The organism is Erythrobacter aurantius (assembly GCF_023823125.1).
Taxonomy (GTDB): domain Bacteria; phylum Pseudomonadota; class Alphaproteobacteria; order Sphingomonadales; family Sphingomonadaceae; genus Erythrobacter; species Erythrobacter aurantius.
In genome coordinates this window covers 901,585-1,016,927 of the sequence record NZ_CP090949.1, presented here as the reverse complement: position 1 = coordinate 1,016,927, position 115,343 = coordinate 901,585, and the positions used below count along the sequence as shown (strand labels likewise).

Sequence of the window (115,343 nt, the reverse complement as noted above, 5' to 3'; positions counted from 1 at the left end):
GATCAGCCTTGGCAGCGACGTGCTTGATCCGGTCTGCCATCTTGGAGTGATCGAAGTGCCCGTGGGTAGCATCGGCACGCTGGGCGGCGGACAGCGCCATGCGCAGATCACCGCGCTGACGCTGGCCGAGATGGAAGCAGCGATCCGCCATGCCCGCGATAACGGGCGCTGCACCTTCACGCTGGTCACGCACAGCTTCGAACTGATCAACCGGCGCAAGCTCGCTGTAAACCGGATCGTGCGTCGCCGGTTCGAAGGATTGTGCCGCACGCTTGCAGGGATAAAAGGCATCACCACCGGCAATTTCCGTGATGATCCTCCGCAGGTCGCTCCGCCCGAGGCAAACAGCTCTCCCCTCCCGGCGAGCCCGGTACGGACCGGCCTTCGCTATGCCGAACAGCTGATTTCAAACACGCTTTACGGCGCGCTGTAATGGCGAGTGGGTCGATCGACTTCACGATCGGATCGCGGCGGCTGTTGTCCGTCGGGCGTGATCTGGCGACCTGGAGTTTCTCGCTGGAACAACTGCTCGCGCCGGAGGCCCGGTTCGATCCGCCCGCTCCGGGCCGCGACGGGCTGCGGGTGCTGTCAGCTCCGCAAGGCGGCATTGAAGCAATCGCCGCGTGCTTTCCGCACCACCTCGCAGGTGGCAGGCAGGATTATCGCCGCCACTACATCGCGATGGCAGGACGCAGTTTCGACGATTACCTCAACCGCTTTTCGGCCAAGACCCGTTCGACCCTGCGGCGCAAATCGCGCAAGCTGGCCAAGGAAGCGGGCGATTATGCCGTTACCGAACACCGCACGGAGCAAGAGGTAGCGGCCTTCATTGATGCCGCGCTGCCATTGTCGACGCGCACCTATCAGGCGAGACTGCTCGATGCCGGACTGCCGGACACACCCGAAGCGCGCACGGCCTTGCTGGAACTGGCGAAAGCCGACCGGATCCGGTGTTTCCTGCTGAAGCTGGGCGACACACCGATCGCCTATCTGTCACTACCCGTCGAAGGCAAGACGCTCATCTACGCGCACCTTGGCTACGACCCTGACTATGCGCGGCTGTCGCCGGGAACGGTGCTCCAGCTCGAAGCGCTTGAGCGGCTGTTCGCCGAGGAACGGTTTGCCTGGTTCGACTTCACCGAAGGCGAAGGCGCGCACAAGGAAATGTTCGGTACCGACAGCGTGGACTGTGCCAGCTTCCTGCTGCTTGCGCCCACCGCGGCCAACCGCGCATTGCTGGGCGCACGCAGCACTTTCGACGGCGCGATCAGCACCGCAAAGGCGCTGGCCGAGCGTTCGGGCGCCTTATCCCGCGTCCGATCCGCCCTTCGCGGTTAGTTCCTTGGTCTGGGCGAGCCGGCGAGTTGCCGACAGTCGGCGAAATCTCTCTTCAAGCGCGCCCCGCTCGGAATCAGGCTCGCCGCTTTCAGGGGCGAGCCACAGGGAAAGCGCCACCCATGCAAGCAGGATGAGGGCGAGAAGGCCCGCTGCAATCAGGCCGAAAGTCAGATCGAAATTGGCCAGTAGCGCGACAGCCGCGACGGCTGCAGCGATGACATACCACTTGGGGTCGAGCATCGTTTCTCCTTCAGGGAAGATGCCACGCCCCGAATAGGGGAGAGGGCGCGAGCATCAGGACCAGCCCCGTCAAGATGCGCATTCGCACCACCAAAGACAAGGGGCCGACAGCGCAAGCTGCCGACCCCGATTGTCGTTTCGTCGAGAAGCCGGGTGAGCCGGTTTTTCGGCGCGCCCTCGTCGCGAATTACGCGCCTTCGACTTCTGCCACGTCGATCTTGAGACCCGGGCCCATGCTCGAGGTCAGCGAGACCTTGCGCACATACTTGCCCTTGGCGCCCGACGGCTTGGCCTTCACCACAGCTTCGGTCAGCGCCTTGAAGTTGGCCTTCAGGTCTTCGTCCTTAAACGACAGCTTGCCGATGCCCGAGTGGATGATGCCCATCTTCTCGACGCGGAATTCGACCTGGCCGCCCTTGGCGTCCTTGACGGCCTGCGCCACGTTCGGAGTGACGGTGCCCAGCTTCGGGTTCGGCATCAGGCCCTTGGGGCCGAGCGTCTTGCCGAGGCGGCCAACCACACCCATCATGTCGGGCGATGCGATCACACGGTCGTAATCGAGGTTGCCGGCCAGCATGTCTTCCATGAGGTCTTCAGCGCCAACCTTGTCGGCGCCGGCAGCCAGCGCCTTTTCGGCATTGTCGCCGCGCGCGAAGACCGCAACCTTGACTTCCTTGCCGGTACCCGAAGGCAGCGACACCATGCCGCGCACCATCTGGTCTGCGTGACGCGGATCGACGCCGAGGTTCATCGCGACTTCGACGGTTTCGTCGAACTTGCTCTTGTACTCGCGCAGGACGTTCAGCGCTTCGTCGACGGTGTACAGCTTTTCACGGTCAAGACCGGCGAGAGCCTTCTGCTTCTTGGTAAGCTTTGCCATGATCCTTAGCCCTCCACCACGTCGAGGCCCATCGAACGCGCGGAGCCTTCGATGATGCGGGTTGCCATTTCGATGTCGTTGGCGTTGAGATCGGCCATCTTGGTTTCGGCGATTTCAGCGAGCTGCGAACGCTTGATGGTTCCGGCGGAAACCTTGCCCGGTTCCTTCGAACCCGACTTCAGCTTGGCAGCCTTCTTGATCAGGAAGCTGGCCGGCGGAGTCTTGGTGACGAAGGTGAACGAACGGTCGGCATAGACGGTGATCGTCGTCGGGATCGGCATGCCCTTTTCAAGGCTGTCGGTCGCGGCGTTGAATGCCTTGCAGAATTCCATGATGTTCACGCCGCGCTGACCCAGAGCCGGGCCGATCGGGGGTGAAGGGTTTGCAGTGCCCGCAGGCACCTGCAGCTTGATATAGCCTTCAATCTTCTTGGCCATGACTGGCCTCCTTTCGCACTTTTGCCGCCCTCTTGCGATTGCGGCTCATGTTAAGCGGTCCAACGGCTTTCTTCCGAAAGCCTCCCGCACGGATTCCTGCCCTCAACGAGCAGAAGTGCGCCACATACCGATTTGCCCGCGAAGTGCAAGCACCGATTCGCCTTTGCGGGCCGGTTGAAAGATGACACTGCCCCCCGGTTTTAAAAATATTCCGCCCATTGCCCCCAACCCCAAATTCCGCAGTTTTGCGCGGCCTTGCGGGCGATGCGAAGGGGTGACGGGTATGACTTTCCATTCTGGCGCTTTCCAGACGTTACCGGCAATCAGCCGAAACACCGGAAGTAGCGTGCGCGGGCGGAGTAGGAAAATAGCCTGACCCTAGGCCGGAATGACGATATCGGCGGGCGGTAATCCGGCCATGAACCGGTCGTAAGCCATATCCATCCCGGCTTCGAAATGGCGGGTATAGGCCTGCGTATCGAACAATGGCGATGCGAGCCGGTTGGCGGCAAGCTTTGCCCGAACCGCGGCCAGCCGCGCCGGATCGGTTGCAAGCTCAAGCGCCAGCGCCTCATACTCGGCATCCGTCTGCGTGACGAGTTCAGGCAGGTTCATGGCATAAAGCAGGCTGGCCGCCACCCGCGCCGCAAGCTGCTCTCCCACCCGCGTGATCGCCGGCAAATGCGCCCAAAGCGCATCAACCGTGGTGGTGTGCGCATTCATGCAGAAGGTATCGAGAAACAGATCGGCGTGGCGGTGCCGCTCAAGATGCTGCTCTGCCGGAACGCGATCGGCAAACACCAGCCGATCAGGGTCTATTCCCAGACCTGCGGCATGGCTGCGCAGGTTTCGCGTCACCGCCGGGGTTGAACGGAACAGCCACAAGACGCTGCCTTCCACCTGGTCCAGCAAACGCATCCAGATTTCGAATTCGCGCCGGGTGATCTTGTAGGTCGCGTTGAAGCAGCAGAACACAAAGCCATGTTCTGGCAGGCCATGGTCTGCCCGTGCGGGGCCATCAGGAGCGATCGGCAGGCGATTGTCACACGGCATGTAGGTGTACGGCAGACTGATCAGGGATTCGGAATAATGCGCCCGCTGGGCCGCTGGCACCACGACGGGATCGGCAACCAGATACTCGACGAAGTCCACCCCCCGCGTCGAAGGATATCCGAGATAGCCGACGTGCACGGGCGCAAGCCGATGCCTGAACAAGCGGGTGCGCGAATCGACGGTGTATCCCTGACGATCAATCGCGATGTGAAGATCGAGCGACCTCGCCAGCTCGATGATCTGGGCATCGGAATGATCGAACACGTCATGAAACCCGTCAAAGATCGCCTCGGCGTCACGGCGATACGGATCGTTGCGGCGCGGGCCATAGCTGAAGGCGTGCGCTTCGAACCGGTCGCGATCATGGTGACGGATCATGCCGTTCAGCAGCCGGGCGCCGGGGTGATCATGGTAGTCGGCACTGAAATAGCCGATCCTCAGCCGCTCTGGCCTTGCCTTGGGACGGGCGGGCAATGGCGCTGGCTGCGGCTCACCGAATATCCGCCGGCCCCAACTGCGCGCGCGCTGCAATTGCCGCTCCGGCGAATCCTCCAGCGCGAGCAGCGGCCACGGCGGAACACCTTGAGTGGTCACTCCCAGATCGCAGACATTCCCGGACATCGCATCCAGCCCGTCCCAGTCGCAATCCTGTGCCAGCAGGTATGCGAGTTGAAGCCGGGCCAGCTCATTGCCGGGCTCCACGGTCAAAGACTTCCGAAATGCGGCGATGGCGTCGTCGGTTTCGCCGCGCTCCATCCACAGAACCCCGGCATTGTAGAGCGCCTTAGCAAAGCCGGGGGCGGTTTTCAGCGCGGCGAGATAGGCGGCCAGAGCTTCATCGAACCGACCCGCGCGCTTCAATGCATTGCCGAGACTGTTATGGATTTCGGGCAGGTCGGGACGCAAATCGCGCGCTGTTTCCAGATGGGCAATGGCGGCATCGAGTTCACCCAATCTCGTCAGCAGATTGCCCAGATTGTTGTGCGCCTGCGCCAGTTGCGGGTCCAGCGCCAGCGCACGGCGATAGGCGGCTACGGCTTCTTCATTGCGGCCAAGATCCTGCAAGGTCAGCCCGAGATTGTATGGCGCGCCCGCAAAGGACGGATCGAGCGTTTCAAGCTGGCAGAAGCTGGCCTCCGCCTCGTCAAGCGATCCGAGCGCGCGGGCAGCGGCCCCGCGAATGTTCCAAGCCGCAAGCGACGTCGGGAATTGCGATGCCAGAGTGCGCGCCAGTTCCAGCGCCTCTGCATGGCGTCCGGCGCGAAAACTGCCGGTGAGCCCGGCAATCTGCTGCTGAGATGGTTTTTCCGGCGGTGTCTGCGCGCTGCTCATCATGCCCCCCGGCGCTTTCATATCAGGCGCTTGGAGCAATTCCAGCGATCACTGCGGATTGGAGCGAGCCGCGATCCTTTCGCTCGCCGGAAGTTTCATCCCCTTGGTCCGGCTGGTGAGGTGAAAGCGTTTGCACAGCGCGCATTTGTAGGCGCGCACAGTGAACGGCGCGGCGGCTGCCACCCGTTCTGCCTCTTCGCGTGTGGCAAAACGTTTCTTGCGATTGCAGATGCCGGGGCGGGTGGTGATCCCGCCGCGACCCATCTTACTTGACCAGTTCGACCTGTTCGAAATCGAGTTCGACCGGAGTCGCACGGCCAAAGATCGACACCGAAACCTTGACCTTGGCCTTGTCGAAATCGAGTTCCTCGACCACGCCGTTGAAGCTGGCGAATGGGCCGTCGAGCACCTTGACGCTGTCGCCGATTTCGTAATCGACGCTGATGTCCTTCTTGGGCGCGGCCTTGGCTTCTTCGACGCCGCCGAAATAGCGCGCGGCTTCGCGTTCGCTGATCGGCTGCGGCTTGTTGTTGTTGCCGAGGAAGCCCGTCACCTTGGGGGTGTTCTTGACGAGGTGATAGATATCGTCGTTCATCCGCAGCTTGGCGAGGACGTAGCCGGGCATGAACTTGCGTTCGACCTGAACCTTCTTGCCGCGCTTCACTTCGGTCACGGTTTCGGTGGGGACTTCGATTTCCTCGACACCTTCGGACAGGCCCAGACGCTCGGCCTCGGCGAGGATCGCTTCCTTCACCTTGTTTTCGAACCCGGAATAGGCGTGGATGATGTACCAGCGTGACATGGTTGGTCCTTGGACTTGGGCGCGCTTATGCGAGCGAGAGAAGGAAGTTGACGACGAAGTTGAACAGGCTGTCCACCCCGAGGAAGAACAGCGCGAGGATCACCATGAAGATGAACACGAAAATCGCGGTGCGCACGGTTTCCTGGCGGGTCGGCCACACGACCTTCCCGGTTTCGGTGCGAACCTGGTTCACAAATTCGGGAACCGATGTCTTGCGCTGTTTGTCTTCGGCCATTTGGGTGCCTGTCGCCTTCGCGTGGTAATAATGTTTCGATCCGGCTTTCAGGTAGGGTCCGTCGCCGTCCGGGACAAGGTCACGGATGGGCTGTTGATTCTTACCGATGTCGGAATGGCCGCCGTAATATGGCTCGATAGGCAGGAAAGCAAGCGCCAAGACAGGTTTCGGGGCTAGTCAACGGCGATCCGCGCCTCTAGCGTGGCCGCTTCTTTCGCGGAGCCGGTACATCCGGCCCGCCTTCGGGGACAAGCACAAGGGGATAGCCACACATGGCTGCAGCAGAAGCTGGATCGACGACAATCGTCGACGAGGTCGTCAACGTATCGGATTTCATCTGGGGTGGTGAATGGCGCGGGGAGCAAATCCTCGAAGTGGCCGGAATACCGGTTCCGCCGATGACAGTGATCCTTCTGGGGATCGGCCTGTGGATGATGATCGGTCTGCGTTTCTATCCGATCGTCAAGTTCGGTGCAGCGATCAAGGGCCTGTTCGCGGGCCGCAAGGGCGAAGGCGCAGGCGAAATCTCGCCCTTTGCCGCGCTGTCGACCGCGCTTTCCGGACAGGTGGGCACCGGCAACCTCGCCGGCGTCGCATTCGCTATCGCCTGGGGCGGTCCGGGTGCGGTGTTCTGGATGTGGATCACGGCGCTGATCGGCATGGCGCTGGCCTTTGCCGAAGGCAGCCTGGCGATCCGTTACCGCGAAACAACCTCCGACGGGGTGAAGCGCGGCGGCCCGATGAGCTACATCATGATGGGCCTCGGTCCGAAATACACCTGGCTGGCGATCATCTTCTGTATCGGCACGCTGTTTTCCGCGCTGGTGACGGGCAACTCGATCCAGGCCAACGAAGTCGCCACCGGCCTCAACGAACTGTTCGGCATCGAACGCTGGATCGGCGGTCTGATCGTCGCCATCGCGGTGTTCGTGGTGATCATCGGCGGCATCAAGTCGATCGGCAATGTCGCGGAAAAGGTCGTGCCGTTCATGGCGGGCGCTTACATCGTGATGGCGATCATCGCACTGATCCTGAACGCGGGCGACCTGCCTGAAACCTTCTCGCGGATTTTCGCGGGCGCGTTCAACAATCAGGCGGCAGAAGGCGGCTTTGTCGGCGCAGCGATCATCATCGCGATCCGTGCCGGCGTCGCACGCGGCCTGTTCTCGAACGAGGCAGGCCAGGGTTCGACCCCGATCGCGCACGCGGTCGCACAGACCGATGATCCCGAACAGCAAGGCCGCATGGCGATGCTGGGGACCTTTATCGACACCATCGTGATCTGCACCATGACGGCGCTGGTGATCCTGACCGTGCAGGGCGATTTCACCGGCGGCGGCGAAGCTGTGAAGCACGTCTGGCAATCGGACCTCAGCACCGTCGAAACGGCGGGCGTGGCGACCACCATCGCCGCCTACAGCGCGGCCTTCCCGACGCTGATCGCGGGCATCCCGCTGGGCACGCTGGTGGTGAGCATCGCGCTGATCCTGTTCGTGTTCACCACGCTGCTGACGTGGAGCTACTACGGTGAGCGCGCGATCACCTTCATCTATGACCGGGTGCCGGGTTCGACCCGCGGCGGGGAGAAGATTCTGCACATCATCTGGCGGGTTATCTGGTGCGTGGCGATCTTTGTCGGCGCGACCCAGCCTTCGCAGCTCGTCTGGCGCCTGGGCGACATCTCCAATGCGGCGATGGCTCTGCCCAACCTGCTGGCGCTGGCGCTGCTTTCGGGCGTGGTGTTCAAGCTGGCGCGGGGCGAAAAGACCGCAGGCAAGGATTACCACACGGAAACGCCGGAAGAGCCGGAGGAGTATTGATACGGCGACATGCGGGCGGGCGATTGCCCGTCCGCAGCGCCTGCGGGCCGAATGCCGGATACCGAAAAAGGAAAATGGCAGGGGTGACAGGAGCCCCTGCCAGGAATGCTCCAACTATCTGAAATAACGTGTTTCTTGTAACAACATCCGGCCAAAGCACCACAACATGGTGCCACGGCAGGGTGCCACGGCAGGAGACCAAGGGCATGTGCCGCATTCAGAATGTCACTCGCAAAGACGGAACCTATTATTTCCGCAGACTCATACGTTTAGGCCCCGATAAGCCTTTTCGGCTACGCTTCTCGCTCAAGACCACCAGCCGGAAGCGGGCAGCCCTGCTCGCTCCGGCCATGACCCTGATCTGTGAGCGCCTCGCGATGAATATGGCCGCCAACATTGCAAGCGACGGATTGAACGCTGCCCAGCGTGCGGAAATCTTTCGCCGCCAGATGCTGGTCGAACGCGACCGGCTCGAAATCATGCATGCCCAGCTTCACATCCTCCCGCCCGAGGATCACGAGGACATCGATCAGGCACTCTCGCTCCGGCTCGGCGCGAGCGAGTTGGCGGCAATGGACGGGGTCACCAAAGGCAAGGTCGAGGACTTCCTTGTCGCCCGGATCGATCCCGAGGCCGATGATGAGCCGATCGTTGTTATGGCCTGGTCGGACCTTGCTGCCTCCCTCGCGCAGGACGGCGCGGAGGAAGCCGCCATCGCCCGGCTTGCCGAGATCGGCGTGGAACAATCGGCGCTGCGCGAGGCGATGGCCCGCAAGGTCGTCAATCAGGCGCGGATCGAGGCGATCCGGGAGTTTCGGACGACGCTCACCAATCCCGGTGCTGCCTACGCGCCGGTCCCTGTGGCCGGCTACGAGCAACTGGCGCAGCCCGCGTCATACGCTGCCACACCGAGTACACCGCAAGCGCCGGCTGCCCCTGTCGTTGCGGGGCCCTGGGCGAGCATGACGCCCACCGAAGCGGTGGAGAGGTTCTTCGAGCACAACCCGCGCACGGGCGGCAAGGACGGAACAGCGCGCCGGAAGAGCGGCGAGCCTTGGACAAACAAAACCCGTGAGCAGTTCAAGCTGCCAGCACTCCTGCTTGAGCAGGTGATGCACGGCCAGCCGTTGGCCACGGTCACCCATGACCATCTCGTCCAGCTCAACACCTGCTTCGAGGCGCTGCATGGCCCCTCTTTCCGTAAGTCGCCCAAGCACCGGGAGATGACGATCTGGGAAATCGTCGCCGAAACCGCGGAGCGCGTGCGGAAAGGTGAAGAGGCTATCGCGAAGGCCGCCAAGCGAAAGAACCAAGACACGCCACTCGAAATGCCTGCCGATGCTCTGACCAAGGATCAGCTCGGGTTGGGCCTCAGCACGACCAATCGCCATTGGGGCTTCTTGCGTCAGCTGACCGACTGGTTCGCAAAGCACCAGCCGATTGCCGCGCTGGACTATAGCGCCTTCATCGAAAAGCCTGCGACCGACCCTCGCGATCAACGCGATCGCTACACCGACGAAGAGGGCCGCCAGCTCTTCAGTCTCCCGCCTTGGACAGGGTTCAAATCCTATGGTCGGTGGATGGCGCCAGGCGATCTATTGGTCCACAGCGCGTTTTACTTTGTCCCGATGATCGGATGGTACACAGGTATGCGGCGCGAAGAGATCTGCGGCCTGGCTCTGGACGATATCGAGTTCGTGGACGGCAATTGGCAGTTCAACGTCCGACCGACGGAGATTCGCCGCCTCAAGACAGTGACATCGGCCCGCAAGCTGCCGTTCGCGAGCGAGCTCATTCGCCTGGGGCTGCCAGATTATGTACTGGCCCTGCGTGCTGAAGGCGAAACCCTGCTATTCCCCGAGTTGGTGCGCGAAAGCGGCAAGGGCACGATGGGAGACACCTATTCGAAAAGGATCTGGGATCACATCAAGAAGGAATTACCCTTCCTGAAAGCCGGACAAGCGACGCATTCGTTCCGCCACACCGTCGTCGACAGCATGAAAGGCGCAGGGATCTCGCCCGAGATCAGAGCAGATTTCGCTGGCCACAAGCTTTCTAACGAAACCCAAGGTCGCTACTCGAAGAAGCATATGAAGCTTTTGCGAGACGCGACAAACGCGATCCCGAAAGTGACCTCGCATCTGGAATCGTTCCCGGTTGCGTTGCTACCTAAGCGCCTCCGCGCCGCCCGCAAGGCTAGGATAAAGCCGCTGAACACATAGCGCGATCCTGCTGCAACAGGTTAAGCTCGGCCTGTGGCACCGAACCGTCGCCGTCCCACCCATTTAATGCAAACGCAATTTGGTCAGCCCGGCAAAATTTAAGAAGCAAACTCCGTTGAACCCGACATCGCCCGTTAAAGAGATAACCCTCTGAACGTTATGCAACATATGTCGGCATCCGTCCCGTGTGTGTGCTCATGTCGGAGTGATCCAGGTGCAACGAAGCATTTCATGGGCGCGCCCTGAACTCGGCAATTCGACAATTTGATAGATTTGACGAGTAGAGCGAAAAGGTATTGAGAAATGGCTCCCCAAAACAACCAGAAGCTGAACCTCGAAGTCGCCCAAGATTTCGTCATTGCCCTGGGCGGGCTGATCGCGAGCGGTGCTCCGCGGAGTTATGCGAACCCTAGGGAAGCGATGCTGATGGCCGTTCCAGAAGGGAAAGAACTAGGACTGCATGAGGAAGGTTTGACGCGCCAAAAAGACGTAGTCGCTGTCGCGTTCCGGGTAGGGAAAGAACACGAAGGGCCATGCAATATTGCCATCTACGAACGGCTTAACAACAAGATCAGAATCAATCCCCGCTGCTCTCTTTGGTACAGAGCGCACCCCAAAATGTTCATGATCGCCTCGCATGAGGATGAGACCGGATACCACTATGCTGATGCGCGCCTAGTCCGCTTCGGTCCAGTCCCTCGTGACGACTTCGACCTTCACGTGAGCCTTGCCGAGGCCGAACTTCATCGTGCAGCAAAGCTCGCCCGCAACCTTGCGTTGAACCCTTTCAAGCGGCCGTCGTAAGTGGCCCCTGCGGCCGGTGCCACAGATGGCGCGACGATAGGATCTACGCAGCCCCGGATTGACTGCACCACCCGATAATAAACATTATGTAGAATTTAGCGGGTAGCCCACTCATAGCAGCTATGACGTTGCAGGCTGAGCTTCCTGATCAGCATTTCTCCTAGCGAACATCTAAATCTTGCCCTTCATGACCATCAAAAACGCACCGACGAGACGGATACGTAAAGGAATCTTCTGGTTCGAGAGTTACCTCTGCACCATGCGGCGATGTCCACAGGCGTAATTTCAGGCCGGGGCCGGAAGCAGCGGCAGACCTATTCGCCAAAGCGTTCCAGCGCCGATTGTCCGCGTGCTCCTCATGATCAGGGTCAAGCCACGCCTCAAGAAGCCCCGTCACAGCCGATGACTCCGACAACATCCTATGGTGGAGATAGGTCGACGCTCCGGATAGGATGGGCTGCTGCAATTTGCGAGGTCATGTAAGGTCGATCACCCGCGCAGTAGGCCGAGAGCCGTCTATCGGATAGAAATCACGCGTGCGCCTGACATAGGACAGTCGGTTAAAGTCGAGATCAAGCGCACCGGGGGTCGCGACCTTCCAGGTGTGGCGCGCGATGGGGTTAAAGGCCGCCTCATGGTGGCTGCTCGACTTGACGATCACCAGTTGCCGCTCGGCAAGACGGATACCGAGGTCCTCGAAGATCGAGGTCGCGAAGATGCCGGCGCGTCTGGAGCAAACCACGATGTCGATGCCCGCATGGCGCAGCCAGACGCTGGGTCCCATCGAATAGGGCACATCGATCGCCATCTGCCCGAGATCGGGCGTGACCGCCATGACCTCGACATCCAGATCGAGCGGATCGCCCGAGGTCGGCCCGGCCTTGCCCCCCAACCTGATCGCGATGCGCGCGCCCACCCCCGCATCGGTGGCAATCCGGACCACCGCGGGATCGTGAAAGCTGGCGATGGCGACATTGCCGAGACCGCGCGCGATGACGGCGCGCAGAAAGAACGTGCTGTCGCCCGGCGCGCCGCCGCCCGGGTTGTCGGCATGATCGGCGAGCACCACCGGCCCCTCCAGCGTGGCTGCCCGGTCGAGCGAGGCGGCGATGTCGGGATAGTCCGGCCGGAGTGCCTCGCGCGCCGTGATGAGGCTTTGGGCGACCTCGCTCGCGGCGGCTTGGGCAGCAGCAGCATCGCCATCGGCATAGGCCAGCACCCGCGTGCCCGTATCGGCAGTGTCGCCCCAGGGGAAGCCGTGCGCGATGGTGACGGAGAGGACGCCGGGGCGGACCTCGATTGCGGCGAGCCCGTCGACGATTGCCCGCATCGGCCCGGCAAAGGTCGGATAGATCCCGATCATCCCGGTCTCGACCAGCGCCGGGATAGGGCGCAGCTCGCCCCGGTGGGTGCGCGCGCAGATCGCGTAAAGCTCTCGCGCGCGGTCGGCAAAGTCGATGTGGGGGTATTCCTTGACCGCGATCAGGCAGTCGGCGGCGGCGACCATGCGGGGCGTGAGATGGCAATGGCAATCCAGCACCGCACCGATCACCGCGCCCGGCACCAAGGCGCGGATGCGGGCGAGGATATCGCCTTCGCAATCATCCTCGCCTTCCGCCATCATCGCGCCGTGGAGCTGTAGCAGCACCATGTCTGCCCCGCTCGCCGCTGCAAGATCGGCAAGGATCATGTCGCGCAGGGCTGCATAGACCTGCCCCACCGTGCGCCCGCCGGGCTGGGCGAAGGTCGAGATGCTCTCGCTCACCGCAAAGCCATCCGCCTCGCCCAGCGCCCGGAAAATCGCCAGCGGGCTGTTGGGATCGCTGACCGATCCGGCGCGGTCGATGCCGTTTTCCTCGAAGGCGCTCCACCCCGTCGGGAAAGGGGCGAAACTGTTGGTTTCGGTGCACAGCGCCGCGATGAACAGGCGCGGCGGCGCGCTCATGCGACGATCCCGAAATGGGTCGAGACGCGGCCTGTCACACGGTAATTGTCATCGACGATCAGCAGGTGACGCCACTTGTCGAAAGTGGTGCAGGGGTGGGAAATGCCGAAGCCGATCAGGTCCCCGTAAGCCAGATCGCAGCCCGGAGGCACTGCAAGGCAGGCGTGTTGATCATAGAGCTTGGCGGTGGTGCAGCCCTCCAGCGGCATGGGCCGCGCGTCACGGCCCGGACGCACATGCCACAGCGGCACGGGAAGCCCCGCATCGCTCGAGATATTGCGTTTGCCCAGCGCGGCGATGGCCTGCCCCGGCTCGGGGCGGGACTGGACATGGGCCCAGACTTCGAGCGCGGGTTGCAAGCCGCCCGCGGGCAGCGCGACCAGGCCGCGCACGGCAATGCCGTGGTGGGCGTCAGCATACATGCCGTGATCATGGGTGAGATAGCAGCCGCTGCGCAGCACCGGGCGCAGCGGACGATCGGCACTGGCGGCCAGCATCGTGGCGGCCGCCTGATCATAGAACAGCGATCCCCCGGCCGAGACGATCACCTCCGCAGTCTCGATCAGCCCCTCCCCCACAATCGCGCGCACCGCTTCGGCAAAGCGTTCGAGCTGCGCGCCGCTGCCCGCGCCGTCGGCATGGACGCCCTCGAAGATTTCCACCCCGGCGAGCGCGATCCCCGCGGCGGCATGGGCCGCGCGGGCGACCGCCAGCGCCTCAGCGGTGCTGCGCACTCCGGCGCGCTGGCCAGCATCGCCGATCTCGATCAGCACGCGCATGGTCCGACCGAGCCGCGCGGCGGAGCCCGCCTCTGACAGCGCGGCCACCCCGGCGGCGCTGTCGACGAGGCAATAGACCTCAGCTGACGGATGATCGCGCATCAGGCCGGTCAGCGCATCCATGCTCCGCCGCCCGACGATCTGATTGGCGATGATGATCCGCTCGATCCCCCACTGCGCATAGAGCGCGGCGTGGAACGGGTTCGCCGCCGTCATACCCCACGCCCCATGCTCCATCTGCATCGCCATGAGTTCCGGGCTCATGGTGGTCTTGCCATGCGGCGCGAGGCTCAGCCCATGGTGGCGGGCAAAGGCGCTCATCCACGCAAGGTTGTTGTCGAGCGCGGACTGACGGATCACAGCAACCGGCAAGGCGACGTCATCGGCGAGAACTCGGGCCAGCCCGTCGGGGTGTCTAGTCGTCATTGGTCCACTCCATACAACGGCACCTTTCCCCCAGAGAGCCGCTGGCTCCTTGCCTGGCAAGTCTGCATCCCCAGCCGGTTCGAGCGAAACGCTTGACAGACCAATAACTGGGATTAGGCTCAGTTTCACTTTTGGGGGAAATTCTCCGGATTCGCAAGGGGAGGTGCAAGCTATGCTTTCAAGATCAGTCAGCCGGGCGATATTGCTGACAGGCACAGCGGGAGCCGCCTGGGCGTTCCTCCCGGAAGCTGCCCTCGCGCAGTCTGCGGACAATGCTGCAGCCGCCGACGAGCGCACGGAGATCATCGTCACCGCCAACAAGCGCGAAGAACGGCTGCTCGACGTGGCGGGCAGCATCGCGGTGGTCAGCGCCGACGATCTCGAACAGCGCCAGGCGCTCGATCTGCAGGACCTGTCGCGCTCGGTTGCGGGGCTCAATCTGCAGCAGGGGGCAACGCCCGGGGTCAACCGGATCATCCTGCGCGGCCTCAATGCGGGCGGCGACGGGGCGACAGTCGCCTCGGTGGTCGATGATGCGCCGCTCAGCTTTTCGGGTGCCAACACCAACGGCGCTTTCGTGGCGAGCGATTTCCAGACCTATGACCTCCAGCGGGTCGAGGTGCTGCGCGGGCCGCAAGGCACGCTCTACGGCGCGACCTCGGAAGGCGGTCTGATCCGCTACGTCACCAATCAGGCCGATCCTTCGGGTTTTGCCGCAGGTGCGCAGGTAGGCGGCGCGACAGTCGCGCAGGGCGATGCCGACGGTTTCGCCCGCGCCTACGTCAACCTCCCGCTCGGCGAGAATGCCGCAATCCGCTTCACCGGCTTCTACGACGGCATCCCCGGCTGGGGTCAGAACCCCCAGCTCGGCGAGGAGGACATCAACGGCGGGCGGCGCTATGGCGGCCGCGCCAACCTGTTCTTCGAACCGACCGAAGGGCTGACGATCACCGCGCTGGCGCTCTATCAGGACGGCAAGTTCTTCGGCAACGGCGCGGTCGAGGCCAATGGCCTGACCGATCCCACCGATCTGTTCGGTCTGGTCAACGGCTATACCTACCGCAGCGCGACCCGCAATTTCGCGACGAACAAGTACCAGCTCTACAGCCTCAACGTCAGCCTTGATGTCGGCTTCGGCACGCTTCAATCGATTACCAGCTACGGCGAAGTCGACGTTGTCAGCTTCAACGACGTGCAGGCTTTCGCCAATGCGCTGGTGCCCAACTCCTCGGTGCGCAGCAACAACACCGTTGGGCTCGGCAAGTTGACGCAGGAACTGCGGCTCGCCTCTGACACCACCGCACCTGCGGAAGGGATATGGCTCGATTGGCAGCTGGGCTTCTTCTACACCCGCGAAACCGTCGACTTCCTGCAAGACTTCGAGGTGCTGGCGCAGCCCTCGCTCACCCCGCTGGCCAACTTCGTGACCAACACCCTGCCCTCGCGGTTCGAGGACGTCGCGGGCTATGCCAACGCCACGCTGCATTTCAGCGACCGCTTCGATATCGAGTTCGGCCTGCGCGTGGCGCGCAACAACCAGCGCTCGCAGCTGACCCAGTCCGGCCTTGCCGTGGGTGGTCAGACCATCGTCAGCCCGGCCCGGACCTCGGCGGAGACCGCCACCACCTTCCAGGTCGCGCCGCGCTTCCGGATCAATGACGATGCGATGGTCTACGCCCGCGTCGCCCGCGGCTATCGTCCCGGCGGGCCGCAGATCCCGGTGCCCGGTGCGCCCCCGACCCTGCCCGACAGCTTCGGCAGCGACAGCACGCTGAACTACGAGCTCGGCTTCAAGGGCGCGTTCGCCGACAACATGCTGACGGTCGATGTCGCGGCATTCTACATCGACTGGTCCAACGTGCAGGTACTCACCGGCGTGATCGTCGACGGCAACCAGTTCACCATCACTGGCAATGTCGGCAAGGCGGTGAGCAAGGGCTTCGAATGGGGTTTCGAGCTGCGCCCGACTGCCGGCCTGACGCTGAGCGCGATCGGTGCCTATACCGACGCGACCTTTACCCGCGCCGCGCCTGTCATCGGGGCGCTGGACGGTGATCGCCTGCCATATGTGGCAGACGTGACCAGCACCATCGGCTTCGACTACGAAACCGCCCTGTCGGATAGTTGGGACGGCTTTGTTGCCGGCAGCTGGACCTATACGGGCGAGCGCGTCTCGGACTTCCCGTTCAAGATCGAACTGCCGAGCTTCTCCACCTTCGATGCCCAGATCGGCGTGCGCTCGGGCAAGTATTCGATCGAGCTGTTCGGCAAGAACCTGTCGGATGAACGCGGGATCACCAACTTCGTCCCACTCGGCGCGACCGGCGGGGTAGGCACGCTCGGGATCATCCGGCCGCGCACAATCGGCATCAGGCTGGCAGCGGACTTTTGAGCGCAGACGCCGGGGCCCTGCTGGACGCGCTTGTCGATCCGGCCGACAGCACCAGCGCACCGGGGGGCGTGATCGCCGTCCGGCAGCGCGGGACGGTGATCTATCGCCGGGGTTTCGGCATGGCGAGCATCGAGCACGCCGTCGCCAACACTCCGGCGACCCGGATGCGGATCGGGTCCTCAAGCAAACAGTTCACCTGCTTTGCCGCGCTGTTGCTGGCAGAAGAAGGCAAGCTCGATCTTGATGCGCCAGTGGATCGCTGGGTCCCGGACTTGCCGGGCTTTCCGACCGTGCCGACCGCCCGCCAGCTGATGAACCACACGGGCGGATACCGCGATCACCTCGACGGGGCCGGCCTCGCCAACGGGGGCGCGCTGATCCCCGATGGCTGGGCGATGAAGATGATCGCACGCCAGACGGGGGCGAACTTCGCGCCCGGCAATGGCCAGACCTATTGCAACGCCGGCTACCACCTTCTCTCGGCAGTGATCGAGCGCGCGGCAGGCGAGCGGTTCGAGGATTTCCTCGACCGGCGCATCTTCAAGCCGCTAGGCATGCTGGCCACAGCCTCGGCGCCGAGCGACTATGCCATCACCCCCGATCTGGCGACCCTGCACGTTCCCACGCCAACCGGTGGCTGGCGGCGCGGGCTGTTCCCGACCGAGGAGATCCGCGGCGAAGGGGCCATGATCTCGACCGTCGATGACATGCTGCGCTGGCTGGACGAATTGAAGGGCCCTCACCGGCTCGCAAGCCCGGAAGGCTGGCGGGCGATGACCGATGCACCGCTGCTGCCCGACGGTACGCGTTCGATCTATGCGCTGGGCCTGCACCGCCACCACCATCGCGGGATCGAGGTGATCCACCATGCCGGAGGCGTTATCGGCGGCGCGGCGCAGCTTATGCATGTGCCCGTGCATGATCTCGACATCGTGATGCTGAGCAACGGCGGCCGCCTGCCGCCCTTGCCGACAACGTGGCGCATTCTCGAAACGCTGCTGCCAGATGCGATCGGCGCGCCCCTGCCCCCGCTGGCGGCGGCAGGTGATTTCCCCGCGCTGGACGGCCAGTTCTATGGCGGCGCGAGCGGCACGCTGGTCGGGTTCGGCGCGGTTGGCGAGACGCTCGGTCTGTCCGTCGTCGGCTCCCCGCCTTTCCCGATCATGCGCGATCACGGCGCGGCGCTGGTCGTGGGCTTCGAGGAATCCGCGCTCGGCCCGATCATCATCGACAAGGCGGGTCTGTCGGGAAGCACGCCGCCAGAAACGCTCGCCTTCAGCGAATCCGGACGGCGCGAGACCCTGCGCCGCCTCGCCATCGACGATGCCGGGGCAAAACGTCTGCTTGAGGCGCTTGACGGCCGCTATGCCAGCGCCGATCTGGCGGCGCGCGCGACGCTGGTGCCGGGCGATCCTGCGACTATTGCGGTGCGCGGCGAATTCGGGCTGACTACGGGGGTGTTGCAGGCCCTGTCGGAGGAATTTCTGCTGGTGTGCGAGGAAGCGGGCGGCGCGCCAAGTGCCATGATCCGGGTTGAGCGCGCCGGTGGGGCCATCAACGGCTTTCGCGTCAGCTCGCCGCGCGGCCGGGGCTTTCTGTTCACGCGGGCAGATTAGGCATGGAGCGGCTGCAACAGGCTCTTGAACACGCTTCGCAAGACCCGGCAGTGCCGGGCGCGCTGGCGGCGGTGCTGGCGCCCGGATTGGGCCTCACGTGGGCGGGTGCCAGCACCCATCGCCTGATGGACGGACGGACAGCTACCCGCCCCGACACCCCCTTCCGTCTCGCCAGCACCACCAAGATGGTCGTCGCCTGCGCGGTGTTCCGGCTGATCGAGCAGGAAAGGCTTGGGCTCTACGATCCGATTGCGGGGATGATCGATCCGGGCATTGCCGCGCAGCTCGCCGTCGGGGGGATCGATCCGGGAGCAGTGACTCTGGCGCAGCTCCTCGGCCATACCAGCGGGCTGCGCGATCATGTCGCCGAGCCGAGCTATGCCGCCACCGTCATCAGCCAGCCGCAGCGGCGCTGGACGCGCGCCGAACAGGTGGCGCTGGCGCTCGATGCCGGACGCCCGCTCGCCCCGCCCGGCCAGTTGTTCCGCTATTCCGACACCGGCTACGTGATCCTCGGCGACATTATCGAGCGGGCGACCGGCATGACGCTTGGTCCCGCGGTGCGCGGGTTGATCGGTTACGACCGGATCGGCCTCGTTCACACCTGGTGGGAAGAGCAAGAGCCTGCCCCTGCCGAGGCCGGAACCCGCGCCGCTCAGTTCATGGGAGCAGAGGATGCCAGCGGGCACGATCCCTCCTTCGACCTGTTCGGCGGCGGCGGGCTTGTCAGCACGGTCGGCGATCTGGCGAAACTAACCCGCGCGCTGGTGCTGGGCGAGGTGTTCGAACGCCCCGCCACGCTGGCGGCCGCCTACCTCATCAGCCCGGCGATCCGCGCGCCCGAAGCATTTTTCGTCCACTCCAACGCCTTCATGCTGTTCCCGGTCGGCAGCCGCTTCGGATGGGGCCATGCGGGCTTCTGGGGCTGCGTCGGCGTGTGCCTGCCCGACCGCGACATCACCATTGCCGCCACCATCAATCAGGCCCGGCCAGAGACGCCCGACCGGCTGTTCCGGCTGGTTGCCGACCTGTTTGCGGCGCTGGACGCATGAGCGAGGCCGACACCCTGATCGAGCGGCAGGTCGAGACCTACAACGCCCACGACCTCGAAGGCTTTGTCGCCTGCTTTGCCGAGAATGCGGTGCTGACCGATCTTGCCAGCGGGCGCGTCTTCGCTTCGGGCCGCGACCAGATCCGCAAAGCCTATTCGGCGACCTTCGCCCGCCTGCCGCGCGCGGGCGTTACGATTACGCAGCGCACAGCCATCGGCGGGGTGGTGGTGGATGTGGAGCGGATCCATGCCGACGGCTCCCACGCGGTCGCGATCTACCGCGTTGCCGAGGGCGCGATCACACATCTGTGGCTGGTGCCGCCCGCGCTGGTAGGCGCGGTGGCGCCCTAGCCCCTCAGGCCGCCTCGCCCCGCGCCTTCGCGTCGGCCAGCGCCTCCCCGAAAGCCTTCTGCGCGGTCAGCAGCACCAGCCCCGCGACGATCAGGCTCGGCACCGTGACCATCAGCGCGCTCGTCAGGATCACGCGGGGATCGCTGCCGAAGCTGTCCGACAGGAACCCGACCAGCGGCGCGGCAATCGACGAGAGCAGCACGTTGACCACGAAATTGACCGAAATCGCCCGCGCCCTGAGCGCCGGGGGAGCGAGCGACTGGATCGCGGTCGGCAGGATCATGCCCATGGTGATGTTGATCGCATAGCCCACGAAGATGATCGCATAGAACACCTCTGCCGAGGGTGCGAGCCACAGCAGGCCGAGGATCGGGCCAGAAATGAGGTAGCCGATGGTCAGCAGCCGCACCGGAAAGCTCGGACCGACGCGCCGAGCGAACAGGCGCGTCAGCGCAAGGCTGGATACGAAACCCACAGGCGTCGCCGCCAGCGCGGCCAGCCCGATCGCCGCGCCGACCTCGGCCTCGGTCTGCGAGAAGGCGCGCAGGCCGATCACCACGACCCAAGCGAGCAGCGCCTGATAGCCGAAATTGGCGATCCCCAGCGCGCCATAGAGCCGCAGCATCGCCGCCCCGCGATCGAACAGGAAACTGACCAGCGAGCCGACCGGCTCCTCCTGCTGCGGTTCGGCGGCTTCCACCGCCCCGTGCGCCATCTTGCCGCGCCCGCCAAGCCGCGCGGTAAACAGCAGCGCAATCATGAACGGCGCGGGCAAGGCAACGGCGAAGAACGACAGGCGCCAGACTTCCAGGCCGGCGAGATCGGGCGGCAAGGAAGGCTGCAGCGCCCCCACCCCCGCGATCATCGCCCCGCCCAGCGCCAGCGCGATGGAACCGGTCGCGACCGAAACCAGCGCGAACACCGAATTGGCAAGCTGACGCTTTTCGGGCGGGAAGAGTTCGGGAATGATGGCGAAGGTCATCGGCGCAAGCCCCGCCTCGGCGGCGGCGACCATCGCGGTGGCGATCAGGATCTGGGTGTAGCTCTGGGCAAGGCCGCAGCCGACCACCGCAAGGCTCCACACCGCGATGCACACCGAGAGCACCAGCCGACGGTCGATCCGGTCCGCCGCCCATGCGAGCGGATAGGCCGCCACCGCCGAAAACAGCGCCACCGCCGTGCCTTGCAGAAACCCGAGCTGCAGGTCGGAGAGCTTGAAGGCCACCTTGATCTGCTCGGCCAGCAGGATGATCACCTGCCGGTCGATGAAGGCGAACAGCGTCACCACCACCAGCACCCCGAGCGAATACCAGGCATAGGCCAGCGAGGGCCGCGCGGGGGCTGCAGGCGCATCGGCACCGGCCAGGCCGGGGGTGCTCAGGTGAATCTCAGCCATCGTGTCCTCGCGGTGTTGAGCGTGAAGGCAGCGCCATCGGTATCGAGCAGGATGGCGGCGGTGTAAGGCAGGCCGGGTCTGGTCGCGGTCGCCAGCGCGATGCGGTGATCGTGCCAGTCGAGCGCCATGGTGTTGGTGCCGAAGGGGTCGCTGATGTGGAGCAGATCGCGCTCGGCGGTGCGCTCGAACCGGGCCTCGGCTTCGGCATCGGGGGCGGCGAGCAGGCGCGCAGGCAGGCTGTCGGGCCGCTCGCCGTCGCGGCGCGGGTGGTAGCGCGCCGCCGCGCCGCCGAAGCGGATCCTGATTGCGCCCTTGGCGAGCTCGGCAGGGTCCACCACAAGCGGCGAGAGCGTCGGCGGCTCGGCGATCCATGCGCCCCCGTCGCGAGGGGTCAGCGGCACCACCGGCGGCCCGCCCACCACTCCCAACCGCAACCCCGCTTCGTCGGCGGCAAGGTGATAGATCATGCCGGTTGCGTGCGAAGCCCAGCTTCCCGCCAAGCCCGCAGGCGCGGGCACCGGGGGGCTCGCCTGCGCATCCTCGCCCAGCACGATATCCGCCGCCGCCAGCGCGAGCGCCGCCGGATCGGCCTCGGGCGCGCCATTGGCGAGGATAACGATTTCCAGCGCCTCATCGGGGAAGATCAGCATCTGGCTCAGCCCCCCGATCACCCCGCCGGCATGATAGATCACCGCCCGGCCGCGATGCTCGCCATGGATCAGGCCGAGCGCATATTTGCCGTTCGCGTCATCGGGATAGGCCGGGCGTTCGAGCAACTGCCGCCAGCTTTCGGCATTCCCGAAGCGGTCGCGGGAAAGCAGGTGCGCCGTCCAGATCAGCATGTCGTCGATGGTCGAGACCACCGCGCCCTCGCCCCGCACGTCGGGGTTCGGGAACAGGCCCCGCCGCCAGCCGCCGCCGGCCGCGGGCACATGCAGCGTCGCCATGCCCGGCACGATCTCGCGGTCGTCCGGAATCGAGGCTGTGTCATGCATCCCGAGCGGCGAGAACAGCCGGTCGCGCAGCAGCGTCTCGAACGGCGCGCCGCCCGCGCGCTCGATCGCCAGCGCCATCAGGTGATAGCTGGAATTGCAGTAGATCATCGCGCTGCCCGGCGCGAAGTTGCGGCCCGCCTGACGGCACGCCAGATCGAGCGCGCGTCCGGCGGGCGGGACCGCGTCGAGATGGGCGATCACCGAGAGATCGAAGTAACACCGCCCTCCGGCGCGGTGCTGGGCATGCTGGCGCAGCGTGCCCTCACCCTCTGGGCCGATCAGTTCGGGCAGCCAGCGCCGCAGCGGCGCATCGAGATCGAGAAGGCCCTCCTCCGCCAGCAGCAGCGCCAGCAGCGCGGTCATGTGCTTGGACGTCGAGCCGATCCGGATGCGCGAGCGCGGGGTCAGGGCGCGGCGTGCCTCAAGGCTGGCCATGCCATAGGCTCGCCGAAAGACGATCTCGCCGCGGTGGCGGATACCGACGGCAAGGCCCGGCGCGCTGGCGCTGTCCCAGCGGGCGAACAGGCCTTCAAGTCGCGACAGGGCGTCAGGCTCCGCCATCTCCATTGCCGCCGCACCATCTGCCAATTATCCGCCCTCCCTCAGCGATGAAACTGCGGGCGGGTCGGCGGGCTGTCAACGAAAAACTGATTATAGGCCCAGTTTCTATTTTTTAGCGGAGCCGTCTTCGGGATCGGGAGCGAACAGGGCCCTCAGCCACAGCTTCGTTAGCAGGTCGGCGAGCGCCGCCGGATCGTCGGCGTAGCGCGTTCCGGCGATGGTCGGCTCGTTTTCGATGAAGGCGAGGCGCAGAAAAGCATCGACCATCGAACCCAGCGCCGTCACCGCAACATCAATCTCCACCCGGTCTTTCAGCGCAATGTCGCGCTGGCGCAGCAGCGCGCGGGTGGTGCGTTCACGCCAACGGGCGTTCCATGCATGCCACTTGGCGGCGAAGTCGGGAAACTCGTCGGCGAACTGGAAGACGCAGCGCATCAGCCCGGCATTGGCCTGGAACATTTGCGCATAGCGCAGGTTGCCGTGCGCGATCGAAGCGAATCGGGTTTCGAGCGGGCGCTCGCGTTCGGGGAAGCCTTCGAGGAAGGCGAGGAAGCCGTCGAGCACTTCCTGCGAGATCTCTTCCTTGTTCTTGAAATAGACGTAGAACAGCGCGTTCGAGACGTCGGCATCCTCGTGAATGTCCGACACCCTGAGATCGCGATAGCCGACCTCGCCCAGCAAGCGCGCTGCCGCCGCCTTGAGGCGCAGCCGGGTGCGCTCTCCCTTGCGCTTGGCCAGCCCGATCTGCGCCGACAGGTGTTCGGCATAGCTCAGCGGCGGATTCGCCAGACCAGCGCCTTGCTGTTCCATGACCATGTCTGCCTCGGCCGCTTTCATCCTACCACCGCTAGGCCGTGTCACCCGTTTGCGCAACCTGAACCCGGCATTTCCTAAAATTGGGACTAATCCCAATTTTATTTGACAGCCCCGGTCTCCTTCCTATGATTGGCGGGTACGGGAACGGGCGGAGGACAGGGAAAATGGCGAAACCAAAAGGCATTGCCGACACGATCTGGCATCGGGGTGGCCAGCAGGCGGTGTCGGACTGGATGACCATCGATCAGGATCGCATCACCACCTTCGGCCTCAACACCAATGATCCCGATCGCCTGCATATTGATCCCGAATATGCCGCTGCGCATGGACCGCATGGCAAGACGATTTCCTTCGGCTTTCTCACCATGTCGCTGCTCACCCACTTCTTTCACGATGCGGTCACCACCGATCGCACCGGCTATGCGCTCAACTACGGCTTCGACCGGATGCGCCTGCCCAACACGGTCGTGGTCGGATCGCGTCTGCGCGGCATCTTCACGCTGATCGCCAACGAGCCGCGCGGGGCCGGCCGGGAACTGCGGCGTTACGGCGTGACGGTCGAAATCGAAGGCGAGGAAAAGCCGGCGCTTGCCGGTGAATGGCTGGTGATGTGGGTCGATGACGGTGTCCATCACTTCGCCGCTCCGGAACCGGACGGGCAGCGCGAATGACGACGGCCGTCCTGACTGCACGACAATTCCTATCCACGCTCCCGCTTGAGAGGATCTTTGCAGCCCCCAGCCTCGATGGCCCCGTGGTGGGCCAATTGGCATGGTCGCCCGACAGCCGAAGAATCGCCTACCAGCGCGCCGATGCCGCGACGCCGGAGCGCTTCGACCTGTGGCTTTGCGAAGCGAAGTCGGGCGCGGTGCCGCGCCTGCTGCTGCGCGGCGATGATGCGCGTATCAGGGGCAGGCTTTCGGACGAGGAAGCCGCGCGCCGGGAACGCCAGCGGCAGTTCAACCATGGCATCGGCGCGCTGGCCTGGACGCCGTGCGGCGGCTTTGTGCTGGCCGCGACCGGCAGCGGCACGGTGCGGATCGACATTGCCACCGGACACTTCGCGCAGATCACCCCGCCCGATGTAACCGACGTGCAACCGGCACCGGTCGGCACCCACATCGCCTGCATTGCGGAGGGAGAGCTGTGGCTGGCCGATGCCTCCGACGCCCTCATCCGCCGTATCTCCCCGCCGGCTGAACCCGGCATCCGCTATGGCGTCGCCGAATTCGTGGCGCAGGAGGAATTCGCCCGCGACACCGGCTTCTGGTGGCACCCCGACGGCACGGCGATCGCCTATATGCGGGTCGACGAAACCGGCGTGACGGCCTGTGATCGCATCGAAATCGGGGTCGACGGCACACACTGCATCAGCCAGCCCTTCCCCAAGGCCGGGACGCCGAATGCAAAGGTCAACCTGTTCGTCGCTGCGCTGGACGGTCAGGAAGCGGTCAGGATCGATCTGGGCGATGATCCCGACATCTATGTTTTGCGCGTGGCGTGGTCGTGCGATGGTCGTCGGCTGTTCATCCAGCGCCAGTCGCGCGACCAGCAGCGCATCGATCTGCTCGCCGCCGATCCTCTGACCGGCAGCACCAGCGTAATCTTTCGCGAGGAGGGCGAGCCATGGGTTAATCCCAACCTCGATTTCTATCCGCTCCGGGACGGAGGCTTTCTGTGGGTGTCCGAGCGGACCGGCATCAACCAGCTCTATCACCATGAATGGCAGGGAACCGCCATTGCGCAGCTGACCGACCTGCCTTTCCCCGTTGCCGCCCGCGACCGCGAACGCGGGCTGGTCGGGGTCGACGAGGAGGCCGGCCACGCCTACATCATGAGCGGGCGCATGGGCGTCGTCGAACGGCACCTTTACCGGGTGCCGCTCGAAGGGAACGGCAAGTGCGAGCGCATGACCGACGCGGAAGGCTGGTGGTCGGTCACCATGGCCCCGGATGCGCGGCACTATGCAGCTATCCATTCCAGTCCCTCGCAGCCGCCCCGTGCCGCCCTATACGATCGCGACGGCCGGATGCTGTGCCCGCTCGAGCCCAACCGCCTCGACGAGCACCATGCCTACACGCCCTATATCAGCGGCCTGCCCTGCCCTGAATTCGGCCAGATCAGGGCCGAGGACGGGCAGGCGCTCGACTATGTGCTGCTGAGGCCCGCCGACTTCGATCCTGCCAAGACTTACCCGGCGATCCTGGAGGTCTATGGCGGCCCGGGACGGCAGTTGGTGCGCAAGGCGTGGCGCGCGCCGGAGGAACGGGCCTTTCTCGATGCGGGATACGTGTTGTTCCAGCTCGACAATCGCGGAGCGTGCGGGCGCGGTCTGGCCTTCGAGGCGCCCATTGCGCGCCGGCTCGGCGAGCCGGAAGTGGCCGATCAGCTCGCAGGGCTCGCCTTCCTGCGATCCCTGCCCTTTGTCGATGGCGCGCGGATCGGGGCGATGGGCTGGTCCTATGGCGGGTTCATGACCCTGCGGCTGATGACCGATCCGCGTTCGGGGATCCGGGCAGGAGTTGCCGGCGGCTCGATTGCCTATTGGGGCGATTACGACACCCACTACACCGAACGCTTTCTGGGCCAGCCCGCCGAAGAGGCCGAGGCCTATGCAGCGGCCAGCGTGATTCCGCGCCTCGGCCGGCTGTCGGGCCGGTTGATGCTGGTGCACGGCATGTCCGACGACAATGTGATGTTCGATCACGCGCTGAAGCTGATCGACGAGCTTGAGCGGCTGGGCACGACCTTCGATCTGGTGCTTTACCCCGGCCAGCGCCATGTGATCGTGGGAAGACAAGCGCGCACGCACAAGCTGCGCAGCACCCTCGAATTCTTTGACCGCGAGCTTGGCCGCGATGGCTGATCCTGTGCCGCCCGACACCCTGCCGACGCTGGAGGCGCATGTACGCTGGTGGGCCGCCCATGACGGCGCGCGGGAGGCCGCGGTGCTGGGCGGGACCCGCTGGAGCTACGCCACGCTCGAGCGTGAGGTGACGAGCCTTGCATGCGCAATGCTCGCAGCCGGCGTGGCGAGGGGTGACAGGGTCGCAACCCTTGCCCCGCCGGGGCTCGATTTCCTCAAATCCTATCTCGCCGCCACCCGGATTGGCGCGATCTGGGTCGGGCTCAATCCGCGCTATCGCTTCGATGAACTCGCGCATGTCCTGCGCGATGCCGCGCCGCGCCTGCTGCTCGCCCGCGCGCACCCTGAACTCGCCGAAGTGCGCGCCCTTTGCCCGCTGACCGTCATGCTGGACGACCCCGCGGACCTCGACGCCTTCATTGCGAAGGGGGCCGCGCTGCCTGCTGGCGCGCTCGATAGCGCCATGGCCTGCGTCACCGCAGAGGATCCGGCGGTGCTCGTCTATACCTCGGGATCGACCGGTGCGCCCAAGGGAGCAATCCTCTCGCACGGCGCGATCGTGCGTTTCGCGCGTGGCCAGAACGACATCTGGCCGCTCTCGCCGCTCAGGGTGCTGAACTACTTCCCGATCAATCATGTCGGCTGCCTCAACGACATTCTCGCCCCCGCCCTTGTCGCAGGCGGGTGCTGCGTGTTCATGGAGCAATACGACACCCGCGAAAGCCTGCGCCTGATGCAGGATGAAGCCATCACCTTCTGGGGATCGGTGCCGAGCGTATTCCAGATGCAGCTCGCCCTTCCCGACTTCGCCGATTTCGACCTGTCGGCGGTGCAGCTGATCGTGTGGGAGGGCGCGGCGATGGCGCCCGATCTGATCGCGCAGCTGGGCCGGATCTGCCGCTGGCGGACGACCAATTACGGCATGACCGAGACCACCTCGGCGATCACAGTGCTGGAACCGACGGATGACGAGACGCTGCTGTCCGAAACCGTGGGCAGCGCCTTTCCGGGCGTCGAGGTAAGGCTGATGGGAGCCGATGGCGCGCCTACACGCCCGGGCGAAGCAGGCGAAGTGCAGACCCGCTCCGCGCTCAACTGCCTCGGTTACTGGAACAACCCGGAAGCCACCGCCGCTGCCTTCACGCCCGACGGTTGGTTCCGCACCGGCGACCTCGCCATGCAGCGCCCCGATGGCCGCTACCGCATCGTCGGGCGGCTGAAGGAGATGTTCAAGTCCGGCGGCTACAACGTCTATCCGCGCGAGATCGAAAGCGTGATCGAGGCGCACCCCGATGTCAGCGCCGCGGCGGTGGTCGGCATACCCGATCCTGTCTGGGACGAGGTCGGCGTCGCTTATGTCGAAGGCGCGGTGACCGCCGAGGCCATCGCCGAGTGGTGCCGCGCGCGGCTCGCCAACTACAAGATCCCCAAGCACATCCACTGCGAGGCGGCCCTGCCGCTGCTGCCGATCGGCAAGATCGACAAGCCTCTGCTGCGCCGCCGCGCGCTGGCCGAACACGCCCTTCATCCCGCGCAAGGAGACGCCTGACATGATCCCCACGCCGCTGGCCGACATCACCGACGCCGCCGAACTGCGCGCCCGCGCGCGGCAGGTCTTCGCCGATATCGGAAGGATCGTCGCCCCCAACGGAATCGACGAGACGCGGTGCATCGAGCTGGGCGGTGTCACCCAGCACATTCACCTGCGCGGACAGGACCGCGATGCGCCGATCCTGCTGTTCCTGCATGGCGGGCCGAACACCCAGATTTCCGATGTCGCCTGGTCCTATCAGCGCGGCTGGGAGGATTTCTTCGTGGTCGTCAACTGGGACCAGCGCGGCTGCGGACAGTCTTTCGGCACCCCCGATGATAGGGCCCGGATCACAGGCACGCTCAACCGCGCGCAATACCGAGCCGATGCGATCGCGCTGATCGAGACGCTCGCCGCCGATTTCGGACGCGCGCGCATCGTGCTGGTGGGCCAGAGCTGGGGCACGGTGCTGGCGCTCGAAGTGGCCAAGGCTCGCCCTGACCTGCTCGACATCGTGGTGCTGCAAGGGCTTGCCGGCAACTGGCTCGCCAGCGCCGACCGGGTCTATCACTGGTATCTCGCCGAAGCTGAGCGCCGCGGCGACACCGCAGAGGTCGCTAGGCTTCGGGACGTCGGCCCGATCCCGGCTGCCGACGATCCGGCCCTAACCGAATGGCCGCTGAAGTTCGGCCTGCCGATTCCCGATCCCAACACCTGGCACAATTTTCGCGGAGACGACGATGGCTGGGGCCCGCGCATGGAGCTGCTGCGCTTCCTCTCGCCCGACCTGCCGCCCGAAACCTATGCCGAGGAAGCCCGACGCATGGCCGAAGACGGCGAGGAACTATTCGCGCGGCACAAGGAAGCCATGACCTCGGTCGCGCCGTGGGATGCCGAAACCGATGTCGGCACCCGCTTCGAGGTGCCGGTGGTGGTGATGCAGGGCCGCCATGACTGGCAGACGTCCTACGACCTCGCGCTGGCCTATTTCGGCAAGATCGATGCGCCCTGGAAGAAGTGGATCGCCTTTCCCCACGCCGCCCATGTGCTCAATCTTGAACAGCCGGGCCTTTCGGTGGTGTCGCTGGTAAATGACGTGCTGCCCGCCACACGCGGCGAAGTGCCGCCGGGCGCGGAGCTGCGCGCGCCGTGACCATCCACATCGAACCCAACCTGCGAATCCCGCTGCCCGACGGAATCGCGCTCGGCGGCATCCTTTTCCGCCCGCGCGCCGATGCCCTGCCCGGGCCGGTGATATTCACGCTTTCGCCCTACACCGCCGACACCTATTTCGCGCGCGGCGTGAACTTCGCGGAACACGGTCTCACCTTCATCGCTCTCGACACCCGCGGGCGCGGCAATTCGGGCGGGGGCTTCGATCCGTTCCGGCAGGAGCTTGCCGACGGGCCCGAGATCGTCAGATGGATCGCCGCCCAGCCCTTCTGCAACGGCAAGGTGGCGATGGCAGGGGGGTCTTATTGCGGCACCACCCAGTGGGCGACCGCCAGCGGCCACCCGCCTGCCCTTGCCACCATCGTCCCCACCGCTTCGGCCCATGCCGGGGTCGATTTCCCGGCGCGGGGCGGGATCGGCTACCAATACCTGCTGCAATGGCTCGCCTTCGTGAACGGCAAGGCGCTGCAATCGACGTGGTTCGCCGAAAGCACCTTCTGGCGCGAATTGTGGCGCAAGCGGTTCGAGGCGGGCGTATCCTTCCGCAGTCTCGCGCAGGAACTCGGCGGCAACTGGCCGCAAATCGATGAGTGGATCGACCGGATCGAGACCCATCGCTTTGACGATTACATGCCGACGGATGCGCAACTGGCCGCCATCGACATGCCGATCCTGACCATCACCGGCAGCTATGACGACGATCAGCCTGGCGCGCTGGCCTATTACCGCCGCCACATGGCGCTCGCTCCGGCAGAAGCGACCGCCAAGCACCATTTGCTGATCGGGCCGTGGGATCATGCCGGCACCCGCACGCCCCAAGCCAAGGTCGGCGGCGTCACCTTCGGCGAGGCAAGCGTGATCGACATGGATGCGCTCCACCGCGAATGGTTTGCCTTTGTGATGGAAGGCGGCCCTCGCCCGGCGCTGCTTCAGGGCCGCGTCACCTACTACGTCATGGGCGCGGACTGCTGGCGGCATTGCGCGCGGCTGGAGGATGCGACCGACCGCCATGCCGACTATTGGCTTGCCTCGGCAGGCCGCGCGCATGATCTGTTCACCGCCGGATGGATGGCGCCCGACTGCGCGCCGAAAGGCCCGCCCGACAGCTACCGTCACGATCCCGGCGATACCACCATTGCGGCGATCGAGATGGAGGTCGATCAGGAAGACCCGGCAGAGGCGCGGATGGTCTTCGCCCGCAACGGCACCCAGCTGGTCTATCACACGGCGCCCTTTGCCGAGCCGGTCGAGGTCACCGGGCAGTTCATCCTTGAGGCATGGCTCGCCATCGACACCCCCGACACCGATTTCGTCGCCCGCATCTACGAGGTCGACAATCAGGGCCGCGCGATCCTGCTCACAAGCGACATGCTGCGCGCCCGCCACCGCACCGGCATCGCGGCACCATACCTCGTCACCGACACCGCACCGCAACTCTACACCTTCGCGCAGTTCTTCTGGATTTCGCGGCAGATCGCCAAGGGCAGCCGGCTGCGCCTCACCATCGGCCCCAACCATTCGATCCACACCCAGCGCAATTTCGGCGGCGGCGGCATGGTCAGCGACGAGACCATCGCCGATGCCCTTCCCGTCATCGTCAATCTCCACCATGACGCACAGCACCCCTCGCGGCTGCGCGTGCCCATCGGCGCAAAGGAGCCCGCATGACCGATCCTGCCGCTATCGCTGAAGCCCGCGCGATGCTCGATACCATGCTGGTGTGGGACAACCACGCCTGCCTGCCGATGCGCCCCGAGGACGACAGCTTCATGCCCGAACTCGAACGCTTCCGCACCGCCGGGGCGGATGTGGTCTCGGTCAATATCGGCTTCGGCCCCTACCCCCTGCTCCATCATCTGCGCATGGCGGCGAGCTTCCGGCGCTGGATCGCCCTGCATGCCGATCGCTACCAACTGGTCGGCAGCCTTGAGGACATTGCGGCGGCGCGGGCGGCGGGGCGGCTCGGAATCTTCTTCGATGTCGAGGGCATGGCCCCGCTCGACGAGGGCGATCACGGCATGGTCGGCCTGCTCTACGATATCGGCGTGCGCTGGATGCTGGTCGCCTACAACCGCAACAATGCCGCGGGCGGCGGGTGCCATGACGATGATCCGGGCCTCACCCAATATGGCCGCGAACTGCTGGCCGAGATGAAGCGCGTGGGCATGCTGGTGTGCTGTTCCCACACCGGCCACCGCACCGTGCGCGCGGTGTTCGAGGCGGCGGAAAACCCGGTGATCTTCTCGCACTCCAACCCGCTCGCGCTGGCGCAGCATGCGCGCAATATCCCCGATGATCTGATCCGCGCCTGCGCGGCGACCGGCGGGGTGATCGGGATCAACGGCATCAGCTTTTTCCTTCGGCCCAATGCCAGCCCGGCGCAGGGCGTGGCCCATGCGATCGACCATGTGGTGCAGCTGGTCGGGATCGATCACGCCGGGATCGGTCTCGATTACGTCTTCGACCAGGTCGAACTCGCGCAGGAGCTTGAATCCAAGCGCCACACCTTCCCTGACCCGGAAGCCTATGCCGGGCTCCTTACCATGGCCGCGCCCGAAGACCTCCCCGCCATCGCCGCCGAGCTGACCGCGCTGGGCTATGCCCGCGAGGACATCGCCAAGGTGTTCGGCGGAAACTGGCAGCGGGTCGCCGGACAAGTGTGGAAAGCCCCCTCCAACCTTCAAACGCAGGCCACCTGACATGACCGAGACCGCCACCCTGCCCGATCCGACCCGCGATGCGGTGCGTCACATGTTCGCCGAGATCGGCCGCATCGTCTCGCCGCAGGGGATCGACGAGGCCCGCCATGTCACCCTTGGCGGGGCGCGGCAGTGGATCACCATTCGCGGGATGGACCGCGCCAACCCCGTGCTGCTCTATCTCCACGGCGGGCCGGGCGGCGCGCTGTCGGACATCAGCTACTATTTCCAGCGCCCGTGGGAGGAATATTTCACCGTGGTCCAGTGGGACCAGCGCGGCTTCGGCCGCTCGGCAGTGGACGGGGCGAAGCTGGAGGGCACTGTCACCCTCGCCCAGACGATCGCCGACGGGATCGAACTGGCTGAATATCTCGCCGACTATCTGGGGCACCGGAAAGTCTTCGTGATGGGCCAGAGCTGGGGCACGATCCTCGCGCTCGAAATCGCAAAGCGCCGTCCTGACCTCCTCCACGCGGCGATTTCGGTCGGGCAGAACACCGACTGGAACGGCAATTTCATCGAGACCCACCGCCTGCTGCTGGAACACGCCCGCAGCGCCGGGGAGAGCGAGCTGGCCACCAAGCTGGAGGCGCTCGGCCCCATCCCCGACCGCGCCACGGACGAAGCCGCGTGGATCGGCTGGGTCGGTTTCGTCCAGACCGAAATGGTGCGCCGCGGCTTCAGCTGGTACAATTTCCGCGGCCCCGGCACCGACTGGAACGACCGCATCCTGCCGATGCACCTCGTCTCGCCCTCGCTCGTCGAACCCCTGCCCCAGCCCGATCCGCCCTTCACCGGCGGCCCGGCCACGCCGCATCTCGAAATCGGGCGCTCGGCGGATAACTGGAGCGCGCGCGCGAATGTTGGCACACGGTTCGAATGCCCGGTGGTGATGATTTCGGGCGCACATGACTGGCAGACCCCGGTGACCCTGACCCGCGCCTATTTCGCGGAAATCGATGCACCGTGGAAGCTTTACGAGGAGTTTCCCTATTCGGCGCATGTGGTCGCCATGGAGGAGCCCGGGCGGATGCTCGTCACCCTCGTGACCAAGGTCCTGCCCGCCGCGCAGGGACTGGTGCCTGCGGACGCTCAGCGGAGAGACGACCATGCCTGAATTCCGGATCATCGGGGCCGATCTGGTCCACCGGCTGCTGCCCTATGACGAATGCATCGCGCTGATGCGCCGCGCCTTTCTGGCCGAGGCGGAAGGCCGCGCACTCCAGCCGATCCGGCAGGCGATGCTGATGCCCAATGACAAGGGCCTGCTCTCGATGATGCCCGGCGTGGTGAGCGATCCCGACTGGCTCGGCATCAAGGTGATGACCGTTTTTCCCGGCAATTTCGGCACCGAACTGGGATCGCATCAGGGCCCCATCCTGCTATTCGATCCCGACAATGGCCGCCTGATGGCGATGATCGACGGGCGCGAGGTCACCGCGATCCGCACCGCTGCCGCCTCGGCGGCGGCGACCGATGCGCTCGCCAATCCCGATGCGGCGAGCCTCGGCATCTTCGGCTATGGGGAGCAGGCGCATACCCATGTCGCCGCGATCCGCGCGGTGCGGCCAATCCGCGAGGTGCTGGTCTGGGGCCGCGATCTGCACAGAGCACAGGCCTTTGCGGCCAGTCTCGGCGAAGGCGTGCGGGCCGTCGCCACGCCCGAGGAGGCGGCCACCGCCGACATCCTGTGCCTCACCACCGCCGCGAAGGAGCCCTATTTCGAAGGACGCTGGCTGCGCGCGGGCCAGCACGTCAACGTGGTGGGATCGAGCATTCCCACCACCTCCGAGATCGACCACGAAACGCTCGTCCGCTCGCGCGTGTTTGTCGACTTCCGCGACAGCGCGCTGGCGCTCGGCGGCGATCTGCGGCGGGCGCTGGAGGCTGGCGCGATCACGCAAGAGCACATTCTCGGCAGCGTCGGCGGTGTGATCGCGGGAACCTGCAAGGGCCGCCGGAGCGCCGATGACATCACCCTGTTCAAGTCGCTCGGCATGGTGGCCGAGGATCTGATCGCCTGCGACCACATCCTCAGCGCCGCCGAGGCCGAGGGGGTCGGCATACTCGCCAACTTCTGACATGGCGGTGCGCGCGCATGACGTGATCGTGATCGGGCTGGGCGCGATGGGCAGCGCCTGCCTTCGCGCCCTCGCCCGCGCGGGACTGCGCGTGCTCGGGATCGACTGCTACACCCCGCCCCACGCGCATGGTTCGACGCACGGCGAGACCCGCGCGACCCGGCTGGCAGTGGGCGAGGGGGATGTCTATGTCCCGCTTGTTCAGCGCAGCCATGCGATCTGGCGCGAACTGGAAAACCGCATCGGTGAGCGCCTCCTCGAAGAATGCGGGTTTCTCACTATCGACACAAGCAGGGGCGGCGGGGAACTGCACGGCATGGGCGGATTCTTCGATCGCACTGCGGCGATCGCCCAGCGCCACGGCATCCGTCACGAATTTCTCGATGGCCGCGCGATCCGCGAGCGCTTCCCCGCTTTTGCCCCGCCCGATGACGCCCGCGGCTATTTCGAGCCCGGCGGCGGCTTCGTCCATGTCGAAAGCGCGCTTGGCGCCTTGCTGGCCGATGCTGCCGCCGACGGAGCGCAGGTGCACACGGGGGAGACCTTCCCTGGCTTCAGCGACGACGGCGGCGGGATCACGGTGCGCACCGACCGCGCCGTATACAGCGCCCACACGCTGGTGATGACCGCCGGGCCGTGGCTCCCACAGCTGCTGGGGAGCGCCCTTGCTCCGGTGCGGCTTTTTCCGCAGCAGTTGCACTGGCTGGAGCCGAGCACGGCGGATGCCTTTGCCCGCGACCGGTGCCCGGTCTATCTCTGGCTGCATGGCGAAGGGCCGGACGACATTTTCTACGGCTTCCCGCAAATCGGCGCGGCGCGAGAAATCAAGGTCGCCACGGAACAGTCGCGCAAGCAAGACAGCAATGCAGACACGCCCGCCCGCTGTGATGCAGCATCGCGCGACGTTCTGATTGACACCCATCTGGCCGGGCGCCTGGCTGGCACGATGCGCGGCCTGCGCTCGGCGGGTTGCCGCTATTCCGTAAGCCCAGACGGGCATTTCGTGATCGACCGCCTGCCTGACGCGCGCCGGGTGATCGCGGTCTCGGCCTGTTCGGGCCACGGGTTCAAGCATGCACCGGCGATCGGGGAGCTGGTGGCCGACATGGTGCAGTCAGGCGGCCCCACCCTCCCCGAATTCGCCATCGACCGGCCCGCCCTCACTGATGGCTGGCGCAACAGGGAAAGCCAGAAATGACAAACGCCCATGACATCGTGGTTATCGGCGCCGGGATCGCCGGGGCCTCGCTCGCGGCAGAATTGGCGTCCACCGCCCGCGTCCTGCTGCTGGAGCGCGAGGCGCGCCCCGGGATGCATTCGACCGGGCGTTCTGCGGCGATGTTCCACCTTACCTATGGCGGCCCGCGCGTGCAGCCGCTGAGCGCGCTGGCGCTCGAACGCTTCGGCATGCTCGACCCGCAGTTCTGGCCCCATCCGGTGCTGGCCCCGCGCGGCATGGTGATGATTGCCGACGAAGCAGGCGAGGCGGCGCTGGCAGATCAGGTTGCCCACAGCAGCGGCGCGCTGGTGCCGGTCACCAGCGCCGAGGCGCAGGCGCGTTTTCCCCTGCTGCGCCCCGAGGCCTTCTGCGCGGCGGCAATCGACGAGAGCGGACAGGATATCGACGTCGATGCCCTGCACCAGGGCTATCTGCGCCAGTTCGCCGCGCGGGGCGGCACGCTGATGTGCAAGGCAGCGATCACCCGGATCGCCCGCAGCGGTAGCGGTTGGCTGCTTGAGACCACCAACGGCCCGCTCACCACCCCGCTGATCGTCAACGCCGCCGGGGCCTGGGGCGATCAGCTCGCGCAACTAGCGGGCGTCACCCCAGTCGGCCTGCAACCCAAGCTGCGCACCGCCGCCCTGATCGAGGCACCTGAAGGCAGCAACCACTGGCCGATGCTGATCGATGCGCTCGAAACCTTCTATGTGAAGCCCGATGCAGGCCGCTTCATACTTTCGCCGGCCGACGAGACCGATGTCGAGGCCCACGACGCCGCCGCCGACGACATGACGCTGGCCGAAGGGGCTGAGCGGATGGCGCATTACATCGACTGGGAAGTGCGCAAGAAGCCCGTCGCCTGGGCGGGCCTCAGAACCTTCAGCCCCGACCGCGTGCCCGTGATCGGTTTCGACCCGGACGAAACCGGCTTCTTCTGGCTGGTCGGACAGGGCGGCTTCGGCGTGCAGTCTGCCGCCGGCGTCGTCGCCCTCGCCGCGCATCTGATCGCGCCGGGCACCTTCCGCCAGCCCGCCGAGCTCGACCCGCAGCACTATGACCCCGCCCGCTTCCGGCGCAGCGCCTGACAGGTATCCGAGCATGACCTCCCCCTTCGTCCTGCTTCAGCATCTCGCCCCGCAACATGCCCTGTCGCGCCTGGCCGGAGCCCTCGCATCGAGCGAGCGGGTATGGCTCAAGGACTGGATGATCCGCCGCTTTTCCGCCACCTATGGCGTCGACATGGCCGAGGCCGCTCGGGGGCTTTCGGAATTTGCCAGCTTCAACGACTTCTTCACCCGCGAACTGCGGCCCGGTGCGCGGCCGCTGGCCGATGCGTCGGAATTCATCCTCAGTCCGGCAGACGGTGCGATCAGCCAGGTTGGCACCATCACCGGCGGGCGGATTTTTCAGGCCAAGGGGCGCGATTTCAGCGCCGCCGAGCTGCTTGGCCTCGGCGCGGAGACGGCAGCGCGGTTCGAAGGCGGGCAGTTCATGACGATCTACCTATCGCCGCGCGACTATCACCGCGTGCACCTGCCTGCACCCGGACGCCTGCGCACTACCGCCTATATTCCGGGCGATCTGTTCTCGGTGAACGGAACGACGACGGAGCAAGTCGACCGGCTGTTCGCCCGCAACGAACGCCTCGCCTGCCTGTTCGATGGCCCCGCCGGCAGCTTCGCCAGTGTGATGGTGGGCGCGATGATCGTCGCCGGAATCGACACGGTCTGGCCGCATCGCTTCACCGGTCACGGGCGCAGTGTGGTGCGAGAGGACTTTGCCGGGGAAGCATGGGACTTCGCCGCCGGGGACGAAATGGGGCAGTTCCACTTGGGATCGACCGTAGTGCTGCTGTTCGAACCGGGGCGGGCCGATTGGCTGGAGAAGCTGCGCCCGGGCAGCGTTGTCAGGATGGGTCAGGCTATAGGACGGCGGCGATCAGTCGATGGTTGAGGGAGACTCTCCAGCCTGCCCGCCAACGCCGACAAATCCCATGAGCATCTCTTTCAACATCGCCGCGACCGAGGCATGCATTTCCGAGCCATATTCGATGTGGTCGATCGCCAGACCGCGCAGCGCGGCCACAGACAGGCGTCGGGCTGTAGATTTCCGTTGAGATTTGACCCGGGAGTGCGGTGAGTTTTCATTGAGATTTGACCCATGTTTTGACCGGTTCCTTGCTGTGAGCAGCGAGGGAGACAGGAGTGATCGACATGGCGTTACTGAGTGTAATCCGTCGCTGGCATTTGCGAGATCGGATGCCGATCCGGGAGATCGCGCGGCGCACTGGCTTGTCGCGGAACACGATCCGCAAGTATCTGCGCAGCGGCGCGGTGGAGCCGCATTTTCGGGTTCCCGAGCGTGCCAGCAAGCTGGACCCGTTTGCGGAGAAGCTGTCGCATTGGCTGCGGATTGAGGCTGGCAAGTCGCGCAAACAGCGGCGCACGGTGAAGCAGTTGCACGCCGATCTGGTGGCGTTGGGATTTGACGGTTCCTACGGGCGCGTTGCCGCTTTTGCGCGGGCATGGAAGGCGCAGCGGCAATATGAACAGCAGACCAGTGGGCGCGGGACCTTCGTGCCGCTGGTGTTTGCGCCGGGGGAGGCGTTCCAGTTCGACTGGAGCGAGGACTGGGCCATAATCGCTGGGGAGCGTGTGAAGCTGCAGGCGGCCCACACCAAGCTGGCGCACAGCAAGGCTTTTATCGTCAGGGCTTATCCGCTGCAGACCCATGAGATGCTGTTCGATGCGCTGACACAGGCGTTCAGGGTTCTGGGCGGTGTTCCACACCGCGGGATCTTCGACAACATGAAGACCGCGGTGGACAAGGTCGGCACTGGCAAGGCGCGGCAGGTCAATGCGCGGTTCGCAGCGCTGGCCAGCCATTATCTGTTCGAGCCTGAGTTCTGTAATCCTGCTTCCGGTTGGGAAAAGGGCCAGGTCGAGAAGAACGTTCAGGACGCCCGGCGCCGGTTGTGGCAGCGCATGCCAGCCTTCGCTGATCTTGATGCCCTCAATGCCTGGCTCGAGGAGCAATGCATCGCGCAATGGGCCGAGATCCCGCATGGCACTTTGCCGGGCACCATCGCGCAGGTGCATGCGGAGGAACTGCCCAGCCTGATGCCACTGGGTGGGCTGTTCGACGGCTTCGTCGAGCATACCAAGCGGGTCTCGCCGATCTGCCTCGTGCACTTTGAGCGCAACCGTTACAGCGTGCCAGCCAGCTTTGCGAACCGGCCGGTGTCATTGCGGGTTTACCCCGCGCGGATCGTGATCGCCGCCGAGGGGCAGATCCTGTGTGAACACGAGAGGATTATTGATCGCTCTCACCGCAGCGGCGGGCAGACGGTCTATGACTGGCGGCATTATCTCGCGGTGATCCAGCGCAAGCCCGGTGCCCTGCGCAATGGTGCCCCGTTCACCGAGATGCCCGATGCCTTCAGGCAGTTACAGGGGCAACTGTTGAAGCGCCCCGGCGGCGACAAGGAAATGGCCGAGATCCTGGCGCTGGTGCTCCAGCACGACGAGCAGGCGGTCCTGTGCGCGGTCGAGCTGGCACTTGAGGCAGGCGTTGCCACGAAGACCCACGTTCTCAACCTGCTGCACCGCCTGGTCGATGGAAAGCCCGCTGTCCCCGATCCTATCGCCGCCCCGCAAGCGCTGTCGCTGACGAGCGAGCCCAGAGCCGATGTGGCGCGCTATGATACGCTGCGCGCCAAGGAGACAGCCCATGCGTCATGACCCTGCCAGCGCGGCTGTCGTCGTGATGCTCCGCGGCCTCAAGATGTATGGCATGGCCGAAGCGGCCAGCGATCTCATCGAGCAGGGGGCGCCTGCGTTCGATACTGCAGTCCCGATCCTGTCCCAACTGCTCAAAGCCGAGATGGCCGAGCGTGAGGTGCGTTCGATCGCCTATCAGATGAAGGCCGCGCGGTTCCCCGCCTACAAGGATCTGGCCGGCTTCGATTTTGCTGCCAGCGAGATCAATGAGGCCATGGTGCGCCAGCTGCATCGCTGCGACTTTATCGATGGAGCGCACAACGTCGTCGCCGTCGGCGGCCCCGGGACGGGCAAAACCCACATTGCCACTGCGCTCGGCGTTCAGGCGGTCGAGCATCATCGCAAGAAGGTTCGCTTCTTCTCGACGGTCGACCTGGTCAATGCGCTCGAACAGGAAAAGGCCCAGAACAAGGCTGGCCAGTTGGCCGAACGCCTGCTGCGGCTTGACCTGATCATCCTGGATGAACTGGGCTATCTGCCGTTCAGTCAGTCAGGCGGGGCATTGCTGTTCCACCTGCTCTCGAAGCTCTACGAGCGCACCAGCGTGCTCATCACCACCAATCTGAGCTTCAGCGAATGGGCCAGCGTGTTCGGCGATGCCAAGATGACCACCGCGCTGCTCGATCGGCTGACCCACCACTGCCATATCCTCGAAACCGGCAACGACAGCTTCCGGTTCAAGGCATCCGCCGCACAGCGCAAAACCAAAAAGGAGAACGTCCAACCCTTGACCAAACCCAAGTCCGAACGGACATAGCTACCAACAACCCGGGTCACTTCTCGATGAAAATCCCGGGTCAAATCTCAACGGAAATCTACAGCCTGCTCACTAGATAACTGTTTCCGACCCAAACCCGGTCGTTGGCGACCGCTAAGTTGAACGACTGGTTCCGCCAAAAGCCGCCAGACTGCTATTGGGATGACCGATTGGCCGCGCTTATGTTCGGGTCTGGGTGGTCAGCTGCTTTTGCGCTGGAGAGCTTAAACTCCGACCAAGAGCGAGCTTTTCATCGGTGAAAGTCTTCAAGCAGAAGCAGGCGAAGACGCCGCGTTCAAGACCTAACATCATGAGCCAAACTGACAGGCTGCCCAGCATCACTTATGCGCGGCGAGCTCGCGCCTAATGTTGTCATGGAGCCGTTTATCCAGCCTGTATGAGCGGGCTATCAGCGCGATCGTCATAGCTCCGAGGAAAGGAATGCCGACCATGATGGCCTCCATTGCGAAAAGGGTATCGGGAGCTTGGTCTCTATTGGCTCTGAAACCGGAAAGATCGAGCAGTAGCCCGAGCAAGAGGGCGTTAATCCCGACAGCGGCCTTCTGGGCGAAGGTGGCGAAGCCGAACACCTTTGCCTCCGCCCGGTTGCCGGTTTTCCATTCTCCATATTCCACCGTGTCGGGCAGCATCGACCAGAACAGCACGGCGAGCGCGGACGAGCCTAGCCCGATGCAGGCGATGGCGGCGAACAGGAAAGCGGTCTGGTCGGCTTGCACGATCCAGAAGACCACATAGCCGACCATCGCCAGCAGGCTTCCGACCTGCAAGGCGAAAGATTTGCTTGTCGCGGTCGTAAGCCTGACCCAGCCGGGAACTGCGACCAGCAACAGGGCCGCGGGCGGCGCGCCTACTGGCTCACCCGCCGATAGGTTGGATCCAGCAATAGATGCGAAGGCCAAGGGACCTGACTTCGCGGGCATTCGTCCAATCACTATTTGGAATGGGATCGGGAGCTCTTGCCCTGGAGTGGGCGGCGCATTCGAGGTTCCCGACTTCACCGGGCGAAAAAGGCTGAGCGCCGACCTGCCGTGACCTCGTACGGTCCGGGCCGCAATACCAAGGGAGCGCTTGCGCGAATGATTGGGAGGCAGGGACAACCCTGTGCAGGACGCGTGGATACCTGGGAGCTTTTTGCGGGATCGGTCTTGCCCATCCAGCCGGGCCGATTCATAGTCGCGTGATCAAGGCCACGACAGGGTGCCACGACGGGGTGCCACGGGGTTTTGAATCGAAGAGAAACTCGTTTATTTTCAGTCTCTTGGGCTTCAATAAAGAGTTGGCAGGGGTGACAGGATTCGAACCCGTGGCCCTCGGTTTTGGAGACCGATGCTCTACCAACTGAGCTACACCCCTGCAGGGAACGCGCCCTTTATAGCGCCCCATCGCAATACGCAACACGCAAGTGCCACCTTGTCGCGAGCGAATTTACGCCACCGCCTGTCGCATCCGGCCTAGCCTTGGCGCAGGGCGCTGGTATGGCTGCGCACGTCATGCATTCGCCGCTGCGATCTCCGATTCCGATTGAGACCCTGCTGCTCGCCTATCGCAGCGGGATCTTTCCGATGGCGGATTCGCGCGAGGATCAGGACATCTTCTGGGTCGAACCGCGCGACAGGGCGATCATCCCGCTGGACGGGCTGCATGTCTCCAAATCGCTGCGCAAGGTGCTGCGCGCCGACAAGTTCAAAGTGACGATGGATGAAGCGTTCGAGGACGTGATCCGTGCCTGCGCCGCACCGCGTCCCGGCCATCCCGAAAGCTGGATCAGCGAAAGGATCGTCGCCAGCTATTCGGCGCTGCACCGTGCCGGCCATGCCCATTCGATCGAATGCTGGATCGAAACGCAGGGCAAACGCCTGCTGGTAGGCGGACTCTATGGCGTCGCCTTCGATCAGGTGTTCTGCGGTGAAAGCATGTTCAGCCATTCGACCGACGCCAGCAAAGTCGCGCTGTGTTGGCTCGTGGCGATACTGAACAAGGCCGGTTACACCCTGCTCGACTGCCAGTTCATGACCGATCATCTGGCAACCATGGGCGCGGTGGAAATGCCGCAGGCCGATTATCTGGTGCTGCTGCATCAGGCGCGGGGCAAACCTCAAATGTGGCTGGACGCGGCCTATCGCGAATTCGCTGCCGGAGCGGGTTATTCGTCGCCCGGAAACGCCATTGCGCAATTCTTGACCCAGACATCGTAGATCGGGTGCTCGACCACGTTGAGGCTGGGGTTCTCCTTGAACAGCCAGCCGGAAAAGACGCGGGTGTGTTCATCATCGCCGCGTTCGCGCACGTCGACCTGCACGAATGCCCCGGTTTCCTGCGGCATTTCGTAAGGCGCGGTGCGCTCGCAAGCGGCGAGGGTCAGGATCACCGGTCCGTCCTCGACGCTTTCGCCCGGGCGCAGCTCGAAATCCTTGGTGACGTTGTTACGCTTGTTCAGCAGGCCGATGGTCGCCACGCGTTCGGCCATCGGGGTCGACTGGCCGACTTCAAGCGGAGTCGAAGGCTCCGCCGCGTCTGTTGCACCCTCTGCTTCGACAGGCACGGTGACGCTCTCGCTTTCGCCGTCCGTCTCCTGCTCGCAACCGGAGAGAACCAGAACCGCGATGGCGGAAAGGAAGACCGCTGAAACGCGCATCGCGACTCCGGGCCTAGCCCTCCGGGCTCCAGGCTTCGTAATCGCCATCAGCCGCGGCGCGCTTGCCGCCACGCTCAAGCGCGCCCTGCGGACGATATGCCTGCGCTGTGCCGGTAAGATTTGGCGTGTAGTCGGCTTCCCAGATCTTGGGCGGAGGCAGAAAGCTTTCCGGGACATCGTCGAACGAGCCGTGCAGCCAGCCGTGCCATTCACTCGGCACGCGGCTGGAATCGTTCGGGCCGTTGTAGATTACCCAGCGACGTTCCTTCTGGGTGTAAGAGCCGGTGTTCGGCCCACCGCGCCCCTTGGCACGATAATATTTGTTGCCCTGCGCATCGGTGCCGACATGTTCGCCGCCGACGCGGGTGGACCACCAATGCGTGCCAAGCGTCGCACCGTCCCACCAGGTGAAGATTTTGCCAAGGATTCCCATGGGCCGAGCCGTTAGCCGAATTGGAGCGGAGCGCCAAGACGGAGAGTTCGATGGAATGCCGGTTTTATGCACGCCCATCGGAAAAACGAGACCAATGGGCAGCACTGTCGCGCTGAAGCCGGACCGCGAAGCGGGCCGCAAGCGCGACTGCGCGCCCGCAGGCCCAATAGGGCCGAGGATACCGCGCCCCGGATGGGGCTCGCAATGATCAGGGCGCCGCGCCTTCGGGCAGTTTCCATTCGACCAGATCGCCCGGCTTGATCCCCAGTTCCGCCGACAACCCGCCGCGGATTTCGAACACGGCGATGGCCGGGCCGTCGGATGCGACGCTGGCGGTGGAATAGGGCACGCCATCACCGATATTGATGATGCGATTGTCCTCTCCGATAAAGATGATGTCGAGCGGCAACGGCGTGTTCTTCATCCAGAAACTGCGCATCTGCGGGACGTAGGAGGGGAAAATCATCCCCTCGTCATCGCCCATTTGCGTGCGGAACATCATGCCGCGTTGCTGCGCCTCGTTCGATGCCGCGACCTCGGTCACGAAAACATGGCGCTTGTCCCCGCTGAGCACGGTCACATCGATCAGTTCCAGCCCGGATTCGGGGTGGACGGCAGCGGCCTGAGTTTCGGGGGGCGCAACCGGCGCTTCCTGCGCAGCGCCATTGGCGGAACAGGCGGCCAGCCCCAGAACGGCAAACAGGGCGGCAATCGGGGCGGTCAGTCTTACCATGAACCAGCTTCCTTTGCGGTTTCTTCTTCGTCTTCGGCTTCGATCAGCCATTGATCGAGATCGTCGGGGGTGGCGGCTTCGAGGACAAAGGCCACGTGTTCATACAAGTGGCCTGCACGCAGCATCGCGGCAACCTGTTTTTCGCGCCGCTTGTGCCGTTCCTCGGGCGCTTCGTCGGGATCGGCTTCGGGGGCGTAGGGGCCGAAGCGGCGCTTTTTCGCAAGCAGCATCGCCGCGCGGCGACTGTCGGCTTCTCCGGGCGTATGATCGGCGCGCACGCCCTCTTCCACACCCGCCGCCCAAAGCGCCTGCTCGACCCGGCGCGCACCGTATCCGCGTGCCGTCAGATCGCGCGACTTGCTGCGCGCATAGGCATCGTCATCGATGTAACCCAGTTCGATGAAGCGGGTGACTATGCCGGTGACATCGATTTCGCGCACCCGGCCATCGGCATCTTCGGCAATGCCGCGTTCGCGCAGCTTGCGGGCAAGATATCCTTCGAGCTTGGCCCCGGTGGTGGCAAAACGCGCGACATAGGAAAGCGCCAGATCGCGCAAGCTCGTTTCGTCCAGCGGGCGCGATTTGCGCGCGCGCTTGCGCTCCGATCCGCTGCCCGATCCATCGGTCCGGCCGCTACCACGCGATGACGTTTTGCTTTCCTGTGAAACCATTTCGCCTTATTCGTGCCACAGTCCTTATCAAATGGGAAAGTTTGAACCGTTGCGCATGCGAGTGAGCACGGTAGGGGGACACTATACAAGGCGCAGACATGCGCAGCAAATGACGGGTATCGCTAGGAAATGACCGACGCCGCTTTGACGCCGACGCCGAACGATTGCGACCTGCCGCGAATCCGCGCGCAGTTCGAAACCTTCAACGACGCGATCGATTACGCTGCTCGCAGCCGCAAAGGCCTCAATTTTCATGACATGCGCGGGCAATTGGAGCGCGTGTATCCCTATGTCGAAATGCGCGAGGACGCGCTGGAAATGGCCTATCGCCTGATCGGCGCCGGTATCGGCCCGCAGGACCGCGTGGCGCTGATCGCGGAAACGGGGGCGGATTTCGCCGCGCTGTTCTGCGCCTGCGTCTATGCCGGGGCCTGGCCGGTCCCGCTGCCACTGCCGACAACCTTTGGCGGCAAGGACAATTACATTGAACAGCTGGCGGTGCAGTTGCAAAGCTCTGATCCGGCGATCCTGATCTATCCCGAAGAAATCGCGGAAATGGCCGAAGCCGCCGCCGCCCGGCAGGGTTGCCCCGCAACCAGCTGGCAGGAATTCTCCAAGCGCGAAGCGACCGAAACCGAGCTGCCCAAGGCGAGCCCGGACGACATCTGCTATCTGCAGTACTCCAGCGGCTCGACCCGCTTCCCCACCGGGGTTGCCGTCACTCACAGGGCGCTGCTGCACAATCTCTATGGTCATTCGACCACGATGAATCTGGGCGAGAATGATCGCTGCGTCAGCTGGCTGCCGTGGTATCACGACATGGGTTTGGTCGGCTGCTTCCTTTCGCTGATCGCCAATCAGGTGTCGGCCGATTATCTCAAGCCCGATGCCTTCGCCCGCCGTCCGCTGGCATGGCTCGACATGATCAGCCGTAATCCGGGCAACACGCTGTCCTATTCGCCGACCTTCGGATACGACATTTGCGCGCGCCGCATTTCCAGCCAGAGCAATGTCGGCGAACGGTTCGACCTGTCGCGTTGGCGCATCGCGGGGAACGGCGCGGACATGATCCGGCCCGACGTGATGCAGAATTTCGTCAACGCCTTTTCGGATGCCGGGTTCAAGGCCTCTGCCTTTACCCCGTCCTATGGTCTGGCCGAGGCGGTGCTGGCCGTCACCGTGATGCCGCCGGGCGAAGGTATCCGCGTCGAACTGGTAGAGGAAGAGCGCCTGTCGGGCACTCCGCGCGACATCAGCCGCCCCGCCCGTTACCGCGCGATCGTCAATTGCGGCAAGGCGCTGCCTGACATGAAGGTCGAAATCCGCGGCGAAGACGGGCACGCCAAGGGCGATCACCAGATCGGCAAGGTCTGGTGCCACGGCCCCAGCGTGATGCATTCCTATTTCCGCAATCCCGAAGCGACCGAGGATTGCCTCGTCGATGGCTGGCTCGACACCGGTGACATGGGGTATCTGGCCGACGGCTATCTGTTCATCGTCGGCCGGGCGAAGGACATGATCATCATTAACGGCAAGAACCATTGGCCGCAGGATATCGAATGGGCGGTGGAACAGCTGCCCGGCTTCAACCACGGCGACATCGCCGCCTTCTCGATCGAAACCGACAATGGCGAGGAAGCGCCCGCCGTGCTGGTGCACTGCCGCGTTGCCGATCCGGTTGAACGGGTGCGCCTGCGCGAACAGATCGCCGACAAGGTACGCTCGGTCACGGGCATGAGCTGCGTTGTCGAACTGGTGCCCCCGCGCACCCTGCCGCGCACGTCTTCGGGCAAACTGTCGCGCGCCAAGGCGAAAAAGCTGTATCTGTCAGGCGAAATCGTCCCGATCCAGCTGGCAGCGTAATCGCTTCCTGCTTCGCTGCCGAGGCTGCTCGCATTTGCGCGCGGTTGTATCCGACTAATTCCCGCCCCAGTCCGCACGCAGGGGGCCGCCCGCGCTGCGCACCGTCACGCTGACGCCGCGCTGGGCGAGCAGTTCCGCTGCCTGCGTTGCCTGATCCGACGGCCCGATCAGCACGATCGGCAGGTCGATCCGCTTGGAAGCCCATTCGACCGTGGCCAAGGCTTGCGCGCCCTCGGGCGTCGGGCCGGTTTCGTCAAAGGCGATTTCGTCCGGCAGATCACCAATCGGCGGCAGCAGCTCGATCATCCAGTCCGGCTCGGTCGCGGCAATTCGGGCTTCGAGCGCGCGATAGGCCGCCAGAGTCGCCCCATCGAGCCGTTCAGCGCGCACCGTCGCCCGGCGGCGAGTGCGGTCCACCGTGACTTCGTCTTCTGATACGCCCGCCACCAGCGCCAGCCGCGTGGCAAGGTCTTCAGCCCGCTCCAGCGCGACCGCTTCTTCATTGGCGCGAGCGGCGGAAAGCTGGGCCTGTTCGGCGGCGGCTGCTCCGGTGGGAACCTGATACTGGGTCAAGGTAAGCTCGACCGGGCGCGAAAGGCGCTGCGTCAGCGCGCGTTCGATCCTCGCTTCGGCTTCGGGCTGGATCTTGGGTGTCAGCATCGCCGCAGTGATCGAAACCGGGTCGGACGCGAAATCTATGGCGAGCGAATCGATCAAGGCATTGGGATCGAAGGCAACGCGGATTTCGTCGCGCGCGATGCGCTGGGCATTGGTCTGCCACGCGATCTGTTGCAGCGAATAGGCCAGCGGGATCGCCAGAGCCACGAACACGGCGGCAACGGCAATGTTCTGGTAAAGCGAATTGCGCTGGCTGAGGTTGGTCTGGAACCCGTACAGCCGCGCCATCGCCCATGCCGTGAGCGCGATGGTGATGAGGTTGGTGACATAGAGCAGCAGTGCGCCCGAAAACACCGTCCAGTTCCATGTCGCAAGACCGAAGCCGACTGTGGCGAGCGGCGGCATCAAGGCGGTGGCAATCGCCACGCCGACGATGGTGCCTTCGCGCCCTCGGATCATGGCATAAGCGCCCGCCATTGCCGAAAACAGCGCGACGAACAGGTCGAACAGGTTCGGCTGGGTGCGTGCGGCGATTTCCGGCGTGATCGTCTGGATCGGCGACAGATAGACCAACGCCCCTGTAAGCCCGACGGCCATCACCGTGCCCCAGGCAAGGCTTTTCGCGGATTGCCGCAGCCAATGGTAATCGCCGATCGCCAAGGCAAATCCCAAACCCATGATCGGCCCCATCAGCGGCGACAGCAACATTGCGCCGATCACCACCGCCGGCGATGACAGCAACAGGCCGAGCACCGCAATGCCCGCGCTCATCGCGGTCATGAACAGGTAGCGTTCCGACATCAGGCAGTCTTCACGACGCTTCTCGATCACTTCGGCCTGTTCGACCGTGCCGATCACATCTTCGCGCCACCAGCGACGGAAGCTGAACAGCACGCGGGTGATCGACATGCCTTCGCCCTGTACCGCGCCGATGTCCTTGTTGGGGAGCGGGGTGTAGCCGGAGCTGGAAGGTGCGGGCGGAGGAGTGGTTTCGTCAGTCACGGATCGTATTTTCCCGAATTGAACGCAGCATCTAGACCGATTTGCAGACAAGGGAAAGCTGGGCCGACAGCGGCCGAAAATGCGCGTTGGCGTGGCAGCGGGAAACGCGCTAGTTTCGATCCGGCTTGAAACGCGTGTTTTAGATTACTAATACACTATCAGATACGAGTTCGGCCCGAGGCAGGGCCGGATCAGGGAGCACAAACGCCGCATGAGCACCGAAATGACGCCCGAAAAGAACATCGCCACCGCGACCAAGACCGCGACGGATTTCACGCTGACCCCGCCCGATCCGGTGCCGGTGGTTGCCGCGGAAAAGGCGGCAGGGCTGGTGCCCGTGTCGGACGAACAGAAATCGAAGCTCGATGTGAAGGTCGATGCCTTTGTCGCCGATCTGGTTTCGGTGGATGCCAACTCGCCCGCCTTCGGCGAAAAGGTCGATCAGATCACCCGTATGGGCCAGGAACAGATCCGCGCCGCTGCGGGCCATTCGAACCGCTTCCTTGATCGGCCGGTGCGCGCGATGGATGCCGATAGCAGCGTCGGCAGCGATCTGGCGGAATTGCGCCGGACGGTCGAAGACCTCGATCCGGGCCGCAAGGGCAAGCTGCTGTCGCCGCGCAAGCTGTTCGGCATCATCCCCTTCGGCAACCGGCTGAAGAACTATTTCGACAGCTACACCAGCGCGCAGGGCCACATTCAGGCGATTCTGGCCCGGCTCGAAAGCGGCAAGAAGGAACTGCATCTCGACAATGCCGCGATCGACACCGAACGCGCCAAGCTGTGGGAAGCGATGGGTGAACTGGAGCAGATGATCCACATCGCCAAAGCTCTGGATGCCAAGCTGGAAGCCAAGGCGCTGGAACTTGACGCCAGCGATCCCGAAAAGGCCAAGGCTTTGCGCGAATCCGCGCTGTTCTATGTCCGCCAGCGCACGCAGGACTTGCTGACGCAGATGGCAGTCAGCGTGCAGGGCTATCTCGCGCTTGATCTGGTAAAGAAGAACAACGTCGAACTGGTGAAGGGCGTGGACCGCGCCAGCACCACCACCGTGGGCGCGCTGCGCACGGCGGTGACGGTGGCACAGGCGATGACCAACCAGAAACTGGTGCTGCAGCAGATCACATCGCTCAATCAGACCACCAGCGACATCATCGATTCGACCAGCACGCTGCTGCGCGAACAGACCGCACAGATTCACGAACAGGCCGCTTCCAGCACCATCCCGCTGGAAACGTTGCAGCGCGCTTTCCAGAACATCTACGACACGATGGACGAGGTCGACGATTTCAAGGTGCGCGCGCTCGCCAGCATGAAGCAGACCGTCAACGTGCTGTCGGATGAGGTCGAAAAGTCGAAAGGCTATATCGCCCGCGCCGAAGGGCAGGCTCAGGCTCAGGCCAAGGTCGCTTCGGAACCGTCCCTGCTCGCGCTGGATAGCTGATGACCGATTCCACCCGCGAATCCGATCAGATCCTGCGCGCGGCGAAACAATCGCTAGTCACGCAGCGTGACGAAGGCGGCACGCATCGCCCGGGCCGGGGCAGCATCGGCAAGGGCTCTGCCGCGGCCAAGCGCAAGGTATGGATCAACCGTGCCAAGTATTTCGCGGGTGCGATCGTCACGATCCTTGTCAGCGCATCGGTTGCCGGTATCGTGCTCGACGGGATCGGCTTTACCGGGGTGATGATGGTCGCCCTTGCCGTGATGGCGGCGGCCTTCCTCTTCACCAATTACCCCAAGGTGAAGGTGCCCAAACGCGGCGAACTGAAACAGGGCAACCCGCAGCAGATGGTTGCGCGGACCGAATTGTGGCTGGAATCGCAGCGCAGCGCGCTCCCGCCCCCCGCCGCCGCGATTGTCGATCAGCTGGGTGTGCAGCTGGATGCGCTTGGCCTGCAATTGCAGACCATCGATGCCGCGCATCCGGCCATGGGCGAAGTGCGCGAGCTGGTGGGAGAATACATCCCCGAAACCATCGACAATTACCGGAAAGTTCCCGCGCATCTGCGCAAGGAAGAACACGCGGGCAAAACCGCTGACGAGCGCCTGACCGAAAGCCTCACCAAGCTTTCGAGCGAGGTAGACCGGGTCACGCGCCGCCTCGCCGAAGGGGCGCTGGACGATCTCGCGGTGAAATCACGCTATCTCGATTACCGTTACGGCGGTGACGAACTGATTGCGGATATGCGCGAGGAAGGTTCGGGCGTGCCCCTGCCCGATTTCGCCACGGAAAAGCAGAAGGCGGAACGATAGGATGCGCGTCTCACTCCCCCATTCGCTCGGCAAGGAAGAAGTGCGCGCACGGATGCACAAGCACGGGCATGAAATCGCCAATTACTTCCCGCCCGGCATGGCCACGGTCGAAAACAGCTGGCCGCATGAAGACCGGATGGACCTAGTCATCACCGCCGCGGGACAGCGGATCGGGGGCGGGATCGACATCGCCGAAGACAGCGTTCTGATCGAGATGGACTTGCCGGCCATGCTCGGTTTTCTCAGCGGGACGCTGGAACGGGCAGTGAAAAAGCACGGCGGACGGCTGCTCGAAAAAAGCTGATCCGCAGGCCCTTTTCGGCAACCTTCATATAAATCAGTGCCTTGGGGGATTTTCTCCAATCCGTGGCAATGCGCAATGCATTTGCCAAGCGCTGCCCCGTATGTCATTCTGTCTGGACAGTTTGGCTGACCACCTTGATTGACGCTTCTGCTGACGAAGCAGCCGGTCGCCTGGTTCTTGGCCATGCGCATTTCTTGGCGCGAGGCATGCATATGACGGCTCCAGCCGTGAATTTGAGATACCGGTTGCGTGAGGCAACAGCGCGGGCGCACGATGTGCTCGACGATGCCATGCGCGCCGCATCCGGCTGGGAAACACCCGCCGACTATGTCCGCTTCCTGCAGCTTCAGCACGCGGCGCGGGTTCCGGTAGAGGCGTGGCTCGATCGCCATGCTCCAGCTGATCTCAATCCCCCCCACATGACCTCGCTGATCGCACAAGACCTTCGGGCCATGAACGCGAATCCGCCCTGCGCAGGCCAGGTGTTTTCATCACCATTGCAAGATCGCGATGCCGTGCTGGGCGTTGCATGGGCACTGGCCGGTTCGGCACTGGGCAATCGCTCCATCCTCAAGGAGGTGCGGCGCACAGCCGGCACGGGAACGGGTTTGCCGGTCGCGTTCCTTGGCGATTCCGAAATGATCGCCTTCTGGGGTCGCTTGCGTCGCCGGATCGAGGGTAAAGGAGGCGACGAGCAACTCGCCAATGCCAGCGCAGGGGCGGCCGCGGTATTCGATCATTTCCTTGCCACAGCCATGCAAGCGGAGGCTGTGCCATGCAGCTGAACCCCAAACCCGCGCAGCAGACCGAATGCGATAGGGAGGCAATCCATCACATTGCCGCGATCCAGCACTTTGGCGGGCTTATCGCGCTTACGGCTGACTGGCTGATCGCACACCGATCGCTGAATTGCGGGGAATTGCTCGGCTTGCCTGAATTGCCGCAAACCGGATCGCCCCTGTCCTCGCATTTCCTGCCGCGCGCGATGGAAGCGCTCAAACAGGCGGTGGAAGACATGCGCGGCCCGGACGATGCCCAGCGGATGTTCGGCATCCGCCTTGTCGCCGGAGGGCCGCTGCTGGACTGCGCGGTGCACCAGTCGGGCACTATGGCGGTGATCGAATTCGAACCTCATGCAATCGCCGACTATGCCGATCACCTTGCCTTGATCGGCCCGGCGCTGCGCCAGCTTGAACCGATCCGCGAACCGCAGGAATTGTTCGAGACGGCGGCGCGGCTGGTGCGCCAGATGCTCGGCTATGACCGGGTGATGGTCTATCGTTTTCACGCGGACGAAAGCGGGGAAGTCGTGGCGGAGGAACGCCGCGACGACCTGACACCCTATCTTGGGCTGCGCTACCCGCGTGCCGACATTCCCCAGCAAGCGCGCGAATTGTTCGTCCGCAACCGCTTTCGTGTGATCGCGGACATGGACGCGGACGCCGTCCCCATCGAACCGGCCATTAGCGTCGATGGCGCGCCGCTCGACCTTTCGATGAGCATGTTGCGCGCCCATTCGCAGATGCACCTTCAATACATGCGCAACATGGGCGTGGGTGCATCGCTGGCAATCGCGATCGTGCGGCACGGGAAGCTGTGGGGCATGATTTCGTGCCACCACATGACCCCGCGCCTGCCCGCCTTCTCGCTCAGGACGGTGTGCGAGACTTTCAGCCAGATGTTCTCGATGATGCTCGACCGGATGCTGATCGAGCGATCCGATCTGCTGCGCGCGCGCGGGCGGCAATTGCACGATCAGCTGATGCTCAAGCTCGCGGGCGGCACTTCGCTCGCCCACAGCGTGCCGATGCTGGAAGAGATGCTGGCCGACCTGATCCCGCATGACGGCGTTTCGGTGCTGATGAACGGGGAATATCGCGCACAAGGGGCGGCCCCGGACAAGGCCCAGTTTTCCCGGCTCGCCCCGGCTCTCGCCACGGCTCCGCCCAGCGCGCTGATGGCGGTCAATGCACTTGCCGATCACCTTCCCGAAGCCGCCGAATTCGCGGACAAGGCAGCGGGTGCACTGGTTTTACCGATCTCCCGCAACCAGCGCGATTTCGTGATCCTGTGGCGCAAACCGCTGACGACGACAGTGACGTGGGCCGGCAATCCGGCAAAAGCCGTCGCACCGTCAGGTGAAAGGCTCGAACCGCGCAGCAGCTTTGCCGCCTGGGCAGAAACGGTCGAAGGCAGCAGCGAGGACTGGTCCGCCGACGAACTGATCATTGCCGAAGGCTTGCGCGTTACCCTGCTCGAAGTCGTGCTGAGGATGAGCGACGAAGTCGCCAAGGAACGCAAGCGTGCCGAGGAACAGCAGGATCTGCTGATCGCAGAGCTGAACCACAGGGTTCGCAACATCCTCAACCTGATCCGCAGCCTCGTCTCGCAATCGCAGGATGAAACGCTCAGCGTCGCGCAATTCGCCCAGCTCATCGGCGGACGCATCGCCGCACTGGCGAGCGCGCATGACAACATCACGCGCAAGAACTGGTCCCCTGCCCCGCTGTCGCTTTTGTTCGAAACCGAACTGGCCGCTTATGTGAGCGAAAAGCGCGACCGGTTCGTCTTCGATGGCGAGGACGTGCTGATCCGGCCCGAAGCCTACACGGTGCTGGCGCTGGTGGTGCACGAGCTGGTGACCAATTCGGCCAAATACGGCGCGCTGTGCGACAGCCGCGGACGGCTTGAAATCCATGTCGAGCGCACGCCCACGGGCGACCTTGGCATCAGCTGGCGCGAAAGCGGCGGCCCGCCGGTGCGGCAACCATCGCGGCGCGGCTTTGGCTCTACCATCATCGAACGATCGATCCCGTTCGAGCTGAAAGGCGAGGCAGATTTGCGCTTCAAGCTGTCGGGACTTGAAGCCGATTTTGTCATTCCCAAACGCTTCTTCGAAAAGAACGCGGTGAGCGAGGCAAGCAGCGCCGAAAAGGCCGCATCGGCAGCCAATGACGACGATCGCGGCCCCGCAGGCACACGCACTGTGGCGGGGGCGGCGGCGCGGCCCCGGCATGTTCTGGTGGTCGAAGACAGCATGATCATCGCGCTCGACACCGAGGAAAACCTCAAACGGCTTGGTGTAAAGACGGTGCATGTCGAGAGCAGCGTGTTCGGTGCATTGAGCGCGATTGATCAGCGCAGGCCCGATTTTGCCATCGTCGATTTCAACCTCGGGAGCGAATCCTCGGCCCCTGTCGCGCGCGAGCTGGCCAATCGCCGCATCCCCTTCGTGCTAGCCACAGGCTATGCCGAGGTGAGCGACAAGCTGGCCGAATTCGGAGCCTCGGCCCTGATCCGCAAACCCTACGGCCGGGACGAGATCGAAGCGATCCTTGATCAGCAATTCGGTTAGATTCTAGCCCTGATTGGGCCGCGTAAGGATCGTCACACCGGCGTTCGCAAAATCAATTGCGGCGATCTCATCAGCGTAGAGGCATTGCCCCGGCCCCGCCTTGATCCCGTTTGCGCTGATGCTGCCACTCAGCGGCAGGGCAAGCAGGGGCTGCGCATAGCGATTGGCGAGCAACCGTCCGGGCCGCCCTTCGATCCGGTCCATCCGGAAGTGCGCGGCGTCGATGAGCGTCCGCCCACGTTCTGCCACGGAACTGCGATGGCAAAGCGGATAGGGCGCAGGATCGAGCACCGCCAGCGCCCGTTCCAGATGCAGCTCGCGCGGGCGCCCATAGTCGTACAGGCGGAAGGTGGAGTCGCTCGCCTGCTGGATTTCAAGCAGGGACAGACCCGGTCCGATGGCATGAACCGTCCCGGCAGGCAGGAAAAATACGTCACCAGCGCTAGCCTCGTGCCATTTCAGCAGGCCTTCAATCGATCCGTCCAGCGCCGCCGCGCGGACCGTTTCGATTGGCACTTCGCGTTCGAACCCGATGGCGAGCCTTGCGCCGGGTTCCGCATCGAGCACCAGCCAGCATTCTTCCTTGCCATCCTCTCCTGGCAATGCCGCCGCATCGCTGGGATGCACCTGCACCGACAGCTTTTCGCTCGGAAAGAGGTATTTCGCCAGCAGACCCGGCATTTCGGGGGGAGGTTCGAACCAGATTTCGCCGATCCGTCGTCCGGCAGGGGTCGCGAACGGTGCGGGCAACACGTCACGGCCCCACACCTTTTCAACCATGCGGGTGTTCAGCAGCCGTGTCGGCAATGGGCGCGGGGCGAGGCTCATTGTTCGCTCGCTCCCTTGAGACGGCCAACGAGTTGCGCACCATCGCGGGTGGTCACAAGCACCTCGTCACCGGACACGACAATGCACAGATCGCTCACGCCAATCGCGGAGATGCGCGGCCCGTCTGTCACCGCGAGCACGTTGTCGCATTGCACCAGCTCCGCCGGGCCACGCACGGCATTACCTGCCCCGTCCTGCTCAAGCGCATCATGCAGCGCGGCAAAATTGCCGATGTCCGACCAGCCCATGTCGGCGGGTACCATCGCGGCACGATCGGTGTGTTCCATGATCGCGTAGTCGATCGATTCCCCGGCAATCGCCGCGAAGTGATCGGGATCGGGGTGAAAGCGCGTGCCTTGCGTCGTACCGTTGGCCACCGCCGCAACAAGGCTTTGCGCCATCGCCGGTCGGTGCCTTGTAAGCTCATCTTGCAAGGCTCCCGCGCGGAATGCGAATATCCCTCCGTTCCAGCTGTATTCTCCGCTGGCGAGATAGGCCTCTGCGCGGGCGCGATCAGGCTTTTCGACGAATTGCGCGATGGCGTATCCGCCCGCGAGCGGCTCGCCCCTGCGAATATAGCCATAGCCGGTTTCGGGGCGATCGGCGGCGATGCCGAAAGCGACGAGATGATCCTGCGCGGCCAGTTCTGCAGCAGCCAGCGCGGCTGCACGGAACGCGTCTGCATCGGCAATGTGATGGTCGCTGGGACACACCAGCATGATTGCGTCGCGATCGAGCAACGCCGCCGCCAGGGCAATCGCCGGAGCGGTGTTGCGGGCGCAGGGTTCAACGATCAGACGGTGAGCCGCGCCATGCAGCTGCGTTTCGATCAGATCGGCGTGTTCGGCCCCGGCAACAATCACCGGTTCGCCAAACCGGGCATCGCCAGCCACCCGCGCAACCGCCTGTTCGAACAGGGTTTGCGCCCCCGTCAGCGGCAGGAAAGGCTTGGGCAATTGCTTGCGGCTAAGCGGCCACAGCCGGGTGCCGCTGCCCCCGCACAGGATCACAGGATGGATTTGGCTCTGCATGACCATGGCAGACCTTTACCCCCCGAACTGTGTAAATCCCGTGAAGACCGAACTAACGCTCCCGAAAATCAACGCGGTAACCATAGCGCGCTTCGACAGGATCACCGGCACGGTTGCGCGCCGGGTTGAACCGGATTTTCTCGATCACCAGCGGGCAGACAAGCGCGGTGCTTTCGGCATCCGCGGTGCTTTGCGTGACCGAACAATCACGCGCACGGCCATCCTTGGTGACGGTGAAGAACACGGTGACGGATGTGCCGAAGCGCGCCGCGCGCCCGCCTTCAGGCACGGGGAAGTCGCGGCGCACATCAAGGCTGCCGGATCGCACGGTGGGGCGCACCGCGACGCCATTGCCTTGCCCGCCGCCCTGATTGCCGCTGCCCGTGCCCAGCCCGTCACCCTGCGCGCCCGTGCCGTCGCCAGATTCGCGGGCGCCCGATCGGTCCGCCGTGCCGGTGGAAGAGGCTTCGGGCCGGGGTTCGGGCTTGCGCTCAATCGGGGTGCGCGGCGCTGTCACCGGCTGCGGCACGGCCTCCTCACCCGGATTCCCTTGCGCACCTTCATCGGGTTCGGGCGGAGTTTCCGGCTCGTCAGGCGTGGTGACGGTCACGGTAAAGACCGCCGCGACTTCGCGCTCCACACTCGCGGTGAATTCGGGCGCGAGCAGCCGCGACAGGCCGTACAGCGCGACCACGTGGAACACAGCAATCGCCAGCAGAAGCGGCCAGCTCAGCCGCTTCGGTTTTCCCTGATAGCCGTGTTGAGGGGTGCTCATCCCGATTGTGCCACCTTAGCGTCCAGCCCTCCTCGCCGCAGCGCAGACGCGTCCGCGGCGTGGCCTGCTTATACCACCAATCGGGACAAACGCGATGGACCCCGCGCACGAAGGAGCAAGAAAGATCAACACCTTCGCCTTCCCCATCCCCCTTGCCCCGGTTGACCTGCGCAGTCTCGGCATCGCGCTGCTGACGGGTTTCGGCTTCTTTGTCCTTGGCATTGTCTGCCTCGCCCTGTCGCGTTTCGATGCTGTGCTGGCGAGCGTGTGGCTGCCCAATGCCATGACGGTTGCAGTCCTGCTGCTGGCTCGACCACGCAGCGAAGTGCCCCTTTATGCCTGCATCGCACTGGCAAGCCTTAGCGCACAGGCCCATGCCGGTTTCGCCCCGCTGCAATCGCTGTTCCTGACGGCAGCGAACCTGATCGACATCGCGCTGATCACCCGGCTGACCCGCAAGGGATGCGGCGAACGACCCGCGATGACCGATCTCGGCCATCTGGGTTGTTTTCTGCTCTATGGTGGGGTCATCGGCCCGGTTGTTTCTGCAACCGTTGCCGCATTCGGCATGGCCGGGTCAGTCCCCGATGCCATCGCCGGGGCGGCCGCCTGGTTCCTGGCTGACAGCATGGGAATGATCCTGATCGTACCCGCCGTGCTGCTGATCGCAGAGGCAGTTCGTGTGCGGGACAGTTCGAACGCAGCCGAAACCCTGGAGCACGGCGCGCTGATGCTGGGGGGCATGATCGCGGTGATGATCGCGTTCAGCCAGAGCGCCTATCCGCTGATGTTCGTCATCCCGCCGATTACGCTGCTGGTGGCGTTCCGGTTGGGAGGATTGGGGACGGCGCTCTATGTTCCCGGCACAGCAATCCTTGCCAGTTGGATGACCTTTTCGGGAAACGGCCCCATTGCCGGCAATGCCGGAACGGACATTGGCAAGATGTTCGTGATGCAGGCTTTCATCGCCGCAAATTTCCTTACCGGTCTGCCGATTGCGGCAATCCTCGCCGGACGCGATCGCATGACGGCAGAACTGGTTCGCGGGCGGCGCGAGTTGAGCCTGCTGGCGGAAAACGTGACCGACGCGGTTCTGCGGATCAACCGGCGCGGCATTTGCACCTATGCCTCCCCTTCGGTGCGGGAGGTTCTGGCGCGCGAGCCCGGTGACCTGATCAACCGTCCGCTTTTTGAAACCACGCATGACAATGCAGGATTGCGCTTTGCCGAAGTGGTCGATCGGCTGTTACGCGGAGACATCGACAAGGAGCGGATCAGCTACCGCCGGGACTGCGATGCCGGCGATGGGCGGCCTGTCTATATCGAAGCCGATTGCGCCATCGCGATCGATTCCGAAACCGGGATGCGCAGCGGCATCGTCATTTCGGCACGCGACATCTCTGCGCGGGTGGAGCTCGAACAGCTGCTAACCCGTGCACGGCGCAAGGCCGAGGATGCTGCCAGCGCCAAGAGCGAATTCCTTGCCAATATGAGCCACGAGATTCGCACCCCGATGAACGGCGTATTGGGCTTTGCCGACCTCTTGCTGCAAGGCGATCTATCCGATCAGGAACGCCGCCACGCTCAAATGATCGCCCAATCGGGCCGTTCGATGATGATGTTGCTGAATGACATTCTCGACCTGTCGAAGATTGAGGCGGGTCAGGTGGCGATCGACAAGGGGCCGGTCGATCTCTTCGCCACGATAGCGGATTGCACGGCGCTCCACGCCCCCGCAGCGGCGCAAAAGGGGTTGTCGCTTTCGTTTCACAAGGCTCAGGAAGACGGATCGGAAAAGCACCGCTGGATCGTGACTGACGGCCTGAGGCTGCGCCAGATCATGCTCAACCTGATCGGCAATGCGGTGAAATTCACGCCGAGCGGTTCGGTCGATATCCGATGCCGACTGGTCGATGGCGAAGTCCTGATCGAAATTGCCGATACCGGGATCGGGATCGACGCAGCCAGTGTCGATGCCATCTTCTCTCCCTTCACCCAGGGCGAAGCAGACACGGCGCGGCGTTTTGGCGGGACTGGTCTGGGGCTGAGCATCAGCCGTCAGCTCGCCGAATTGCTGGGCGGGCGTATCGCGGTCGAGAGCGCGCCTGGTGAAGGATCTGTCTTCACTGTCTTCCTGCCTGCTTCGCTCGCCGAGCCTGACACACTCGAACCTTCCACACTGCCGCCAGCCCCCGCCACGGCCATGCCTGATGCAGCGCGAGTCCTGCTGGTCGAGGATAACGAGGTGAACCGGGTGCTCGGCTTGGAGATGCTGGAGCGCTGCGGACAAACCGTGGAGGTCGCGCACGACGGGCATGAAGCCATCGCCATGGTGATGGACGGCATGATGCGCGGCAAGCCTTTTGATCTGGTGTTGATGGACGTGCAGATGCCCGTCTGCGATGGCTATGCCGCTACGCGGACCATCCGTGCCGAGGGCATCGGTGCGGGCGTGCTGCCAATCATCGCGCTGACAGCCAACGCTTTCCCCGAAGATATCGCCTATGCGCGGGAAGCCGGTATGCAGGGCCATCTGGCAAAGCCGTTGGCATTTGCTGATCTCGCGCGTGTACTCCAACGCTGGTTGCCGACGCGCATTGTCGATGCGGGTGTAGCGGTTAGTGAAGCCGCGCCCCCTGCGCAGCACCATACGCCAAAGCTGCAACGCCAATGGGAAAACCGCCGTCAGGAGACTATCCGTGCCGTGCGCCGTGCGTTGGACAGCGGGGCGCTTGAGCGGGAGTGCCCGGTGACCGATACGGGCGAGGAGCTGGCGCGGCTGGTTCATCGTCTGGCTGGGACAGCCGCGGTTTTCGGTGAAGCCGAGCTTGGCGATCAGGCCGCCGCGCTGGAACGTGCGATCCGGCAGAACATGTCGGCCCATTTGCGCAAGACACTGGCCCGCGATCTGCTCGATCTGGCGGATGACAGAGCGCAGTTGATGGGGGTTGCAGGGCGTTGAAACAACCCTGAAACGCAAACGGCGGGACCCGAAGGCCCCGCCGCGCGTGTCTGGTCGTAAGTTGGCTACGAATTAGAATTCGTAACGAGCGCCAACCTGAATGCGCCATGCGGACGGGCCGATGCGCAGGTCGTTCTGATCATCCGGGTTGAAGCCCGTGATGATGTAACGGCCCTGCGAATCCACACCACCGTCGACGAGATCGGTGAAATCGCCGCGTGCGCGCAGAACGTTCCAGCTGCTGTCGAGCAGGTTGAGGAAGTTCTGGAAGTCAGCAAACAGCGTGATGCGATCGTCAGTGATCCCGGTCAGCTTGCCGATGAACGGCAGTTCCTGGCTGAAGCGCAGGTCGAGATCGAAGTGCCAATCGTTGCGGCAGGTGTTGCGCGCGATCGATTCGCCCAGTTCGAAGTCGCACTGGCCGCCCACTTCGCTGGTGGCGAGGTAGTTGAGCAGCGAGGCAACCGCTGCCGGATCCGAGCTCGGCGAAACGTTCGGATCGTTCGGGCCGCTCGGGATGTAGAGCAGCGCGTTGTCCGAACCCGACGAGCTGTCGTTGAAGACGCCGCCGCCGTCGAAGGTCAGGCTGTAAGGCAGACCCGAACGCGCCCGGAAGAAGAAGCCGATGTTGGTGTCATACCCATCGAAGAATTCTTCACGGAAGTTCACTGCAGCGGTGAAGTTGTGGCGAGTTTCGAAGTTCGAAGTCGACACAGCCGGGTTCTGACGATCGAAGGCCGCGGTCACGTCATAGGACGAGGTTGCGGTCGACGAACCGTTGTTGCGGTTGTTCTCCGAGTCGGTGAAGGCGTAACCGAAGTTGACGCGGACCGAACCGCCATCGGTGAGCAGGCCACCCTGGAAGTTCTTCGACAGGATGATCGAGGCAACGTGGCTTTCGTAGCTCGGGCCGTTGGTCAGCTGGATTTCATCGTCACGACCGATGCGGTTGAAGCAGATCGGGGTAACGTTGTTCCACACCGGCGGCGTGCCGCCCGAGTAGGAGAGCGTAGCGTTACAACCGGCTGCGTCAGGATCCGTCGGGTCGATTGCAGCGTAGATCGGACGCCCGTCCACGGTGAAGCCGTTGAGGCCGCGCGTGATGTTCGGGGTCTGAGCCAGATCGACGAAGTTCAGCGTGTCGTTGAACCGCGAGTAGATGTAATCGAGGTTCAGGCGCCAGTTGCTGAAGAAGCCGGTTTCTGCGCCGAAGTCGGTCGAGAAACCGATGTTCGCACGCACCACGGTCGGCACGTCGAATTCGGGATCGGTCGACTGGGTGTCCGACAGGCCTGCAGCGGCCTGAGCCGAACCGGCTGCGATCGCGCACTGCGGGAAGCCGGCGAAGCTGCCGCCCTGCAGGACGTTGAACGAACCGTCCGGGTTGGTGAACCCGGCGCAATCCGAACGGAAGGTGGTGCCTTCACCGGTCGAGAAACCGTTGTTCGAGAATGCGTTCGAGAAATACACCACCGGGTCGCCGCCCGAGAAGATGCCGACACCACCGGTCAGACGGCTGTTCGAGAAGAAGCCGTCATTGTTGAATTCGTAGGTCGCCGAGAGACGCGGCAGCAGCACCGTGTCGAGACGAGCAAACGAATTGGCATTGGTGAAGCCATAACGATTGGTGAAGGTCGGGTTCGTGCGCGGTGCACCGCCATCATACAGCTGGACGCGGATACCGGCGTTGATCGACAGCTGGTCGGTCGCCTGCCATTCGTCCTGTGCGTAGAACGAATAGATCGTGCGGCTGAACAGCGCAGCAGCTTCGTTGATATCGCCGCTCGGCGTGGCGTTGATCGTACCGCCACCGAGGCTTCCTGCAGCGAGGTTGTCGGCGATGTCGCCGAACACGCTGGAGGTGGAACCGCTGGCAACCAGACCGTTCTCGAAGTCGGTCAGGTTACGGAAGAACAGCGTACCGGTCGCGTTGATGGCGAACAGGTTGAAGACTTCCAGATCGTTGATTTCGGTACCGAACTTGAGGAAGTGACCGCCACCGGCGTCCACATTCATCTGGAAACGGACCTGATCGATCTTCGTATCGAGCTGGTTGGCCGAACGGAAGATGCCCGGGCCGGTCGACAGAATGCCGTTCTGGGTGGTCTGGCCGGCAACCGGCGGAACGCCGACAACGAGACGCACGGCCGGGTTGTCCGACTGTGCTTCGCCGAAACCGACGGGGCCCTGAACGTCGCCGACTTCGGCGCGGCTCACGCGCAGTTCGGTCGAAATCGTGTCGCTCCAGTCGGAGTACAGACGAACCGAGTAATAGTCGGAGATCGTGCCTTCGTCTTCGAACGAGTTCAGACCGGTCAGTTCCTGGGCACCGGTGTCGCTTTCGACATTGGTTTCCTCAAGACGCTGATAGGTTGCTTCGAGACGGTGGTTGTCGTTGATGATTGCGTCGATACGACCGAAGTAACGGATCGAAGCTTCAGCCAGCGTGGTCGGGTAACCGCCCACGTCCTGACCATAGACATCGCGCGCGATGCGGGCGAATTCGTCGAACTGTGCCTGGGTTACGAAGTTTGCTTCGTTGGCGAAACCGCCGCCGGCCGGGCCGAATTCGTTGCCGTCACCCAGATCGGTTTCTTCGTAACCGACCGAGAAGAACAGGCGATCAGGGATGATCGGGCCGGTCAGGGTTGCACCCCAACGCTTTTCCTGGCTGCCCTGAAGCGGACGACCTTCGATTTCGTCAGCCAGCAGGCCGCCGTCGAAGTAGGTGATGAAGGCCGAACCGCTGAAGCGGTTGCCACCAGCCTTGGTCACGACGTTGACGAGACAGCCGGTGAATTCCGAATATTCGACATCGAACGGTGCGAATTCGACCGAAACCTGATCGACCACATCGAACGGCAGCGGCAGCGCGTTACGCGCGGCGAACGGAGTGCCGTTCAGGCCGAAGGTGTCAGCCTGGACGATGCCGTCGACGGTGAAGGTGTTCGAACGGTCGTTGCCGCCAAGGCAGGAGATACGATCAACATCGTTCTGGTTGTCGAGAGCGACGCGCGGGTCGATGCGGATGATGTCGCGAATGTCGCGGGTGATCGACGGGAAAGATTCGAGCGTCTGCGTGTCGAAGGCGGTGCCCGGACCAACTGCAACCTGAGTCACGCGAGCACGAGCGCCGGTAACGATGATGGTGTTGGCGGCGCCTTCGGTCAGGGCGAAGGTGAAGCCGGTGTTGCCCGAGATGCTGGTGAAGACGTCTTCGACGGTCTGGCCTTCGAACCCGTCAGCGGTCACCGTCACGGTGTAGGGGCCACCCGGCGGGAGCGACTGGACGCGGAAGCTGCCGTCTGCGCTGGTGGTCGCGGTACGGGTCTGCGCGGTGCGTTCGTCGGTGATGGTTACGGTCGCGCCGGTCAGCGGGTTGCCGTTGGCATCGGTCACCTGACCTTCGACGCCCGAAGTAATCTGCTGTGCGTAGGCAGGCGTTGCGATGGTGGCTGCGGCGGAGAGGCTTACTACGCTCGCTGCCAGAAGATACTTTATTTTCATATGAGGGTGCCCCTGATCACGGTGGAGAGAAGTGATGTGATGCGCGCGTCCCTAAGCGGGTTGCACTGCACAAAAGCGACGGTTTTGTGACAATTCTGTGAAACCTGCCGAGACGCAACGGGCCGCTAGATTCATCCACAGGGCTTTGCACCCGAAAACTGGCGGAATTCCGCCGTAAACTGGGCCTGTGTTGCATCTGCGCAACGAAGCGGGCTTTTTTTGGCGGGCTCAAACGCCCCCTCGACAGGGCGTTTTTGCCACGGGACCGACTGAATTTGACCGATTTGTGACGGTGATTCGCTACCGCCCAGACCTGCAATCAGGCGAGATTGATCTCGCGCAGGCGCTGCTGGAGGAAGTCGTGAGCGCTGATCGGTTCGGGCACGTCTCCCGCGCCTTGTGTGATGCAGCACTCCAGCGGCTCGATCAGGTAGTCGGGCCGGAAATGCAGGAAGAACGGCATCGAGTAGCGAGAACGCTGCGCCCCGGCACCACGCGGATTGACGACGCGATGAGTGGTCGAGCGGAGCCTGCCCGCCGTTAGCCGTTCAAGCATGTCGCCGACATTGATCACCAGCGCCCCCTTGGGCACGTCGATCGCGCACCATTCGCCCTGCTTGGTCAGCAGTTCGAGGCCCGCTTCCTCTGCTCCCAGCAACAGGGTGATGGTGTTGATGTCGCCATGCGCGGCGGCACGGATCGCGCCTTCGGGCGCATCCGGGCCAAGCGGCGGATAATGCAGCAGGCGCATGACCGAATTGCCGTCCTCGACTGTCGGCGCGAAGAAATCGCGATCCAGTCCAAGATGCAGCGCGATCGCTTCCAACACGCGACCGCCGGCGGTTTCGAATGCCGCGAAAAGGGTGCTGAAGGTGTCCTTGAACCCTTCGACCTCGTCCGGCCAGACGTTCGGGGCCATGTATTCGGCGAGCGGATGTCCTTCGGGCAGCGAGCGGGCGACGTGCCAGAATTCCTTGAGATCGAAGATCTCGGCATCCTTGGCCTTTTCGGTGCCGAACGGGGTGTAGCCACGCGCACCGCCCGCGCCGGGTTTGTGATAGGCGCGCTTCACATCTTCGGGCAGCGCGAAGAAGGCCTTGGATGTCGCTTCGGCCCGGTCGATCAGTTCTTGCGGGATCCCATGATCGCGGATCACGGCAAAGCCGTATTCGGCAAAGCTGCGCCCCAGCTTGTCGGCAATGTCTTCGAGCGGCTGGGCGAGGGATACGGTGGCGATGCCATCAGCGGATTGAATGTCTGTCATGAGGTTCATTTATAGGCTCGCGCGTTGGAGTGCCAAGGGATTGTGCCCTTGCCCCTTCACGCAGGTTGGAGGATCAGTAATTGATGCGCGTCAAAACGGCAGGAAAAGGCTCGCCAGCGCTGCGCTCATAAGATTGGCGAGACTGCCCGCCGCCAGCGCCTTCAGCCCCAGCCGCGCGATCACGGGTCGCTGATTGGGGGCAAGCCCGCCGGTGACGGCCATCTGGATGGCGATGGACGAGAAATTGGCAAAACCGCACAGCGCAAAAGTCAGGATTGAACGGCTCCGTTCGGTCAGCCCTTCGACCGCGCCCAGTTCGATGAAGGCGACGAATTCGTTGAGCACGATCTTGGTTCCGAACAAACCGCCCGCGATCTGCGCCTGGTTCCAATCGGAAATGCCGATCAGGAACATCACCGGAGCAAATACATAGCCGAGCAATTGCTGGAACGTGACGTCCGGATAGCCGACCCAGCCGCCGATGCCCCCCAGAATACCGTTGGCAAGCGCCACCAGCGCAACGAACACCATGACCATCGCGCCGACAGCCACGGCCAGCTTCACGCCCGTCTGGGTGCCTTGAGCTGCGGCCTCGATAATGTTCGCTGGATGCGCGCCGTCCTCGAATGTTTCGGAAACGGTCACGTCCTCCATCAGCTTGTCATGTTCGGCGGCTTCCTCAGGATCGTCCGGCATGATGATCTTTGCCATCAGGATGCCGCCGGGCGCCGACATGAAAGCGGCTGCCAGCAAGTAAGGCACGGCCTCGTCACCAAGGAAGGCGGCGTAAGCGGCCAGGATCGTCCCCGCCACGCCCGCCATGCCCACGCACATCAGCGTGAACAGGCGCGAAGGCGGCAGCGCGGCGAGATAGGGCCGCACAACCAGCGGGCTTTCCGACTGGCCGACAAAGATATTGGCCGCACTGCCCAGCGCCTCGACCTTGCTGATCCCCGTGATCCAGCCGATCGCGCCGCCCAGCCACCGCACCAGCCGCTGCATCACGCCCAGATAATAGAGTATCGAAACCAGCGCGGCGAAGAACACGATCACGGGCAGGGCTGCGATCAGGAAGGTGTTGGCGAAGGGGTTTGTGCCCATCGGGCCGAACAGTGTCTCGATCCCCTGCACCGAATAACCCAGCAGCGCGATCACGCCGTCAGACAGGAACTTGATCACCTGAACGCCGAAATCGGTCCGCAGCACCAGCACGGCCATCAAAGCCTGCAAGGCAAAGGCTGCGCCGACGACGCGCAGCTTGATGTTCCTCTTTCCCGAGGAAAGCAGAAAAGCGATGCCAAGGATTGCGACGATGCCGAGCAGGCTGAACAGGATGGAGGTTATGTTGTGTCTCACCGCAGAAAAGGCGGTGCCCCTTCAAGAATATGCCATTGTGATCCCGCACGCCGCCCCCGCAGCGACGCTGTATCAGCGCCCATCTAGCGCGCTGGCGCGCTCCACCGCAAGCCGATGTTCGCATGCATGGTGAAACTGCGATGCATCCGGCTTTTCTTTTGCAGGGCGCTCGCTTACCGATTGGACATGAACGACACCGCGAAACCGCAAGAAACGACCGGCCCCAATGCGGCGGCCGCGCTGGCCACGCCCACGGGGCTGTTTGTCTACATCATCCTTTACGGAGGGATGACGGTGCTCGCCGGGGTCGTCGCGTTCAAGCAGGTCCAATTGTGGCCCAGCAACCTTGCGGTGGAAGCGGGCATTTTTCCGTTCCTGCTGCTGGTGGTGATCACCAGCACCATTGCCCAGCTTTACGGGCAAAGGCTGGCTAACCGGCTGATCTGGATCGGTTTCCTGCCCTTGGCGCTTTCGGCGGCGTTAATCTATCTCGTCCTGTCGCTTCCCGCTTCGCCCGAGATGCTGGAATTCCGCGCCACCGATCTTGCCGCATTCGAGACGGTGCTGGGTCAGACCCCGCGCATCCTGATGGCGGGGCCTGCCGCCTACATCACGTCGTTGCTGCTCAACGTCTGGATCTTTTCGAAGCTGCGAGGCAGCGGCGAAGCCACCACCGTCGGCCTGATGATCCGCGGCGCAATCGCATCGGCTCTCAGCCAGGCGGTGGATTCGATCATTTTCGTGACGCTCGCTTTCTACGGCGAATTCGACATCACCAATCTTTTGATCGGGCAGGTGCTGGCCAAGGTCACGCTCAGCTTCGTGCTGGTGCCGTTCCTGATCACCTTCGGCGTCAAGGCCGCCGAATGGCTTGATTCCCGCGAGGCTTCGTCGGCGAAGGCCTGAACAGCCTATTGCCGGTACGCCGCACGCACACAGCCCGATGGCGGCAAAGCCGCTGAGGCAAATCATCGGGCAGGATAGGGATTGGTGCGCGACGCAGTCCGAAGCGAACCGCTCTCTTGTGCAAATTCCCTGTTTTGGCCCCGTTTGCAGGGAAATTCCTGTTTTTCGCATATTCCGGCGCTCAGAGACGCAGTCCAGCCCGCGGAATTCCGCCGTTTCGCGAGAAGTTTCCCTAAAACCAATATCAGGGAAAATTCTGCGCCAAGCAGGGAATTTCGAAGGGCCTTGCAGGGACTTGTCCCATTCAACCGATAGGTGCTGTAGAGCCTTCGGATGGGCAAGACAGATCAGCTGACATACTCGCGCGGACAGGTGGAGATCGCGATCTGGCGCGCCTTCAGTCAGGCACCCGCGCAGACCCCGATCAAACAGACCTTCGCCGGAAGAATCAGAAAGCTGGTCGACCTCGACCGCGCCCAGCCGGAAGTTCCAAATGGCCAGCGCTACGCATTTCACTCGGTGCCGCCACCAGGGAAGGGAGCCGAGGTCCGCTTCACGCTCGCGGACGCCTTTTGTCTTTCGATCGGACTTGACCTTCTTGACCTCGGATTCAAGCAGTCTGAGGTCGTGTTTCTGCTGCGGCATATCCGTGCGCAGCTCGAAGCCAGGCTCGGCAAGATACTGGCTGATCCACCCATCCTGCGTTCCACCACCAACGGTCCCGACAAGCGGGTGTTTATGCTACTCCGCAAGGTCGAGCTCGGTGAGGTACTTCCTGAGAAGGAAGGCAGTGCAGGCTCAGTGTTCCTGACCCCCGACTTCTGCCGCGGCGATGCAATCGAGAATGCGATCGGCACTTTAGGGTACAATGACCGCTCGCGCGTCATCATCGAGCTGGCGGAGATGGCCGTACTGCTTGAACAGAACCTCCTATCCGCACCCGAACGGCACCGGGGCCGAGCAGGATAAGTATTGCAACACCGATTGGTGTTCCTTATTTTCAAGCCGTGGGCAGGTCCTCCGACCCGTCGACAATCTAGCAAAGGAAAAGACCTTGAAACGATTGTTGATGAAGGAGACGACGTGCGTCCAAACTCAAAGTAGCGAGCGCAATCTCGCCAGATGAGCTGCCGCTCGAGATCGAGTATCTGAAACCAGACCAGGTGAAGCCTTACACCGGCAATGCAAAGCGCCACCCTGAAAAACAGATCCGTGAGATCGCCGACAGCATCGCGCGCAACGGGTTCACAAACCCGGTGCTTATCGATGCTGATGGTGTGATCATCGCAGGTCACGGCCGTTATGCCGCGGCGTTGCAACTCGGCCTTTCCGAAATCCCATGTATCCGGCTGATCCGGCTCACGCCAGCGCAGGTGCGTGCCTATCGCTTTGCCGACAACAAGCTCGCCGAGAAGGCCGTCTGGGATGAAGAGATCCTGAGGATCGAGATCGAGGCGCTCCAGATCGAAGGGGTCGAACTCGAGGACACGGGCTTCGACACGGTGGAAATCGACATCCTGTTCGAGAACCAGAAGGGTGAACCATCCGACCCTGCCGAAGACGCACAACCAGATGATGGTCCCGCGGTCACCGTAGCCGGTGACCTCTGGATTCTGGGGGATCACCGACTGATCTGCGCGGATGCAACCGATCCGAGCTCATTCAAGATCCTGATGGACGGCGAGAAGGCGAGGATGGCGATCACTGATCCGCCCTACAACGTTCCGATCCAGGGGCATGTAAGCGGCCTAGGCGAAGTGCAGCACCGCGAGTTCGCGAAGGCGTCGGGCGAAATGAGCGCCGAGCAGTTCACCGAGTTCCTTGGCAAGGTGTTCAAGCTCATGGCGGCGCATAGCCTTGATGGTTCGATCCATTACGCCTTCATGGACTAGCGGCACATGCGCGAGATACTCGATGCTGGTGAAATGGCCTACGACGAGCTCAAGAACGTCATCACGTGGGTGAAGGACAATGGCGGGATGGGCGCGTTCTATCGCTCACGGCACGAGCTGTGTTTCGTGTTCAAGAGCGGCACCGCATCGCACCAGAACACCTTCGGCCTAGGAGCGGGTGGCCGCTACCGGACCAACGTCTGGGAATACCGCGGTGCCAACACCTTTCATGCGGGCCGCATGGACGAGCTTGCCCTGCATCCCACGGTGAAGCCGGCAGCCATGATCGCCGACGCCATCATGGATGTATCCAGTCGCGGCGATATTGTGGTCGATCCGTTTTGCGGGTCGGGAACGGTACTGGTCGGGGCCGAACGGACCGCCAGGCGCGCCAGAGCGATCGAGATCGACCCGATCTACTGCGATCGCTCGATAAGGCGCTGGCAGGCTTATGCCCATTGCGATGCGGTCCACGCCGAAAGCGGCCTGACCTTCGCTGAGATGGCCGAACGACGAAGCAGCGAGACTGAACCGCGGGCACTGGCCGTCTCCGATCCCAAGGAGGTGTCCTGATGCCCAAGGATGACTATGAGGTCGGCTACGGCAAGCCGCCTAAACACACTCGATTCAAGAAGGGCCAGTCCGGCAATCCCAAAGGTCGGAAGAAGGGCTCCAAGAATTACAAGACGATTATTGCGAAGGTTTTCGCAGAGCCGATCACCATCACGGTTAATGGTGAACGCAGGACCGTGAGCAGCAGCGAAGCGCTTTCACGGGTTCTTATAACCAAGGGACTGAAGGGAAACATCCAGGCTTTGCGCGATTGCCATAAGCTGCAGTTGGTTGTCGAAAATGACCTAGAAGCTGCCGAAGTGCGCGAAGTCGACCTGCAGAAGGTGGCAGCGCGGGCCCGAAAGCTGATGGGTGCCAAGGACGAAAAGAAGCTGGAGTGATGGCGCTGGGGGCTGCGGTGCCGATTGTGCGGTCCCGCGGACTCAGCGCGCAAATTTCTCTGCACGTTGAATGTGCTGCAGGAGGGTTTGGTCGCTGGCCTGCATGGGATCGCCATTCGGATGATCAGCCCCCCAAAGTATGCCCGTCAGGCGCACATAGCGCATGAAATGGCGCTCGGTTCGAACCGCAACGAGGGGGCGATCCATATGGCCCCAAGCGCATGCAGAGATCAGTATGGCCTCTCGACCGTCGGAGGCCCGAACAGCCACCTTGCCGAAGTGTTGGCCCAAAAGCTTGAGAACAACCCACTCAGCCCGTAGCACTTCGACCGCGCGATGTGGATTTTTGCGAGGGAGGTCTTCCTCGGTATCGCCGAACATACTGGCGATGGGCCAGCCCTCTCCGAGGGTTGTATGTGCGTCAGTCCAGAACACGGCCCCGCCCAGGCACAAGGTTTCGAGCAATTGACTGGGCGGCCTTTTGCCGGAGTGAACCAGATCGACGATTGTATCGCCAGCTTGCCTAGCGTCTTCATCAACCACTTGGCCCGCCATTTCGTAAAGTAAGTCGCGATCAATCTCGGGCTGTTCCAACCGGTTGGAACGCTGCCTTTCCAGTTCGTTTCGAAACTCTGATGGCGAAACCATGGTCAACAACGCGGCCCCGCACCTGCCCTCAATGTTCGTGATGGCTCAGCCCTCGAAGAGCACCCTTTGCCTTGGAGACCCGTTGCAACCGGCAAGCCGGCGTCGTTGTGGTCGAGCCACGCCTCGAGAGCGATCCAGACAGCGCGAGGGATCTCTCGCAGAGGTTCCGTGCGCCTTGCGTTCATCGGAACATGCAAACCGAAGTACTCCGGAAGCTCAGGTCCATCATCGCCGAAATGCCACGCCTTCCCGCAGATTAACGTGTTTCTGCCACTCAGATCGGTCTCCATATTGGCGCAGTCGTGGCTCGAATTGGGAACTTGGATAGTTGTTCCGTTTTCAGACCGATAGATGTTGTCTGGAGTGTTCGAGTGCCCCGGTTGTTTCGTTTTGAAGCGCGGGTCTTCCCAGTAGTCTTCAAGCGCCATCACTTCTGCGACAAGACCAGCCCAGCGCAGCGAATTTGGCCGGCTGGAGAGAGCCGATCCATTGAAGCCAAGAAGTAAGTCACCCGGTTGACCCTTGCGACGCACACGGGGCTTGCAGATTGCAAGTGTCACGGCGCCCCCATCGTAATTGGGCGCACTGCCACGGTCAGTACTCATGACGTAGCTACACACGCGCAATGCTTTTCTCCAAGCTTGTCTCACGGACCTTAAGACACCCACGACACTAGCGACTAATGGTAAATCTTTCGCATCGCCTGTCTCGGAGATATTGATGCGGGATGGATGGCATAAGCACTCTGTCGGAGCTCAGGAATCTATTCGCTGACCATGGCGTAAGAACGGCCTGGGTGAAGAAACTCAGCGCTCGGCAGGATAATGAGAAGAACCAGATCTATCTCGGAGGCGGCCTCGACGGCGTTACCAACATATTCCCGGCGACAATCCATGCGCGCTCGCCAAGCGAGAGCGTAGCCAAGCGCGCGGCAAGTCCCGGCCGACCTAAGCTTGAGGCTCAGATTGACTTGGCGTGGCTGGATCCTGCTGGCGGGCGCTGCCCGGCTCCCCGAACCCGCATCATAGATTACTTCCAGTATCCGGAGGCACGGCTCTCGGGATTTCTTGCCGGTTGCGTCAGACCACCGGACGCATTGCGCCGAGAACGACAGGCGCTTTACGGCCAGCGGTGGCTGATTCTGGGAACTGCAAGCGACGGCCAGGTGGTTGGCCTCGTCCTGACCGAACGCGACGATCCACTAGCATCGCATTTCCCCGATTTGCCAGTGGTCGATACAGGCGGCGTACTAAGACCGCTCGTCATTGATGCTGAAGACCCTGAATTGTCGCCTCGTGAACTGCTTCGAAGCGAAATTTCGGTAATTGTTCGTGGCGGTTGGCATGCCTCGCGTATTCAGAAGGCCGATGGCATCCATCCTTTCAAAGGAGCGCAGGGCGGGGGCTACACGCTCGAGGCGCTGTTGGGAGTTGTGGCAAATGGAAACAAGGCTCCCGACCGTCACGGCTTCGAGATCAAGTCGTTCAGTGGGAGCCGGATCAGTCTGGTGACACCTACACCGGACTATGGGTACCAGGGCGAGCACACCTTCAGAGAATTTATGGAACGCCACGGCCGCCCGGGAAGGAAACCTGACGGCTCGCTGCGATTTGTGGGGATCCATCGGGCTGGCAAGCTCTCTGCCGCGACGGGCCTCGTAATGCGGGTAAAAGGTTACGATGCGGAAGCCGACGAATTCGCGTCGCCAGACCAGATCGGTGTCGAACTGGTCGATCCAGAAACAGATGACATCGCGGCGGGCTGGTCACTGGAGAAACTCGCGAACTGCTGGAACGCCAAGCACGCCAATGCGCTCTACATCAAGGCCGAAAGGCGGGAAACTGAGGCACAATACGAGTACCGCTACGCAGAGGATTTCGTCACGGGTTCAGGGACAGATGTCTGGAAGTTGCTTCGGGCAATTGCGCGTGGCCTGGTTTTCTATGACCCTGCTGACACAGTTTATGCTGATGGCCGCGCCAAGGTTCGATCTCAGTGGCGGATAAACGCATTACAGTTGCCTGAGGCAATGGCAGCTCTCTATTCCCCATCGCGCGCCGAGAAGGTCTGAACTCCGCCAAGGCTAACGAATGCCACATCGCTCTCGAGGAAATATGCAAGCGACTTGATTATCTGGTCAGGATTCTTGCGACCGCGACCCTTGAGTTGGCATTCCCAGACTTCGGCGAGCCTCCAGCCATCAGCAAGCAGGGCCTCGCGATTCCGCGCGTCGCGCTCAATATTGGCTATGATCTTGTCGCGCCAGAAAGCGGTTCTGGTGCCTGGCCAACGAAAGAGTGGGCATTGATGACCGTGCCAGAAGCACCCGCGAACCTCGATCACTGCCTTTAATCTTGGTAGTACAAGGTCAGGCTTGCCGGGAAGTTCCTTGGCGTGCAGTCGGAAACGATAACCCATGCGATGGAGTCCAGAACGGACGATCATTTCGGGCTTTGTATTGCGCCCCTTGATCGACGCCATCATTCGGTGACGCGTAGCGGGATCTACGATGTCGGTCACAGCAAAAGTGCGGACTCCACCACATCGCCCTGCTCGATTGATTGGCTATTCTCAGTCTTTCCGAGCGCTCGAAACAATGCAGGCTTCATTGTCCGGGCAATCGCCTCGACCACCGGAACGACCACGGCGTTGCCGAACTGACGATAGGCCTGAGTGTCGGAGACCGGGATCAGCCACTCGCGCCCATCGCGCTCGAACCCCATCAAACGTGCACATTCGACTGGTGTGAGGCGACGCGGTCGTGTGTCCTTTTGCGAGATCAGGATCTCCGAACCATCCTTGTGATAGCGCGCCGACAGGGTGCGTGCGACATCGTCTGGACTATGGGCTGTGTAGCCGAAGCCGTTGCCGGCTTTCTCGTGCTTCTTCCGGTACGCCTGTAGGTAATCCCATAGCTTCGGCGAAAGCGTGTATTTTGCGTCGACCTCGTTGTGTGACTGAAGAATGGCGCCAAGAGTTGGCCAGTCCTTCTCAGGCGGCAGTTCACTGTCAAAGTCATCGAAGCTGAAACCGACGTCCTCACGGAATCCAACGATGAAGATGCGCTGGCGCTTTTGTGGCACGAAGGGAGCCGAGCTTATGATCCGGAAATCAATATTATATCCGAGATCCTCGGTCAGCGTCCGGCGAATGACCTCGAAAGTCCGCCCGCGATCGTGGCTCTGCAGGTTCTTGACGTTCTCGAGCAGAAAAGCTGCGGGTCGATGATGCGCGATAATGCGAGCGATCTCGAAGAACAGATTGCCCTGATCTTCGCACGCGAAGCCGTGGGCCCGCCCCAGCGAATTTTTCTTGGACACTCCAGCAAGCGAGAACGGCTGGCAGGGAAAGCCGGCTAGCAAGACATCAAAAGCCGGAATTCGCGACGGATCCTCGCCGTAAGGACGAATGTCGCCCGCAAAGACGTGATCATCACCATCTGGAAAATTGTGCAGATAGGTCTTCTGCGAAAAGCGGTCCCACTCGCTGGTAAAGACGCATTTCCCACCGATTGCCTCGAACCCCAGTCGCATTCCGCCAATACCGGCGAACAGGTCGATGAAGCGGAAAGCCTCATTGCCAGCAGATTCCCTGCGGCGAGCGGCCGCAAGTTCGCTTACCTTCTCGCGTACCAGTTTGGGAATGTCACAGTCGCCGGCCAGATACCGCTTTACCTGTCGCGGCGACACCCCGAGCGCTGATGACGCAGTATCTGGATCGAGCCCTGCCTTGTTGAGGTCGTTAGAGAAGAAGAAGGGTTCGTTCGCCATCCGGGCTGGCTCCAGCTGCTGGGTAAGGTAATGACCAACTGGCACGAAGATTCCCGGGAAGCAAGCTTTGTTCCTTGTTTGTTTCGCCTAGGTCCACAGCTGCTGATTGCAGCCGAGTCTTCAGCGGCCGTGCAGTATGCTCAGCAAGAGAAAGTCGAAAGGAGAAGTTCCGGCGCCTTGCCAGATTTCAAGCAGGCCAGACCCCTGCTTGGCGCCTTGGGTTGTGCGCGACTTCTCTGGCGATATTATCCTATTTCCGACACTGAGTATTTTCCAAATCCGAAACAGACAGTTAGTACTTGGTGACTAGAGCGGCTCGCACATTCGACGTCTGCTGGGTGGAAGGGCAAGAGAAGCGATCATATGACAGTGATAAATGACCCTTCCAGTATCCGATCGGAAATGGTTGACCGTCTCTCTGAAGATCTGATCGGGCCGCGATTGAAAAACGAAAAGCTCAAATCCCGTCCTTCGGATGTGTATCTGACAGGGATCCTCTGGCCGATGCGATCGGAAACTCCCGGAGAGGAGGACGACAAGCTTGAGGTTGGCAGCGCGGGCAGGAACGAGGAGGCGTCCGACGGTACGCCAGAGGAAATCCCGGCAAAATCCGTGATGCGCCCATCTACCGCTGGCGTGTCGTTTTCGGTCCAGTCCGCCGGTGAACACAAGATCAGTGTCGAGGTCAGCTTCGCCAGATACAACAAGGTGATCGAAGAAGATGGTCAGGAGTTTTGGGAAAGGACCCCGGTCGACCTCCTGATTGATGACATCAACTGTGACGGGAGAGCTCTCAGGATTGACCTTGCAGAGAAAAACGAGTTGGCAAGTGGTGCAGAGCTCCATGTCAGGGCAGTCGAAGGACCGGACTGTCGGCTCGTTACGGCAACCCTCATAAACTCCAACCTCTCGATGGTGGGAAGGGATGAGGCTGAGAGCAATACTTTCTTCCAGACAGTTTTAAAGGTCACAGCAGCTGAAGGATCTGCTCTCGTTCCGCGGCCTTCGATCAGGGGCTTAAACGCGCAGTCTGACGACGATGAGGCAGTCTCCAACGCCCTGCTCTATCGCAATGTGGAGGAGTATGCGGCAGGCCATACATGCTCCGCAGAGTGGTCTGCCCCATCTGCGGGGAAAAGCGGAAACACGGTTACTTTCATACGAAGTACCTGGTTGCCAAGCGGGATTGTTCCGGATGTTTCCTCGGCAGGACATGCCGTTTTCGAGGAGCTCGCCGCGGCAGGCGGAAGAGGCCCGCTCGGCGCGGACTTTCTCGCCAGTGCAGGCGCGGATGACCTGCTGCGCGGGCTGGAGGCATTCTGTGCAGCATACGAATGTTGGATCTCGGACCAGTTGTCGAAGTTCGTTGAACTAGAGGAATGGGAACAGAAGGCCGCTGAGGCGAACCTCGCGCAATGCCGCCTGGTCCTTACGCGAATGTCAGCTGCATGCAGCAGAATGGGGCGCGACACGGCCATGCGACAGGCGTTTCAGCTGGCCAACCTCGCCATGAGCACGCAGTTCGCCTGGGCACAGGAGGGTGGCAGCAGGCCTCTCGTCTGGCGGCCGTTTCAGCTGGCCTTTCTTCTGCTCGCCTCGGAGTCCACGATTGACCGTGGACACGTGGACCGGGATGTGATGGACCTACTCTGGTTCCCGACCGGAGGCGGCAAGACCGAAGCCTATCTGGGCCTCATTGCCATGCTGATTTTTCATCGTCGGCTGGCCGGTCCAGCCCAGAGCGGTCCCGGAGTGATAGCGGTCATGCGCTACACGCTACGACTTCTTACCACCCAGCAGTTTTCCCGCGCCGTTGCCATGATCGCCGCCTGCGAGGCCATCCGGACGCGCCTCATCGAGGCCAATTTCGATTTCCAACTGAACGGCGCGCATCCGGTCTCAATAGGACTTTGGGTTGGGGATGCCGCTGCACCAAACAAGCGAGCCACCGCCTACGCCGCTTTGCAAGGAGCGAAAGAGGTGTCCTCGCCGGAACAGCTTGCAAAATGCCCCTGCTGCCACAAGGACGTCAAATGGCTACAGCCACGGGCAACATCGCCCGTCAGCGTCCATTGTGAGAACAGTGACTGTCTGTTGCATGGCGAGCTTCCGGTCTGCACTGTTGATGAAGATATCTATGAGCAGCGACCGACCCTGCTCATTGGCACAGTCGACAAGTTTGCACAGATCGTCAGGAACGAACGCACTGTTATCCTGTTTGGTGCCCATGAGGGCAACACACCCGACCTCATAATCCAGGATGAACTGCACCTTATCTCAGGGCCGCTGGGAACGGTGTCTGGACTTTATGAGAGCGCCATAGATCTGATCTTTTCAGCATCCGGACACCCACCCAAGATCATTGGCTCGACCGCCACCATAAGGAAGGCTGAGGAGCAGGTAAGAGCGCTGTTCGACAGAAGGACCTGCCAGTTTCCTCCTTCGGGAATTGATTACCAGGACTCAGGTTTCGCCGTCACGAAACCCGTAATGGAAGAAGCGGAAGGGAGGCGCTACATCGGCATTTCGACGGCGGGCCGATCAGCCAAATTTGCACTCCAGGCCGTTGCGGGATCATTGCTCCAGTCGGCTTCGCGCTTTCCGACTGGCGAAGGCAAAGACGACTACTGGACCATGCTGGGCTACTTCAACTCTCTGCGCGAGTTGGGAGGTGCCCTCGTTCTCATGCAAGACGACGTGTCGGATTCGGTGAAGTTGTTTGCCGGTGCCCGATCTGAAGACGAGCGGGAGGTGTCGAACGTAGAGGAGTTGACCTCACGGCGCACGCAGGACGATATCCTCAAGATGCTCGACCAGCTTGAAATCCGGTGTGACGATGAAGGCTCGGTTGATGTCGTTCTGGCCACAAACATGGTCAGTGTGGGCGTGGATATAGCGCGGCTTGGGCTGATGGTTGTCAATGGGCAGCCGAAGACTACGTCAGAATATATCCAGTCCACCAGCCGGGTAGGTCGAAGTGACACGTCAGGACTGGTTGTAACGATCCTCAACAATGCAAAGGCACGGGATAGATCACATTTCGAGACCTTCGCGGGCTGGCACCAGGCCCTCTATCGGGATGTAGAAGCCACCAGCGTAACGCCGTTTGCCTCGAGAGCGAGGGACCGCGCTCTCCACGCTGCTCTGGTGGCTGCGGTACGTCACCTGATTCCGGGAATGACCGGTCAGTCTGACGTCGGTTTGACAGAGGAAAGGCGCGAGCTTGTCGAAGAGCTGGTTCACAAGATCGTTCTGCGCGCAGAACGAATTGATAGCGAGGAGACCGAGGTCGGTGCGGAGCTCGAAAAGCTGCTGAATGACTGGCAGGCAAGATCGCCCCAGAAATACTGGGACGAGTTTCGACCGTCTGCATCCCTGCTGCAAAGCGCCGAAAAGGCTGCCCAGAAAAGGGCTCTTGGTCGTGAGCCTGGCGATGCGTGGGCAACGATGAACACCATGCGTAGCGTCGAAGTCGGGTCGGCTTTCCGGATGGCTGAACGACTGCGCAAGGGGAGGTAAGGGAAGCCATGGCCAAGAATGATCTCGGAGAAGTCAGGCGAGCGTCGCTTGTCTCGACATTCGGTCCTGGTGCTGTTGTTGACTTCCGTGCGGCGGGAGGTGCCGTCTCAGGTGTAGTAGCCGGTCTCGAGACATGGGATGAGAAGTTTCCTCCGGCTGGTCTCGCGAACAGGCAAACGGTGACGGAGCGGCGTCTTCAAAAGAAATTGCAGGTCAGTGGTTTCAGGCTTCCCCCGGTTCTCGAAACGCGAACCTCGAAAGACGACAAGGAAGATAGCCGCCGCCTTGTCGCCACCAGATTCCCGATCTGGCTTCAATGTCCGAATTGCGACAGGATCGGAAAGTCCAGCGACTGGGCGAACATGGCTGGCAACCCTTCTCCTTATTGCGGCGAGTGCAGCAGAACGAGCGAGACTGGCCGGAAGGTACACGTCATTCCCGTGCGTTTCGTAATGGCCTGCGAGAACGGACATCTGGATGATTTCCCTTGGCACTTCTGGGTGCGTCACAAGGCTGGGTGCAGGAACGCAAGTCGTCATGGCTTCCTCGACTTCCGATCGGAAAGCGCCGGCCTTGCGGGGCTGGTCGTCAAGTGCCGGGAATGTGGCGCCCGGCGGTCAATGGAAGGCGTGTTCTCGAAAAAGATGTGGGCGAATGGTGCAAACTGCGCCGGGAAACGTCCCTGGCTGGTCGAAGCCGACGAGAACTGCGAACTCAAGCCAGTATGTGTGCAGCGAGGCGCCTCGAATCTCTATTTCCCGGTCGTCGAGAGTGCATTGAGCATCCCCCCCTGGATGCCGAACTTGCGGGAGAAGCTGGGTGGTTTCTGGGGACCGCTTTCACTTACATTTCCGGAGGACCGGGCCAGGCAGATCGAGAGATACTGTGAGGATCCCTCGTTTCGGCATGTGCTCGACAGCCTTGGGAAAACTCCAGCGGAACTGGCTGATCTGATCGAAACTGAACTCAACCAGGATGCAGAGATCGATATCGATCACCTCCGTCTTGCCGAATACCGGCAGTTTCTCAATTCACAGTCTGAAGTGAGCGATAGGGAATCCGAGTTCGAGATCCGCCATGAGCCGGTCCCCACAAACCTTGAAGGCCTGATATCTGATGTCGTCCGGGCGGTCAGACTTCGCCAAGTCCAGGCAATCAGGGGCTTTACCAGGATTAACCCTCCCGGAGATCTGGCAGAGGGCAACATTGCACTCCTGAGCGAGCAAAAGCTGCCGTGGCTGCCCGCGATCGAGGTGAGAGGGGAAGGCATTTTCGTTGCTCTGGATGAGGAGCAGGTTGAAACTTGGGAACAGCGCGCAGTTGTTCTGGATCGGGTCCAGCGTTTGAATGATGATCATGCAAGGGCATGGAAGGAGCGACATGGTGAAGATGCGGTTCCAAGGAGCATTTCTGCCCGTTTCCTTCTTTGCCACACGCTCTCTCACATCGTCATGAAGCAGCTGACCCTCGAGTGTGGCTATTCTTCTTCTGCAATCCAGGAACGCCTCTACGCTGACGAGGAAGGTGGCGAGATGGCAGGCTTTCTTATCTACACGGCGACCTCTGACGCGGATGGCACACTTGGCGGCCTGCAGCGTCAGGGAAGGTCCGGCCGGTTTGGCGAAATGTTTCTCAATGCGGTTCGGTCAGCAGAATGGTGCTCGTCAGACCCTCTCTGCATTGAGGATCTCATGGGGGCGTCAGCAAGCTTCTCCCGCTCGGCATGCCACGCCTGCGTTCTTGCGCCGGAGACTGCTTGCGAGGAGTTCAACCATTTCCTCGACCGCGCCCTGATTGTTGGCACTCCGGACCTACCGGAACTCGGATTCTGTTCGAGTCTTCTGGAGAAATACTGATGGCGAAGATGTGGCCGGAGAAGCTTCCCCTTGAGGTACGCAACACGCCCTTCCGGAAGGCCGAGATTTCTGTCTTCGATGCGCTGGAGAGGGTTCTCGAAGACGACTTTGTGGTATTCTATTCGAGGCCATGGCTCGGGGAAGACCGCTTCGGTAACGAACGGGATGGCGAATGTGATTTTCTGATCGCACATCCGCGCTTCGGCATTTTCGCCATTGAGGTAAAGGGGGGAGGTATTGCCTACGATCCGTCCGCTTCCCAATGGGTCAGCACTGACCGTGACGGGATCAGACACCGCATCAAGGATCCAGTCAGTCAGGCAGTCAGCGCCAAGCATGAGATGCTTCAGAGACTGAAGGACCACCGCCAGTGGCCAACCAGGCGCATCCATATCGCACACGGTGTGATTTTCCCCAATGCGGCGTCACCTCCGTCAGATCTAGGCGCTGATAAACCGCGAAGGATCTTCTGCTGTGCCAAGGATCTCAGGCACGACCTCAGGGCATGGGTCGGGCAGCGGATGGGAGAAGGCCGGGAGCAGACGGATGACGAACCGCTGGGCGCAGATGGCATCAGGGCCCTCGAGGATATCCTCGCCAAGCCTGTCCAGCTCAAGTTCTCTCTTGGTGCTCAGATCGATGACGCCAACAGGCAGTTGATCGCGCTTACTCCGAGTCAGTTTCACATCATTGACATGATTTCCGGAATTCCGAAGACGCTGGTTGAAGGTGGCGCCGGAACCGGCAAGACAGTCATTGCGATTGAGGAAGCGCGCAGGTCAGCTCTCGCTGGCAGAAAGACGCTTCTGACATGCTTCAATCGCTCACTGGCTCGTTCGATGCAACGCATGGCGGGCGATGTCGCAAATCTGGACATTTTCAGCTTTCACTCTTTCTGCAGACATGTTGTCAAACTCGCAGGGCACCAGCTCCCGGGTGAGGACGGCAGTCCAGAATACTTCGGAAAGCGATTGCCTGAAGCCGCAATGCTGGCCGTTGAGAGCGACACCTCGCTGCGCTGGGATGAGATCGTTGTCGATGAGGGGCAGGATTTCCAACAGCTGTGGTGGATCATCCTCGAAAGTGCGCTTTCAGATGAGCGAAGGATGCGGGTTTTCGCCGACTCCAACCAGCAGGTTTATGGAGAACTGGAAGCGCCACCCGCCGACCTCGAGCTGATTCCGATCCGGCTCAGCCAGAACCTGAGAAACACGCGCAACATTCATGTTGCCGCTGCAGAGCACTATTCGGGATTTCCAATTACGGCGATTGGCCCAGAGGGAACCTTGGTTGAATGGCTGCAGGTGGAAACTGATCAGCCGCTGCCGCGGGTGATGGCTCAGAAGCTCAAGGATCTAGTGAACAAGCAGGAATGGTCACCTAGCGGAACAGCGCTCCTGCTACCCAACTCCGAGATGGTGGAGGAAACCAGAACTCTTGTCGGCAGGACCAACATGGAAGTCACCGACGCTGACGAGATGTCCGATGACGCCGTGGTGATTGACACGGTCAGGCGCTTCAAGGGGCTTGAAAGGCCTGTCGTCCTGATAGCTTTCCGCGCACAGGATCTTGGGACAAGCGAATACGCCTACGTCGGTTTGTCCCGTGCATCCAGCCACCTGGTGATTGCGGGTAGCGGCGAGGTGCTGAAATGGCTTGGTCGAAACGAGTGAATGTCTTTCAGGCCCGATTGAAGAAGACGAGCGGCGCTCCCGACAGGATTGGGACCAGTGTGAATGATGGCATGCCGGCCTCGTCAAGGTTCGCTACAGATGTTGCGCCAAGCATGAAAGCACCCTCGATATTTCGTGCCGGGTAGACTTTCTCCTGCGTGAGCTTCTCGGCGATTGACCGTAGGTCCATATTGAATTCGTTTGAAAGGGTGCCGATCTCGATACCTGTGTCACTCATTGTGATCCTGTAACGACCATCGGCGAACGTCAGTCCAACGCTTTGCGCACGCTCTGAGGACTGCCACAATACAAAATTGGCATCGTCCCTTGATTGGCTGCTCGAAGAATACGGTGTCGGCTCGATATCCCCCGGGCATCCGATTTCCACTTTCGCGGCCGGGCTCTTGCTTCTTGACCACTCGCGCCAAGTTCGACGGGACGGATTATTGAGGGTTTTCATTCCACGTGGAGACGCAGCAAGTCGCAATTCTGAAGAGGCGCGGGTGGCGGCTACATAGAGAACCCTTGCTTCCTCAAGAAGATCGTCATCTGTCTTATCATTGGGTTCGAATGGGAGACTGAGCACAACCGTTTCGGCCTCTCGGCCTTTTGCGGCGTGAATGGTTGAAAAGAGAGGTGCCGAACGCGGCCCGACGTCCGAGATCGCGACCTCAGGCAAGGGAGATCGGCCCAGCATGATTTCAGCCAGCCTGGCCAGATCAATCTCCGTTGCTGTCGTCCCACAGATCCTGCAAAGGGATTGCCAGGCTTGCTCGGCCGGCAGACCGGGGTGTGGTCTGAGCTCACTATAGAGCTCCACAAATTCGCTTCGCGAGATAGCGCGCCCCACGAAATTGTGGAGGGTGGCTGCAATCCACGGCTGAACAAGATTGCGATGCTGGGACAACCTCGTCCTGAATGGTGTCCCGTTCCTAAGCGCCTGATCGATCGCGGAGTTGAGCTGACCGCGCCACCTGTAAAGGTAAAAGGTGTCTCGCCGCTCGTCTGCAGCTCGTCGCGTGTTTGCAGGAGAGGCCGTTTCCTCAATTCTTTGGCGAATTCGACTATAGATCTCTCTTGCATCGAGACCGGTGTCACGCAGGAGCGACCGGCCCTCAGAAAACATCGCCTCAAGGCCTGGAGACTTGCAGCGGTAGTTGCGGTCGAGCGCTATATTCTCGAACGGCGGTTCCCAGCTCTCTAGTTCCTTTTCGACACCTTGTAGGCTCACATCAAGAAACCCGTATATGGCCTGCGCGGGATCGTGAAAGACAGACACACCACATTCGTCTGTAATGTTACGCAGCATGGCCAGAACGAGCGCCCGGCGAGCGCCCGTAAGGTCCTGCGCCTCATCAATCAGCACGTGCTGATAGCGTTCGATCTCATCCAGAAGCCAATCCTCCGGATCGGCAAAAAGCTTCAGTGCTGCCGAAATGCTTCCGTCGAAATCGCCTGAAGTCTGACTTCCGCCGCCTGCTCCGGCATTTAGAGACCAGGCGAGGGAGTCGAGGGTCTGGATATTCAGTTGATAGGCGTCACGAGGATCCTTGAGGAACGACGCAATTCGGCCTCTGATCTCCGCGACCGCGGCTCTCGTAAAGCTGATTATCAGAATTCTTGATGGCGACGTTCCGGCCTCAATCAGTCTCGAGACCCGCATGCAGGCGGTCCAGGTTTTTCCTGAACCGGGGCCCGCAGCAACAAGAAGCCGTGCTGATGCCGAGCTATCGATTACCTTAGATTGAGCAGGGTCACGTGTGACCGGTGTCTGTTCTGCAAGTGGGATGCCCAGCCATTCAGAAAGAGTTGTCCTCGCTTTGTCCGACAGATCCCATCTTGTCAGATCGTCGTCCAGCGGCTCTCCGACAAGAGTCAGCGCAGCCAGAACAGTTGATGGAAGCGGCAGATCCTCTGGCCAATCCCTGGTACCATCAATGCCAGTCTCGCTCAGGTAAAGCCACGAGAGGTACTCGTCAGAGTCGAGGCGGATGCGGCGTTCATTTCCCTGCTCGCCCTGAAAGCAGAGAAGGGGCACATCTTGCTCTCCATCTGCAGCGAGGCACAATCTTGAACTCGTTCCTTGCAGGCTGACCTCATACTTTCTTTCCAGCCCACTTTGTTGATGGTGCTCGGGGAGGCCGCCAGAAAGGCGAACTGAGGTCAGTATCTGCGACGGCGAGGTGTCCTGATTGAGGGCCAGACTCTCGGCAATCGCTGGCCAGGGAGGAGGCGAAAGGTGATCGAAAAGGCTCACCGATCCCTGTTGCCTGCCAACCCTTCTTATGACGTTCTTGCCAGCCCCGCTCATGGCCTCGCCAGGGGCGTCCCCGAGAATAACATACTCTTCTGTTTCGAGATCCACGGTCTTTGGTTCCACGGATATCAGAAACGTCGAGCTCTCCCTGCTTGCGGCTGCGCAATCTCCTGCCGCCAGGAGCTGTGAGCAAACACTCCTGAACCGCTTCTTCAACATCTCGCCTGTATATCCGGCAGCTGAGGCGAGCGTGAGAAACCACTCCTCAAGCTCATCCCGATCGGCCACACGGTTCACACTGACAAAACTCCGTACCGCCTCTGCGATGCTTCCTCTTGTTGGCAGTCCTGCCTCGTCGGAAGGCAGACCGAGTGAACGAGCGAAGTCCTCTGCCTTTACCGGCTTTATAGAGTTCACGAATACTCCCCACCAATCACGCAAATTCAACTATTTGGATTCAGGCTTGTATCAATTCCCGAGATTGATATCTCATGAAAATGGCCTTGGACATGGGAAAGGCATAAATGAGCCTCTCTGAGATCGAGCGCAGCGTTGGGGCGGCTTACCAGCGCTGTGCCAGTGAGAGATCTGGGCAACCTGTTTTTGGCTTGGAACACGGCCTCGAGCCTGATGAGATCGCACGAGCCAAAGTGGAACTTGGGCGTCGCCTCCGGTCTCACTCTGCTGATTTGGCGATCTCACCCTTTCCATTGTGCCTGGTCGCCTGCTCGTCGGAGGTCGGCTATCACTATCGCGGAACCGGGACCGATTTCTGGCCCAAATTCGAGGCTGAAATTGGGGCTGAGCTCGATGAGTCAGCGCGTAAAGCCCATACGAAGGCGTTCGAGTTCGCTCACAAGGGTCTCGGAATCAAGGCGCCCGCGGATACCCCATGGACACGAAACTTCAGGCATATTGCATGGCCGGTCACCAATGCGATCGCGTCGAGGGAGGTTCATCGGCCTCTAGCGATGGCTCTCCGAAGGACGATGGCTTTTGCGTTTGCGGACTCGTCGGTGGACGAACTCGTGGCTCGGCTAAGAATTGAGGCTCGCTCCCAGCAGAATACGAGGCTCATCGAGTGGCTGGAGGTTACTGATGTTGCTTCTGCTCTGGTCGCGAGACTTCTGGAGATCCCGCCTCCAGAGGGCGCGGTGGATACCGTGTCGCTGGACCGGATCATCGCGGATCTTGAGGCTGATCCAGTTGCAAGGCAGGCAGTGGCATCCGCTTCAGCCAGACGCAGTGCAGCGCGCCCCAGAAGAGAGCGCCCAAAATTCAGGTTCAGCGCACATCTCGCCAGCGACGACGCCCCCAGTTTCTCATTACGAGTACCTGAGCTTGATCTACGTTCGCTGGCACTTCTCGAGGAAGAGCTTGGAAGATCAGGCGGGGCAGTTCCTCTTGCTCCGCCGGGGATGGAGTTGAGGCTTTCCGACCTCGCGCCCGGGCGCGATCTTCTGATGAGCCCGCAGATGCTTCATGCGGTCATGTCAGGTGAGGTTTCTGGTTTTGTTGACGAGGAAAGAAGCTCAGCGGTCCTCACAGAGCAGCTTAGCGATCTGATGCCTACAGCCTCCGACCCCCTTTTCCTCGTTGAGGAAACCCGAGGCGGCTCATTCGTGGATTGGCCGATTGATCGAAAGATACCTCGATCTCGGCGCATAATCGTCGCCACATCACGAAAACTACCTGAGAGCGACAGTCTTGTGCTGCTTTCCGGCGTCGGAGATTTGAAACTATTTGAAGTCAATGCAGCCATTGATGATGGTCGCTCCTTTCTCGCAAGCGCCAATCTCTTCATGGACCAGCACCCCGTCTTTGAATTTGTTGGCGGCATCCAGATCGGAGAGGGAGTTCGTGGCCCGGTCTTCGCACGCGGAATGCCTGTAGCCCTCAGGCGATGTGGTCCGGATAGTGATGGCGAATGGTCCATCAGGTCGGGGGAAGCTGGAACAGTCTCACTTTCCGAGGCGGAAATCGCTGTCGTTCTTGACGGCACGAAAGAAAGGGATGTGCTGGAAGTACGTACCGGTGCAGCTAGGGCTACCTCGGAGATTCAGTTCTACGAACCCGGTCACGCTAGCAGTCCACTGGCGATAAGAATGGAGCCTTCATCGCCATCCGTGGAGGACATTGAACGGGGCCGGCTCAGTCTGGTTGTCGATTGTCCCTTGGATCTTCCCTCGGTCACTCTTCAGGTCAGCATCCATTCCGGCGGCCGCGTGATTGCATCGAGTTCCGGTGCCCTGAGTATGATTCCGGCGACCTATGCCGAGACATCGCGGGTTACTGCTGAACTGTCTCGGAAACTGGCAGATGCATCTCCAGCGAGATCCTCCCGTCTATATCTTGAGGTCTCGCTTGAGGGGATCTGGAAGCACCGCCAACCACTTGGCTGGGATCCGGTGCCTGTCGATTGGCACCGCAATGGTAACTCGTGGCGGGCTGTCTCGGAAACCGGTGAGCTGGAGCTTTCCCGCTCCATGATCGAGGCTCCGTTGCTCCGGGAAAGGTACGACGAGACAACAGAAACACAGGATGTTTTCACCGTGTTCGTACCCGACAAACAGGGAGAGACTATCTTCGAGGGCGCGATAGCTGATGGCCCGGGGAAACTGGACCTTGGAACGATCGAGCCTGGATTGCCAACGGAGGTTTTGAGGACTCTCGCCGGTTCTTCAGAAGCAGCAGGTTTCCGGGAAACGCTTGAGGGATATCTGCTCTGGTCCTGTGCGAGGCCCACCCATTCGGTTGCATCGCTGGTAGCCCGTAGGGTTGCGGGAGCCATCGAGGCCAAGATCGTACAACAGCTGTGCGGCACTGAGTGGGTCAAAGCCGAAACGCGTTCGCAGATCTCGGGCGGATCGCTTCACGATGTACTTGCCTCCGAGGCGCTTGAGTCTGGTTTGATCGCGGAAGAGGAGATCCCTCCGATTCCTGAAGCTCGCCGTCAGACTTTCCTCAAAATCCTGTCGTCGAAGATCGAGGCGGCGTGGACAATCATGCCACTGGACCCTGAGCAAATCGATTTTGAGCTATTTGCTGATCGAATGGATGTGGCAGCAGCGGATGCCTACGAAGAATTCGCTTCACATGTCGATGGCCCTGATGTCGAGAAGTTCGAGAACGCCGACCCGTATTCCGAACCACCGCTATGGCGTAATGCGCATCGCATGGCAGTTGGCAGGATCAGCGGCAGATTGATGTCGCAGCTCATACTCCCCACCGAGCGCGGAAAGCAGCTCCAAGAGTGGGACTATCGACAGTCATCGGCGAAACTGATCTCACTTCTTGCAGAACTGCATGCTGATCTCTCCCCCCGAGGCCAGCGAAAGTGGATCGATGCCTCCATCCTTCAGGATGGCTTCCATTTATGGATTGAGCCTTCCGAGCTCCTGAAAACTGATGACTGGCTCAGCTCCATCTCGAGGTTCTTGCAGGACCGCCAGACTGCCCGAGCGGTCCGGTATGCTGCGCTACGCTACCGTGCCTCACGATCGCTGGTTCAGATCAATGATTGACAGTCGCTTTCTGGCGTTCGCCAACGGTGTCCAGGCGATGCGTCGCCGAATTGAAGGCCAGGGCCTTGGTATCTGCGGGGCGCTCGGCGTCGCAGGCGAACCCTACCCATACCAGATCAGTACGGTCAGACGCATCCTTGCCAGCACCAGGATAAGGCATCTCATCGCGGATGAAGTCGGGATGGGAAAGACTGTCCAGGCTCTAATGGTTCTGAATGCCCTTAGAATGGAAAAACCTCAGCACCGCACGGTAATCCTGACGCCACCTCGGCTTATCGATCAGTGGCACAAGGAATGCTGGACGAGAGCGCACATCAAGGCGTCGGTCTTTGACGGTTCGGGTGAGTTGGACGAGGACTTTGTGCGGATCATCAATCCGCAGACCCTGCAAAGTCGACGGAACAGTGGGGATGAGGGCTTCGAGGCATTCGCACTCGATCCGGATTTTTTTGATCTGCTGATAGTGGATGAACCCCAACTGCTCCCGATAGAGGTCATTGAGGCTGTCCAGCGCGCCTCACGCGATTTCCGTCAGGTGCTTCTCCTTTCGGCTAGCCCGCGGCTTGGTGAGCCGAACTCGCGAAACAGGATTCTGTCCATCCTTGAGCCTGAACGGGCGATGCTTGCAGAGGCCTCGGGCAAGGATCTCGATGGGCTCATCGACGGCCTTGAGGAAACCGCTCTTAAGGAAGTTGCCGAGGACAGACTTGATGGCCGACTCGCATTCGAGCAGTTCTCAAGAAGCCGGCGAATTATCAGATCGACCAGAAAGCAATGGCCAGACTTTTTTCCGAAGAGAAAATACGAGGCCGTGGTTTCGGACCCGATCGATGGTGACGTCGGAAGATTGCGGCATGGACTGGACTGGTTGGCGAACGACAGTTCGTCGAGCCGCGATTACTGGTCAAATGCTCAAACCCTGCATCGCGGCTCAAGGTCAGTTCGTAGCCTGCTGACAAGACCAGATCTCGAGGACACGGAATCCAGACGCCTTGCCCTGGAGTTCTGTGACAGTGGTCCGGGAGACGCCCGACTGGATGTGCTTCTCGATATTCTCAGATCGATCTGGGAGCGTGACCAAAGCCAGCAGGTGGTCATCGTGGCAGGTGACAATCCGACGATTGATTTCGTTTCGTCAAACATCCGTCGATTCTTTGGTGAGGGCACGGGAATCTCGACCCTGCGAAGGCCAGCTGGTGGCGCAAATGAGGCGCTGGATGACATTCGGGAGATGCAGGAGGCCATGGCACGCTTCTCGGCCGGCGAGGACCAAGTCCTGTTTGTCGGGGAATGGGTTCAGGCTGGGATCAACCTGCATTACTTTGCCTCCAACATCGTGTTCTACAATCCGCCGTGGGACCAGAATGCAATTGATCAGCTCATCGGACGCCTTGATCGACTTCGTCCAAATGCTCTCTTCAAGGGCGAACGGGGCAAAGACATTCGCATCTGGACAATTGTCCAGCCCGACACACCGGAAAGCAGGGTCGTGGCCGGGCTCACAAGGCTGGGACTTTTCGATGAGCCTATGCCCCCCGTGCCTCCTGATACTGCAGAGGATATCCGTCGGGCTCTTGAAGATTTGGCGATGGCCAATTCACAAAATGATGCGTTCGCGCGTCTCGAGCGGATTGGGGATGAGATCCATGAGACAGCCCGGATTTCGAGGCTGGACGATTTTGCTCCGCCGCTCACTGAGCTTGCCACCCAGCACTACGCTCAGTTGCAGGGGGCTTACCCGCCTGAGCCCGTGATTTCGTCGAAAATCTCAGAAACCTTCACGCAGAAAAGTGAAGCTGCGCTTGTTGGTTGGCTCAAGTTCTTGAGCAGAGCTCGGCTCTTTATGCTCCAGGGGCGGAAGGACAAGCACGACCCTGAGACCAGGTTCATGACCTTTTGGTACCAGGACACATTCAGGAAAGCTCCGCCCGCAATTCGTCTCACCGAGATGGAAGGCACGAACTGGATGTCTGACCATATTCCCTTCTTGAGCCGATTGAGAGATCTCCATCGTCCGCCGTTGATGGTTGTGCACACTGATGATGGCGAGCCTGAAGGTCGGCCGCTCAGGTTCTTCAGCCACGGCGACAGCATCCATGATGATCTCATCGAGCAGTCTCTCAAGGCTGCGCGCGAAGCATGCTCTGAAGATACCCTTGAGGTTGAAACCATCAGGTTTGATGAGGACAATGCAGCTGCCAACAGGTTCAGGAGCAAGCCGGTGCTCGCGGCAGCCTTCTGCGCGGAAGCGTCTGCAATTGGCCTGCCTGATCAGGTGTTTGAAAGCTACAAGGCCACTGCGGAAGAGATCATAAGCGAAGCTCTTGGAGAGGGTCAGAGGGCGCGATTAAGATCGCTCTTCAATCTCGTCACAGACTGGTGGCGAACGGATCGACGCTGGCTAAACCTGCATCTTGAGCCCATCTTTGAGGTTAGCGCCTTCTTCCTCGCTGAGGATGTTTGGAAGGTACTTCCCTCCGCGGCACTTCTGGATTTGATGAAGGGCGATGTCGATCGGGAGAAAGCCAGCTTTCCTCGGGCCTACGGTAATCCACACAGAATTGATGCGAGCCTTGTAGAGGAGGCTTTGGAAGACCTTTACTCTTCGCAGGAGGCGACGATCAGGGCACGTTGGGCCGATAGTCTGCGGGGGCTTGAAGACGCGGTTTCGCATCGCCTTGTCGTCCTGGCGATTGAGGGGGACGACCTGCTCAGTATTCTGAAGCTCAACGTTGAAAGAGCCCGGAAGCGGGCTGAAGTAGACGATGAACGGCAGCGACAAATGCAGCTGGGGCAACTGGAGGCCGCCGAGAGAATCCTGAGGTTGGCAGAAGTCTCAATAGAGGCGCGCCGCAGCTGGTTGAAGGGTATGACAGCGCTTCTCGGAGAGCCCATTCCTGATCGTCTCGGCACGGCCCTCTTCCGACCGGTTCCCTACCAGAACTGATCCGGTCTTTAGTACAGGAGCCTGCCGGGCAATGACCGCACAGGATAAGATGGCGAGTTTGTTCCTACCCGGTGTACCGGTCAATCACATCTTACAGCGTCTTACTGATGCTGGAGGCAAAGAGATCGAGAGTGGCAAGCTCGCCAGTCCCGAAAGTTCCGCGGCACTTGCCGTAAATTGCTTCGGCTGGTTCATACCCAGACTGCACCTACTTCCTTCTTTCCCGGATCTCGAAGAGGTCGGAAGGGTTCAGCTGGTCGATGTCGAGTTCTGTGCCCGCTTCCCATGGTCGGGCGGGAGGCATCCATGGCTGGACGCGGTAATCCAGACTTCCAGCATGCTCATCGGTGTCGAGAGCAAGCGCTACGAGCCCTTTCGAGATGCAAAGAAGGTGGACCTCTCGCCTGCATACGATCGTGACGTGTGGGGCCCGAACATGAGGCGCTTCGAAGACCTGCGAGATCAGCTGCGCTCGGGTGAGACCAAATTTGAGTACCTCGACGGTGCACAGTTGCTCAAGCATGCTTTCGGTCTCGTGACGGAAGGCCGTCGCCGTGATCGCGTGCCTGTTCTGGCTTACATCTATGCGGAGCCTCGGACGCGCTCTGGCAAACCGATCGATGCCGAGATGATTAGGGAGCATCGGGCAGAGGCAGATCGCTTCGGGAACTCAGTTGCAGGCGATGATGTCCGATTCATCCACTCCAGCTATCGTGACTGGTTGGCGCATTGGAATGAGGGAAATCCCGAACTGACTGCTCATCGGGACCGGGTTGTTGAACGGTTCGACCCTTGAGGATCGGAAGCCATTTCTCTTTCACAAGTTGAGGGATCAGCATTCCAGGCGCTGTAGACCATGAAATTGGGCATCAGCTGCGTAACCGCGCCATATGGGTTGGTCTCGGTCTTCATCCAGCGCGAAGGCCACTGGGGCAAAATGCCCGTGCTTGCTGAGGTGTTCGCAATCTTGGGCAACTTCTCTCCAATTCGACGGCAAAGTCGCAATTGGGTCCGGATAGCGTGTTGCTCTAACAATAGCCCATTCTGGTCCTTTTTCAGAAATGAACCATATGTTTGGATGGACCTTGGGATTGGAATGGCTGGACATGATCTCATAGCCCTGTTCCTGAAGCCTCTGTTTCACGACCTGCACGGCAAAATCCAGCAATTCCCAGTCAGTGACCTCGATCCGCTCGTCGGAAACAAGCCAAGTTGGATCGATTGCTTCACCGCTGCGCATGTCGACCAGTCCCCAGCCCGGTCTTTCCGGTCGCCATCCATTCGAAGACCTTCTCATCGGCATGAGGCAGGGGTGGCCATTCCATCCAGTCGCGACAGAAAACAGCCCATCCCGGCTGCCCGGCACCTGTGCCCCATCCTCAATATCCTCCAATCGGATGAAGAATACCTGATTGCCAATACGGAAAGACAAGTGCTCGAGGAATGGCGGACGAGGATCGACCTTCAACCAGCTCTGCAGCCCATCCTGGAAAAAACCCTGGATGTGCCTTCCCGCAGCCTGCCACATGGCGAGGAATTCGGCCGAGGGTTCAGCGGTTTCGACTTGGTACAATTCCATGCCTTTCGATAGGGCTCGATTGAAATTCTGTTTCTGAGAGAATTACAACAGTTTGCATCATGCGGCATCATAACTCACCCGATTCTTTATTCTCTGCTGACATCGAGACCGATGACTGGGTGCTTTTCCATGGAACATCAAGTTCTGGGGCTGCCGCAATAGAAAAGCATGGTCTCCATCCACACGCGGGCGCTGCCACAAAGGAAACGGTTGATCGCGTTCTCGCTGTAGTGAGCGCGATCGATTGGATTTCGCCCGCCGCCAGCTCGCTCATGTCTTACTCGCAGGGCTTTGATCTCGCGCATGGCGGAAGCCCCTTGTTTCTTGCGGAGTCAAGCCTTCGTGCAGCTCGCTACGCTTCTGATGATTTTGCTGGAGGGGAAAAACTGAGTCGAATTCGCAAGACTATCGATGATCTTGCGAGATTCCTCGAAGATGAGGACTTGCGAGATCAGCATTATGCCAGCAAGGTCAGGACCTACGAGAAATACCAGCGTGTGATGCACCCGGATCAGCTCGAAAGCCTCCGGCCCAAGATTGTAGATCTGGGCTGGCTATCCGCTCAACTTGCCGCCCTTGAGGATATTCGAATTATCGCCGATGAGGCGAGGGTACGGCATTCGAATGGTGTGGTGTTTGCATTCCGGTTCGACGCGGACGACGTGAAGCATATGGTGCGACATCAATCTATGGGGATTATGACCATGAGACCCATTCCACCCACGAAGATTATTGCCAGTACATCGGTCCCGAAGGATTTCGACTGCGGTCCGCGCAATGATCGTTACCGCCTTCTGTTTCTTGACAAGGCCATAGCTTCAGCCCTGAAGCCCTGGACGATCGAATGGCGGGAACATTGAAATGAGCATTCCTGCCACGGCGAGGCGTTGCGAAGGGATCTTATGTTAAATTCCGGCCTGTGATTGAACTGCTGAGCTGCTCCTAGAGCTTGGCGCAAGTAGCAACTCAGCAAGCCCGTCCAGTTCGGACTTGGCAGATTTCCAATCGCGCATGCTCCGGGTGAGCAAATCATAGAACCGCTTGCTGTGGTTATGTTCCTGCAGGTGACAAAGCTCGTGCAAGATTACATATTCGATGCAGTGCCTCGGTGCCCTGATAAGAGCCGGATTCAAGTAGATCGTACCTTCCGGTGAGCAGCTTCCCCACTGCGACTTCATCCGGATGAGCTTGAGGTTCGGCGTCGCCCGAACCCATGAAAGGCGCATGGAAATCTCGTCCAACTTCGAGCCCAAGTAGTCCGCCGCTCTCTTGCCGTACCATTCGTCCAAGCGCCTCTTCACCGCGGCAGGATCGGCAACCGGCAATGTTACTTCAAGCCTGCCCCGCAACAGCCTGACTGATGACGGCTGCTCATTCGTCTCTACGACGACCAGCTTGTGCCGACGGCCTAGATAGAAATGGGTTTCGCCGCTGACATAGTCTCTCGGCACCACTTGGTCCCTAAGAGCGAGCGCTGCGGCTCTTTGCTTGAGGATCCAGCGCGCCCGCTTCTGAGTGGCCGCTCTGATATCAGCCTCAGACCTATCTCGCGGCGCTTCAACTTCGACGTCGCCATTTGGGTACACATGAATGCGAACTCGGCTTGCAAGCGCCTCTGACCGCTTCACGCGGCAAGCAATTTCTTCGGCACCATACTTGATGAACATAGGCTAATCGCCTCCGCGCGCCCTGCCAATGCGGGTGATCTCGACTACCTTTTCGGTAATGGTCTTCGCCTTATCCAATCCCGTTAGGCCGAATAGTCGCGGAAGCAGCGCCTTGCGGATGGCTGCTTCGATATTGGCGGGGTTGAGCGAGTTTTCAGCGACTGCATCGGTCACGGCCTGTTCCATATCCAGAGCCGCTTTCTCATAATCAGACTGATCTGAGCCGAGGACTTGCTCATCACCGACTTCAAGCCTCAACACCCCGAAATAGGCCTCGGCTTGGCGGTGACCCTCGAGAGCTTTAGGTGTGCCCTCAACATTTTTCGCCGCAAGCTTCTCTTCCAGATCCTTAAACAGCACAAATTGCTTGTAGGGGTGGTCGAACAGCGCTGACGCTTCCTCAATCGCTCGCTTCAATAGGTCCGAAAAATAGAGCTGCGCATAGGGGTCATCAGCCAACTCTTGCTCAATCGTCTTGCGCACCCTTGAGCGTATAATGTCGGTCTCGTTGCGCGTTTTTTCCGGCGTCCACTCTTCGGGGTTCTGGTGCTTCCCGAGCTCATTGACGATCAAAACGCCATCCGCATTGTCGACGTCCTCGCCAACGACATACTTGTCGACGAGCCGCCTGATTTGGTCCTCATAAGCGCTGTAATCGACTGCTTCTTGGGCGTCCTGGCGCACAATCTTGCGCAGGTTAGTGAAGAACTTCAGGTCGCGCTTGTACGTTGCGACTTGCTCCTCGGTGATCGATGGATCGTCATAGAATGAGCGTGAGCCCAAGGCGATCTTGAGACAAAGTCCAAATTCTGTCAGCGCCTCGTAGAAATCTTCCCTCAGTTTCTGGTTTTCGTCGATCACCGTACCATCGTCGGATTCGTTCGTGTGCGGTACAAGCAATTGACGATATTGCTCGATATCGGCCTTGTTCTTGACTGAGTTGAACAAGCCCCAAAGCTCCGAATGGAGCAGCGGCAGCCGCTTATACTCGGTGCAGACATCGGCATAGAGCTTGTCGATGTCATCGATGTCGAAGCCGCCCTGCGTACGCTCAGCCAGGTCCTGATACTCGGTAAGTGCGGTGTCGAGTTCCTTGAGGATTCCCCGGTAGTCGATGAGCAGCCCATAGGGCTTCTTCTCATGCAGGCGGTTCACGCGCGCTATCGCCTGGATCAAGTTATGCTGCTCAAGCTTCTTGTCGATATAGAGGACAGCGTTGCGCGGCTCGTCAAACCCAGTGAGGAGCTTGTCGACGACGATCAGAATGTCCGGACGGCCTTCTGTCGAAAAGTCTTCGATGACCTGCCGCTCATAGTCTTCCGCATCGCCTTTGACGTTGTCCTTCCACCACTGTTGGACTTCGGGAAGCTCGGCCTCATCGACCTCCGAATGGCCTTCGCGCGTGTCGGGCGGCGAAATCACGACCGCGCTTGAAACTAGCCCAGTTGCATCGAGCGCCTTCTTGTAACGAATGGCCGAGCGCTTCGAGTCCGTCGCCAGTTGCCCTTTCAGGCCCAAGTCCAGATCCTTGAAATTCTCCGTGAAGTGCGTGGCGATGTCGAGCGCGATAAGCGCAATTCGGTCGTCGGAGCCATAAATCGCTCCCTTGGTGCCGAATTTCTTCTTCAGATCGCCTTTCTGCTCCTCCGAAAGACCAGCAGTGACCTTCTCGAACCAGAAGTCGATTGCCAGTATTGCGCGCGACCATGGAAGGTGCAGGACTCGGCTCGGCAAGCTCGTTGCCCTCTCGCGTCTCGCACCCGACATCATCACCGCAATTGTCGAGGGCAATCAGCCCGAACATATCACCGCCGCGCGGCTGATGGCCACGCCGATCCCGCTGGCTTGGGCCGAACAGCGGCACGAGCTCGGCTTCTCCTGAACATCTCCACCTGCAGTCAGAATTTTCCGACCTGAGACGGCTGGCGAAATCTGCGCCGAGGCTGTTCGAGAAAGGCCAGTCTCTGCCTGCACTTCCTTACGACACAAAGAGAGAAGGCCGCGGAACCGCGCCACTCGTGGCTCCAGTTTCGCGGCCTTGCGTATCTTTGCAGATCACTCAGGACTGTTTGGTGCGCGACACAGTCTGAAGCGAACCCTGCTCTTCCCTGTTTTTCTCTGAATTCCCTGTTTTTCGTGAATATTCTGACGGAATTGGGTCCCCTGAAGGGCCGTTTGTGCGCACATCCACCTGAAAACACGGTGGAAGCCGCGTCCCACATGCATTGCGACCTGCCCTTAAGAACAGGGAATTCATTCGCCCATAACAGGGAATTCGCGCAGCGAATGACGTGCTGATGTCCTGCTCGCGCGGGATTCAACTCCTCGGCATTCCGGGAACGCACGGTGAACATTTCCACAGATGTCCACATAAAAAAGGTCGCTGGGACTGATATCGGAAGGGAGTAAACGGCATATTCGGAGCTCACCACAAAGAGGACTGAACCAGTGACTGAGACTTACTTCGACAAATCAGTTGCAAACTATGGAGAAGTCCCATGGAAAGTACCGGAAGCCGGTTTGCGCAAGCGATTGCCCAACAACCGATAGCAACGCTAACCCCGTCCCCGCGAAACGCGCGCACCCATTCCCGCAAGCAGATAAGGCAGATTGCCGACAGCATCGAACGGTTCGGGTTCACGAACCCGGTGCTGGTCGATGACGACAACCTGATTATTGCCGGCCATGGCCGGGTCGAGGCAGCACGGCTGCTGGGCCTTACCAGCGTACCCACCATCACACTCTCGCACATGAGCCCGGCAGAGCAACGGGCCTATATGCTCGCGGACAACAAGCTTGCCCTCAATGCGGGCTGGGATCCCGAGATCCTTGCGATCGAGATGCAGGAGCTGATCGATCTTGATTTCGATATCGGGCTTACCGGGTTCAGCCTTGCCGAGATCGACCTGACACTTGAAGCTGCGCGCGAGGCAAGGCTGGACGCGCGCGATGCAGCCGAGGACCGGATCCCCGAGCCTGCAGCAATACCGGTATCGCAGCGCGGCGACATCTGGCTGCTGGGAGAGCATCGGCTGATCTGCGGCGATGCGCGTGATCCGGCCGATATCGGGGCGTTGATGGACGGGGCAAGCGCCGATCTGGTGTTCACCGACCCGCCCTATAATGTGAAAATCGATGGACATGTGTGTGGCAAGGGCGGGATCAGGCACCGCGAGTTTGCCTTTGCCAGCGGCGAGATGAGCGAGGACGAGTTCACACGCTTCCTCGAAGTGACACTTGGCAATGCCGCCAGCGTCATGCGTAACGGGGCGATTGCCTTTGTCTGCATGGACTGGCGCCACATGCGCGAGCTGCTTGTCGCAGGAGACAAGGTATTCACCGATCTCAGGAACCTTGTGGTCTGGAACAAGACCAATGGCGGCATGGGCACCTTCTATCGCTCGAAGCACGAGCTGATCTTCGTGTTCAAGCATGGCACCGCAGAACACACCAACACCTTCGGGCTCGGTGACACGGGGCGCTACCGCACCAACGTCTGGGACCACGCGGGGATCTCATCGATCAGCGGCACCCGGGCAGAGGAACTGGCGATGCACCCCACGGTCAAGCCGGTTGCGCTGGTGGCCGATGCGATCCTCGACTGCTCGCGCCGCGGCGAGATCGTGCTCGATTGTTTCGGGGGCTCGGGTTCGACACTGATTGCGGCGCAGAAAACCGGACGCAGGGCACGCCTTGTCGAATACGATCCACTCTATTGCGACACCATCGTCCGCCGGTGGGAGGCATACACCGGACGCAGTGCCACCAACATGACCAGCGGCAAGGCTTTTGCGGTTCTCGAGGAGGAGCAGGCTCATGGCTGATCGTGCTGATGACGAGCGCACTGGTTACAAGCGCCCGCCCCGGCATGGGCAGTTCCGCAAGGGTCAGTCGGGAAATCCCGGAGGACGTCCAAAGAGAAAAACGGTGGAACAGGATCGGATGCCCGATCCCGAGCGCGAATCCGACGCAGTTCTTCGCAAGCTTCTGAGCAGGCGCCACGTGGTCATTGAGGGTGGGCAGAAGATCGAAATGACCATGCTTGAGATCCTTCGTCACAAGCAGATCAAGCTGGCGGCCGAAGGAAACCCGCATGCACTGCGCGAGATCCATCGTGATGTCGAAAGGAGCGAGGCTCGGATGGAGGCAAGGGAGCGAGCCATGGCTGAGATTGAAGCCTCTTCTGCCAGGGAGAAAGCTGAGGAGGAGATGCGGATTTTCCGCTTCTTGCGGAGCCTCCGGCAGGAGCAGGCCCGCAAATGGAAAGCGGCCCTCGCGCAGGGACGTGAGGAGCCTGATGAACCCTGGCCGCACCCTGACGACATCATCCTCAGCAAGGACGGCAAGCGATACATTGTGCGCGGCCCGCTGGATGCTGAAGACGTGCCCCGATGGGAAGAACTGCGACGCATCCGAGACTATTTCATCGCCGAGATGGCGCTTGCCATCAGCACCGACGCTCCTGCGCTGGTGTGGAAGCTTTGGCTCGGCCTGATGGCACTCATCGACCGCGATCTGCCGGCGCGCTGGCAAGTGTCGCATGACCTGAACGCGGCGAGCGGCCCACTGATGATGATGCGGCTGCCGCGCCTCGAGGCCATCGTGTCTGGCGAACGCGATTGGTTTGAGCGGACATTTGAAGCCCCGACAATGCGCTCCAAACAGCAGTATCGCAGCGCGAACATGTTGTTCGGGCCTGCGCTCCGTCTGCTTGGCTACCGTTCGCTCAAGCACTTCGAGCGCGTCTGCGAGGATACCGGCGGCGAGCCTGTGCTGCCGCGATTGCGGAGCGGGTAGCGCGGGCGAATCGCAGCCGAGAGATTTTGGTGATTCGGGATATTTGTCCGATTTGCCCAAGATGTTGGTGCGTCCGGTGGTGCAGATCCGCTCAAATCTGCGTTCAGGCGCACCTTCATTTTTTCTGTAGGGCAACTTGCCCGATACCGCAGAAAACCGGGACCCGTTGGTTCGAAATAGATAGACCTCCAATTCACTCGCTTGACAATCGATCTCAGAAAAATCCCTATTAGTTGAGAACGATTAGGTCAAAAAGCCTTGTCACTTTTTGTCGAAACAGTGCTGAAGGGAACAGGTCTTGTATCGCAACCGGCTTTTTCATTCGATCAGTCTGGGCACGCTTGCTCTGTCTCTGCATTCTGCTGTTCAGGCACAATCAGAAACCGAGGTATTTGATTATGATGCCCTTGGAAGACTGATCACTACCGAGGTCAGTGGCGGTGCCAATAATGGGGACACCCGGACTGTCTGCTATGATGCTATGGGTAACCGAACCGGGATGATGACCCGGAACGATGGGTCAGTCCCAGCCTGTTCAAGTGGATCGCCTCCGCCTCCTCCCCCGCCTCCACCTCCGCCTCCGCCGCCGCCTCCTCCTCCGCCGCCGCCTTCAAATAATCCTCCGAATGCAGTGAACGATTCTGTCAGCGGGACCTGCTACGCATCGCAATTCGTGAACGTTACTGCGAACGACAGCGACCCGGATGGCGACACCCCCCTGACCGTTGTTTCGGTGGTCAAGAATTCGGGCGGTGGGACAGCTACCGTGTTCAGCGGATCAATAGTCGAAGTCTATTTCGGCCCAGCGTTCGACATCTCCTCGTTCACTTACGTGCTGAGCGATCCTTCAGGAGCAACAGACGCGGCATTACTGACTGTCTCGACAGCGATGTGCGGCGGCGGGGGCGGGCCACCCCCACTCTAGTGAGCAGCGCCGGCGAACATCCCGACAACCTGCGTCCTTCTCGAGGAGCACAAATGAAGACCTTTCATACAACGAAGATCAGTTCCGCATTCATGTGCGCGGTGCTCTTGGCGCCAGCTGCAACGTGGGCACAATCCGGTAGTCAGGACGAAGCTCGAGGGAAGGCCGAAGTACAGCCAGTATGCCTCGCCCGGTCAGCAGATAATGATGGGTTGGCAGCACAAGGCCCACAGGGAACGACCTCCCGGATCGTAGTGATGCCGCGCTCGGTTCGCGGCCTCGAGGCCAAGGGTTTTGAGCAGGTCGATTGCGAGGGCGCCGGGCTGAGCAATCGAGGCCAGATCATGCGGTTCCGCAACAGGATGTGCACCCTTGCGGCGACAGGCAACGAGGCCGTGCAGAACCAGCTTGAACGCGCCCTTGGCGAGCGACCGGCAGCGCTATGCGCAAACGCGGAGCTCCTTGCCGGTGAGTGGCGGCGCGAGACCGACAGGGAACCGTTGAGGGAATAACCCGACGCGGCAGTTCGACAGGTCAGGCAAGAGTTTTTCAGTCAGAGGTCCGCCATGAAGTCCAGGCATCTTTTTCTTTCTACCGCAGCAGCAGTTGCCCCGGCAATGCTTGTGGCAACTCCGGTCGCTGCGCAAAGCATAACAATTGATGATCCGGGCATCCGCTCGCCGGTTGATGAGCACGGTGTCGACATGAGCACCGGCCAAGTGGTGATCCCTGCGTCGAGCGTCTCGATTGGCGGCGCGAACGGTCTGGCTCATGTCAGAACCCGTGTAGCCAACGGGTGGCGTCACAACTACATGATTTCTGCCGAAATCACTTCAGGTGCTCCGACGGCTGCGGTCAACATTGGTGGCAGCCGTATGACCTTCAATCTGGTCGGCGGGACCTATGTCTCCGCACAGGGCACTGGCGAAACAATCGCCACCAATTTTACGACCGGAACGCACATCCTGACCATGCGCGACGGCACCGAAATTGAATTCAGGGAGTCCTACGTAGCCAATGGCGAAAGCTATTACGGGGCCGTTGATGCGCTCGCAGAAACAATCACCCGTCCTGATGGCCACAAGACGACACTCCATTACGTCAATGACTCATACACGCTCTTTTCGAACACCATTCACGTGGTCCGTCTGCAGTCTGTAACCAACAGTCTGGGATATCAGCTTCGGTACCGATACGCACAAGCCACATCGCCGAGTGCATCCACGGTGGACGACTGGTATCGCTTCACCAAGGTGACTGCGATCAACAATGCAGTTGACGACTGCAATCCGGTCCAGATTGCCGAGTGCAGTTTCTCCGAGGATTGGCCATCTCTGGGGTTCGTCCCCGCAATCGATAGTGGAGGACAGCAGACCGAGATCGTCACAGACGTTCTCGCACGCCAGACTGTGTTCCGGTTTGACTCCTCGGATCGCCTTACGGGGATCAAGCGTCCCGAGGATACCGCGGCATCCAACGACTACAGCGTGGTGTACAACTACGGCACTGACGACCGAGTGTCCTCAGTAGTCCATCAGGGCACTTATACCCGTACTTACACATGGGATGTTCTCGCTGGACATCTCACATCGAATTCGAACGATTCTTTGGGCAGATTTCGTGCCACAGCGACCGATATGAACCAGCAGAACGTCACTTACGTTAACAATGCGTATAACGAAGTTACCCTGTTTGAGTATGACACGAGTGGCAGGCTTGAGGCAGTTCAGGCTCCTGAGGGCAACCGGGTAGAGTATACCTATGACTCCCGCGGAAACCTGACGCAGACTACGCTGATCGACAAGTCGAACGTTGCGGCCAACAATATCGTCACGAGCACGGCCTATCCGGCGAATTGCTCCAATCCTGTAACCTGCAACCTGCCCACCAGCACGACCGACCCGAACGGGAATGTCACCAACTACACCTGGGATGCGACATACGGTGTACTTACCCGCGTCGAGGCTCCCGCCCCCAATCCGGGCGACCCCAGACCAAGAACCGACATTACCTACGCGAATTATCGGGCCAAGTTCTACAATCCCTCAGGGGTTCTGGTCGATGGTGACTACATCCGCGTGCCGACCGGGACAACACAATGCCGCATCGCCAACGCCTGCACTGGCAATGCCAACGAATTCAAGACGCTTTTCTACTACACCAACACCGGAGCACACAATCTCCAGGTGCGTCAGGCACGGCGCCAGGCAGGAAACTCCACACATGTCATGACCACCCAGTTCACCTATAATGAACTCGGAAACGTCGCGACTGTTGATGGCCCGCTTGGTGGCACCGGTGACACCACCACCTATCACTATGATGCCGCTGGTCAGATCGTCGGGATGATATCGCCCGATCCGGACGGGGCAGGCGCGCTGCAACGGCTTGCAACACGGCTGACCTACAACAAGGACGGCCAGATAACCCTCACCGAAAACGGCTATACAACAGGACCCACAGAAGCGAATCTGGCGGCGATGACGGTCGATACGGTCGTCGAGAACACCTTCGATGCCTTTGGCCGGCCTGAGACGGCCTCCCAGATTTCAGTCGATGGAAATACCCGCTATTCGCTGGTGCAATATGGGTATGACAATGCGGGTCGTCCAGACTGCACAGCGCTGCGCATGAACGTCACCAGCACCTCGACGATACTGCCTGCCAGCGCGTGCGATGCCATGACCGCGACCTCGGGTTTCGAGGACCGGATCACTCGCCGCATCTATGATGCGGCTGACCGCGTAACGCAGGTCAGATCGGCTGTCGACACCAGCATCGAGCAGGTCAGCGCAGAGATGTCCTACAACCCCAATGGTACGCTTGCCTGGGTCGAGGATGCCGAGGACAACCGCACGACCTATTTCTACGATGGGCATGACCGTCAGTGGAAGACCCATTTCCCGAGCCCGACGACCCCCGGTGTCTCGCTATCCTCGGACCGCGTGGAACTGACCTTCGACGATGCCGGCAATGTCCTGACACAGCGCACCCGGGCTGGTGAGACCTTCAGCTTCACCTATGACAAGCTCAATCGTCTGACGCATATGGACGTCCCGACCCGTTCCGGGCTTGCTTCAACCTACACTCGCGACGTCTACTACGATTATGACCTGCTCGGTGGCCTTGTCGAGGCGCGGTTTGACAATGGAAACTTCGGGACTTCCGGGGATCGGGTCACGTTCAGTCTCGATGCCCATGGGCGCCCTGCATCGACCTCCCAGATCATGGGCGGTGCCACGCGGACCTTGTCCTATCTCTATGACAGCGCGGGACGGCGAACGAGGGTTACCCATCCTGACGGTGCTTACTGGACCTATCTTTACGACACTCTCGGCAGAAACACCTCGATCAGGGATGACAGCAACATCACCCTTGTCACCAACGCGTTCAGCAACAGCGGCCGCCTGGCAAGCACGGCTCGCGCCAGCAGCGCTCCTGATGAGACCTATACCTACGATGCGGCGGGTCGGTATCTCAGCACGTTCACCGACCACCCCAGCAGCAGCTATGATGTTACCCGCCAGTATACGCTGAATGCAGCCGCACAGGCGACGAGCGAGCAGGTCAGCAACCAGCTCTATGTGTGGGACAACCAGCCTGCGGCCAGCACGGATGTCGATTACACGCCCGACGGCCTCAACCGCTATGCCAGCGTCGACAGCACCGCATTCACCTATGACGCAAACAGCAACCTTACCTCGGACGGGGTGACGACCTATACCTACAACACCCGGAACCAGCTCTCGGTGGTCCAGGGATCAGGAACAACCACCCTGCAATATGACCCGCTCGGCAGGCTTTACCAGATCTATGACTTCAGCAGCGGTACGATCGAGCGGCTGCTGTATGACGGGAACGATCTGATCGCGGAATACAACAGCGCTGGCACCATGCTTGACCGCTATGTCCACGGTGTGTCAGGCGGCGATGATCCGGCGATTGCCTATCCGGGCTCCAATGCCGATCACACTGCCGCCGAGTATCTCTACGCCGACAGGCTTGGGTCGATTGTGGCCAGCTTCAACCGGAGCGGCGGGGTGGAGACAATCAATGCCTATGACGAGTTCGGCATGCCCGGCTCTGCGGGCGGGGCGCAGAACAGCGGCAGGTTCCGCTACACCGGGCAGATCTTTATTCCCGAAATCGGCTTGTATCACTACAAGGCGCGTGCATACTCACCGGGGCTCGGGCGGTTCATGCAGACCGACCCGATCGGGTATGGCGATGGGCTCAATATGTATGCCTACGTTAGGAATAATCCTGCGAACTTTGTGGATCCGATGGGGCTCCAAGAAGAACTTCCTGATTGCCAACCAGGAGAACCAGGATGTATTCGGGTGGAAGCGGCACGTGCGGACAGACAGTGGGCTTGGCGTATGCTGCAACAAAATGGTGGTGGCGCTGCCGTCCTATACGATCCACTCGGCGGTCTTTCAGAGATCCTCGCGCTCGCTGGCGGTGCATCCTCGAATTCGCAGAGCAGACGGAGAGGTGGCTCACCTGGAAGGCCGCAAAGGGTAATCTTAGACGAAAGTTGCAGTGGCATTCCGGCGCTTGCTGATCCACGGGTGCAAGCTCAAGCCCTGAACCTTATTACATTGCAGGCCAGTAATGATAACAGGGAGTTTGGCTTCTACTCTGCTCCAGGAAAATTGTTACGCCTTTACACCAGATACGTTGGGACGCCTTTCTCATCACCTGGAGAGGGTCCCGGTGTAATCAGGGCCAGAGACGTCAGCGCGAATTACTTCGGCGAAGGGTGGACCACCGAAGCGCCCGACCTCTTTATCCACTCTCACCTTAATCGGGGTGTAGGAAACCAACCTGAAGATGGAGACTTCAGGAACGCGGGAATATTAGGCCTGACAGTCGCGGCCATACAGCCCAATGGCCGCATTACATGCACACGAGGAAATCAATGATGCGCACGTTGCCAAGACGCTTGCCGTGGATGTTAAGCGGAGTTCTTCTTATCGTCTTAGCCGCAATATTTTTTTGGCAATCTTCCTTATTGAGTCAATGCAACGCCCGACTCGGTTTGGCGCTCGATTTTCAGGCAAGTCAGATTGACGATTTGAGTTCAATAGAGGCCGATGCGCTGTCAAGGTGGGCAACGAAGAATAACGTAAATATGGAGCGTGCGCTCGTTGGGCGCAGAGCGTTTTCTGCGTCTAAGGGCGACGAGGTGTGTGTTGTTCTCGCGCTAGAGCCGGGTGCTTTCGGCACTAGCCCAATTTATTGTTATGATCGACGAGGCAACCTTGTTTCGGAATATTCTGAAGTCGAATAGAAGCCGCAAAGGGTTGCGGATCAAATCCGCAAGGATATTTGCGGAGTGGGTCAAGCAGTCGAAACAATAGGAGGCTACGGCTCGGATGCAGGCGTAGCGGCTACCGTTGCGGGATTGGTCTACCCGCCGGTCGCAGGAGGGGCAGCCGTCTTTACCGAGTTGAGCGGCATCACTGAAGCGGGAGGGCAGCTGGTTCAAGACCTGACTCAAGGCGATGTTCGTGCTGGCCTTGCACGGGTCGTCTATGGGATTTTTGGCGGCAAGGTCGCTAGTGCGGTCGGTCGCGCGAATGCGGTTACGGGGACCGCCCTGCTTCTCTGGGATGCAGGCAACATCGGATACTGCACTTATCAGAAGAGCGGCGACTAGATGCAAGAAAGCGACGAAATTGTCGAGTTCATCCGCGCGGAGGTTGCCGGATGCAAGGCTATGGAACCCGACGCGGTCGATATTGACAAGCCGGTTGTCGAGGACATCGGACTCATTGGAGACGACGTCACCGAAATCGATTATCTGCTTTGCAAACGATACGGAGTTAAAACACAGAACTCCGATTATGTGAGACGGATGAGCATCCGAGACTGGGCAAATGTAATCGCGCGGAAAATTGCTTGAGATCGCTAGCGTCTGGTCTGACGCCTTTTTCGATCGTCCCGTTGACCTCGACTTCATCACTGGACCGCCATCGCGCGATGAGGGAAGCGTTAGGGCACACACTAGCCGCGGCGCCGCGGCTATCCCACCGCTACCTCCACCTCACGCCTTGCCTCATCGATGGCTCCGATCTGCGCGCCGTCACGTAGGCTTAGCGCTTCGGTGAGCCTGGCGCGGCTATCGGTGTAGAGCGCGACCACGTCCTTGGCCCTGCTGATGGCGACATAGACCGCAGGCGCATCGACGGTGTTGGCGCGGAAGCTCTCCAGGTGCGCCATGACCCGATCGGCGGTAGCGCCCTGGGCTGAATGGATGGTGCGGACCCATCCGGGCCGGATTTGCCGATCGGCGAGGCGTGAGAGGTCGACGGCTTCGTGCTTGCCATTCTCGCGCTCGATCGTGATGCCGCCCCGCTGCGCATCGATCCCGACCACGCTGGCGATATCGCCGTTGCATCTCGTTGAAGTAGTGTGGCAAATCGTTTTGGGCGAAAGTGAGCCGCCAGTGAGTGGAGCGGCGTTGCGCCGATCCGTTGGCCAGCGCGATCAGCTGGCTGCGGCGCTGGACTTTGTGCAGTCTACTCGCCGCGGTTCACAGAAGCTCGCGAATACGGACTATCTTCCGACGGCGGCAACTCCTCTCGAGGCTGCGTTTTCGCGCGGTCGAACGCAACTTGCACAGGCTGCCTGAGTTCGCCAGCGCTATCCATCAGCGCCGCGGCAATCGTGGAAGCCCCGAACAGCACAAAGCAGCCCAGAATTACCCGAAAACTTCCGGCCATCCGAACGCGTCCAGTCAGCATCATGAACCCGGCTATCGCCACCGCCACAATCGCCAGCGCGGTCGCGATTTCGCCAAGCACCAGCGCTTCCACCCAATCGATTGACGTGCCAATCCCGGACTCCGCTTGCGTCTCGAACAGACTGCCGCGCATATTGCCGACGACTCCCCTTTACCCCGCCACCAGCACCTGGCTCACCCGGCGGGTGCCGCTGCGGCGTTCAAGCTGCACGAATACGTCGACGCTCTCGCGCACATAGTGCCGCACATCATCGCGACTGAGCTTCGATCCCGCTTGCAGCACCAGCAGAGCAAGCTGCTCGATGGCTCTCGCGGGCGTGTCGGCGTGGATGGTGGTCATCGATCCGGGATGCCCGGTGTTGACCGCGCGCAGGAAGGTGAACGCCTCTACCCCGCGCAATTCGCCAAGGATGATGCGGTCAGGTCGCATGCGCAGCGCTGCGATCAGCAGGTCCTCAGCCGTGATGCGCGCCTCGCTCAGCTCCCCGCGCGCAGCGAGCAGGCCCACGGCATTGGGATGGGCGAGGTGGAGCTCGACGGTATCCTCGATCAGGACAAGCCGCTCACCCTGCGGCACCTCGGCAAGCAGCGCGTTGAGGAAAGTGGTCTTGCCCGTCGAGGTGCCGCCCGAGATGAGGATGTTGCGCCGTGCGATCACGGCCTCACGCAGCACGGCCGCCGCCTCGCGCCCTGCGAGCGCGCGGAACTGTCGCTCGGTCGTGATCTGCACCTCGCCTGCGGCCGCCTCATCAAACGCGCCTGCATCCTCCCAGTCCGCGAGCGAGAGATCTGCCGATACATGCTTGCGCAAGGCAAAGGCATAGCCTTCGCGGGTGGCGGGCGGCGCGGCGATCTGTACGCGCGAGCCATCGGGCAGGGTGGCGGCAAGCAGCGGCTGTGCGCGGCTGATCCCTTGCGAGGAATAGGCCGCGATCTGCCGGGCAAGCCGTTCGAGCAGCTTGAGGTCAAGTCCGGGTTCCTCGATCCGCTCGATCCCGCCGCCTGTACTCTCGGTCCAGACCTCGCCGGGGCGGTTGATCCAGATGTCGGTGACATCCTTGCGCCCCAGCACGGGGGCGAGCGGTGCAAGGAAGCTGTCGAGGTAGTATCCGGCTTGAGTGGTGGTCACAGCATCACCTCAACGATCCACACTCGAGAAGTCGAGATCGCGTGCCACAAATACCGAGACGCTGGTGCCATGGCGGACCTTGAGGGTGGGCTGGACGGCGTCAGGCTGGCGCACCTGCACATTCTGGGTGCTGCCGGGCAGCGCGACGATCACTCCGTTGCTGGCCTCGTTGACGGCAACGCCCACCCCGATATCGAGCACCGATTGCAGGAGGGCTCCGCCAAAGCGCTGCAGGAACTTGGTATCGACCCGCCCGCGGATCCCGGCGCGGCCCAGCGGATCGGAGGACGGGGAATCGAGCGCGATGGTCACTCCGTCCGGGCGGATCAGCCGGGTCCACTGGACCAGCGCGCGGTTCTGCCCGGCCTGGAGGTTGGCCTCATATTCACCGTAGAGACGGCTTCCGCGCGGGATCAGCACCCGCGTCCCGTCAAAGCTGGATACATCGCGCTGGACCAGCGCGCGCACGCCGCCTGCCCGCGTGGAATCGAGCGCGGTCTCAAGCACGGCCTGGATGACGGTGCCCTGCGGGATGGTGCGCGAGGGATTGGCAAGGCGAGAGGCAAGCACCCGCTCCGGGCTTTCGCCCCGCGCTGCGCCCGATGCAGCCGCAGGCGCTCTTGCACCGGAAGTGGCACTGGCATCGAACACGACCCGCGGCGCGGCGTCCTCTGGCGCTGCCGTCAGTTGCCGCGAAGCCGGATCAGCGAGACGGGGTACCGGAGGGAGCTGCGCAAAGGCCGGGGCTATCGGCTGAAGCAGCGCGGGCGCAAGCCGCTGGGGTGCAGCCGCGGGAGCTGCGGGAGCCTGTGGCTCGGATTCCTCATCGGCGCCTGAGGTATTGCTGAAGCGCTCCGGCATGCGCAGAGCGGGCGGCGAGGCAATGAGCGCGCGGCCATCATCCTGCGGCGCGAACACCGCCGGCACCTCGGCACTCTCTTCCGATGCGCTCAGTGCGCTGTAGAGCATGAACCCACCCAGAAGCAGCACGATGCCAAACACCCAGACGCCCCACTCTCCACGCGCTCCGGTGGCAATGACCGGGCGGATATCACCGGCAAGGCTGTTGCTGGCAGCGTCCGTGCTCATTGTGCGCCCTCCTCGCGCCGGCCGCGCCTTGCAGTAGCCTTCTCGCGGTCGATCCGGAACACCAGTTCCTCATGAACCCGGTCGATGACGAAGGTATCGCCGCGCATGTAGCCATCAACCACCTCCTCATCTCCCGTCGGACCGATCGCGAAGACCGCCGGCAGCGCCTGCCCCGGGGCATAGGTGATCACGGTCTTCTCGCCATTGTCGCGCACCGACAAGGGTCTCACCTCGCGGTCTCCGCGCAGGCGGTAGGACCAGGCGAGCCCGGTGACAGCCTCGGCGTCCTCGCTCTCCTCAGCCTCCACGATCGAGGGGCCGTATTCGAGGCGGACAAGATAGGCTGCCATCAGACCCTGTCCGGTCTCGAGGCTGAACTCATAGGTTCGCCTGCCGGTTTCAACGAGAAGGCTGGCTGGCGCGGCCCCTGCCTCGGGGGTTACCTGAAAGCTATCTGCCTCGGCCGAGACCGCAACATCCCATGCCCGGCTTCCGCTGAGTGTCGCGCGGCGGATGGTCTCACCCGGTTCAAGCATGACGGTGAGCGTGGTCTGCGGCATGGCAGTGAGCACGATCGCCCCGCCTTCCTGCCATTGCACGCTCTGGATCCTTGGGGTCTCGGAACCCGGGGTCGGGAACACCTGCGCCGAGACCGGCAACGAGAATGCAAGTGCAAGGCCCAGGACCGCGCACATTCTCATGGCTGCCCCCCACCCTCGTCCTGCGAGGGAAGCCTGACACCGTTGACGATCCCCTCCTCTGGCAGGGTCTCGGCGTCACGGCGGTAGCCGGTCACCTGGAACCCCAGCGGGTTCACATAACGGTCAGCCTCGCTCATCGCAGCGCCCGAGAAGGTGTAGCTGATGATCGCAACCCAGTACTGCTCAGGCTGCGCGCGCCCGTTCCTGTCGATCTGAACGGTGGTAAAACGCACCATCGAACGCCCCTCAGCGAGGCCTGAGACGCTCCTTACCTCAGTGCGTATGACGCCGCCGCGCGGCATGAAGGCAAGCGGCGAGGAAGGACTGCCTGCATCCATCTCCCGTCGGTAGCGCTCGCCTGTCGGTCCATCGGACCACAACGAGACCCGGCGATAGTCATCCTGCAGCGTATCCATGGTGAAACTCTCACGCGCGATCACATACTGGACCAGCAGCGAACGGGTGAGCGCGGCATCGGGCGCAATAACCTGCGCATCAAGCGGTGCGAGCGTCTCGACATTGCCGGTCTGGCGGTCGACCAGCAGCGTGTAGGGTTCAACGGTTTTGAGCGGCACGAGAAACACCAGCGCCAGCGCTTCCAGCAGCGCGATGATCGCGGCGATGATGGCAACCAGCCATGCGCGCCGGTTCGAGCGTTCGAGGTCCTCTGTCACGCTTGTCGCCCAGCTCGCGGCGACCGGCAGATCGCGAAAATCATCGTCAGAAGCATCAGCCAGATCGATATCGGGCTTGGCATTCATGAGCGGCTCTCCCGCATGCGGGCAGAGCGCGAGGCCCTGAGCCCTGCGCGGCGATAGGAACTGCCAAGGCGCGGACCGGATGAATGTGCCGACTCCCCGGGCTGGCCAGAGCCCCCGCCGGTATCACCGGTGCGGGTGATCCTTCCGCTGGTGATCAGCCGCTCGCGGCGCAGGCTGCTCTCGACGGCGCTGCTGATCCGTTCGGCACGCAGGATCTGCGCCTCGACTGTCGGCTGCCGATAGTCCTCGCGTAGCTGAACGGTATTCCATGGCCGCCACTCTGCAGGCAGCTCGGGCAAGGTCAGCCAACCGCGATAAAAGACGATCCGGGCCATCAGCCACAGCATGGCGAGTTGCACGATTGTGAAGGCCAGCGTGATCGCAAGCAGTTCGGTGGGGGCAGCAGGGGCCGCATAGCCAAGGCCCCTCACCTGCAGTGCATCAGCCAGCAAGGGTTCAAGGATCGCAAGCTCGACCGCCAGCACGATCGTTGCCCCGATCGATCCTGCAAAGGTGAACACAAGGCCCTTCAGCCAGCCAGCAAAGATGCCGCGCGACTGGGTAAAGAACCACAGGCCTGCCACTACGGGCGCAAGCGCGAGCAGCAGACCTGCCCCGATCCTCAATAGGCCAAGCGTGCCGATAATCCCGGACAGCCAGAGCACGCGCGCAGTCCCGAAACCTGTGTCATCCTCGATCGCTGCTGAACGAAAGCTGCTGCCAGCACCCTCACCCTCGATCAGGGCTGCGGCATTGCGTCCCGAACCGATGGCAGTGAGCGAGACGAGCGCATTGTCAGCCTGCTGCAACCGCTCGGCAAAGCCGGCAGAGCTTCCATTGCCGCTGCCTGTCTGGATCGCGTTCGCAATCTCAGCGGGCCCCTTGAGCGTTGTATCATAGACCACCGTGCGAAAACCAGGCCAGGAAAAGGCGAGCGTCAGCACGATCCCGATCTTTATGACATCAAACACCGCATCGCGCGGGCCCGGTCCCGGGCCGAACATCAGCCTTATGCCGAAGAAGGCGATGAACAGGGTCAGCAGGCCTGCAACAAGCAGCGAGGCCGGTGACCCGGGCTCGCCCAGCGCCTGGTAGCCATAGCTGCCGATGATCTGCGCCTGACAGTCGATATGTGCGAGACTGCGCGACAGGAACTGCTCACCGGTCATGATCGCCGGGCACGCCATCACGCCGCCTCCTCGATGAGGCGGTGGAGCCAGTTGGCAGGATCAGGTCCGGTCTGGGTGACCAGCCTGTCAAACAACCGCACCGTGCTCTCGCGGCCCGAGAGAATGGTGAGCAGCTCGCTTTCACCGGACAGGTCCAGTCTCGCAACCACGCTGTCGCGGCCATGCTTGATCAGGAAACAGTGCGAGCTGTCAGGCAGCGTGCGGATGAGATCGAACTCGTGGCGGCTGAGCCCGAAGCCATTGATATAGTCCTCGGCGCGCGCTCTGGGGTTGATCATGAATATCTGGGTGGCGGCCTGCTCGATGATTGCGCTTGCAATCTTGCTCTCGAGTGCATCGGACGCGCTCTGGGTCGCAAAGCCGACCACGCCGTTCCTCTTGCGGATGGTCTTCTCCCAGTCCTTTATGCGGCGCACAAAGACATCGTCATCAAGCGCCTTCCAGCCCTCATCGATGACGATGATCGACGGGGACCCGTCGAGCCGCTCCTCGACCCGCTGGAAGAAATAGAACATGGCAGGGGTGCGGGCCACCGGATCATCGAGGATTGCGGTCATGTCGAACCCGACCGTATCGGCACCAGGATCGGTGAGATCGCGTTCATTGTCGAACAGCCATGCGCGCTCGCCCTCACCCCACTAGGGCCGCAGGCGGGCATAGAGATCGTCCGGCTCGGGCCGCGCCGAGCCGCGAAACAGCTCGACCAGATGGCGCAGGCGACGGCGATGCCGGGGCTGGGCAAAGCTGGTGTCCAGCGCATCGCGAACCTGATCAAGCTCGGCGGTGCTTGCACCTCCTGCCAGGAGCGCAACCCAGTCGATCAGGAACTGGCGGTTTGCAGGCGTATCCTCGAGCTGGAGCGGGTTGAGGCCGGAAGGAGCGCCGGGATCAAGACGGTCATATCGCCCGCCGATCGCGCGAATGAAGAGTTCGGCGCCGCGGTCCTTGTCGAAGAAGATGATGCGTGGGGCAAAGCGGCGAGCCTGCGCCAGCAGGAAATTGAGCACCACGGTCTTGCCCGAACCCGAAGGGCCGATGACGGTGAAGTTGCCAAGATCACTCTGATGGAAATTGAAGAAATAGGGCCCGGCAGCCGTGGTCTCGAACAGGGTAACCGCCTCGCCCCAGTGATTGCCCTGCGCGCGTCCGACCGGGAAGTTGTGCAGGCTCGCAAGCCCTGCAAAATTGGTGGTCGAGACAAGCCCCCGCCGGCCGATATAACGGAAGTTACCCGGAAACTGCGCCCAGAAAGCGGGCTCGAGCGCGATGTCCTCGCGCACCGCATTGATCCCCAGATCGGCCAGCAGCGCGATCACCTCGGCGACCTGCCCCTCAAGCCGTGCCAGATCATCGGCATGGACCGCGATCGTGGTGTGATGCTCGCCGAACCCGGCGCGCCCGGCAGCCACTTCATCCTTCGCCTCGGCGAGTTCTCCGCGCAGCGAGATCGCCTCGTCCTCGACCGCCTGCATCCGCCGCAGCGCAAGGTTCATTCGGCCCAGCGCCGCTGCCCGCTCGACGAAGGCGAAGCTCTGGGTGACATGGAGCTCGAAGGGCAGGCGGTAGAGCTCGTCGAACATCCCGGGAAAGGTAGCCCCCGGATAGTCCTTGACCGATACCAATGCGACGAACCGGCGCGGCAGGTCGCCTGTCGGCCCCAGCTCGACACAGTCCTGACCAAAGCTCACCCGCCGCGCCGGTATGAAATGACCCAGATCACCATGCGGAAGCGCCACGGGACGCATGTCGGCGTTGAACAGGCAGGAGAGGAACTCGAGCGGTTCCGAGCGTCTGCCGCCTGGCGCATCATAGAGGCTGAGGACGCGCGGGTCATAGGCGCCAAGCGATGCGACCAGAGCCTCCCTTGCACGGTCCAGCGCGTGCTTCTCGGCAGCGATCAGACTGGCGTTGCGCCTTGAGGTATTCGCAAACCAGCCACGCAGCCGATCGGCCATGCCGATCCTGCCCTGCAGCGGCCTGCGGATTATGGTCACGAACAGCTCGTTGACGAACAGCTGCCTGCCTTCAAGCTTCGCCTGCCAGCGCTCATCCAGCCTTGCCGAGAAGTCATCAGCGGTAACCGGAGAAAGCGCAGCATCAGCTCGCCTGCGGACGACATGATGGTAGATCGCAAAACGCGAGGAACCCAAGGAGCGCAGCATCGCATCGCGAAGCGTCGAACGGTAATTGAGCTCGCCCGTATCCGCGGTCTCGAACAGCAGGCCGCCAAGCCGGATCGTCTGCATCAACAGCCCGTCGCGGGTCTGCACCGTCACCTCATCGATGTGCCGTGCATAGGGCAGGTGAACGCCAGCAGGCGCTTCATTGGCGATCACCTTGGGATCACGCGTCAGGGGCGGTAGGAATTGCAATTCCAGATCCTGTGGTTCTTTACCCGCGGGCAGTTGCGCACCCGCGTCAGCCAGAGATCGAAGATGCGCGGCTCATGAAGGCAGGCGATCATCCCGATCGCGTGCACTCCCAGCGCAATCAGCAGCACCCACCACGCACCAAAGATCAGGAACAGCTCAAGCGAAAGGATCGCATTGATCACGAAGAACGTAAGAGTGACACCGGCAAACATCTGCGGCCGCGTCAGCGCCACAAATAATGTGTCCCGTTTCAATTCTTCAGACAAATCGAATCTCGCGAAGCCCTAGTCTGCAACTCTGGATTATCATTAGAAAAAAGCAAGAGAGAAGGGTAGGAACACTCAAAGCCGATCCGAAAGCGCAGGGAAGCGGTTACGCATGGTAATCTCAATCCAGTCAACGCTGCTTGAACCTGATGGAAGCGCCACCACAGATGCCGTGCGCTGGATTGAGGGGTTGCTCCTGGGCGAGGTCGCGCTGGCGCTGTGCGTGATTTCGGTGGCGTTGATCGGGGTGATGATGCTGGGCGGGCGTTTGCCGGTGCGCGATGGGCTGCGGGTGGTGCTGGGATGCGCCGTGCTGCTGGGTGCGCCGGTGATAGCTTCGGGGTTTGTGGCAGGGACCAGCGAGTTCCGGGCCGCGCCGGTGCAGCCGCCGCTGCCTGCGCAAGCAGCATCGCCGCGCGATCCGCTGCCTCCGGCTGATCATGATCCCTACGCAGGCGCCTCTTTGCGGCGGGAGTAGCGCACGGCCCGGGGGAGGAAGAGCGTGCGGATGCTGATGCAGGTGCGGTTGCGACGGGCGCGGCTTTGCCAGAGCGCGGGCCGTGCCCGGTATTGCCTCCCGAGTCGCCCTCCGCATCCTCCGCCTTACTGACCAGCCAAAGCCAACAGGGCGGAAGAGGTGGAAACACGGTCCAGAGGAAAAAGCCGCGTTCTGTCACCCTTGGGGGCGCAGAGTGTTACCTTTGAGCGCGAAGTGTCACCCGGATCGGCGGGAGTGTCACCTTTGAGCGGCAAAGTGTCACGATAGCCGCACCCGAAGTGTCGCCTTTCGCGGACGAAAGTGTCACCCGAAAGCCTACACGCAGCGGGTGGATTGGGGACGGGATGAAGGGCGACCATGCCCCCGTTCGTAGCGCCGGGAGGCAGTGTAGGACAGCGGCGGGTGGTGCAGCGGCGCAGTGCTTCGTTCAGGTGGACCCTATGATGGATGGCAGAGCTTTGCGGGCTGAAGACGCCTTCGACCGGTGATCATCGGGGTCAAAGTAGCACAGTCGAGGTGCGCAATATTCGCCAGCAATCGCAACGGCTTGGAACGCCACCGGACCACTCTGTGCCGCAGATTCCACACCGGGTCACAACCGGCACAGAAGATGCGCACCGCCAAAATTAGCCGTTACTCGCTGATCTAACTCACCTTCATCAACAGCAGGCGCTGTGTACGGTGTGCGCCCTAAGGCGTCCCAAATTGCTAGAGGCGATCCGGTGAGTAGGCGGGGTCGCTCCTTAGTACTCCAAACTCAATTCGAAACCCGCAATTTGCTTGTATCGACACGCAACCGATTGCTTGAGACCGTCGATTCACCAAGATAGGTTGATCCCCGAAGCTCTACACAAGCACTCTTGTAGGACTGGAAAATACGCGACGGAATGGTTGCGCTCAGTTTGATGTTCTTCTTCGGAGGGGGGTCAAAAGTGAGAGGTATTTTCCCATCAATCAGTGGGGGAGCTGGATATTGCGTCCCTGTGCCTTGACAGTCAAAAATGTAGATATGGTAATAGATTTTATCGGTATACAAACCCCGCAATACATTATCGTCTAAATCAATAATAATTTCCGTTTCTTCTTCGCCTGATGAAAATGCAAAAGCTCTTTCAACTTCTATTTTCGAATGGCATGCGCAAAGGCTAGCGATCGCGCCAAGCGTCAATAGAGAAGGAAATATTCTATTCTTCATAAGATTCGTCAATTGTCGGCTTAAGACTTTGCATCATGCCTTCAAAGTTGCCATGGTTTGCAGTTGTTTCAATTGTGTTAGCCCCGGTCGTGTCTGTCTTGCCAAGAGTACGTTCGCCAAATGCACGAACGCCGTCGCTAAAATCACGTGAGATTTGCGGCGGTTCCGCATCGACATTCGTCCACGTTCCCGTATTTGCTAAAACCTTTTCGTTGTTAGCCCCGGTACTCCCGACTGGGTCAACTGTCATTAAGTTCGTAATCGCGACACCGTTATCGTCTGCCGCTCTAATCGCTTCACGTCCTCCGATTGAGTGAGCAATTACGTTTAGAGGCTCTCCGTCCTTTAACGGCTCTGATATTGCATCTCTAAGTGCCGAACCTTCATAATGTTGCACGTACCTAATGTCACGATCCGGAAATCTTTCCTTTTGCCTATCAACGTAACGTCTTACAGCGCGGTCCAGTAGGCCCCCTACATAAACATCTCTCTTTCCGGTCGGGTCATTTCGATTCACCGGATCCTGTCCGACATACCCATAGAGGTTGACGTTATCCTCATACCCGATGGGATCGGTCTGCATGAACCTGCCGAGGGCGGGGGAGTAGATGCGGGCCTTGTAGTAATACATGCCCAGCTCTGACAGCCACACTTGCCCGGTGTATTGAAACCGCCCTTCGTTGCCCGCGCCGGGCTGACCATACTCATCGTATGTGTTGATCACCCGGCTCGCGGCGGAGTCGTAGCGATCCGAGCTGTAGACGATCGATCCGCGCGCATCGTTCTGCAGGAAGCGGGCGTTGTTGATGCTGATGCTGGCTCCGTTGTAGCTCACCAGCGGATCATCAACGCCGGCAGCAGGACCATGGGCATGCCGCGCCAGAACCGTACCCGAAGCGTTGAACTCCGCCACCAGCGCATCGCCATCATGCAGGAACACCCGCGCACCCTGGCTCACCCCGTTCACATAGTCCGTAACCTGATACAGCCGGCCCATGGGATCATAGCGCAGCTCGGCCTTGATCTGCCCGGAGTACGACAGCGAGGTACAAACCGAGTTGGTCTGCGCGCGCATCTCCACCAGACGGTTCTCGACATCGTAGAGATAGACATACTGGCCATCGGCGGTGAGATTGCCGTTGGGATCATGGCAATAGGCCTGACCCGACACGGCGGTGTACTGGTTCAGCCCGTTGGTGGTGTAGCCGCGATTGACCGGCTGATACCCGTCCCAGCTGAAGCTGTCGTTGCTCTGGCTCTCGGTCCT

At 61.6% G+C, this 115,343-nt stretch carries 93 protein-coding genes, 1 tRNA gene and 1 pseudogene (2 of these 95 only partly in view); 50 read left to right on the top strand and 45 right to left on the bottom strand.

Annotated features, from left to right (window positions below; all coding sequences use genetic code 11):
• Both L1K66_RS04980 and L1K66_RS04975 read left to right on the top strand, forming a co-directional pair.
• Window positions 1-433, top strand: partial view of a polysaccharide deacetylase family protein gene (locus L1K66_RS04980; RefSeq protein ID WP_252259881.1) — the final stretch only. It extends 545 nt beyond the left edge of the window; the window shows 433 of its 978 coding nt (coding positions 546-978); the start codon falls outside the window, past its left edge; the stop codon is at window positions 431-433.
• Entirely contained in the window at window positions 433-1,338 is a 906-nt protein-coding gene (locus L1K66_RS04975) for a GNAT family N-acetyltransferase (protein WP_252259880.1), read from the top strand. The genes L1K66_RS04980 and L1K66_RS04975 overlap by 1 nt, the downstream gene beginning before the upstream one ends.
• On the opposite strand, the gene L1K66_RS04970 is transcribed toward L1K66_RS04975, so the two are convergent.
• From L1K66_RS04970 to secE, 7 genes are all read right to left on the bottom strand, one after another.
• Window positions 1,306-1,578: a hypothetical protein gene (locus L1K66_RS04970; protein WP_252259879.1), complete on the bottom strand. Its 273-nt coding sequence runs from the start codon at window positions 1,576-1,578 to the stop codon at window positions 1,306-1,308. The genes L1K66_RS04975 and L1K66_RS04970 overlap by 33 nt on opposite strands.
• A 187-nt stretch (window positions 1,579-1,765) precedes the next feature.
• Window positions 1,766-2,458, bottom strand: coding sequence for a 50S ribosomal protein L1 (gene rplA, locus L1K66_RS04965; protein WP_252259878.1), 693 nt, complete (start codon window positions 2,456-2,458; stop codon window positions 1,766-1,768).
• A gap of 5 nt (window positions 2,459-2,463) precedes the next feature.
• Window positions 2,464-2,895, bottom strand: coding sequence for a 50S ribosomal protein L11 (rplK, locus tag L1K66_RS04960; protein ID WP_034956017.1), 432 nt, complete (start codon window positions 2,893-2,895; stop codon window positions 2,464-2,466).
• A 378-nt stretch (window positions 2,896-3,273) separates the two neighbouring features.
• Complete coding sequence (locus L1K66_RS04955; protein ID WP_252259877.1) at window positions 3,274-5,301, bottom strand: O-linked N-acetylglucosamine transferase, SPINDLY family protein; 2,028 nt, start codon at window positions 5,299-5,301, stop codon at window positions 3,274-3,276.
• Window positions 5,302-5,328: 27 nt separating this feature from the next.
• Window positions 5,329-5,544 carry a hypothetical protein gene (locus L1K66_RS04950; protein WP_330221256.1) on the bottom strand — a complete coding sequence of 72 codons (216 nt, stop codon included), beginning with the start codon at window positions 5,542-5,544 and terminating at the stop codon, window positions 5,329-5,331.
• A 1-nt stretch (window position 5,545) separates the two neighbouring features.
• Entirely contained in the window at window positions 5,546-6,082 is a 537-nt protein-coding gene (nusG, locus tag L1K66_RS04945) for a transcription termination/antitermination protein NusG (protein WP_034956018.1), read from the bottom strand.
• Between the two features lie 25 nt (window positions 6,083-6,107).
• Window positions 6,108-6,317, bottom strand: coding sequence for a preprotein translocase subunit SecE (gene secE, locus L1K66_RS04940; protein WP_034956019.1), 210 nt, complete (start codon window positions 6,315-6,317; stop codon window positions 6,108-6,110).
• A 272-nt stretch (window positions 6,318-6,589) separates the two neighbouring features.
• Between secE and L1K66_RS04935 the strand changes: the two genes are divergently transcribed.
• The 3 genes from L1K66_RS04935 to L1K66_RS04925 all read left to right on the top strand — a co-directional run bounded on the left by L1K66_RS04935 (window position 6,590) and on the right by L1K66_RS04925 (window position 11,163).
• The gene (locus tag L1K66_RS04935) at window positions 6,590-8,137 is read left to right on the top strand and encodes an alanine/glycine:cation symporter family protein (RefSeq protein ID WP_252259876.1); all 1,548 of its coding nucleotides are present in this window, start codon (window positions 6,590-6,592) and stop codon (window positions 8,135-8,137) included.
• A 206-nt stretch (window positions 8,138-8,343) separates the two neighbouring features.
• A complete protein-coding gene (locus L1K66_RS04930) occupies window positions 8,344-10,359 on the top strand; it encodes a tyrosine-type recombinase/integrase (RefSeq protein ID WP_252259875.1) in 2,016 nt (671 codons plus the stop codon).
• Window positions 10,360-10,662: 303 nt separating this feature from the next.
• Window positions 10,663-11,163 carry a hypothetical protein gene (locus L1K66_RS04925; RefSeq protein ID WP_252259874.1) on the top strand — a complete coding sequence of 167 codons (501 nt, stop codon included), beginning with the start codon at window positions 10,663-10,665 and terminating at the stop codon, window positions 11,161-11,163.
• Between the two features lie 475 nt (window positions 11,164-11,638).
• Here L1K66_RS04925 and L1K66_RS04920 read toward each other — a convergent pair whose 3' ends face one another.
• Complete coding sequence (locus L1K66_RS04920) at window positions 11,639-13,108, bottom strand: M81 family metallopeptidase (RefSeq protein WP_252259873.1); 1,470 nt, start codon at window positions 13,106-13,108, stop codon at window positions 11,639-11,641.
• On the bottom strand, window positions 13,105-14,313 hold the full coding sequence (locus L1K66_RS04915) for a type III PLP-dependent enzyme domain-containing protein (protein WP_252259872.1): 1,209 nt from the start codon (window positions 14,311-14,313) through the stop codon (window positions 13,105-13,107). The genes L1K66_RS04920 and L1K66_RS04915 overlap by 4 nt, the downstream gene beginning before the upstream one ends.
• A gap of 172 nt (window positions 14,314-14,485) precedes the next feature.
• Here L1K66_RS04915 and L1K66_RS04910 point away from each other — a divergent pair, with 172 nt between their 5' ends.
• From L1K66_RS04910 to L1K66_RS04895, 4 genes are read left to right on the top strand one after another with little or no spacing between them, the layout of a single operon-like run.
• Window positions 14,486-16,705, top strand: coding sequence for a TonB-dependent receptor (locus L1K66_RS04910; RefSeq protein ID WP_252259871.1), 2,220 nt, complete (start codon window positions 14,486-14,488; stop codon window positions 16,703-16,705).
• Window positions 16,702-18,321, top strand: coding sequence for a serine hydrolase domain-containing protein (locus L1K66_RS04905; RefSeq protein WP_252259870.1), 1,620 nt, complete (start codon window positions 16,702-16,704; stop codon window positions 18,319-18,321). Before L1K66_RS04910 ends, L1K66_RS04905 begins: the two co-directional genes overlap by 4 nt.
• Before the next feature lie 2 nt (window positions 18,322-18,323).
• On the top strand, window positions 18,324-19,373 hold the full coding sequence (locus tag L1K66_RS04900) for a serine hydrolase domain-containing protein (protein WP_252259869.1): 1,050 nt from the start codon (window positions 18,324-18,326) through the stop codon (window positions 19,371-19,373).
• Window positions 19,370-19,723: a nuclear transport factor 2 family protein gene (locus tag L1K66_RS04895; protein WP_252259868.1), complete on the top strand. Its 354-nt coding sequence runs from the start codon at window positions 19,370-19,372 to the stop codon at window positions 19,721-19,723. Before L1K66_RS04900 ends, L1K66_RS04895 begins: the two co-directional genes overlap by 4 nt.
• A 4-nt stretch (window positions 19,724-19,727) precedes the next feature.
• Here the strand turns inward: L1K66_RS04895 and L1K66_RS04890 are convergent, their stop codons facing one another.
• The 3 genes from L1K66_RS04890 to L1K66_RS04880 all read right to left on the bottom strand — a co-directional run bounded on the left by L1K66_RS04890 (window position 19,728) and on the right by L1K66_RS04880 (window position 23,512).
• Window positions 19,728-21,119 carry an MFS transporter gene (locus L1K66_RS04890; RefSeq protein WP_252259867.1) on the bottom strand — a complete coding sequence of 464 codons (1,392 nt, stop codon included), beginning with the start codon at window positions 21,117-21,119 and terminating at the stop codon, window positions 19,728-19,730.
• A complete protein-coding gene (locus tag L1K66_RS04885) occupies window positions 21,101-22,702 on the bottom strand; it encodes a serine hydrolase domain-containing protein (RefSeq protein WP_252259866.1) in 1,602 nt (533 codons plus the stop codon). The genes L1K66_RS04890 and L1K66_RS04885 overlap by 19 nt, the downstream gene beginning before the upstream one ends.
• A gap of 78 nt (window positions 22,703-22,780) precedes the next feature.
• A complete protein-coding gene (locus L1K66_RS04880; protein WP_252259865.1) occupies window positions 22,781-23,512 on the bottom strand; it encodes a TetR/AcrR family transcriptional regulator in 732 nt (243 codons plus the stop codon).
• Between the two features lie 143 nt (window positions 23,513-23,655).
• Between L1K66_RS04880 and L1K66_RS04875 the strand changes: the two genes are divergently transcribed.
• Genes L1K66_RS04875 through asd form a run of 11 tightly spaced genes read left to right on the top strand, consistent with a single transcriptional unit; the run spans window position 23,656 to window position 37,016 of the window.
• Entirely contained in the window at window positions 23,656-24,162 is a 507-nt protein-coding gene (locus L1K66_RS04875) for a MaoC/PaaZ C-terminal domain-containing protein (RefSeq protein ID WP_252259864.1), read from the top strand.
• On the top strand, window positions 24,159-26,357 hold the full coding sequence (locus tag L1K66_RS04870) for a S9 family peptidase (RefSeq protein WP_252259863.1): 2,199 nt from the start codon (window positions 24,159-24,161) through the stop codon (window positions 26,355-26,357). The genes L1K66_RS04875 and L1K66_RS04870 overlap by 4 nt, the downstream gene beginning before the upstream one ends.
• Window positions 26,350-27,906: a class I adenylate-forming enzyme family protein gene (locus tag L1K66_RS04865; RefSeq protein ID WP_252259862.1), complete on the top strand. Its 1,557-nt coding sequence runs from the start codon at window positions 26,350-26,352 to the stop codon at window positions 27,904-27,906. The genes L1K66_RS04870 and L1K66_RS04865 overlap by 8 nt, the downstream gene beginning before the upstream one ends.
• 1 nt (window position 27,907) lies before the next feature.
• Window positions 27,908-29,041 (top strand): alpha/beta hydrolase, encoded by a 1,134-nt coding sequence (locus L1K66_RS04860; protein ID WP_252259861.1) that lies wholly within the window; start codon window positions 27,908-27,910, stop codon window positions 29,039-29,041.
• A complete protein-coding gene (locus L1K66_RS04855; protein WP_252259860.1) occupies window positions 29,038-30,729 on the top strand; it encodes a CocE/NonD family hydrolase in 1,692 nt (563 codons plus the stop codon). Before L1K66_RS04860 ends, L1K66_RS04855 begins: the two co-directional genes overlap by 4 nt.
• Window positions 30,726-31,760, top strand: a complete 1,035-nt coding sequence (locus tag L1K66_RS04850) for a dipeptidase (protein WP_252259859.1) — start codon at window positions 30,726-30,728, stop codon at window positions 31,758-31,760. Before L1K66_RS04855 ends, L1K66_RS04850 begins: the two co-directional genes overlap by 4 nt.
• Window position 31,761: 1 nt before the next feature.
• Entirely contained in the window at window positions 31,762-32,877 is a 1,116-nt protein-coding gene (locus tag L1K66_RS04845) for an alpha/beta hydrolase (RefSeq protein WP_252259858.1), read from the top strand.
• Window positions 32,870-33,841, top strand: coding sequence for an ornithine cyclodeaminase family protein (locus L1K66_RS04840; protein ID WP_252259857.1), 972 nt, complete (start codon window positions 32,870-32,872; stop codon window positions 33,839-33,841). Before L1K66_RS04845 ends, L1K66_RS04840 begins: the two co-directional genes overlap by 8 nt.
• 1 nt (window position 33,842) lies before the next feature.
• The gene (gene solA, locus L1K66_RS04835; protein WP_252259856.1) at window positions 33,843-35,039 is read left to right on the top strand and encodes an N-methyl-L-tryptophan oxidase; all 1,197 of its coding nucleotides are present in this window, start codon (window positions 33,843-33,845) and stop codon (window positions 35,037-35,039) included.
• Window positions 35,036-36,148: an NAD(P)/FAD-dependent oxidoreductase gene (locus L1K66_RS04830; protein ID WP_252259855.1), complete on the top strand. Its 1,113-nt coding sequence runs from the start codon at window positions 35,036-35,038 to the stop codon at window positions 36,146-36,148. The genes solA and L1K66_RS04830 overlap by 4 nt, the downstream gene beginning before the upstream one ends.
• A 13-nt stretch (window positions 36,149-36,161) precedes the next feature.
• On the top strand, window positions 36,162-37,016 hold the full coding sequence (gene asd, locus L1K66_RS04825) for an archaetidylserine decarboxylase (protein WP_252259854.1): 855 nt from the start codon (window positions 36,162-36,164) through the stop codon (window positions 37,014-37,016).
• On the opposite strand, the gene L1K66_RS04820 is transcribed toward asd, so the two are convergent.
• The gene (locus tag L1K66_RS04820; protein WP_252259853.1) at window positions 37,002-37,148 is read right to left on the bottom strand and encodes a hypothetical protein; all 147 of its coding nucleotides are present in this window, start codon (window positions 37,146-37,148) and stop codon (window positions 37,002-37,004) included. The genes asd and L1K66_RS04820 overlap by 15 nt on opposite strands.
• Window positions 37,149-37,276: 128 nt before the next feature.
• On the opposite strand from L1K66_RS04820, the gene istA reads away from it, so the two are divergent.
• Both istA and istB read left to right on the top strand, forming a co-directional pair.
• Window positions 37,277-38,803 carry an IS21 family transposase gene (istA, locus tag L1K66_RS04815; protein ID WP_252259852.1) on the top strand — a complete coding sequence of 509 codons (1,527 nt, stop codon included), beginning with the start codon at window positions 37,277-37,279 and terminating at the stop codon, window positions 38,801-38,803.
• The gene (gene istB, locus L1K66_RS04810) at window positions 38,793-39,599 is read left to right on the top strand and encodes an IS21-like element helper ATPase IstB (protein ID WP_252259851.1); all 807 of its coding nucleotides are present in this window, start codon (window positions 38,793-38,795) and stop codon (window positions 39,597-39,599) included. The genes istA and istB overlap by 11 nt, the downstream gene beginning before the upstream one ends.
• A 338-nt stretch (window positions 39,600-39,937) precedes the next feature.
• Here istB and L1K66_RS04805 read toward each other — a convergent pair whose 3' ends face one another.
• Together L1K66_RS04805 and L1K66_RS04800 are read right to left on the bottom strand one after the other, a co-directional pair.
• Complete coding sequence (locus L1K66_RS04805; RefSeq protein WP_252259850.1) at window positions 39,938-40,519, bottom strand: MFS transporter; 582 nt, start codon at window positions 40,517-40,519, stop codon at window positions 39,938-39,940.
• Window positions 40,520-40,897: 378 nt separating this feature from the next.
• Window positions 40,898-40,973: transfer RNA gene (locus L1K66_RS04800), tRNA-Trp, on the bottom strand.
• Between the two features lie 122 nt (window positions 40,974-41,095).
• Here L1K66_RS04800 and aat point away from each other — a divergent pair.
• Complete coding sequence (aat, locus tag L1K66_RS04795) at window positions 41,096-41,815, top strand: leucyl/phenylalanyl-tRNA--protein transferase (protein ID WP_407931976.1); 720 nt, start codon at window positions 41,096-41,098, stop codon at window positions 41,813-41,815.
• Here the strand turns inward: aat and L1K66_RS04790 are convergent.
• The 4 genes from L1K66_RS04790 to L1K66_RS04775 form a co-directional block, all read right to left on the bottom strand.
• Complete coding sequence (locus L1K66_RS04790; RefSeq protein ID WP_252259849.1) at window positions 41,764-42,255, bottom strand: DUF2155 domain-containing protein; 492 nt, start codon at window positions 42,253-42,255, stop codon at window positions 41,764-41,766. The two genes, aat and L1K66_RS04790, sit on opposite strands and share 52 nt — an antisense overlap.
• A 13-nt stretch (window positions 42,256-42,268) precedes the next feature.
• Window positions 42,269-42,688 carry an NADH:ubiquinone oxidoreductase subunit NDUFA12 gene (locus L1K66_RS04785; RefSeq protein ID WP_034956022.1) on the bottom strand — a complete coding sequence of 140 codons (420 nt, stop codon included), beginning with the start codon at window positions 42,686-42,688 and terminating at the stop codon, window positions 42,269-42,271.
• A 208-nt stretch (window positions 42,689-42,896) separates the two neighbouring features.
• Window positions 42,897-43,421, bottom strand: coding sequence for a DUF192 domain-containing protein (locus tag L1K66_RS04780; RefSeq protein WP_034956023.1), 525 nt, complete (start codon window positions 43,419-43,421; stop codon window positions 42,897-42,899).
• On the bottom strand, window positions 43,415-44,092 hold the full coding sequence (locus L1K66_RS04775; protein WP_252259848.1) for a regulatory protein RecX: 678 nt from the start codon (window positions 44,090-44,092) through the stop codon (window positions 43,415-43,417). Before L1K66_RS04775 ends, L1K66_RS04780 begins: the two co-directional genes overlap by 7 nt.
• Window positions 44,093-44,221: 129 nt before the next feature.
• On the opposite strand from L1K66_RS04775, the gene L1K66_RS04770 reads away from it, so the two are divergent.
• Window positions 44,222-45,955, top strand: coding sequence for a fatty acyl-AMP ligase (locus L1K66_RS04770; protein ID WP_252259847.1), 1,734 nt, complete (start codon window positions 44,222-44,224; stop codon window positions 45,953-45,955).
• Between the two features lie 54 nt (window positions 45,956-46,009).
• Here L1K66_RS04770 and L1K66_RS04765 read toward each other — a convergent pair whose 3' ends face one another.
• Entirely contained in the window at window positions 46,010-47,575 is a 1,566-nt protein-coding gene (locus tag L1K66_RS04765) for a DUF389 domain-containing protein (RefSeq protein ID WP_252259846.1), read from the bottom strand.
• Window positions 47,576-47,786: 211 nt separating this feature from the next.
• Here L1K66_RS04765 and L1K66_RS04760 point away from each other — a divergent pair, with 211 nt between their 5' ends.
• The 5 genes from L1K66_RS04760 (at window position 47,787) to L1K66_RS04740 (ending at window position 53,490) form a co-directional block, all read left to right on the top strand.
• The gene (locus tag L1K66_RS04760) at window positions 47,787-49,019 is read left to right on the top strand and encodes a toxic anion resistance protein (RefSeq protein WP_407931975.1); all 1,233 of its coding nucleotides are present in this window, start codon (window positions 47,787-47,789) and stop codon (window positions 49,017-49,019) included.
• Window positions 49,019-49,831 (top strand): hypothetical protein, encoded by an 813-nt coding sequence (locus L1K66_RS04755; RefSeq protein WP_252259845.1) that lies wholly within the window; start codon window positions 49,019-49,021, stop codon window positions 49,829-49,831. The genes L1K66_RS04760 and L1K66_RS04755 overlap by 1 nt, the downstream gene beginning before the upstream one ends.
• Window position 49,832: 1 nt before the next feature.
• On the top strand, window positions 49,833-50,135 hold the full coding sequence (locus L1K66_RS04750; protein ID WP_252259844.1) for a polyhydroxyalkanoic acid system family protein: 303 nt from the start codon (window positions 49,833-49,835) through the stop codon (window positions 50,133-50,135).
• A gap of 245 nt (window positions 50,136-50,380) precedes the next feature.
• Window positions 50,381-50,920 (top strand): biliverdin-producing heme oxygenase, encoded by a 540-nt coding sequence (locus L1K66_RS04745; protein ID WP_252259843.1) that lies wholly within the window; start codon window positions 50,381-50,383, stop codon window positions 50,918-50,920.
• Window positions 50,911-53,490, top strand: a complete 2,580-nt coding sequence (locus tag L1K66_RS04740; RefSeq protein ID WP_252259842.1) for an HWE histidine kinase domain-containing protein — start codon at window positions 50,911-50,913, stop codon at window positions 53,488-53,490. The genes L1K66_RS04745 and L1K66_RS04740 overlap by 10 nt, the downstream gene beginning before the upstream one ends.
• A 3-nt stretch (window positions 53,491-53,493) precedes the next feature.
• On the opposite strand, the gene L1K66_RS04735 is transcribed toward L1K66_RS04740, so the two are convergent.
• The 3 genes from L1K66_RS04735 to L1K66_RS04725 are packed head-to-tail and all read right to left on the bottom strand — an operon-like array spanning window position 53,494 to window position 56,124.
• Window positions 53,494-54,318: a class I mannose-6-phosphate isomerase gene (locus L1K66_RS04735; RefSeq protein ID WP_252259841.1), complete on the bottom strand. Its 825-nt coding sequence runs from the start codon at window positions 54,316-54,318 to the stop codon at window positions 53,494-53,496.
• Complete coding sequence (locus tag L1K66_RS04730; RefSeq protein ID WP_252259839.1) at window positions 54,315-55,349, bottom strand: mannose-1-phosphate guanylyltransferase; 1,035 nt, start codon at window positions 55,347-55,349, stop codon at window positions 54,315-54,317. Before L1K66_RS04730 ends, L1K66_RS04735 begins: the two co-directional genes overlap by 4 nt.
• Window positions 55,350-55,401: 52 nt before the next feature.
• On the bottom strand, window positions 55,402-56,124 hold the full coding sequence (locus L1K66_RS04725; RefSeq protein ID WP_252259838.1) for an energy transducer TonB: 723 nt from the start codon (window positions 56,122-56,124) through the stop codon (window positions 55,402-55,404).
• Between the two features lie 94 nt (window positions 56,125-56,218).
• On the opposite strand from L1K66_RS04725, the gene L1K66_RS04720 reads away from it, so the two are divergent.
• A complete protein-coding gene (locus tag L1K66_RS04720; protein ID WP_252259837.1) occupies window positions 56,219-59,086 on the top strand; it encodes an ATP-binding protein in 2,868 nt (955 codons plus the stop codon).
• Window positions 59,087-59,158: 72 nt separating this feature from the next.
• On the opposite strand, the gene L1K66_RS04715 is transcribed toward L1K66_RS04720, so the two are convergent.
• From L1K66_RS04715 to L1K66_RS04705, 3 genes are all read right to left on the bottom strand, one after another.
• Window positions 59,159-62,593: a TonB-dependent receptor gene (locus tag L1K66_RS04715; protein WP_252259836.1), complete on the bottom strand. Its 3,435-nt coding sequence runs from the start codon at window positions 62,591-62,593 to the stop codon at window positions 59,159-59,161.
• 319 nt (window positions 62,594-62,912) lie between these two features.
• Window positions 62,913-63,857 carry an isopenicillin N synthase family dioxygenase gene (locus tag L1K66_RS04710; protein ID WP_252259835.1) on the bottom strand — a complete coding sequence of 315 codons (945 nt, stop codon included), beginning with the start codon at window positions 63,855-63,857 and terminating at the stop codon, window positions 62,913-62,915.
• Between the two features lie 90 nt (window positions 63,858-63,947).
• Window positions 63,948-65,213 (bottom strand): NupC/NupG family nucleoside CNT transporter, encoded by a 1,266-nt coding sequence (locus L1K66_RS04705; RefSeq protein WP_252259834.1) that lies wholly within the window; start codon window positions 65,211-65,213, stop codon window positions 63,948-63,950.
• A gap of 186 nt (window positions 65,214-65,399) precedes the next feature.
• Between L1K66_RS04705 and L1K66_RS04700 the strand changes: the two genes are divergently transcribed.
• From L1K66_RS04700 to L1K66_RS04680, 5 genes are all read left to right on the top strand, one after another.
• Window positions 65,400-66,119: a queuosine precursor transporter gene (locus L1K66_RS04700; RefSeq protein WP_252259833.1), complete on the top strand. Its 720-nt coding sequence runs from the start codon at window positions 65,400-65,402 to the stop codon at window positions 66,117-66,119.
• 333 nt (window positions 66,120-66,452) lie between these two features.
• Entirely contained in the window at window positions 66,453-67,088 is a 636-nt protein-coding gene (locus L1K66_RS04695; RefSeq protein ID WP_252259832.1) for a hypothetical protein, read from the top strand.
• A gap of 194 nt (window positions 67,089-67,282) precedes the next feature.
• The gene (locus L1K66_RS04690) at window positions 67,283-68,011 is read left to right on the top strand and encodes a ParB N-terminal domain-containing protein (RefSeq protein ID WP_252259831.1); all 729 of its coding nucleotides are present in this window, start codon (window positions 67,283-67,285) and stop codon (window positions 68,009-68,011) included.
• Between the two features lie 6 nt (window positions 68,012-68,017).
• Complete coding sequence (locus tag L1K66_RS04685) at window positions 68,018-68,584, top strand: DNA-methyltransferase (RefSeq protein WP_252259830.1); 567 nt, start codon at window positions 68,018-68,020, stop codon at window positions 68,582-68,584.
• Window positions 68,584-68,964 (top strand): DUF5681 domain-containing protein, encoded by a 381-nt coding sequence (locus L1K66_RS04680; RefSeq protein ID WP_252259829.1) that lies wholly within the window; start codon window positions 68,584-68,586, stop codon window positions 68,962-68,964. The genes L1K66_RS04685 and L1K66_RS04680 overlap by 1 nt, the downstream gene beginning before the upstream one ends.
• A gap of 42 nt (window positions 68,965-69,006) precedes the next feature.
• Here L1K66_RS04680 and L1K66_RS04675 read toward each other — a convergent pair whose 3' ends face one another.
• Together L1K66_RS04675 and L1K66_RS16535 are read right to left on the bottom strand one after the other, a co-directional pair.
• On the bottom strand, window positions 69,007-69,621 hold the full coding sequence (locus tag L1K66_RS04675) for a hypothetical protein (protein WP_252259828.1): 615 nt from the start codon (window positions 69,619-69,621) through the stop codon (window positions 69,007-69,009).
• On the bottom strand, window positions 69,615-70,232 hold the full coding sequence (locus L1K66_RS16535; RefSeq protein WP_407932001.1) for an Nmad2 family putative nucleotide modification protein: 618 nt from the start codon (window positions 70,230-70,232) through the stop codon (window positions 69,615-69,617). The genes L1K66_RS04675 and L1K66_RS16535 overlap by 7 nt, the downstream gene beginning before the upstream one ends.
• A 176-nt stretch (window positions 70,233-70,408) precedes the next feature.
• On the opposite strand from L1K66_RS16535, the gene L1K66_RS04670 reads away from it, so the two are divergent.
• Window positions 70,409-71,683, top strand: coding sequence for an MvaI/BcnI family restriction endonuclease (locus L1K66_RS04670; RefSeq protein ID WP_252259827.1), 1,275 nt, complete (start codon window positions 70,409-70,411; stop codon window positions 71,681-71,683).
• Here L1K66_RS04670 and L1K66_RS04665 read toward each other — a convergent pair.
• Both L1K66_RS04665 and dcm read right to left on the bottom strand, forming a co-directional pair.
• Entirely contained in the window at window positions 71,653-72,132 is a 480-nt protein-coding gene (locus L1K66_RS04665; protein WP_256471487.1) for a very short patch repair endonuclease, read from the bottom strand. The two genes, L1K66_RS04670 and L1K66_RS04665, sit on opposite strands and share 31 nt — an antisense overlap.
• Window positions 72,129-73,382, bottom strand: coding sequence for a DNA (cytosine-5-)-methyltransferase (gene dcm / locus L1K66_RS04660; protein ID WP_330221255.1), 1,254 nt, complete (start codon window positions 73,380-73,382; stop codon window positions 72,129-72,131). Before dcm ends, L1K66_RS04665 begins: the two co-directional genes overlap by 4 nt.
• Window positions 73,383-73,784: 402 nt before the next feature.
• On the opposite strand from dcm, the gene L1K66_RS04655 reads away from it, so the two are divergent.
• The 3 genes from L1K66_RS04655 to L1K66_RS04645 are packed head-to-tail and all read left to right on the top strand — an operon-like array spanning window position 73,785 to window position 80,430.
• Window positions 73,785-76,901, top strand: coding sequence for a helicase-related protein (locus L1K66_RS04655; protein WP_252259825.1), 3,117 nt, complete (start codon window positions 73,785-73,787; stop codon window positions 76,899-76,901).
• Window positions 76,902-76,909: 8 nt separating this feature from the next.
• Complete coding sequence (gene drmB / locus L1K66_RS04650) at window positions 76,910-78,757, top strand: DrmB family protein (RefSeq protein ID WP_252259824.1); 1,848 nt, start codon at window positions 76,910-76,912, stop codon at window positions 78,755-78,757.
• Window positions 78,757-80,430 carry a nuclease-related domain-containing DEAD/DEAH box helicase gene (locus tag L1K66_RS04645; protein WP_252259823.1) on the top strand — a complete coding sequence of 558 codons (1,674 nt, stop codon included), beginning with the start codon at window positions 78,757-78,759 and terminating at the stop codon, window positions 80,428-80,430. The genes drmB and L1K66_RS04645 overlap by 1 nt, the downstream gene beginning before the upstream one ends.
• Before the next feature lie 7 nt (window positions 80,431-80,437).
• Here L1K66_RS04645 and L1K66_RS04640 read toward each other — a convergent pair whose 3' ends face one another.
• Window positions 80,438-83,104 carry a UvrD-helicase domain-containing protein gene (locus L1K66_RS04640; protein WP_252259822.1) on the bottom strand — a complete coding sequence of 889 codons (2,667 nt, stop codon included), beginning with the start codon at window positions 83,102-83,104 and terminating at the stop codon, window positions 80,438-80,440.
• 107 nt (window positions 83,105-83,211) lie between these two features.
• On the opposite strand from L1K66_RS04640, the gene L1K66_RS04635 reads away from it, so the two are divergent.
• From L1K66_RS04635 to L1K66_RS04625, 3 genes are read left to right on the top strand one after another with little or no spacing between them, the layout of a single operon-like run.
• A complete protein-coding gene (locus L1K66_RS04635; protein WP_252259821.1) occupies window positions 83,212-86,211 on the top strand; it encodes a hypothetical protein in 3,000 nt (999 codons plus the stop codon).
• A complete protein-coding gene (locus tag L1K66_RS04630) occupies window positions 86,204-89,158 on the top strand; it encodes a DEAD/DEAH box helicase family protein (protein WP_252259820.1) in 2,955 nt (984 codons plus the stop codon). Before L1K66_RS04635 ends, L1K66_RS04630 begins: the two co-directional genes overlap by 8 nt.
• A gap of 31 nt (window positions 89,159-89,189) precedes the next feature.
• Window positions 89,190-89,954, top strand: coding sequence for a PGN_0703 family putative restriction endonuclease (locus tag L1K66_RS04625; RefSeq protein WP_252259819.1), 765 nt, complete (start codon window positions 89,190-89,192; stop codon window positions 89,952-89,954).
• A gap of 36 nt (window positions 89,955-89,990) precedes the next feature.
• Here the strand turns inward: L1K66_RS04625 and L1K66_RS04620 are convergent, their stop codons facing one another.
• On the bottom strand, window positions 89,991-90,731 hold the full coding sequence (locus L1K66_RS04620) for a hypothetical protein (protein WP_252259818.1): 741 nt from the start codon (window positions 90,729-90,731) through the stop codon (window positions 89,991-89,993).
• 65 nt (window positions 90,732-90,796) lie between these two features.
• Between L1K66_RS04620 and L1K66_RS04615 the strand changes: the two genes are divergently transcribed.
• Window positions 90,797-91,597, top strand: coding sequence for a hypothetical protein (locus L1K66_RS04615; RefSeq protein ID WP_252259817.1), 801 nt, complete (start codon window positions 90,797-90,799; stop codon window positions 91,595-91,597).
• Between the two features lie 45 nt (window positions 91,598-91,642).
• Here the strand turns inward: L1K66_RS04615 and L1K66_RS04610 are convergent, their stop codons facing one another.
• Both L1K66_RS04610 and L1K66_RS04605 read right to left on the bottom strand, forming a co-directional pair.
• A complete protein-coding gene (locus tag L1K66_RS04610; protein WP_252259816.1) occupies window positions 91,643-92,404 on the bottom strand; it encodes a M48 family metallopeptidase in 762 nt (253 codons plus the stop codon).
• Window positions 92,405-92,407: 3 nt separating this feature from the next.
• Window positions 92,408-94,138 (bottom strand): type I restriction enzyme subunit R domain-containing protein, encoded by a 1,731-nt coding sequence (locus tag L1K66_RS04605; protein WP_252259815.1) that lies wholly within the window; start codon window positions 94,136-94,138, stop codon window positions 92,408-92,410.
• Between the two features lie 764 nt (window positions 94,139-94,902).
• Between L1K66_RS04605 and L1K66_RS04600 the strand changes: the two genes are divergently transcribed.
• From L1K66_RS04600 to L1K66_RS04575, 6 genes are all read left to right on the top strand, one after another.
• Window positions 94,903-96,228: a site-specific DNA-methyltransferase gene (locus tag L1K66_RS04600; RefSeq protein ID WP_252259814.1), complete on the top strand. Its 1,326-nt coding sequence runs from the start codon at window positions 94,903-94,905 to the stop codon at window positions 96,226-96,228.
• The gene (locus L1K66_RS04595; RefSeq protein ID WP_252259813.1) at window positions 96,221-97,201 is read left to right on the top strand and encodes a DUF5681 domain-containing protein; all 981 of its coding nucleotides are present in this window, start codon (window positions 96,221-96,223) and stop codon (window positions 97,199-97,201) included. Before L1K66_RS04600 ends, L1K66_RS04595 begins: the two co-directional genes overlap by 8 nt.
• Window positions 97,202-97,682: 481 nt before the next feature.
• Window positions 97,683-98,126: an Ig-like domain-containing protein gene (locus L1K66_RS04590; protein ID WP_330221254.1), complete on the top strand. Its 444-nt coding sequence runs from the start codon at window positions 97,683-97,685 to the stop codon at window positions 98,124-98,126.
• A 53-nt stretch (window positions 98,127-98,179) separates the two neighbouring features.
• Complete coding sequence (locus L1K66_RS04585; protein ID WP_252259795.1) at window positions 98,180-98,638, top strand: hypothetical protein; 459 nt, start codon at window positions 98,180-98,182, stop codon at window positions 98,636-98,638.
• Between the two features lie 54 nt (window positions 98,639-98,692).
• Window positions 98,693-103,051, top strand: a complete 4,359-nt coding sequence (locus tag L1K66_RS04580; protein WP_252259812.1) for an RHS repeat domain-containing protein — start codon at window positions 98,693-98,695, stop codon at window positions 103,049-103,051.
• A 737-nt stretch (window positions 103,052-103,788) separates the two neighbouring features.
• Window positions 103,789-104,034, top strand: coding sequence for a hypothetical protein (locus L1K66_RS04575; protein ID WP_252259811.1), 246 nt, complete (start codon window positions 103,789-103,791; stop codon window positions 104,032-104,034).
• Between the two features lie 119 nt (window positions 104,035-104,153).
• Here L1K66_RS04575 and L1K66_RS04570 read toward each other — a convergent pair whose 3' ends face one another.
• The 9 genes and pseudogenes from L1K66_RS04570 to L1K66_RS04530 all read right to left on the bottom strand — a co-directional run bounded on the left by L1K66_RS04570 (window position 104,154) and on the right by L1K66_RS04530 (window position 112,328).
• The gene (locus L1K66_RS04570) at window positions 104,154-104,507 is read right to left on the bottom strand and encodes a hypothetical protein (RefSeq protein WP_252259810.1); all 354 of its coding nucleotides are present in this window, start codon (window positions 104,505-104,507) and stop codon (window positions 104,154-104,156) included.
• A gap of 143 nt (window positions 104,508-104,650) precedes the next feature.
• The gene (locus L1K66_RS04565; protein WP_252259809.1) at window positions 104,651-105,007 is read right to left on the bottom strand and encodes a TrbC/VirB2 family protein; all 357 of its coding nucleotides are present in this window, start codon (window positions 105,005-105,007) and stop codon (window positions 104,651-104,653) included.
• 18 nt (window positions 105,008-105,025) lie between these two features.
• Window positions 105,026-106,003: a P-type DNA transfer ATPase VirB11 gene (gene virB11 / locus L1K66_RS04560; RefSeq protein ID WP_252259808.1), complete on the bottom strand. Its 978-nt coding sequence runs from the start codon at window positions 106,001-106,003 to the stop codon at window positions 105,026-105,028.
• Between the two features lie 9 nt (window positions 106,004-106,012).
• Window positions 106,013-107,092, bottom strand: a complete 1,080-nt coding sequence (locus tag L1K66_RS04555) for a TrbI/VirB10 family protein (protein ID WP_252259789.1) — start codon at window positions 107,090-107,092, stop codon at window positions 106,013-106,015.
• Entirely contained in the window at window positions 107,089-107,787 is a 699-nt protein-coding gene (locus L1K66_RS04550) for a TrbG/VirB9 family P-type conjugative transfer protein (RefSeq protein ID WP_256471512.1), read from the bottom strand. The genes L1K66_RS04555 and L1K66_RS04550 overlap by 4 nt, the downstream gene beginning before the upstream one ends.
• A 2-nt stretch (window positions 107,788-107,789) precedes the next feature.
• The gene (locus L1K66_RS04545) at window positions 107,790-108,554 is read right to left on the bottom strand and encodes a virB8 family protein (protein WP_252259787.1); all 765 of its coding nucleotides are present in this window, start codon (window positions 108,552-108,554) and stop codon (window positions 107,790-107,792) included.
• The gene (locus L1K66_RS04540; protein WP_252259786.1) at window positions 108,551-109,741 is read right to left on the bottom strand and encodes a type IV secretion system protein; all 1,191 of its coding nucleotides are present in this window, start codon (window positions 109,739-109,741) and stop codon (window positions 108,551-108,553) included. Before L1K66_RS04540 ends, L1K66_RS04545 begins: the two co-directional genes overlap by 4 nt.
• Window positions 109,741-112,116: pseudogene (locus L1K66_RS04535) on the bottom strand (VirB4 family type IV secretion/conjugal transfer ATPase). The gene L1K66_RS04540 and the pseudogene L1K66_RS04535 overlap by 1 nt, the downstream one beginning before the upstream one ends.
• Window positions 112,095-112,328, bottom strand: a complete 234-nt coding sequence (locus L1K66_RS04530) for a type IV secretion system protein VirB3 (protein WP_252260590.1) — start codon at window positions 112,326-112,328, stop codon at window positions 112,095-112,097. Before L1K66_RS04530 ends, L1K66_RS04535 begins: the two are co-directional and overlap by 22 nt.
• Before the next feature lie 166 nt (window positions 112,329-112,494).
• On the opposite strand from L1K66_RS04530, the gene L1K66_RS04525 reads away from it, so the two are divergent.
• A complete protein-coding gene (locus L1K66_RS04525) occupies window positions 112,495-112,860 on the top strand; it encodes a TrbC/VirB2 family protein (protein ID WP_252259807.1) in 366 nt (121 codons plus the stop codon).
• A gap of 778 nt (window positions 112,861-113,638) precedes the next feature.
• On the opposite strand, the gene L1K66_RS04520 is transcribed toward L1K66_RS04525, so the two are convergent.
• On the bottom strand, window positions 113,639-114,076 hold the full coding sequence (locus L1K66_RS04520) for a hypothetical protein (protein WP_252259806.1): 438 nt from the start codon (window positions 114,074-114,076) through the stop codon (window positions 113,639-113,641).
• Window positions 114,066-115,343: the final stretch of an RHS repeat domain-containing protein gene (locus L1K66_RS04515; RefSeq protein ID WP_252259805.1), read on the bottom strand. It continues 3,078 nt past the right edge of the window; only the last 1,278 of its 4,356 coding nucleotides appear in the window; the start codon falls outside the window, past its right edge — the gene reads right to left on this strand; it ends in the stop codon at window positions 114,066-114,068. The genes L1K66_RS04520 and L1K66_RS04515 overlap by 11 nt, the downstream gene beginning before the upstream one ends.

Coding starts and splice junctions, on each gene's coding strand:
- L1K66_RS04750 (WP_252259844.1), top strand. CDS start 49,833: ATGCGCGTCTCACTCCCCCATTCGCTCGGCAAGGAAGAAGTGCGCGCA.
- L1K66_RS04555 (WP_252259789.1), bottom strand. CDS start 107,092: ATGAGCACGGACGCTGCCAGCAACAGCCTTGCCGGTGATATCCGCCCG.
- L1K66_RS04865 (WP_252259862.1), top strand. CDS start 26,350: ATGGCTGATCCTGTGCCGCCCGACACCCTGCCGACGCTGGAGGCGCAT.
- L1K66_RS04520 (WP_252259806.1), bottom strand. CDS start 114,076: ATGAAGAATAGAATATTTCCTTCTCTATTGACGCTTGGCGCGATCGCT.
- L1K66_RS04525 (WP_252259807.1), top strand. CDS start 112,495: ATGGTAATCTCAATCCAGTCAACGCTGCTTGAACCTGATGGAAGCGCC.
- L1K66_RS04845 (WP_252259858.1), top strand. CDS start 31,762: ATGACCGAGACCGCCACCCTGCCCGATCCGACCCGCGATGCGGTGCGT.
- L1K66_RS04530 (WP_252260590.1), bottom strand. CDS start 112,328: ATGTTTGCCGGTGTCACTCTTACGTTCTTCGTGATCAATGCGATCCTT.
- L1K66_RS04720 (WP_252259837.1), top strand. CDS start 56,219: ATGGACCCCGCGCACGAAGGAGCAAGAAAGATCAACACCTTCGCCTTC.
- L1K66_RS04775 (WP_252259848.1), bottom strand. CDS start 44,092: ATGGTTTCACAGGAAAGCAAAACGTCATCGCGTGGTAGCGGCCGGACC.
- L1K66_RS04625 (WP_252259819.1), top strand. CDS start 89,190: ATGACCGCACAGGATAAGATGGCGAGTTTGTTCCTACCCGGTGTACCG.
- L1K66_RS04840 (WP_252259857.1), top strand. CDS start 32,870: ATGCCTGAATTCCGGATCATCGGGGCCGATCTGGTCCACCGGCTGCTG.
- L1K66_RS04615 (WP_252259817.1), top strand. CDS start 90,797: ATGCGGCATCATAACTCACCCGATTCTTTATTCTCTGCTGACATCGAG.
- L1K66_RS04575 (WP_252259811.1), top strand. CDS start 103,789: ATGCAAGAAAGCGACGAAATTGTCGAGTTCATCCGCGCGGAGGTTGCC.
- L1K66_RS04735 (WP_252259841.1), bottom strand. CDS start 54,318: ATGAGCCTCGCCCCGCGCCCATTGCCGACACGGCTGCTGAACACCCGC.
- nusG (WP_034956018.1), bottom strand. CDS start 6,082: ATGTCACGCTGGTACATCATCCACGCCTATTCCGGGTTCGAAAACAAG.
- L1K66_RS04970 (WP_252259879.1), bottom strand. CDS start 1,578: ATGCTCGACCCCAAGTGGTATGTCATCGCTGCAGCCGTCGCGGCTGTC.
- L1K66_RS04790 (WP_252259849.1), bottom strand. CDS start 42,255: ATGCGCGTTTCAGCGGTCTTCCTTTCCGCCATCGCGGTTCTGGTTCTC.
- L1K66_RS04580 (WP_252259812.1), top strand. CDS start 98,693: ATGAAGTCCAGGCATCTTTTTCTTTCTACCGCAGCAGCAGTTGCCCCG.
- L1K66_RS04550 (WP_256471512.1), bottom strand. CDS start 107,787: ATGTGCGCGGTCCTGGGCCTTGCACTTGCATTCTCGTTGCCGGTCTCG.
- L1K66_RS04610 (WP_252259816.1), bottom strand. CDS start 92,404: ATGTTCATCAAGTATGGTGCCGAAGAAATTGCTTGCCGCGTGAAGCGG.
- L1K66_RS04600 (WP_252259814.1), top strand. CDS start 94,903: ATGGAAAGTACCGGAAGCCGGTTTGCGCAAGCGATTGCCCAACAACCG.
- L1K66_RS04895 (WP_252259868.1), top strand. CDS start 19,370: ATGAGCGAGGCCGACACCCTGATCGAGCGGCAGGTCGAGACCTACAAC.
- L1K66_RS04630 (WP_252259820.1), top strand. CDS start 86,204: ATGATTGACAGTCGCTTTCTGGCGTTCGCCAACGGTGTCCAGGCGATG.
- istA (WP_252259852.1), top strand. CDS start 37,277: ATGGCGTTACTGAGTGTAATCCGTCGCTGGCATTTGCGAGATCGGATG.
- L1K66_RS04780 (WP_034956023.1), bottom strand. CDS start 43,421: ATGGTAAGACTGACCGCCCCGATTGCCGCCCTGTTTGCCGTTCTGGGG.
- rplK (WP_034956017.1), bottom strand. CDS start 2,895: ATGGCCAAGAAGATTGAAGGCTATATCAAGCTGCAGGTGCCTGCGGGC.
- asd (WP_252259854.1), top strand. CDS start 36,162: ATGACCTCCCCCTTCGTCCTGCTTCAGCATCTCGCCCCGCAACATGCC.
- L1K66_RS04910 (WP_252259871.1), top strand. CDS start 14,486: ATGCTTTCAAGATCAGTCAGCCGGGCGATATTGCTGACAGGCACAGCG.
- L1K66_RS04725 (WP_252259838.1), bottom strand. CDS start 56,124: ATGAGCACCCCTCAACACGGCTATCAGGGAAAACCGAAGCGGCTGAGC.
- drmB (WP_252259824.1), top strand. CDS start 76,910: ATGGCCAAGAATGATCTCGGAGAAGTCAGGCGAGCGTCGCTTGTCTCG.
- L1K66_RS04770 (WP_252259847.1), top strand. CDS start 44,222: ATGACCGACGCCGCTTTGACGCCGACGCCGAACGATTGCGACCTGCCG.
- rplA (WP_252259878.1), bottom strand. CDS start 2,458: ATGGCAAAGCTTACCAAGAAGCAGAAGGCTCTCGCCGGTCTTGACCGT.
- L1K66_RS04590 (WP_330221254.1), top strand. CDS start 97,683: ATGGGTAACCGAACCGGGATGATGACCCGGAACGATGGGTCAGTCCCA.
- L1K66_RS04595 (WP_252259813.1), top strand. CDS start 96,221: ATGGCTGATCGTGCTGATGACGAGCGCACTGGTTACAAGCGCCCGCCC.
- L1K66_RS04955 (WP_252259877.1), bottom strand. CDS start 5,301: ATGAAAGCGCCGGGGGGCATGATGAGCAGCGCGCAGACACCGCCGGAA.
- L1K66_RS04700 (WP_252259833.1), top strand. CDS start 65,400: ATGAACGACACCGCGAAACCGCAAGAAACGACCGGCCCCAATGCGGCG.
- dcm (WP_330221255.1), bottom strand. CDS start 73,382: ATGGCGAACGAACCCTTCTTCTTCTCTAACGACCTCAACAAGGCAGGG.
- L1K66_RS04935 (WP_252259876.1), top strand. CDS start 6,590: ATGGCTGCAGCAGAAGCTGGATCGACGACAATCGTCGACGAGGTCGTC.
- L1K66_RS04785 (WP_034956022.1), bottom strand. CDS start 42,688: ATGGGAATCCTTGGCAAAATCTTCACCTGGTGGGACGGTGCGACGCTT.
- L1K66_RS04715 (WP_252259836.1), bottom strand. CDS start 62,593: ATGAAAATAAAGTATCTTCTGGCAGCGAGCGTAGTAAGCCTCTCCGCC.
- L1K66_RS04920 (WP_252259873.1), bottom strand. CDS start 13,108: ATGAGCGCGCCGCCGCGCCTGTTCATCGCGGCGCTGTGCACCGAAACC.
- L1K66_RS04565 (WP_252259809.1), bottom strand. CDS start 105,007: ATGCGCGGCAGTCTGTTCGAGACGCAAGCGGAGTCCGGGATTGGCACG.
- L1K66_RS04950 (WP_330221256.1), bottom strand. CDS start 5,544: ATGGGTCGCGGCGGGATCACCACCCGCCCCGGCATCTGCAATCGCAAG.
- L1K66_RS04635 (WP_252259821.1), top strand. CDS start 83,212: ATGAGCCTCTCTGAGATCGAGCGCAGCGTTGGGGCGGCTTACCAGCGC.
- L1K66_RS04760 (WP_407931975.1), top strand. CDS start 47,787: ATGAGCACCGAAATGACGCCCGAAAAGAACATCGCCACCGCGACCAAG.
- L1K66_RS04975 (WP_252259880.1), top strand. CDS start 433: ATGGCGAGTGGGTCGATCGACTTCACGATCGGATCGCGGCGGCTGTTG.
- L1K66_RS04540 (WP_252259786.1), bottom strand. CDS start 109,741: ATGGCGTGCCCGGCGATCATGACCGGTGAGCAGTTCCTGTCGCGCAGT.
- aat (WP_407931976.1), top strand. CDS start 41,096: ATGGCTGCGCACGTCATGCATTCGCCGCTGCGATCTCCGATTCCGATT.
- secE (WP_034956019.1), bottom strand. CDS start 6,317: ATGGCCGAAGACAAACAGCGCAAGACATCGGTTCCCGAATTTGTGAAC.
- L1K66_RS04685 (WP_252259830.1), top strand. CDS start 68,018: ATGCGCGAGATACTCGATGCTGGTGAAATGGCCTACGACGAGCTCAAG.
- L1K66_RS04930 (WP_252259875.1), top strand. CDS start 8,344: ATGTGCCGCATTCAGAATGTCACTCGCAAAGACGGAACCTATTATTTC.
- L1K66_RS04585 (WP_252259795.1), top strand. CDS start 98,180: ATGAAGACCTTTCATACAACGAAGATCAGTTCCGCATTCATGTGCGCG.
- L1K66_RS04545 (WP_252259787.1), bottom strand. CDS start 108,554: ATGAATGCCAAGCCCGATATCGATCTGGCTGATGCTTCTGACGATGAT.
- solA (WP_252259856.1), top strand. CDS start 33,843: ATGGCGGTGCGCGCGCATGACGTGATCGTGATCGGGCTGGGCGCGATG.
- L1K66_RS04740 (WP_252259842.1), top strand. CDS start 50,911: ATGCAGCTGAACCCCAAACCCGCGCAGCAGACCGAATGCGATAGGGAG.
- L1K66_RS04870 (WP_252259863.1), top strand. CDS start 24,159: ATGACGACGGCCGTCCTGACTGCACGACAATTCCTATCCACGCTCCCG.
- L1K66_RS04900 (WP_252259869.1), top strand. CDS start 18,324: ATGGAGCGGCTGCAACAGGCTCTTGAACACGCTTCGCAAGACCCGGCA.
- L1K66_RS04890 (WP_252259867.1), bottom strand. CDS start 21,119: ATGGCTGAGATTCACCTGAGCACCCCCGGCCTGGCCGGTGCCGATGCG.
- L1K66_RS04860 (WP_252259861.1), top strand. CDS start 27,908: ATGATCCCCACGCCGCTGGCCGACATCACCGACGCCGCCGAACTGCGC.
- L1K66_RS04875 (WP_252259864.1), top strand. CDS start 23,656: ATGGCGAAACCAAAAGGCATTGCCGACACGATCTGGCATCGGGGTGGC.
- L1K66_RS04695 (WP_252259832.1), top strand. CDS start 66,453: ATGGGCAAGACAGATCAGCTGACATACTCGCGCGGACAGGTGGAGATC.
- istB (WP_252259851.1), top strand. CDS start 38,793: ATGCGTCATGACCCTGCCAGCGCGGCTGTCGTCGTGATGCTCCGCGGC.
- L1K66_RS04850 (WP_252259859.1), top strand. CDS start 30,726: ATGACCGATCCTGCCGCTATCGCTGAAGCCCGCGCGATGCTCGATACC.
- L1K66_RS04830 (WP_252259855.1), top strand. CDS start 35,036: ATGACAAACGCCCATGACATCGTGGTTATCGGCGCCGGGATCGCCGGG.
- L1K66_RS04755 (WP_252259845.1), top strand. CDS start 49,019: ATGACCGATTCCACCCGCGAATCCGATCAGATCCTGCGCGCGGCGAAA.
- L1K66_RS04915 (WP_252259872.1), bottom strand. CDS start 14,313: ATGACGACTAGACACCCCGACGGGCTGGCCCGAGTTCTCGCCGATGAC.
- L1K66_RS04645 (WP_252259823.1), top strand. CDS start 78,757: ATGGCGAAGATGTGGCCGGAGAAGCTTCCCCTTGAGGTACGCAACACG.
- L1K66_RS04730 (WP_252259839.1), bottom strand. CDS start 55,349: ATGCAGAGCCAAATCCATCCTGTGATCCTGTGCGGGGGCAGCGGCACC.
- L1K66_RS04880 (WP_252259865.1), bottom strand. CDS start 23,512: ATGAAAGCGGCCGAGGCAGACATGGTCATGGAACAGCAAGGCGCTGGT.
- L1K66_RS04680 (WP_252259829.1), top strand. CDS start 68,584: ATGCCCAAGGATGACTATGAGGTCGGCTACGGCAAGCCGCCTAAACAC.
- L1K66_RS04925 (WP_252259874.1), top strand. CDS start 10,663: ATGGCTCCCCAAAACAACCAGAAGCTGAACCTCGAAGTCGCCCAAGAT.
- L1K66_RS04710 (WP_252259835.1), bottom strand. CDS start 63,857: ATGACAGACATTCAATCCGCTGATGGCATCGCCACCGTATCCCTCGCC.
- L1K66_RS04655 (WP_252259825.1), top strand. CDS start 73,785: ATGGTTGACCGTCTCTCTGAAGATCTGATCGGGCCGCGATTGAAAAAC.